This is a genomic window from Halomonas sp. WWR20, from assembly GCF_054602495.1.
Genome location: NZ_JBTRHR010000003.1, coordinates 282124 through 396842 on the forward strand (window position 1 = coordinate 282124; position 114719 = coordinate 396842).

Below are 114719 nucleotides of genomic sequence, written 5' to 3' on the forward strand. Positions count from 1 at the left end.
GCCCACGCCACTCACGTCGATCACGATCCAGGGCGGCTGTTTCTCCAGCAAGATGCCGCGCAGGCGTCCTATCATGCCGTTTGTATCCCTTCTAATGACTGGAGGCCACTATACTGGTCAGCCGTTCGGCTGACTAGCTCCGTGCGTTGCGAGCGTCAGCCCGGGCGGAAGTCCCGCCAACGCTGCTGCCCTCGCCCGGCTTGGCGACCACTTCGGCTGGCGCGTGGGATCAGACCTTGACGGGCATAAGCATGGGTCAGCGCAATGGCCAAGGCATCGGCGGCATCGGCCTGAGGCGTAGCATTCAGGCCCAGAATCGCCGTGACCATATGCTGCACTTGAGCCTTTTCCGCCGCGCCGGTTCCCGTCACCGCCTGCTTTATCTGACGTGCAGCGTACTCGAAGACCTCGAGGCCGTGATTGGCGGCACACACGATAGCGGTACCCCGCGCCTGCCCCAGCTTGAGTGCCGAGTCGGCATTCTTAGCCATGAAGACCTGCTCGATGGCGAACTCGCCGGGACGGTATAGTGCCACCAGTTCCGCCACACCGGCATACACCTGGGCCAGCTTCTGGGCCAGGCTGTCGGCCTGGATACGGATGCAACCGCTGGCGACATAGCAGGGCTTGGGTAAGGAGGTATCGATGACGCCGTAACCGGTGATACGCGAACCGGGATCGATGCCGAGCAGAATCATGAGCTCACGACGATAGACAGAAGAAGGGAAAGGCCATTTAGGACCCTCGGTAACGCTAGTGTTGCGCTGATAAGGTCAGTCAAGTTGCACCAGAACGTCATCGGCATTCGTATAGACATTCTGTACGTCATCAAGCTCTTCGAGCATATCCACTAAATTCAATACCCTTCTGGCCACCTCAGGCTCGGTTACGGGTGAATAACTCTCAGGATACATGCCCACTTCACTAGCGACTGGTTCAATACCCGCGGCCGACAGGGCACCCTTGACGTCACCGAATGCCTGGGAAGAAGTCACTACCTCAATGCTGCCATCATCATGATTGACGACATCTTCGGCGCCAGCCTCCAAGGCGATTTCCATGAGTGTCTCTTCATCCGTTTCTGCCGCGAAGCTCAACCGCCCCTGCGGGTGGAACATGAAGGCAACCGAGCCAGAAGTGCCTAGATTGCCGCCGTTCTTGCTGAAAGCGTGACGTACGTCCGAAACCGTGCGGTTACGGTTATCGGTCATGCATTCGACGAGCACCGCTACCCCTTCGGGGCCGTAGCCTTCGTAGACGAGTTCTTCCATGCCGTCGGCATCGCTATTGCCAACACCACGCTCAATGGCACGCTGAAGGGTGTCCTTGGTCATGTTATTGGCCAAGGCTTTGTCGATTGCGGCGCGCAGACGTGGGTTGTCATTGGGGGCGTCACCGCCCTGCCGAGCGGCGACGGTCAATTCGCGGATCAGCTTGGTGAATATCTTGCCTCGCCGTGCATCCTGGGTCGCCTTGCGATGCTTGATATTCGCCCATTTACTATGGCCTGCCATCGATGAACTCCTCTCGCAGGTCACCGGCACCGTAAACATGGTGCCGGCAGGTTCAGCAAGTTCGGCTACCTCGTGCGATCACTCATTTTTCCACGGCGGAAGAGTCTGTCTGAGCCTTCTGACGCAGACGGATATTGAGATCCTTGAGCTGGTCCGCGCTGACTTCGCCCGGCGCATCGGTCATGAGATCCGCGGCACTCTGGGTTTTCGGGAAAGCGATGACTTCACGAATGGTACGTGCACCAGTCATCAGCATCACCAGCCGGTCAAGACCGAACGCCAAGCCACCATGGGGCGGAGCGCCGTACTTCAACGCATCGAGCAGAAAGCCGAATTTTTCCTCGGCTTCGGCCTGGCCAATTCCCAATACCTCAAAGACGGCGCGCTGCATGTCCTGGTCGTGAATACGAATCGAGCCGCCACCGAGTTCGGTGCCGTTGAGGACCATGTCATAGGCACGCGACAGAGCCTTGGCAGGAGCGGCCTTGAGTTCATCGCCGCTACAAGACGGCGCGGTAAAGGGGTGATGCAGCGCAGACAGGCGGCCGGCATCGTCGGCTTCGAACATGGGGAAATCGACGACCCACAGCGGCGCCCATGGGGTAGTGTAAAGATCGAGATCCTCACCCAGCTTGACGCGCAAGGCTCCCAACGCTTCATTGACGACGCGGGTCTTGTCGGCACCGAAGAAGATGATGTCACCATCCTTGGCCTCGACGCGATCGAGTAGCTCTTCGATCACTTCTTGCATGTTCTTGACGATTGGCGACTGAAGCCCTTCCACACCCGCCGCACGGTCGTTGACCTTGATCCAGGCCAAACCCTTGGCGCCATAGATTCCAACGAACTTGGTGTAGTTGTCGATCTCTTTGCGCGACAGCTTGGCACCGCCACTGACTTTAAGGGCGGCGACACGGCCATCTTCGGCATTGGCCGGGCCGGAGAAGACCTTGAAATCGACGTTTTTCATCAGATCGTCGACATCCACCAGTTCGAGCGGTATGCGCAGGTCGGGCTTGTCGGAGCCGTAACGCTGCATGGCCTCGGCATACGGCATGCGCGGGAAGTCCGGCAACGCGACGTCGAGCACTTCTTGAAAGAGCTGACGAATCATGGCCTCGGTAATGCCCATGATATCGTCCTCGTCGACGAAGGAGGCCTCGAGGTCGATCTGAGTGAATTCCGGCTGCCGGTCTGCGCGCAGGTCCTCATCGCGAAAACACTTGGCTATCTGATAATAGCGATCGAAACCGGCCACCATCAGCAACTGCTTGAACAACTGCGGCGACTGCGGCAAGGCGAAGAAGCTGCCCGGATGCGTGCGGCTGGGCACCAAATAGTCGCGCGCACCTTCGGGAGTGGCGCGGGTCAGTACCGGCGTTTCGATATCCAGAAAGCCCTGGCCCTCGAGATAGGCACGCACGCTATGCGAAATGCGCGAGCGCAGACGCAGCTTCTCGATCATCTCGGGGCGGCGCAGATCGATGTAGCGGTGCTTGAGACGCACTTCCTCGCCGACCTTGCCATGCTCGTCGAGCTGAAACGGTGGCGTCGCTGCGGTATTGAGCACTTCGACTTGCTTGGCCAGCACCTCAATCAAGCCGGTAGGCATATTGGGGTTTTGCGTGCCTTCCGGGCGCATGCGGATGCGCCCGGTGATACGCAGCACATATTCACTGCGGGCGCGATCCGCATTGGCGAACGCCTCGGCCGTGTCGGGATCGACCACGACCTGGGCAACACCGTCACGGTCTCGCATGTCGAGGAAGATGACCCCGCCGTGATCACGCCGGCGGTGAACCCACCCGCAAAGCGTGACCTCCTGATCAACCAGAGTCTCGTTCAACTGGCCGCAATAATGGCTGCGCATGACAAATCCTGTTTCTGTTACTGCTGTGGTGATCTAGTGATGATCTGAATCGATGGCTAGCGATGGGCCCCGCCTTGCGGAGCCCATAGGCAATCAGGCGGACGCCTTGGCGTTATCCTGATTCGACGCAGACGGCTTGTCGCCTGAATCTCCTGCCAGGTTCTTCTTGCTGCCTGATTTAAAATCGGTTTCGTACCATCCGCCACCGGCCAATCGAAAGCCGGGAGCCGATACCAGGCGGGAAAGCTCGGATTTGCTGCAGTTAGGACAGTCCGTCAACGGCGCGGCACTCACCTTCTGCAGTTTTTCCAAGCGGTGGCCACAGGCCTTGCACTCGTATTCGTAGATGGGCATGGTTCTCATCACTCTGTGATAAACAAGACAAGCGCAGACGGACCCAGCCTGCGACGGCTTGAATATGTGGCCTCTCGTGGCGCTTTCCAAGCCTGCCATGAAAGCCGGGCATTATAGCGTGTAGCGGGGTCGGGCGGGCAAGGGCAAGCAGATTTCTTCATCAGCTGTTTATGGCAATGTCCGCGTCTTACCCATGCTTTCCATAACACTAAGGAACTATTGATGAATGCCGTATTACTGGATGCAGCCAGCCTGGGGGACGATATCGACCTCTCCCCGATCCGCGACGTGGTCGATCATTTGCAAGCCTACGCCTACACCGCGCCGGAAGAGCGGCGGCCACGGCTTGAAGGCGCCGACGTGGCGATCGTCAACAAGGTAATACTCGATGCCGAGCTTCTCGAGGCCCTGCCCCAGCTAAAGCTGATCTGCGTGCTGGCGACGGGCACCAACAATATCGACATGCAGGCAGCCCAGCGGCTGGGCATCGAGGTCAGAAACGTCAATGCCTACGGCACGGCCAGCGTGGCTCAGCATACATTGATGTTGATGCTCGCGCTGGCCAACCGGCTGCCATTGTACACACGCGATGTCGCCCAGGGGCACTGGGGCGAGAGCCCCTTTTTCTGCCTGCTGGGACATCGAACCCTGCAATTGTCCGGCAAGAAGTTGGCGATTGTCGGGCGGGGCACGCTGGGCCAGGCAGTCGCTCAGCTGGCCGAAGCCTTTGGAATGCAGGTAACCTTCGCGGCACGCCCAGGCAGCGAGGGACAGGACGCTCGCCCCGCACTGGCCGACCTAGCCGGAGAACTCGACGTACTCAGCCTGCATTGCCCGCTTACCGATGCGACTCGTCATTTGGTGGACGAAGCACTTCTTGCGCGCATGAAGCCCGGCGCGCTGTTGATCAACTGCGCACGGGGAGGAATGATTGACGAAGAAGCCGCCTTGGCCGCCCTGCGCGAGGGACGCCTGGGAGGACTCGGTGTGGATGTGTTGCCACAAGAGCCTCCCCGCAACGGTCACGCACTGATCGAGGCCATGACGGAGCCATTGAACCTCATCGTCACACCGCATAGCGCCTGGATTTCCCCTGAAGCTCGCGCCAACATCGTGCGGTTGACAGCGGATAACCTGAGCCGTCAATAATCGCACGAGTTCCTCTTGTGGGTGAGCCGGGCACTGCTTAACGAGTATGTCCAATTCCCTTATCATTCGTCAGGTTTTTCAGGCGAAGCGAAGCTTACATGACAAAGTGAGCTGCCCTACACTCTCGTCATACTCGGTCCGGCTTCGCTCAGGGCGCACGTCTTATCAGGAGGGCTCATGCTCTACAACTACGGATCCATCAATATCGATCACGTCTATCGTGTGCCCCACCTGGTACGCCCCGGCGAAACGCTTTCCAGCCTCGGCTATCGGCAGGTGCTGGGCGGCAAGGGCGCCAACCAATCGTTGGCGCTGGCGCGTGCAGGGGGGCATGTCACCCATTGGGGACGCCTCGGTCAGAAAGATCGCTGGGTACTGGAGATACTCGCCTCCGCAGGGGTCAACACCACGCACATCGAGCTGACTGCCGAGGCTAGTGGCCATGCCCTCATTCAAGTCGAGGACGCAGGCGAGAACGCCATTATTCTGCATCCCGGCGCCAATCATGGTTTCACCGACACCCATCGTGACGCACTGATGGCATCGGTAGAAGCCGGCGACTGGCTATTGATGCAGAATGAATGCAACGCGCCCGACAAAGTCCTAAGGCTGGCGGCCGAACGCGACATGAAAATCGCGTTCAATCCCGCCCCACTGAATACCAACGTGCTGCGCCTGCCTCTGGAATACTGCCAATTGCTGTTTCTCAATCGCGGCGAAGCTGCCGCGTTAACCGGCAATGATGAGCATGCTTCGGCGCATGGTCTGCTGGACGCCCTGCATGATCGTCTTCCCGGTGTGGAGCTCGTGCTGACCCTGGGTCATGAAGGGGTCTACTATCAATATGACTCTCAGCGTATCGAAGTGTCGGCACACAAGGTCGAGGCCGTGGATACCACGGCCGCAGGCGATACCTTTATCGGTTATTTCATGGCAGCCAGGCAGGCGGGAAATTCCATCGAAACCTGCCTATGCAAAGCCAGCACGGCTGCCGCGCTGTGCGTGCAGAAAACCGGAGCCGCCCCCAGCATCCCTCTCGCCAGCGAGGTAGAGGACGCGGCAAGGATATGGCCTGCACTCGAGCTGCTGCATAATTGATCGCTTCCACCCGGACAAGGATTTCACCATGAGCATTCCCATTATCTTCGATACCGACCCCGGCGTTGACGATGCCCAGGCTATCGCGATAGCGCTGGCGCATCCTCAAATCGAGCTGCTCGGAATGACCACGACATACGGCAATGTCGATGTCGACACCGCTACTCATAATGCCCTGCTGCTCACCCAGCTGGCGGATCAGGATATCCCGGTAGCTCAGGGAGCGGCAGCTCCGTCAGTCAAGGCCAAGCATCCGGCACCAGCTCATATTCATGGTGCTAACGGGTTGGGCAACATCGATCTGCCTGCACTTGAGCGCCACGCGGTGGCACAGACCGCACCCGCCTTTATCGTCGAGCAGCTCAATGCTCGACCGGGCGAAATCGTCCTGGTGGCGGTAGGTCCGCTAGGCAACCTGGCAGCGGCATTGCAGCTCGATCCCACGATCATCGATAAGGTCAAGCAGGTGGTGATCATGGGGGGCTCCATCCGGGAGGGAGGCAATGTTTCCCCGGTGGCCGAAGCCAACATTTTCAACGACCCCCACGCCGCCGCCCGCGTCCTGACCGCTGGCTGGCCTTTGACCCTGGTGGGCCTGGATGCAACTCACCGTTGCGTATTGAGCCCCGCACATATGGAGAAGATAGCCGCATCCCAGGGCGAGTTGGGCAAGGTACTCTCCGAAAGCTACATGTTCTACCGGCACTTCTATCAAGGCGCGCTGGGAATCGATGGATGCTGCCCGCATGACAGCTGCGCTCTGGCCTGGTTGTTGAAACCGGAATTTTTCACCACGGCTCGCGGCCATTTGAATGTCGTCACCGACGGTTTTGCCGAAGGCCAGACGGTATTCGCCCCCGAGGGGCGTGAATTTCTGGGCAAACAGTGGTCGCAGGCACCGCTCGTGGACGTCTGTCTGGGCGCCGATGGCGAAGCCATCGTCGACTGGATTGTCGAGACACTCACCGCCTGAATATCCCGTTTCATAAGAATTAATTCTAGAAGTTATCTGCGATTCGACATGTTGCGCCTGGGCACGTTAGGCAGCCAACATCGTCGAATTGCTCTAGGCCTTGTCTAAAGAACCGACGAGCGAAGCCTAGACAAGGCAAAGATCAGCGAAAGTACGGACTGCCCTCGCACACGAGTCTACGCGATGCAAAGCCTTTGAGCGGAGCATTAACGCAGCGTGGTCAAGCGCAGATATTTTCCAGGCTGCCCCTAAAACCCTTGTTATTGCCCCTTTCGAGCCATTTTCATGGTCCGCCTCGATTGTCACCTAGTGGAGGTGATACTAGCCTTCAGCACGGTGGGAGAATAATTGTCTCCTGCGAGGATGCACAAGGTGAAAAGCTTTGTTAGCACATTAAGAACAGGAGCAAGCCATTATTCGGCAGGCTATTGTTCGGCCAAGAAAGAAAGGGAGATTTTTTATGAAGGAACTGAAGCTAACACGTAAGCTACATGTCGCGACTATTGGCGCTGCAAGCGTTTTTTTATTAGTGCCTCTTGCCCATGCGCAATCGAATAACAATGATCAGGAAATCGTTGTCGAATCGCAACAACCGCGCATTGAAGTGGATACAAAGTCACCCGACGTGACGGTCGATCCGGCAGAACCTGATGTCGATGTACAACAGAAAGCACCTGATGTAAACGTGGACCCGGCGGACCCGAATGTCACCGTTGACCAACAGAAGCCCAAAGTTACTGTCACGCAGCCGAAGCCTGAAGTCACGGTAAACGTGCCTGAACCGAAAGTTGAGGTCGAAATGCGCGACCCCGACGTTAACGTGGAAAAAGGCAAGCCTGACGTTCAGGTCGAACAACAGGAGCCTGATGTTACAGTCAATCAGGGCCAGCCTGATGTGAGTGTACAGCAGCGCGAACCCGACGTTTCGGTGCGGCCTGCGAAACCGCAAGTCACCATGGACAGTGATGCCCAGCAGGCCGATGTTCAGGTTGACGACCAAGATAACCAGGATAGCTCCCAGGTACAGGTGGATCAGTCGAACCCGGATGTTCAGATCGAGAACAGCGATCCCAATGTCAATGTCGATCCGGCCCAAGGCGCTAACGTCAATGTCGATTCAGCCGATGGCGCTGACGTCGATGTCGACCGTCAACAGGATCAAGAGCAGAGCCAGCAGGATCAACAGACCCAACAACAACAGGATCAGCAGCAGAGCGCCATGAACGGGCTCCGTATCGATGAACTTGAAGGACGTACCGTCATCAACAGAGACGGCAATGAACTGGGGTCTGTCGATCGTGTCGTGATAGCCCGTAACACCAGCAATCCTGGGGTAGTCATTACCGTAGGTGGCATTCTAGGTTTCGGGGGTAAAGACGTACTGATTCCCCTTAATGAATTACAGCTCAACGATGACCAGCTTGTCTGGCAGACAACGAAGTCTCCCGACGAGATCAAGCGGACAAACCAATATAACGCACAAGAGAACACTGAAGTGTCCTCGCAAGAATATGAGACTGTAGGTGATCTGAACAGCAACTCTTAAACAGTAACTCTTAATTGAATCGGCAATAGCTGTACTTGACACGAATCGTCTACGTTATAGGCTATTCGTGCAATCGAAGGACGTCTTGGGGCGCTAAGCCTGTTCACCGCATAGGCGGGCACGGCAAATAAGCGCCCTTTTTTATGTCTATGACCCGGTATCGTGAGCTTCACGGCCATCGAATGGGCGTGATCAATAGGTCAAAAAGCTATCCTTGTCCTGCCAAGGCAGGCTCTCGACTTCGACATGCGTTACCTGGGCATCGGGCGGACCTTGCCATAACCACTGCATGACAGCGTTGACCGACTCTCCTTCCCCACATAATAAAACCTCGACGCGGCCATCCGGTAGATTCTTCGCATACCCGGTGACCTGCTTGTTGAGAGCTTGTTCCTGAGTGGCACGACGAAACCAGACCCCTTGCACCTTACCCGTCACGACGGCTTTTACACTGCACTTAGCCATATCTATCTACCCCCTTTCTCCGCATTTTCCCTTTTCGCGTTACGAACTACGCTCGGCCTTGTCACTCCGGGAGACGATCTCATGTTTGATCAAAACGGCGGTATTACGAGGGATGATGGGCCTACCACGAGCTAGTAGATGGACCTTGGTGAAGGCTGCCCCGAAAAGCAGTATCAGCGATGAGTAATAGACCCACAGCAGAATCAAAACCACGGAGCCTGCCGCACCATAGGTAGAAGCCGTTGCCGTGTAGGCTAGATACGCCGCGATAGCGTAACGCCCCAGGGCGAACAGTACCGCCGTTACCAGCGCCCCGACCAGAACGTCATGCCAACCGATCACCACATCCGGCAGCACCTTGAAAATGGTGGCAAAGAACAGCGCGATCATGGCCAGGGAAAGCAAGAACTCGAACCCGCTGAGGAGAAAACCGGGTACCGGCAGCCACTCGTTGGCGTAACGAATCACCGCTCGCAGTACGACACCCAGGATCAGCGAAACCAGCAGGACAAAACCGATCGACAAGACTACAGCCAATGATAGTATACGTGTCTTGAGGAACACCAACACGCCGCTGCGGCCTGGCTGTGCCGTGACACCCCATAGCATGTTGAGTGAAAACTGCATCTGCCCGAAGACTGTCGTTGCGCCGATCAGCAGGGCTCCCACCCCTAACAAGGTGGGCAGTATCCCCGACTCTTCGATACGCGATTGAGATACGGCCTGCTCGACGGCTGCTGCGGCGTCCGTTCCAATCATACCCTGCAGTTGGGCGACGATCTGGCCCTGAGCGGCGTCTTCGCCGAGCACCAGTCCAATCACGGTAACGGCGATAATGACGGTCGGCGCCAGGGAAAACAGGGTATAGAACGCTAGAGAACCGGCATAACTGAATGCATTGCGCTCGAGCCATAGCTGAATGGCACTCTGGGTAATGCGAAACCAGTTAACGCCCACCTGTTTTCTCACGCCAACTCCTCATGGATAGGTTGTACTTGGATAGCATAGTCAAAGCGGCACACTAGCCTGCTTCTCACTAATTGCAGCCGGACTATAGCCTGCCCATAATGGTGACGCCTAGCGTTTTTCTATCAGGGAGTTTTCATGGCGTCAGCGCCTTCCAGCTCGTCACCTTCGCATGATTTTGACTGTCTCGTATTCATCGGACGCTTCCAGCCGCCGCATCTGGGACATCTGGAGGTGATACACGAAGCACTTCAGAGAGCTAGGCAGGTTATCGTCTTGGTGGGGTCGGCTTGGCAAGCCAGATCACTAAGAAACCCCTGGAGTTTCGCGGAGCGCGCCGAGATGCTGCGCAGTTGCTTCGACGCTGCCGCCAATCAACGCCTGGAAATCGAGCCTCTGCTGGACGCGCTTTATAACGATGATGTCTGGGTGAGAGATGTTCAACGCAAGGTTCGCGATATCGCGCGGCCCACGTATGGCAAGCTGCCACGCATCGGCCTGATCGGAGCCAGCCGTGGACAGTCGAGCTATTATCTGAGCCTGTTTCCCCAGTGGGAATCGGTCAGTGTGCCCTTGGTGGACGGGATTTCAGCCAGTCAGATCCGAGAGCGGCTGTTCGATTCGTCATATTCCGCGAACGAGTATCTGGCAAATCACGCCACGCATGATCTAGCCGCACCGATACATCGCAAATTAATAGAATTCCAGCATAGAGGAGCCTACCTGAGCTTATTGGAGGAACAGCACCTGCTAAAGCAGCATCAGGATGCCTGGGCGCAGGCGCCCTACCCTCCCGTCTTCATTACGGTCAATGCCGTCGTAGTCCAGTCCGGGCATGTCTTGCTGGTCAAGCGTAGTGCAGCTCCCGGAAAAGGCCTGCTGGCCTTGCCGGGCGGATTCGTGCGGCAGCATGAAAGATTACTGGATGGCTGCTTGAGGGAACTGCGCGAGCGCGTACGCCTCAAGGTCCCCGAAGCGGTACTCAAAGGATCCCTACGTAGCCAGCGCTTGTTCGATGAGCCCCATCGCAGCTGGCGAGGACGTACCTTGGCAGAAGCATTTTATTTCGCTTTGCGACCGGAACAGCAGCTTCCCCATCTCAGACCCTCCAGAGGCGGCGAGCAGGCACGCTGGGTACCCCTGGCGGACCTTGAACCCGAGACCCTCTTCGAGGATCATTTTTTCATCATCCAGAACTTCCTGGGCCTACCCGCCGGCATAACCTCGACATGAAGTTTGAGCTTGGAACAACGCTTGGATTAGGAAGCCGCTTGGGCCTGCAGGAAATCGCGCGGTAGTTTCATCATCTGACGCCACAATTTCTCGACGCCAGGCTTATGCACCAGTGAGCAGCGGTAGAGGCGAATCTCGAGATCGATATTCCAGTCAGCGCCCCCCGCCTGTACAAGTCGCCCCGAACCAAGCTCCTCGCGAATACAGAAGTCGGGAATCCAGGCCATGCCGACCCCCTGCAGGGCCATCCCCTTTAAGCCTTCTGCCATTGCCGTTTCATACACTGTCTTGAGGCGCATGCGCAACGGATCGTTCTTCAGCAACATGCGTACACTGCGGCCTAGGAAGGCGCCCTGAGTGTAGGCAAGAAAAGGAATGGACTCTTCTTCACCCGACAGGGGGAAGCGTGGCGTTCCATCCTCGCGAGGCACACATACCGGAAGCATCTTGACCTGGCCAATGGAGAATGAAGGAAAAGCTTCTGCATCCAGTTGCATGGTCGCATAAGGGTCATGGTAGGCCAGCATCAGGTCGCAATTGCCTTCACGCAGGACATGGATGGCATCGCCAACGTTCATGGCAACCAGACGAGTCGGCAGCTCCCCCACCCCTTTCTGCAACCGCGAAATCCACTGCGGATAAAACGCCAGCGCCAGAGAGTGGGCCGCAACGATATCCAGTGCCTCATTGGCTATCGACAATCCCCGCAAGTGGCTTAGGCATTCGCCGAGCTGTTCGACCAAGTTGCGTGCGGTGATAAGGAACAGTTGCCCTTCGGGAGTTAGGCTCACCGGAGTGGTGGATCGATCGACTAGAGTGGTTCCGACCGCTTGCTCAAGCGAACGGATTCTACGACTAAATGCCGGCTGGGTTACGTGGCGCTGCCGGGCAGATGTGGAAAAACTCCGAGTGTTGGCTAAAGCCACGAAGTCTTCCAACCATTTTGTTTCGAGATTCACCGGGTCTCCCCTTATCTATGGATATGGTCGCTGGCTGACCTCTCCTACTGGACGGGGGCAAGCAGATATGCTGCACGAGAGACCAGCTTTCGCCACAATGGGCGTGCTTCGAGTTCTTCCAGGCTGACTTCTCGGCAGTGGTCAAAATCGTTTTCGAGCATTTGGGAAACTTCGGCGGCAAACTGAGTATCAGGAATATAGGCGCTAATTTCGAAATTCAGCCTAAAAGAGCGATTGTCGAGATTAACCGTACCTAACATGGCGGTGTGATCATCGATAAGAAGGACTTTTTGATGTAAAAATCCAGGAAGATAACGGTATATTTTCACCCCTTGTTGAATCATGTTGGGCAAAAAGGCAAACGCCGAGAGGAAGACCAGCAAATGATCGGGCCGCTCCGGTATCATCACCCGTACATCAACACCTCGCAGCGATGCCAACACCAAGGCATCTTGCACTCCTTGGTCAGGCACGAAATATGGGCTGGTTACCCATAACCGTTTGCGAGCACTATGAATGGCATGCTGCATGAGCAAGCTTGCCGTCTCGCGACGGTCCGCGGGCCCCGAAGGGACGATGATAACATGCTGGCACTCCTCGCAAGTGACCGAGGGTTCCCATTGCAAGGTGAGTATCTTTCCCGTCGCCCAGTACCAGTCTTCCCAGAAAGCCTCCTGCAATCCCAGCACGCTAGGCCCTTGCAGTTTCAAGTGGGTATCGCGCCAGTCACCAAAGCGCGCCACCTTGCCGAGATATTCATCGGCGGCGTTCAAGCCTCCCGTCCAGCCGACCTGCCCGTCCACGACGGTCACTTTACGATGGTTGCGAAAGTTGAGCTGAAAGCGATGCCGCCATCCACGCGACGAGTTGAAAGCCGACACCTCGACACCGGCTTCCTCCAGATCTCGCAGGTACCCATCGGAAAGCCCATGGCACCCGACCTCATCATAGAGAAAACATATCCGGATGCCCTTCTCCGCCTGACGAATCAAGTGTTGCTTCAATGTGATACCCGTTTCGTCGACGCGCACGATAAAAAACTGAACGAGAATGTATTCCTGCGCAGCATCGATACCGGCCAGCAGGCTCTCGAAGGTAGTTTCACCATCGATCAACAACTCGGCACGGTTTCCGGTCGTCATCGGCATCATTGCCAGACGCTCTATGGCATGAATGTGTCCGACATCCTGATCGGGATGAGACAGATATGGCAACAGATTGGGACGATAGCGCTGCAGCACTTGACGCAAGATGGTATCCCGCTCATCGCGGGCGGAGACATAACCGTAAAAACGCGGCTGACCGAAAACCCAGTAGATAGGCACGGCCAGGTAAGGGAACGTGACCAGTGCCACAATCCAGGCCACCGCCCCCTGTGAGGTGCGTACAGACATCAAGGCAATGATTGCACTCAACGCTCCCGTTACATGAATGAGAAAAATGGCTGCCCCGATAAGTTCGGACGTCATCGGCATGGGTCTCTCTTGTGGTCAGGCACCCGCTTGTGACAATCAGGCCCCGCGTCAGCGGGACCTGATAACGTCTGCCTAGGCACGCTCGGCAATGATTTCCTTCCATTTCGCCGGGCCGATCCGGTGAACCGACTCACCTGCGCTGTCCACGGCAACGGTGACGGGCATGTCCTCTACCACGAACTCGTAGATTGCCTCCATGCCGAGATCGGCGAAGCCCACCACCTCGGCTTTCTTGATCGCCTGCGCCACCAGATAGGCTGCGCCGCCCACGGCCATCAGGTAAGTTGCCTGATTGTCGCGTATGGCCTCTATCGCCAGTGGACCACGCTCTGCCTTGCCCACCATACCCAATAATCCCGTCTGTTCGAGCATGGTACGGGTGAACTTGTCCATGCGCGTTGCCGTTGTGGGTCCGGCCGGGCCGACCACCTCGTCCCTCACCGGATCGACCGGCCCAACGTAGTAGATGAACCGTCCTTTCAGATCGACGGGAAGCGGCTCACCCTTGGCCAGCATTTCCACCATCCGCTTGTGGGCGGCATCTCGTCCGGTCAGTAATTTGCCCGAAAGCAGCACGGTATCACCGGGCTTCCACGTCTTCACTTCTTCCGGAGTGATCTCGTCGAGATTGACTCGGCGCACGTTATCGCCAACCTCCCAGGTGATTTCCGGCCAATCCTCGAGTTTGGGCGCAGGCAGCTCGGCCGCACCACTGCCATCGAGGGTGAAGTGAACATGGCGAGTGGCCGCACAATTGGGAATGATCGCTACCGGCTTATTGGCAGCGTGGGTGGGGTAATCCTTGACCTTGATATCGAGCACGGTCGTCAAGCCACCCAGGCCCTGAGCCCCAATACCGCTCTTGTTGACCTTGTCGAACAGCTCCAGGCGCAGCTCTTCGGCGCGACTGGAGGCCCCGCGTGCCTGCAATTCCTGAATATCGATGGGATCGAGCAATGCTTCCTTAGCGATCTCCATGGCTTTTTCGGCGGTGCCACCGATACCGATCCCCAACATGCCCGGCGGACACCAGCCCGCCCCCATCTTGGGTAACTGCTCAAGCACCCAGTCGACGACGCTGTCAGACGGGTTGAGCATAGCGAACTTGGACTTGGCCTCGCTGCCGCCGCCCTTGGCCGCGACATGCACTTCGACCTTGTCACCAGGCACGATCTTATGGTGGATGATCGCCGGAGTATTGTCCTTGGTGTTCTGACGCTTGCCGTCGGGATCGGCCAACACTGAGGCACGCAGCACGTTATCGGGAAGCGAATACGCCTGACGAACACCTTCGTTGATCATGTCATCGAGGCTCATCTCAGCCTCCCAGTGCACGTTCATGCCCACATGCACGAAGACCGTAACGATACCGGTGTCCTGACAGATGGGACGATGCCCCATGGCGCACATGCGGGAATTGATCAGAATCTGCGCGATGGCATCGCGTGCCGCCGGGTTTTCCTCGCGCTGATACGCCGCATGCATGGCGTCGATGAAATCCTTGGGATGATAATAGGAAATGTACTGCAGGGCATCAGCCACGCTCTGGATCAGGTCGTCCTGGCGTATCACGGTCATGAAGAAGAAGCTCCTTGCGGATGACGGACGGGATGCGACGCTTGTTTGCCGTCAGGGGTTGGTCGCACTTCGTGAGCACGAATTATACCCCATCCCCCATTGCTTCGGCAGGCTTGGTTGCTTCGGAACTCGCCTTGCCGCTGGCGACCATGCGCCGCAACTCATTGTCTCTATGCATCTGCTATAAAGGAAATACACATTTACTCTTATACTCGTTAGCGGATGACCGGTAAGACACCCGGTAGGCATTTGCTCTTGATGCACCGCCCTCAAGCGGTTAGTGGAGCGTGAGATGGAGTTCAAGGATTATTACCAGACACTCGGGGTCGCGCAGGACGCTTCATCGGATGAGATCAAGCGCGCCTATCGCAAGCTGGCACGTAAATATCACCCCGATGTCAGCAAGGAGGAGAACGCCGAAGCTCGATTCAAGGAGCTGGGCGAAGCCTACGAGGTACTGAAAGACCCCGAAAAACGCGCAGCATACGATCAGCTTGGCCAGAATTGGCAGGCGGGTCAGGACTTCCGTCCTCCTCCCGATTGGGATGCTGGCTTCGAGTTCAGTGGAGGCGGCTATACGCAGGAAGATACCGCGGCATTCAGCGATTTCTTCGAATCGCTATTTGGTCAGCGAGGCTTCGGTCAACAGCGAACTCAGTCCTCTGCGCGCCGCGGATTCAATCTACGCGGCGAAGACCGCCATGCCCGGGTCCAGATCGATCTCGAGGATGCTTATCACGGGGCGACGCGCACCATTACGCTGCAAGCAACCGAGCTCGATTCCCAAGGGCGCGTACAGCGCCGCGAGCGCACATTGAATGTGCGTATTCCCAAAGGGATTAAACAGGGCCAGCGTATTCGCCTGACCGGTCAGGGGGAACCCGGTGTGGAAGGCGGCACGGCAGGTGATCTGTACCTTGAGGTGGGATTCAAAACTCATGAACACTATCGTGTTGAAGGCCACGATGTATTTCTGGAACTGCCCGTCGCCCCTTGGGAAGCGGCACTTGGCGCAACCGTGAGAGTCCCTACGCCAGATGGCAACGTAGAGCTCAGGATACCTGCCGGCTCACAGGCTGGACGTCGCTTGCGGCTTAAAGGGCGCGGTATTCCCGGCAATCCGCCTGGTGATTTCTACGTCATTTTGCAAATCGCTCTTCCCCCTGCCAATAGCGAAAAGGCACGCCAGGCCTATCAGCGCATGGCCGCAGAATTGGATTTCAACCCACGTGCAGATTGGGGAGTTTAATCATGGCGCACGACACAAATCCCGTCCTGGCTGGCGAAAACCTCGATGAAGCTCCGGTAATGACACTGAACGAACTATGTCATGCATGTACTGTGCATACCGAATGGGTCATCGAGCTGGTTAACGAAGGAATCATCACGCCCGCTGGCCGTGACTCTACCAACTGGCGATTTTATGGTGCCAGTATGCGGCGCGCGCTGGTGGTTCGGCGTCTGCAGCAGGACCTGGGGGTCAACCTGGCCGGCGCGGCGTTGGCCCTGGAATTGATGGACGAAATCGATACCCTGCGCGCGCGGCTACATGCCGAGACTGCCAAGCCGCGTTTCTGAACAGTGCGTGGGCATGGAATCGGCGGCAAACTTATAGAGACTATCTTTATTGGGTTGTTAATTATGTGTGAGGTTTTAAGATAACGGTATAAAATCTACCTCCCAAGGTATGCACGACGTACCTCGTCATTACTCAGCAGTGCCTTGCCTGTGTCATGGAGTACGACAGCAAATGTATCGCCGAATGGCCCGACAGATCGCCACTAACTTCCTCGAAGCCACGCTGAACGCTCTGCCTTACCGTGCTGAGGGATGGCGGAGCGCAGCTTGTTGCGAAGAAGGCGGGAACCGAAGCCTACAAGCCTCATGCCTTTGATGGTATATATTACCGTTACGGGACCGAACATTGATTGACGAAGCCCTTTCCTTCCCTGGCCCAACGGGCAGGTCGAGCAAATGAATCGCCCCCCTCAAGGAGGCCATTACTGGGGCGTTTCTCTACACCTCGCTGAACAGTTGCAGCCCCATCTGAAGGACTACCTGTGGATCTATAGTGCTAGGTCACTCAGGGGCAAAACACCGATAGGATTTATCCTTGAACAGTGGCAAAAAGAGCCCGAGAACTTTATGACGGTCCGAACCACTACTTCTCGGAACCACCAAACAACTAGACCAAGAAGCGCCTAGGTTAATGAACACTCGCCCAGGTGTTTCTGGGCGAGCATTCAGGTGCACTGAAAACCGCAGGTGCTGCACTTATTGATTGAATCCAAGGTTAAATGTAAAGTTGCGGATTGATAGGGATATCATGCTCTTTGCAGTAGGATTCATAATGATTAATAAACCACCAAACATCAGCGGTCTGCACAAACTGTGCATTCTCATCATAAAAGTCTATTGCCCCTTGCATCCAGCCAAAAAGCTTTGTGCCCTGCGGATGCTCAGTCACTAGTGTATGAGCTTCACCAGGAACTTCCTGGATAAAGCCTCCCGGTTGTGCGACCCAATCATACTCTAGATAGCGGGCACTACCTTCTAAGCATACCATCACGATACGCCCTCGATGGTAATGAGTACCAATTACTCCCGGCTTCTTGATCCAAAGAATGTTGCTAAAAATATTATTGCGCACATCGAAGGCCAAATGGCGAATAGCAGCATCTTCGCCAAATGGAATCCATGGGCTTTCTTTTTCAGACGGACCTATGAAGGTTCCCTGACATCCACGGCGCTCAAAAACATCTTGAAAGGGGTTCGGAACGTCGACAATCTTGAATGCTGTTGATGGCGGGACATCCATAACATTATTTTTATCTTTCATGGTTACTCCTTTGTATATAAGAATTATTTTAGCACGAGACTGGCTGCAAAAATTTTGCTAATTTATAGCTAGCAACCAGGATTACCACAATTAAAGGTAATTTAGGCTTTCCGAAGAGTACAATTCAAAAAGTCGAATTTCCCATACGTACTGCTTATGCTTGGGAATATTTACTCTTTATTATTTTAGACTTTGGTTAAATCTCAAGCGCTCCTCGTAACTTCAAGACCAGTGGTAAAGCACACCCCAAGAATATGTCGGAGCGGCTATAATATTGTCGCAGCGGTCACTGCAAGCGGCTGCTCTCCTATTAATAAAGGCCTTAGTTAAATATATATATTTTAAAATTACATAGAAAATCATACAAATGGCCTGACTGGTTCTGAACCATCCCAATCAATCGAAGCCCGGTAGAATTTACCGAAGGCCTCATCCATCGTAGGGCTTGCTTCGATCAACTCGACAAACCCAGGTAGATGCTCATGCGCATCAAAATAAGCGACACTGCCTCCCGTAGGCACCTTGGCCATAAAAGCGAGCTCGCACCCTAACTGCAGCATCTTTTCCTTGTCTTCGTTGAAGTCATCAGACGCCACTCCAAAATGATGAAAACCAAAACCTTTAGAATTAATTGTCTCCTTGTAGACAGATGGATGATCATCCATAGGTTGGATCAATTCGATAAGAACGTGGCCAGAGAAAGCCATTGCTATATTTATAGTGGCTTGAGATTCCTGGGAACGATACATGGCGTCTTCTCCTTTAAAACCCTCGAGTAAGAACCATGGGCCGACACCAAGTCCTTTGATCCATTTATTGATAGCGAAGTCCATATTTTCAACAGTATAAGCCATCTGAATTATAGACCCTATCGGCTGCCCAAAACTTAAATTCACGTTTTACTCCTAAGCTTAGCAGTCTAGTTTAGACTGCCATGCAGCCTTCGTGTATTTGCGTTCCGGGTCACTGGACCCAGAAGCCAAACCTTTGGTTGATTAAAGCACCCCTCAAGCTTGTAAATGTAAGTTTGAGGGGCCTCGACATTATTCTGTCAGTTCTGTTAAGCGTTTAAGGTGGAGCGTCTGGGCTTGCCGAGGGGTAATAATCTCCTCTTCAGGGATTCTTTCGATGACTATGCTGGACTTGTCTTCGTATAAATGTTCGCCTTTCAATCTCGCTTCACTATCGTAGTGCCAGATAAATGCCTGGCGGCTTTCGTAATGATAGTATGCTTCTGGTTCATCGATATCAAATCCAAGCTTTAACAACTCCCGGCCGGTTGTTAGTTGGTGAAATGTCAGTTCGTCGGCTATCCCCCAATCAGCAACTGAAATATTGTTGTCTGTGTTCCAGAGGACTACTTCACCAACACTGCGGTAAAAATTTAAAACCCCGTCTCTACCTTTAACGACAACAGGATTGGCGCCCCAGGTGATGCGGTATACTGGGTCATCGGCCATCATATCTGGAGCAACGATTTCTTCAAACCGGCCAGCGCCTTCCAAGTGGACATGCTTTCTATAATTTTCCAGCATTGCCTTGTGCAGCGGGTTCACTGTCTTTTCTAAAAGCAGAGCAGTTGCATCCATGCAATGGTAAATTGATTCTTCAATTTTTTTCATCTTTCACTCCTGGTGTTTGTTGTAAATCTCCACACAGCTAATCATGATAATAATAAAAATTATCTGTGAATATAACTCCCCTTGTGCGATTAATTTTTTAATCGGCTGCTTTCTTCAAAAAAATTGTCTCAGATACACTTCCTTTCAAGAGAGTCATGTCTCAATCAGATATGGTTAGTCCTGTAGCCATGCCAAGGTTGATTCCAAATTGTAAGGCTACCACGAACCCGTCATCATTGAGGTGGCGAGCTCCTGGATTATAGAAGTTGCTGGGATTGATAACGTATTGTATAGAAGGTTCAAGAAATATGTAGTGAGGAAGACCAACGTGATAATTCGCTTCAATCCGGTACACGTCGTCTGATCCGATAGTGTCCTCTCCCCCTTGTGCTACACGCGCCTCACGTTGGGCTTGGAGCTGGCGGCTACCGAGATGGACATAACTTATTTTTGTACTTGCCATATCGGCTGAGCGATCGAAGGGGTTCAGGTAGGTTAGCCCAGTTTCGATAAAGGCCTGATAAGGTTGGTTATCACCGGGGGCAGCTTCAAGCGACCCAAATAACATAAGTGCCTGTGGATCCTCGACCAAGTTTCTTCCACCATCAGGCCTCCAAACAGCTTGTCGGAATTTAAACATAATCCCCCCAGTACCGCCCTCATCCAATTCACCTGTTCGAGGATCGTATTGGTCGCTGGTATTATAAAAGCCAATAAGTTCATATCGTCCTGGGTAAGCTTGCTCAGAGAAGGCCGTCTTGTGCCCTATAGCGGCGAGAATGGTTTCTCCTGCTGAATCTGACGCGTTCCAGTCGAAACCATGCCCTTCATCTAAGTATTGTTGAGGATCGGATTCAAAGATACCTAGCTTCACATGCTTATAGTTGCCTAGCTCAAGTTGTCCAAATGCTCCCCAAGTAGAATAAGGAGGCGGCAGGGAACCCGTTGCATTATCCCAGATGGGGTCGTTGCAAGCGACGACGCTGGAGCAGTTGTTTTCGAAAAAGTAGCGTCTGGCATTGGTGCGCCCTAGGACAGCCTTCAATCGGCCATCAAAGTAATTCTGCTCATAGGAAAACTGAGACAGATAACCACTTGAAATATCATTGCGCGCTACTGCCCCTCCGAAATAACTTCCAGCGGCTCCAGCGTATGCGGAGGATGCGGGTTGCCCTACATTATGATTACTAGGAAAAAAAGTATATTCAAAATGGAAGGCTGCATCAGGGATCCCCAATAGGTTTTCCAGATCAAAGTCGGTACCAAAAAATATATCATTAGTAATTGCATACTCATCCTCCCGCGGCCCTGTTGAAGGGTTGCTGACCCATAACGACCAGAGCGAGAGGTGAGGGGTAATTCCGGCAGTGTCTAATTTCTCTCCGATCTCGTTGAATATAGGCTTGCCTTGGGTAAGTTGAGGCACATTCCGGTTGTTGTCGAGCCGCTCCGAGAGCTCCGAGGGTTCTGTAGGCTCGGCCAAGGCATAAATTGGAATAAGCAGGAGACTTGTCAATATTAATCCCCATATTGAAGTTACACAGGAGAAAATCGTCTGCCGGTCTTTTTTTGGATGTGTGCAGGTTGAATAAAGCATTTTGTTATCCTTATAGTATTTTATATAACGCAACATACAATTATCAAAGGCTTTGCTGGTTCCTTATTATTCTCGATGGCAGGCTTCAGCCGAGAGATGTCGGGGCAAAAGTCTCTTGTGACCGCTTGGCCAAAACCGCTGGGGCTGTCTCCCTAATTCCGAACGCCAATATGCCCGCAAGGACGCAAATACCACTCATTAACCATAGCGGTGCGGACTGGCCAGCGAAGTCAGCCGCAGCACCGGCCAAGGTGGGCAGAATGCCGCCGCCAAGCACTTCGCCGATGCCACACACAAAACCGAGCGCGGTTGCAAGATAACGTGCATCAACTGACTCAGAGGGGACGATGGCCATGAAAAGCGGAAATATGCCATTCAATGCCCAGCCGAAGAAGAACAATATCGCCAAGACAATAGCAGGCCCATCAAAATACATGGCACTTAAAGTAAGAATAAGCCCCATGAATGGCGTAATTATCATTACCGGCTTGCGGCCAATTTTGTCGGAGAGGCCACTGACTACGAAGCTTCCGACTGCTGCTGAGACACCTAAGGTCCCCATCAGCCACCCCATGGCTCCGGGAGAATAGCCACGTACATTGGTGAGGTAAATTGGCATGAAGGACCAGCAGATCACTAAGTAGCCGACCAGTAACACTGCAATAAGCGGGCATAGCACCATATTCCGATGGGCAAATACTTCTTTGAGGCTTGGGCGCTGATAGGGCTGATTCACACCCGTTGCGGAGGGTACTGGAGATGTTCCCGGCTCACGCATTAGCCACCAGAGGAATCCAGCAGCCAGAAGGCCGGGAATCCCTGCGAGGAAGAACGCCTCTCGCCAGCCGTAGGCCGAGGCGACAGCAACGAGCACAACCGGTGCAGCAAAAGAACCAAGCAGATTCGAACCGAAGTTCTGCATGACCCCCATGGAAATGCCCCGTCGTTCAGGCGTGACTTCCATTGCCGTTACTGATTGCGATATAGGTAGGATAGGGCCTTCTGCAACACCCATTAGCAATCGCGCACCGAGAAGCAATAGGAAGGAAGTGGCAAGTCCCGATAAGAAGGAGCAAATCGAGAATATGATAGTAGCCAAAACCAAGAATATCTTTCTTCGACCACTACGATCAGACATTGCGCCAAACACCAAACCAGATATTGCCCAGGTGATCGATAACGCAGAAGCCGTTAGGCCTATTTGCGTATTCGTCAAGCCTAACTCTGGCTGAACGAATGGCATAAGAAAATTTAATGCATTCCTGTCAAAGAAAACGATACCAAAGTTTAAACTTAACAATGTTACCAGAATAATTTGATAGCGTGAGCTACTTGGAGCGTGAGGCATGATATTAGCATTATAGTTAGTCATGGCTTATTAAAACCTTGCATTGATGAGTGCGTTTTTTTAGAGCCTCAAATACTGTTGGCACGTTGTTAAGTGGCACGGTCTCAGTAATTAAATGGCGCGGCTCAGCAGCACCAGAATCGAGGACATCAAGTGCACTTTCGTATTCACGTCGAGAGAAGAAGGCGGCGGTTTGGAGGCGTACTTCCTTCGATAAGGCAGTGAAGGGCACAAAGCTGTCAGGCTTAGTGCATAAGCCAAGGAGCAGAATCGTACCGTGAGTGCGAACCTGTTCAATAGCTTGTGCAATGAGACCTGGAACGCCCGCACACTCAAATACTATGTCTGCTGAGCCTCCGAGCTCCCGCTCCGCAGCTTTTACTGGCTCATTGGGGTCGCAGACGAATCCAGTCGCTCCCATGTCATAAGCCCGTTGCTCTTGGTATCGGGTAATATCTTGAATGATTACCTTCTGCGCGCCGAAGCGGCGTGCCCAAAAAGCGACTGCTAGACCAATAGGGCCAGCTCCGAGGATCAGGACCCGGTCATTAGGCTTCATGCCGGATAGCTGGAGACCGTGGAGAGCGACAGCTAAGGGCTCTACAATCGCACCGTCATCTGTGCTCGTGTTGTGAGGAAGAGAAACGCATTGCCGCGCAGCGGTTACAGCGAGTTCGCCGTAGCCCCCGCCTTCGAGGACCATTTGCTGACACCAGGCAGGGTCTCCTGAGAGACAAGCGAGGCAATGACCGCAGCTACGGAATGGCACGACTGATACAAGATCTCCAGTCCGCAAGCCGCTAACGTTTCGGCCGTAGCCTACTATTTCGCCAGCATATTCATGGCCCAGTACATCGCCAGGACAAATGCCGAAGATAGGGTCTTCGGTCATATGGAGATCGGAGCCACAAATCCCACATCGTTTCACCTGGATGACGACTTCATCATCTCTTGGTGTAGGATCCGGAAGCTCGCGAACTTCTAAAGGTTGGTGTAAACCCTGAACGACTGCAGCACGCATCAGCCGACCCTCCCGAGGGAGGTGCCCCCGTCAATGACCATTTGAGCGCCGGTCATGTAAGAGGAGGCATCGGAAGCTAGATAGAGCGCAAGTGCCTTGATCTGCTCCGGATCCGCGACCTGCCCGAGAGGTACCTTGGCGTCCCAGCTTCGACGAACTGCTTCGTCTTTCAGCCAACCACCACCAATATTGGTCGCGAATCCGCCGGGGGCGATTGTGTTGACCCTTATTCGGAATTCTGCGAGCTCTAATGCCACTTGACGTACTAAGTGTGAGACTCCTGCTTTTGCAGGCATATAAGCAAGGCCAACCATAGGTTCAGTAATAATGGCGGCATTGGAAGACGTAACAACGATAGAGCCTCGACGCTGCGGCTTCATGTATTTCGCCGCCATGCGCATGGTATTAAAGATACCGGTCAAATTAATAGAAATTGTCCTGTCCCAGCGGGCTGGGTCTAGAGTATCAATCTGACCATCGTTGTTCCGCCATCCCGCTGGGTTCCAGAACCCTGCTCCAGGGTCGATTCCCGCATTAGCAAATACAATATCCAAGCTATCAAACTGCCGAACATGCTCTTCAAAAGCCAGGCTCGTTTGAGTTCGGTCCGCGACATCGACCTGGACAGCACGAACCTCAAAGCCTTCCTTTCGAAGCCTTTGGGACTCACGTTCTGCAGAGTCGATATCGATATCCGCAAGTGTCACTCTAGCCCCGTTTTCTGCCAATGCTTCGGCATAGGCTAGACCCAAGCCTGAGGCTCCCCCCGTGATCAGGGCTGAGCGCCCTTCAACGCTGAACTGCTCCAAAACACGCATATTCCACCTCACAGAAACAGCTGTTCGTTGATAGGGATGTTGTTTTCTTCGCAATAAGTGACGTAATGGTTAATGAACCAGAATACGTCCAGCGTTTCTGCCCATTCTCCGTTTTCATCATAAAATTCGTTAGCCCCCTGCATCCAGAACAAGGCCTTCATCCCGTTGGGGGTATCGGTCACTAAGGTATGGGCCTGACCAGGCATTTCCGTTATAAACTCGCCTGGCCCGCAAACCCAATCGTATTCCAGATATCGGAAGGCCCCTTCCATCCCAACGGCCCACACCATTCCTCGGTGCTTATGGGTGCCAATAACGCCAGGGCTTTTAATCCATAGGATGTTGCAATAAATGTTGTTCCTCACATCAAAGGCGAGATGGCGTATCGCTGCGTTATCACCGAAAGGAACCCATGGACTTTCAATTTCAGAGAGCCCGATGTAGCTCCCTTCACGTCCGAAACGATCCTGCATTGCCTTCATCGGTTCTGGCACTTCAACAACTTTGTAAGCGGTGCTAGCAGGCGCATTGGTCATTATTTTTTCTCCTTTGGACAAAGTTTTTGCCAGACGGTGTTTGGCAACAAACATTGAGCAACTGCTATGCCAACTCGCTTATCGTTTAAACTATTGGCTAATAAGCGAGAGTAAGCCCTTGTTGTTAAAGGAGAGCTGTGGTGCCTCATGAAGACTAATGGCTAACTGCAAAACATAAACAAACCCTCCATCATTTAATGAGTTTCATTTTTTTAATAAAAAAATAATCAATAAGCTGCATGATCTCGCCCCCTGTTGCGACTTTGGTAGGATAAGTACATGGCAAGGAAACTAAGCCTTTCGGAAATTGCAACGCAAGTTCATCAAGCTTGGCCTGGTAATTCCGGTCTTGATGCTGGAGATCCGCCGACATTACATGATTTAACTGAAGGCCTCCGTTTCACGCCTAACGATGGCAGAATCTGGTTCGATGATCGCCGCATGGTACTGTTCGGGGCCAATTCGTTCGGGGCTTTGCGCCGTGAGCTAATCGAAGCTCTAGGTCCTACCGGTGCGCGTAGCTTATTGATGCGCGTAGGCTTTTCAGCCGGCGCTGCAGATGCGGCTTTCGTGCGTAAGCACTGGCCCCTAAGCGATGAGGCTGGCGTTTTGACAGCAGGAGAGCGGTTGCATGCAGTCATGGGCATGGTCAAGGTCGAAACTGTACGACGTGATCACGACATTCCGAATGGCGTCTTTGATGCGGAGTTTCTCTGGCATGCTTCTGCCGAAGCCGCCGAGCATATAAAGGCGTACGGTCTGTCTCGGGAGCCGGTCTGCTGGATGCAGTTGGGGTATGCTAGCGGTTACGCGAGCGCCTTCTACGGGAAGCGGGTGATATACCGTGAACTGGAGTGTGCCGGTTGTGGTTCGTCGTATTGTCGAATCGTAGGTGAGACGACAAGCCAAGACGAAGATGACATTGATGATCTAAGTTGGCTCAGTCTCGACGAGAAAATGTCGCGGGAAGCTAATAAGCCGCTTGGTCAGTCCAGGACGAAGACAGCGGCCGCCACGCCCTTTTCTGTCTTCTTCACTGAGAAAAGTGATTCTCAAAGAATCGTAGGCGTTTCAGCTGCGGTTAGTGTTGCATTACAAAAAATTGAGCGAGTTGCACCGACGCCAGCCACGGTATTGTTTAATGGGGAGTCCGGGGTTGGAAAAGACTTATTTGCTAACACGCTTCATTGTAAGAGCCTCTTAGCCGAAGGTCCTTTTGTCGCCCTTAATTGTGCTGCCATTCCTGCTCCGTTGGTTGAAGCAGAACTATTTGGGGTAGAAAAAGGGGCGTTCACAGGGGCCGAACGGAGCCGGCCTGGCCGGTTTGAACGGGCGAATGGAGGCACGCTCTTCCTTGACGAAATCCCGTCATTAAGTCTAGAGGCACAGGGTAAGCTGCTGCGCACCTTGCAAGACGGGGAAATCGAGAGGGTCGGTGGGGAGAAGCCGATCCAAGTTAACGTCAGAATTATCGCTGCCTCGAATAAAGATCTCTTCAATGAAGTACAAGCCGGTCGGTTCCGTGAAGACCTGTACTATCGTTTGAATGTCTTTCCGATCCGCCTTCCTCCTCTTCGAGAGCGCCGTGACGATATCCCTCTTTTAATCGATTACTTCTTATTACGTTATTCAAGGTTTTATAATAAAAACGTACCTGGACTCACCCGAAAAGCTATAGACACCCTACTGGATTATGACTATCCTGGGAATATCCGTGAACTCCAGAACTTAATAGAGCGCGGTGTCATTAACACTGCAGACTCCGAGCCAATAGATATTTTTCATATATTCGATGATATTAGCTTTGCTGCGGATCCTGGACTTCAAATCAATAATAAAGGCAGCTTGGAAAGAGCCGAAAAAAATATCGATAAATGGAAAGCCGAGGTATCGCAAGAAACCGTTAAACCCGGCAGCGATAGAGAAATTGACATATTATCAAGAGCGCTATCTAAGTCCGAAGGAAACGTGTCTCAAGCTGCAAGAGAGTTAGGAATAACGCGAGCTAAGCTGGCCTACCGAATTCAAAAGGCTGGGTTGGACCTTAGCACGTATCGATATCCAAAGAACTCCTAGAGTGGTTTTTCTTTGGTCTGATAGTAGGCATCGCTTGTAACTTGAAGCCGCCAAGCTTTCAGGGAGGTTGTGAAGGAACTTTAAAATGCTTGCGTAAGAAACTCGCGACGAGGAAGCGAAACTCTCTCTCGATCGTTAAGTTAAACGTGACGAGATCCCTGACCGTCAGGGTACTATTTCCGAAACTACTGGTACGGTGCAGCCTGGATGACAACCGAGAGATTACGGCATGCTTCACCTTCGCCCTGTGGCACATCGCTGGAGAAACTGATTCTGGCGGCCAAAGCATTAATGGGATATCGGGTGCTGCTCCCAAGAGAGCAGGTCACAGCGGGACTGGATCAGTACGAGTCGCGGATATAGGTAGGTTGGCATCGTCATATCACGCTGGTTGTAGCTGCTTATACCTCGCTGGTCATGCTGCGCCGACGGTTAGTTGAAGTAAGTCTGTTGCTGAGCCTGGGTGGGCAGTCCTGGCCCTTTCCTTGGCCTAGATACAGCGATGGTTTTGTCTCACACCTGTCAGCCTTGCAATGAGGTGACACAAGGTTGTATTGCGATGGTCTCATCGGTGTTGGCTTCACCAGCATTATCCTTGGGTGAGACACCCGCGAGGAACAGACGTCCTCTAACAGTTATCTCTAATTGAAACACCTAATGCAAAATAACAGTATAAAATTTACCCCCCGAGATATGCACGACGTACCTCGTCATTACTCAGCAGTGCCTTGCCTGTGTCATGGAGTACGACACGACCATGCTCCAGCACATAACCGCGATCAGCGATCGATAGGGCACGGTGCGCATTCTGCTCGACCAGAAAGATCGTCGTGCCCTCTTCGCACAACTTTTGGATAATTTCGAAAATCTGCGCGATGACAATCGGTGCCAACCCCAGCGACGGTTCATCAAGCAGCAGAAGCCGTGGACGGCTCATCAGTGCCCGGCCAATCGCAAGCATCTGCTGCTCGCCACCCGACATGGTGCCACCACGCTGATGAAAGCGCTCCTTGAGCCGCGGGAACAGCTCGAGAACATGCTCTTTTCCCGAGGCAATTTCGTCCTTGGAACGATAATACCCGCCCATGGCCAGGTTCTCTTCTACCGTCATGCCGGTAAAGATGCGTCGCCCTTCCGGCACGACGGCCAATCCCGAACGCATAATACGCGATGTCGGCTGCCCCTGGATCGCCTCCCCTTCGAAACGGATCGTGCCGGAAGTCGGACAGGGATCGCCGCAGATTGACATCAGCAAGGTAGTCTTGCCGGCTCCATTGGAGCCGACCAGGGTCACGATCTCTCCGCGGCGGACTTCCAGAGACACGGCATCCAATGCCTGTATGGGTCCGTAATGAGTCGTCAGATTCTCGATTTCCAGCATCGCCGTGGCCACATTCACTCCTCGCCCAGATAGGCCTTGATCACCTCGGGGTTGCGACGCACCTGTTCCGGTGTGCCTTCGGCCAACGGCTTGCCCTGGTTGACCACGTAGATTCGATCCGATATGCCCATGACTAGGCTCATGTCATGCTCGATCAATACCACGGTAATACCCTCCTCCTCCTTGAGGCGAACGATCAAGCGGTCCAAATCGTGGGTTTCGTTGGGATTCAAGCCCGCCGCCGGCTCGTCGAGCATTAGCAGTTTGGGTTGAGTCACCATGCAACGCGCGATCTCCAATCGTCGCTGCTGGCCGTAAGCCAGATTGCCGGCTTCGCGGTTGGCGTAATCTACCAGCCCCACCCGCTCCAACCAGTGCACCGCTCGATCCATGAGTTCACGTTCACGCTTACGGTATCCCGGGGTCAGGAACAGCCCTCTGAGCAGGTTGCGCTCGGCCTGCATGTGCTGGGCGACCAGCAGATTCTCGATAACCGTCATTTCCTTGAACAGGCGCACGTTCTGGAAGGTGCGTACCATCCCGGCCCGTGCAATCCTGAAACCGGGCAGGCGTTGCATGGCGCGACCTTCGAAGACCACTTCCCCCCCGGTCGGCCGGTAAAAACCGCTGATGCAGTTGAATACCGTGGTCTTGCCGGCGCCGTTGGGCCCAATGATCGAGACCACTTCGCGCGGGTAGACTTCCATGCTGACGCCATCCACCGCCAGCAGTCCCCCGAAGCGCATGGTCAGGTTATGCACGCTCAGCAAAGGGGAGCCGGATAAAGAAGAGTCAGCCACGTTTGAGCTCCATCTGGGGACGTTTGAGCGGTAGCAACCCTTGCGGACGCCAGACCATCATCAGCACCATGATCAGCCCGAACAGCAACATGCGGTATTCGTTGAACTCGCGAGCCAGTTCAGGCAATAACGTCATGGCGATCGCCGCGAGAATAACTCCCAGTTGCGAGCCCATGCCCCCAAGCACCACGATCGCCAAGACGATGGCCGACTCGATGAAAGTGAAAGACATCGGGCTGATGAATCCTTGGCGTGCGGCGAAGATCGAACCGGCAATGCCGGCGAAACTGGCACCGATGGTGAATGCCGACAACTTGATCCCGGTGGGATTCATGCCCAACGATCGACAGGCGATGTCATCTTCCCGCAGTGCCTCCCAGGCACGCCCAATGGGCATACGCATCAGGCGATAGATCACATAGGCCACGGCCAGTGCGAACAGCAGGGCCAGGATGTAGAGATAGATCACCTTGTGCGAAGGGTCATAGGCGATGCCGAAGAACTCGTGAAACGAGGTGTAACCTTCATCGGCACGACGTGCGAACTGCAAATTGAACAATGACGGCTCGGGGATGCGTGAAATGCCGTTGGGCCCGCCGGTGATCCCGGTCAGGTTATTGAGCAGGATACGGATGATCTCGCCAAATCCCAGGGTCACGATCGCCAGGTAATCGCCCCGCAAGCGCAGTACCGGGAACCCCAGCAAGTATCCACACAGTGCCGTCATTGCGCCGGCAAGCGGCAGCGCCTCCCAGAACGTAAAGCCGAAATAGCTGTTGAGCAGCGCATACGTATAGGCGCCTATCGCATAGAAGCCGACATAGCCCAGGTCGAGCAGCCCCGCCAGCCCCACCACGACATTCAACCCCAGCCCCAGCATCACATAGATCAGGGTGAGCGTCGCAATGTCCACGGCACTGCGCTGGGCAAGAAAAGGGAACAACAACAACGCGCCAATGGACAGCGCGATCATCAGGCGGCGTTGCGCGGGGTTCTCCAAAAACGCGGGCAGCCGTAAACGTGAGCCCTGTCGCACATGCTGGCGCATGCGCTGGAAGCGCTCTCTGAACAGCTGATAGAGGAATACGACGCCGGCCGCAAGCGCCAGCCAGAGCCAGGTCATCGGCCCATGCACGACCACGATAGTATCGACACCACTGGATTCGAGCTGAACGCCCAGCATCGAAGCCCCCAGCAACAGGGTCAGACCGGCGGCGAAGATCGCAGGTAGAAACTTTCCAGACATCAGATCTTCTCCACTTCGGGTTTGCCGAGAATGCCCCAGGGCCGAAATAGCAGGATCAGAATCAGCAGGCCGAAGGAGACCACGTCATTGTATTCCGTCGACAGATAGCCTCCGGTCAAGGCCTCGGCCACCCCCAGAATCAAGCCACCGAGCACCGCCCCAGGGACACTGCCGATTCCCCCCAGCACGGCAGCGGTAAACGCCTTGAGCCCGGCCAGGAATCCGATGTAGGGGTTGACCACCCCGTAGTACATCCCCAGCAGCAAGCCCGCCACCGCGGCCAACGCCGCGCCGATGACGAATGTCATGGAGATCACCAAGTCGGTATTGATACCCAGCAGGTTGGCCATCCCGCGATCCTGAGAGCAGGCACGGCATGCGCGCCCCAACCTCGAGCGTGAGATGAACAGCGCCAGCAGCGTCATGCTGACCAGCGTGACGCCAAAGATGATGATCTGCATGTAGGAAAGGTTGACGGCGAAGCCATCACCGCCAAACTCCCAGCCTCCCGGCAATAGGCTGGGAATCGCCTTGTCGCGTGAACCCTGTGCCAACAGGACGTAATTCTGCAGAAAAATGGACATGCCGATGGCGGAAATCAGCGCAATCAGCCGCTTCGAACCGCGCACCGGCCGATAGGCCACCCGCTCCACGGCGAAGGCATGCGCACTGGCAACGATGATTGCCACCAGTAGCGCCGCTGCCATTAAAAATATCGTGCTATCGATCCCCATCATCGACAGGCCGGTAATGACGATGAACGCGACATAGGTCGAGATCATGTAAATCTCGCCATGGGCGAAATTGATCATGCCGATGATGCCATAAACCATGGTGTAGCCGATGGCGATCAGCGCATAGGTGCTGCCTATGGTAAGGCCGTTGATCACCTGCTGCAGGAAGTAGAGCAAAGCTTCCATTGGAGTTACCTGCGCAAAGACGCCCGCCGGCTTATGGCCAGCCAAGCGTAAGAGACCGTCGCCAACGGCGACGGTCAATTAGCGGATGGGATTGGAGCTGTCAATGCGCCAGACTACTCGGCCTCGGTTTTGCTGCCGTCGGCGTGCCAGTTAAAGACCACGAAGTTGAACTCTTCGAGATCGCCGTTCTCATCATATTTGACTTCACCGATCGGCGTTTCGAAAGTGTTCTGGTGCAGATATTCGGCCACATCGAAGGGGTCGGTCGACCCCGTGGCCCGCATGCCCTCGGCCATCAACTGTACGGCAGTGTAGGCCGGCATGACGAAGGGTCCCGAAGGGTCCTGATTCTTGGCCTCGAAGGCTGCAACGAGTTCGGCATTCTTGGGATCGGTTTCGAACGCCTGAGGCAGCGTGACCAATAGCCCTTCGGACGCCTCGCCGGCAATCTTGGAAATATCCGGATTGCCCACGCCTTCAGGCCCCATGAACTGCGCGTCGAACCCCAACTCACTGGCCTGGCGCAGGATCAAGCCCAGTTCCGGATGGTAGCCACCGTAATAGACGAAATCGACGTTTTCGCGCTTGAGCTTGGAAATCAGCGACGAGAAGTTCTGCTGTCCCGCCGTGATGCCTTCGAATAGCACCACATTGACGCCCGCCTCATCGACGGTATCTTTCACCGCTGTGGCGACACCCTCACCGTACTGCTGCTTGTCATGAATGATCGCCATTCGCTCGGGCTTGATATGCTCGGCGATGAAGCGACCGGCCACCGGTCCCTGGGCATCGTCACGCCCGATGGTACGGAACACCGTCTCGTAGCCGGCTTCGGTGATGTCCGGGCTGGTCGACGCCGCGGTAATCATCAGGATGCCTTCTTCAGCATAGATGTCGGAAGCGGGCTGGGTCGCGCTCGAGCAGAGGTGCCCGACGACGAACTGCACGCCATCGTTGACAATCTGGTTGGCTACCGCAACGGCCTGTTTGGGTTCGCAGGCATCATCGTACTTCACGCCTTTAAGCATTTCTCCGTTGACGCCACCTCGCTCATTAATCTGCTCGATAGCCATTTCGGCGCCCGTAAACTGCATGTCCCCATACTGCGCCACCGGCCCGGTAACCGGTCCGGCTAGCCCGATGGTAATTTCGGCTTGTGCGCAGAGGCTGGTCATCCCTGCACCAACCGCCAACGTCAACAGAGACTTACGCATTATATTTTTCATGTGATTTTATCTCGTTGTTATTTCTGAACCCCGCCGCACGTACACGGCCAACCGGCATCATTATTGGCCTTGGAAAAGCGGGCTGTAAAGACACGTAACGTTTGCCTTCTCCAAGCACACCGCCCCCTTCATGCCAACACGGCCCTGACAAGAGCCGCCTTCTTGGCGTTAACCTCTTCCGAAGCGGTAGATGCCAGAGGAAACATGCCTCCTGGGCAGTGAAAGCAGTTGAATGGTTTTTGTGCCGAGAAGGGATTTCTCGATAGAGGACAGAGAGAACCGATAACGGAGATGAATTGACGGAGGAAATACCGCCTCGGCGGGGATAAGCATCCTGCCGAGGCGGTGAAGAGGCCCGATGACCAAAGCGGGAATCCACTAACCCAACTCTATCAAGCGCGCCTTCAAGGTATGCAACTGATCGCGCAGGCGTCCCGCTTCCTCGAATTCAAGATTCTGCGCCGCTTCGAACATGGCATCCTCCAGCTTGGAGACTTCCCGGCCAAGCTGCTCGGTGCTCATGTCACGCAGCGCCTCTGGCGTATATTGGCCAGGCGCCTCAGCCACACGCTGCTCGGCGCGTTTGCGACCGCCCTTCTTGCCCGGTACCTGAGCGCCTTCCATGATATCGGCTACCGAGCGGGTCACGGTACGCGGGGTGATGCCATGCTTCTCGTTATGAGCGATCTGCTTGTTTCGGCGTCGTTCAGTCTCGTCGATGGCACGCCGCATCGAGTCAGTAATCCGATCGCCATAGAGAATCGCTTTGCCGTTGGCATTACGTGCAGCGCGGCCGATGGTCTGGATCAACGAGCGTACGGCACGCAGGAACCCCTCCTTATCGGCATCGAGAATCGCCACCAAAGAGACCTCCGGGATATCCAGCCCCTCACGCAGCAGGTTGATCCCCACCAGCACGTCGAACTTGCCCAGACGCAGATCGCGGATAATCTCGACCCGCTCCACGGTATCGATGTCGGAGTGCAGGTAACGTACCCGGATACCATGCTCATCGAGGTACTCGGTGAGGTCCTCGGCCATGCGCTTGGTCAGCGTTGTCACCAACACACGCTCGCCCACTTCCGTGCGCAGCTTGATTTCGGACAGCAAGTCGTCGACCTGAGTCGTGGCCGGACGCACTTCGACGTCGGGGTCCACCAGACCGGTGGGACGCACCACCTGCTCGACCACCTGGCCGGCATGCGCTTCCTCATAGGGCCCGGGCGTCGCGGACACGAACGTCGTTTGGGGAATGATCGATTCCCACTCGGCAAAGGTCATCGGCCGGTTGTCGAGCGCCGACGGTAGGCGAAAGCCATACTCCACCAGTGTTTCCTTGCGCGAACGGTCGCCCTTGTACATGCCTCCCACTTGCGGAACACTGACGTGAGACTCATCGATGAACAACAGGGCATCGTCGGGCAGATAGTCGAAGAAAGTCGGTGGCGGCGCTCCCGTAGCCCGTCCGGACAGGTAGCGGGAATAGTTTTCAATGCCGTTGCAGTAGCCCAACTCGAGCATCATCTCGATGTCATACAGGGTCCGTTGCTCCAGCCGCTGGGCCTCGACCAGCTTATCCTGCTTGCGCAGCACCGCCAGACGCTCCGCCAACTCCTCCTTGATCGACTCGATGGCATCCAGGATGGTCTGTCGCGGCGTCACATAGTGGGTCTTGGGATAGATTGTCACGCGGGGCAGCTTGCCACGCATTTCGCCGGTCAATGGGTCGAACAGCCGGATGGTATCGATCTCATCATCGAACAGCTCGATGCGCACCGCTTCATCCTCGGAGTCGGCGGGAAAGATGTCCATGACATCGCCGCGCACGCGGTAGGTACCGCGACGAAAATCCATGTCGTTACGCGTGTATTGCAGCTCCGCCAGCCGGCGCAGAAAATCGCGCTGATCGATGCGGTCGCCACGATCGAGATGGATGACCATCTGCAGGTACTTGGCCGGATCCCCCAGGCCGTAGATTGCCGAGACGGATGCCACGATCAGTGCATCGCGGCGCTCCAGCAATGCCTTGGTCGCCGAGAGTCGCATTTGCTCGATGTGATCATTGATCGAGGCATCCTTCTCGATGAAGGTATCCGATGACGGTACATAGGCTTCAGGTTGATAGTAATCGTAATAAGATACGAAATACTCGACGGCATTGTCGGGAAAGAACGACTTGAATTCGCCGTACAGTTGCGCCGCCAGCGTCTTGTTGGGCGCCATGACGATCGTGGGACGCTGCAGATGTTCCACCACATTGGCAATGGTGAACGTCTTGCCGGAGCCGGTCACCCCAAGCAGCGTCTGATGGGCCAGCCCGGCTTCCAGTCCGCTTATCAGGCTTTGAATGGCGGCAGGTTGGTCACCGGCGGGACGATATTGCGACTGAATACGGAATGGTTTGCTCATGGTTCTCAGATGGGGCTCGTGCCCCTCGGGTTCAAGGCATGTCTTCGCAGGACAGCAGAGCTTACCCTGGTCTGCCTGACAGCGGCGGACTCCGGCGTTGATTGAGGGTACATTCGGTCGTCCCTAGCGACGCGCCTTGAACCCCAGCGACTCGACCTTGTTGATCAGTACTTCAGGCCTCACCTGGCCCTCGACTTCGGCGCCATGACGATCGACCTCTGCACTGTCGACGCCCTCGATCATCATGAGCGCGGCCGTGACCCGGTTGACGTCATCCAGGGTTTTTACCCCTTCGAAACTTAAAGAGATAATGGCCATAATGCCTCCAGCGTCTCGATGATTGAATAATCCAGCGTTGCAATTGCCGCAGTCTAGCATGGCGAATACCGCCCCGCGGTTGGAAAAGGCGTCAGGGTCCCAATAGTGTAATCTCTATGCTACGGGCGAATACCGCCGCACTCAGTTGATCAGGGAGTTGTTGCCATGAATGATTGGACGGCCCATCTCGAGGCGCGAGGAGCACACATGCCGGCTCCCGAGAGTTGCGATTTCGGCGATGGACATCAGGCACGCCTGCCTCTGGAAAAAACAGTCCTGGCCCCTCTGCCGCATCTCGGCGTGCTTGAAGTCGATGGCGTGGATGCCAAGGCTTTTCTTCAGGGACAGACCAGCACCCAGGTATCGCTAGCCGATGGGACCTTTGCCCCCTTGACGGCTTTCTGCACCGCCAAGGGGCGTATGCTGGCCAATGCCCAGTTGCTGCAGGTGGCTCCCGAACGCTACTGGCTGATACTCGACACCCGCCTGACGGTATCGCTGCATGAACATTTGGGAAAGTTTGCGGTTTTCTACAAGCTTGCCATCACGGTTCGTGACGACATTGCCCTGCTGGGGCTCATCGGTGAAGAGGCTCCGGCGCTGCTGGAGACTTGCCTGAAGAGGGTACCCTCCGGCCAATGGAGCATGACGCATTCCGGCGAGACCCTCATCGCTCGTCATCCGGGTCCCATGCCTCGCTTTTTACTCTGTACGCCACAAGACCAGGCCGCGCCGCTCTGGGACAGATTGGCCGATAGCGCAACACCGGTGGGCAACGCCGTATGGCAGCTACACGACATCCAGGCCGGGCTGGCATGGATGACCCAAGCCCATCAGGACACCTACCTGCCTCAGATGCTCAATTGGGAGGCCCTGGGGGGCATCAGCTTCCGCAAGGGCTGCTATACCGGACAGGAAGTCGTGGCCCGGGCTCACTTTCGCGGCCAGGTCAAGAAGCGCTTGATGCGGGCCAAACTTGAGGGCAGCGAGCTGCCTTCTCCCGGCACACCGGTTGAAAACGCTGACGGCAAAAAACTAGGCGACGTATTCCGCGCAGCCGCCGACGCCGATGGACAGGTTGAAATCCTGGCGGTGGTGACCACACGCGATACACCGGATACGCTACAGGTCAATGGCGTGCCGCTCACACCATTGACACTGCCCTATGCGGTTGAGCGGCTGGACCCTGAAAGCCTGGTGCCCCAGACCGCTAGCTGAGACCCAGCAATTGCCGCGCATTCGCCGTACTGTGTGCGGCGATAGTCTCCGGGTCCTGCCGACGAAGTTCGGCGATACAATCACGGATATAGGGTAGCCGGGCAGGCTCGTTTCGCTGGCCCTGGTATCCGGCTATCGGCATGTCCGGGCTATCACTTTCAAGTACGAAACCATCGTTGGGGAGTGCCTCTACGGCCCGGCGTAGACGCTGCGCCCGGTCATAGGTGACAGCTCCCCCCAATCCGATACGGTATCCCAGATCCAGAAACCGGTGCGCCTGTTCAGGGCTCCCGGCAAAAGCATGTATTATCCCCCCCGCCGGCAGGTCGAGTTCACGTAGACGTTTGGCCACCTTGTCATTGGCATGCACGCAATGAATGATCACGGGGAGCTTGCGCACCTTGGCCAGGCGGAGTTGCGCATCGAACCAGTGCCATTGCGCATCCAGCGTGTCAAAGCGTGCATCGATGCCGCACTCCCCGAGCGCGACCACTTCGGGATGTGCCTCGAGCTGGGTTTCCAGCGCCTCGAGATCCTGCTCGGTGTGTTCGTCCGGGAAATAGGGATGCAGGCCAAGACACAGACTCACGTCGTCACGTTTGCCCAACGCAATGACCCCCTCCCAGCGGGCACGGGTCGTCCCGGGCACCACGAAATGCGCCACTCCCTCCTGGTGAGCGCGTGCGAACATGGCGTCTCTATCGTCCGCGAAATCATCGAAATCCAGATGGCAGTGCGTATCGATCATCATCAGCGTGCTCCTTGCGGGCGTAGACGGTCGGCGCAGAATCAGACGAGGTCTGGCCAGAGTGAACCAGGCGATTCTCAACTATCGGAGGGCGGCAGCTCGGACGTGCAATGTCCGCAACGCGTCGCCCTGAGAGGAATCGTCAAAAAGCAGAATGGGCAGGCCTTATCGGTGGGCGCCTTGGGGGCCACCGTCTCCTCACGCTTGAGGCGATTGATGGTGCGCACCAGCAGGAAGACGGCAAACGCCACGATAACGAAACTGACCGCAGCATTAAGAAACAGACCGTAGTTGATGGTCACCGCGCCAGCCTCGCGTGCCTCGGCCAACGACGGGTAGGGGCCTGGCAAGGCTCCCGACTTGACTACCCAAAAGAAGTTGGAAAAATCCACACCACCGATAAGCACCCCCAGCAGGGGATTGAGAATATCCTTGACCAGGCTCTGCACGATGAGCGTGAATGCCCCGCCAATGATAATCCCCACCGCCATATCGACGACGTTGCCTTTAACGGCGAACTCACGAAACTCCTTGAAAAACTTCGATGCCATAGCGTGTAACTCCTTGTCGCCAAGCGGCCCTCATCCCTGGGCCCGGTAAAATCGACTGCGTACCGGAATGGACCGCCTTTTCAGCATTGGCCAGACGGGGGCCCTCGGCAAGCTCCCGCGTTTTAATGTTCGCGTGTGGCCTGGAAGCGCACCTCCGGCCAGCGTTCCTGAGTCATTTGCAGGTTCACCCGGGTCGGCGCCAGGTAGGTCAGGTAGTCGCCACCATCCAGAGCCAAGTTGAGGCTTGCCTTGCGCCTGAACTCGTCGAGTTTCTTGGCATCGTCGCAGTAGATCCAGCGTGCGGTCTGGACATTGACCGGTTCGTACAGGCAATCAACCTTGTATTCCTCCTTGAGGCGGTGGGCCACTACATCGAACTGCAGCATACCGACCGCGCCGACGATCAAATCGTTATTGTCCAGCGGCAGGAACACCTGCGTCGCGCCTTCTTCCGAAAGTTGCTGCAGCCCCTTCTGTAACGCCTTCATCTTGAGCGGGTCGCGCAAACGAACACGCCGGAACAGTTCAGGCGCAAAGTGCGGAATACCCGTGAAACGCATATCCTCGCCGACGGTGAACGTGTCGCCGATCTGAATGGTGCCGTGGTTGTGCAATCCGATGATGTCTCCCGGCCAGGCTTCTTCGACATGCGAACGGTCAGCGGCCATGAACGTCAGCGCATCGGCGATCTTGACATCCTTGCCGATACGCACGTGGCGCATCTTCATGTTCTTGTCGTATTTGCCTGAGCAGACCCGCAGGAAGGCCACGCGGTCACGATGTTTGGGATCCATGTTAGCCTGGATCTTGAACACGAAGCCCGAGAAACGCTCGTCATCCGCTTCGACCGTACGCGTATCGGTTTCGCGTGCCAGCGGAGCGGGAGCGTATTCGACGAAACCGTCGAGCATCTCTCGAACCCCGAAGTTGCCCATCGCGGTACCAAAATAAACCGGCGTCAACTCACCGCGCCGGTACGCTTCGAGATCGAACTCGTGGGAGGCGCCTCGTACCAATTCGACCTCCATGCGCAGTTCTTCGGCCTGATCCGCCCCGAGCGTCTCATCGACTTGGGGGCTGTCGAGCCCTTCGATGCGAATATCGTCGGGGATACGGCTGCCCTGGCCCTGCTTATAGAGATGAATCACATCATTATAGAGATGGTAGACCCCTCTGAAATGACGTCCCATGCCAATCGGCCAAGTCATCGGCGCACATTGGATATTGAGCACCGTTTCCACTTCATCCATGACTTCAATGGGATCACGAATGTCGCGGTCCATCTTGTTGATGAAAGTGAGGATCGGCGTCGTTCGCAACCGACACACTTCCATCAGCTTGATGGTGCGCTCCTCGACCCCTTTGGCCCCGTCAATCACCATCAGTGCCGAATCCACCGCCGTCAGCGTGCGGTAGGTATCTTCAGAGAAGTCTTCGTGACCCGGCGTATCAAGCAGGTTGACGATGCGTCCGTTGTAGGGGAACTGCATGACGGACGTGGTCACCGAGATACCACGTTCCTGCTCCATCTTCATCCAATCCGATGTCGCATGGCGCTCCGCGCGCTTGCTCTTGACCGAGCCCGCCAACTGAATGGCATTGCCGAACAACAACATCTTTTCGGTAATGGTCGTTTTGCCCGCATCAGGGTGACTGATGATCGCAAATGTACGTCTGAGCCCAGTCTGTTGGGCTATTTTGGGTTCTGACATGTGTTGCTTTTGCCATTTTGTCCTCAAGCCTGTCCTGGCCCTTGCCAAATATCAGGCTTGAATAGGTGAAGTAACTCATCTAACTAACGCTTATGCCGCGCATCATACCACTGCCAAGCAGTAACGTGGATGGGGAGGCACAACCTGACGAAGCTGGTCTCGTCGGGTGCCCCTCTGCTCATTGCTTCCAGCCATGTAGGTGACGCGCCAGAGGCCGGCTCTTCCGGACAACGGATCGGATTTCAGTGCCGCCGTTCCGCTCCGCACGCCTCGTGGGTATGGATGGCTCTCGGCGGCACTCTGTCTTTCACATTGGCTCGGTTGTCACTAGCCCTGTTAACCAAGAATCTAACCTTGGAAGATTAGATAAATCAGCAACGGCTGCATGCCGCAGCGTTATAATTGAACGCCAGTTCAATTTAGCGGTGCTTACATTGAAAGCCAGCTACTACCCTGCAGCCATCAAATATAAAACCTGGGTAAACGCGCACCCGGATAGCTGGGCTGTGGTCCGGGAATATGACGGCAAATATTCAATCATTGAACGATTCGATTCTTACCGCGAAGCCGAACACCGGGCCGCTCAGCTAAGCCGGACAAGTCGAGTCCCGATGTCGCGCATGGACCCGGGGCATGGGCCGCCAATAGCGCCGGCTACCTGAGTCGCAATCCTGTTCGCTGTCTCTTGCCGACGACAGCGGGCGCTGCCGAAAAGCGCCTTCAATTAATTGCAGCTGCAGGTGATCGATAGGCTATAAGTTTATCAAGCATGGCCTCGCCATGCTTCAAATCGGCAACAGCGATAAACAGGATCGAGGACAAGGAGAAGACCGTGCTTAAGAAACCACTCGTTTCAGCGGCAGTTATAGCCACGCTTGTCGTTACGATTCCCGCCATAGCGGAGCAAGGAAGCGCAGAGAGCCGCCTTCGGGACCCTCATCAAGAGAAGTATCATCAGAATGAACGGGAGCGCATCGGTTACTTTACGGTCAATGATCAGCAGGATAATCAATACCGGAGGGGATACGGCAACCAGAATATCATCAGCGCCCCGAATGCCGATAGTCAACCACGTGGCGAAGGCGATCAAGGTGCCGAAGAGGCTAACCAAGGGGGGTCCGGTGGCCCCTATAATAGCCAAGGAGGCTAACGACTCTGCCACCTTCTGAACATTACATTTTGGCACTCCGAGATTGTGGGTTCGCCAGCGAGAATCTGAGTACGTCGAGATCCTGCTCGGCGTCAGTCTCGATAAATTTTGCCAACACTCGTGCCGCCTCATTGCAGGTAAAGGCTTCATATGAAGTGATGAAGGTATGACAGAAACGGCAACGTAGCCGGTCTGTAGGCCTGGGAATGCCTTTCCAGAAGCTGTTTTTATGACAATTGGGGCAAGTGACGCTCCGCGAGCGGTTAAACATCGTGTTACCTGACGGCTTATAAAGCGAGCAAGTTAACACTCGACGCAAGCCGCTTATATTAGCCGGAAGTTGTTTTTATGAATTGGTTATTTTTCAGGGTACAACTAAGCCTCTAGAACCAGATGTCTTTAACCACCACATGACCTTACAAAACAGTAATCAAATTGTCATTTCGTTAACTGTATCCTTCGATACCAGGCAGGAAGCCGATGGAGTACGAGGATACGTACTCGACAGGATGTCGCAGCACATGGATGTGCCCCTGCGTATAGTCAAAAGGCTCTTTTTATCTAGGCATCCTTGAGGGTCGCCTACACGCCTACGCCTGGCACTTTGTTTTTCTTGGTGTTTATTCGCTACGCTTGGATAAGAACGTGATACGAAAGTACTCCTGACGCCAAGAAACGGATGCCAAGAAACGCATTATGGAAACTCAACGACACGACCCCGAGGATCTTGAAGAATTGCTGGCCTTTCTGGAGCAGTCGAGCAGCCACCAGGATACCGAGCAAGTCAGCATCGACGCCATGCTCAGTGCCGTGGGGCGTCGTTCATTTGGCGCCCTCTTGTTGGTGCCCGGCCTGCTTGTCTTTTCTCCCTTGAGTGGGATACCGGGGTTGCCTTCACTATGTGGAGTGCTGGTAGCGTTAATTGCCGGACAGTTACTCGCGGGACGCTCGCATTTCTGGTTACCACAATGGCTGCTGAAGCGCTCTGTTCCTCGCGAACGCTTCCTGAGCGCGCTGCATTTTCTGCAACCCGGCGCTCGCTGGGTCGACAAATTCATCAAGTCTCGCCTGCAGTTCCTGACTCATGGAGCCCCCATTCCTTTGGTCGCCATCATCTGCCTGCTTATCGCCTTCAGCATGCCGCCCCTGGAATTGATTCCTTTCGCCAATAGCCTTTCCGGTGCTGCGCTGTCCGCGATTGGGCTTAGTCTCATAGCACGCGATGGGGTCTTGCTTGTCGCAACCCTCGCACTTTATCTCGCAGGTCTCGGGATCCTTCTTTACCGGTTCCTGTAAACGGGGCGCTGGCAATGGCGAGACGGATCAGACGGTTACGTCCCGCCCCACTACTGAGGTAGCACCAGGGCCAAAGGCGCGGTGTGGGTGTAGAACTGCTGCGGTACGCGGCTTCAGGTATGATAGGCAGACGTGCAATGTGGAGCCGTCATGCATCAGCCGCTGCCCCTGTCTACCCCGAACCGTAACCTGGTCCGCCTGACCATCGTCCGTGGCATCACCTGGACAGGGTTTCTCGCCGCCATCATCTTCGGCATCGAAATGCTGGGATTCCAGCTTCATGTCATACCCGTAATCGCCATTATCGTCGCCATGGGCATGGTCAACGTGGCGACATGGTGGCGATTGGGTCGGCCCCGTGCCATCACCGACACCGAGTATCTGCTGCACTTGCTCACCGATATCGCCGGTCTGACGCTGCTTTTTTATTTTACCGGCGGCTCGACCAATCCTTTCATTACCTATTACCTGGTTCCCGTCACCATTGCCGCGGCGACTTTGCCGTGGCTTTACGCCTGGATTATCGCCAGTGCCGCGATGGCCGGTTATACGCTTCTCATGTTGTTTTTCGAACCCGTGCCGCAACTCAGCAATAGTTTTGTGGGGACCGACATTCGCCTACATATTCTTGGCATGTGGCTGAATTTCGGCTTGTCCGCGGGTCTGGTCACCTTCTTCATCTTCAAGATGGCCCTGGCCCTGCGTCGTCGCGATCATACGCTGTCACGCACGCGCGAGGCCGCCCTGCGCAATGAACAGGTGCTGGCAGTCGCCACCCAGGCGGCAGGCACCGCCCACGAGCTGGGAACGCCGCTTTCCACTATGGCCGTGTTGCTCAAGGAAATGCGGGCGGATGCCCACGACAATCCCCTGCTAATGGAGGATATCGATCTGCTGCGCAACCAGGTCGACACCTGCAAGTCACGACTGCAGCATCTAGTGGCCAATGCCGATAGGCGGCGCCTGGCCAAGCCCGAGGCGCGGCCTGCCGAGGCTTGGCTGAATGAGGTCATTCAGCGCTGGCTGGTATTGCGTCCCGATGTCAGTCACCGTACAGAGAAGCTTGGCAAGCGGGGAACGCCCTGGATCGCGGTCGACGCGACGCTGGAGCAGGCGTTGATGAACCTGCTGAACAATGCCGCCGATGCCAATCCCGACAATGTCCTCATCAGCCTGGACTGGAATCAGGAGGAAGTGGTTATCGATATCCGTGACCATGGTCCGGGCATCGCAATGTCAATAGCCGACCAGTTGGGGGACACCTTTGTGTCGACGAAGAGCAAGGGCATGGGCATCGGCCTGTTTCTAACCCACGCCACTATCAACCGCTTCGGCGGTGGCGTCAGTCTTTTTAACCATGAGGAAGGTGGTACCCTAACCGAGGTCAAACTGCCCCGAACCCCGGCCAAATAGACCATTTGACCTGCACGCTCCTGAAGGAAATCGCATGACCTCCTCTGAACGCTTGTTGATAATCGATGACGATGAACAGTTCTGCTTTGTCATGGCAAGAGCCATGCGTCGGCGTGGATTCGATGTCGTTACGGCACAAACCGCCGCCGAAGCGTTACAGCTCGCCCAGCAGATGCCCCCGACTCTAGCGACACTGGATCTGAAACTGGAAGAAACCTCGGGGCTCAAGCTGCTTCCCGAGCTGCTGGATTTAGCGCCTGACTGCCGTGTCGTGGTGCTGACAGGCTATTCAAGCATCGCCACGGCCGTCGAAGCCATTAAGCTCGGTGCCGTCAATTACCTCTGCAAGCCCGCCGACGCAGATGAAATCCTGATGGCGCTGAATCGCGAGGTAGGCGATCCGGATATCAACATTTCCGAGACGCCGCCCTCGATCAATCGGGTCACCTGGGAGCACATTCAGAAAGTACTGCAGGAACATGACGGTAATATCTCCGCCACCGCCCGTGCACTAGGCATGCACCGCCGCACGCTGCAACGCAAGCTTCAGAAGCGTCCTGTCAGGCATTGAGCGAGCGATTGACGCCCGCTATTGCGCCGTCCAGCCGAGATCGATGTTCCAACTGGCCCCGGTCACCGCACCGGCATTCTCCGACGCCAGATAAGCCACTAGCAATGCCACTTCGGAAGGATCGATCAATCGCTTGATCGCCGCATTTTTCAACAGTACGTTAGCGACGACTTCCTGCTCGCTCAGGGCATGTATTTTCGCCTGATCGGCAATCTGGCTCTCCACCAGCGGCGTCTGCACGTAGGCCGGACATAGCGCGTTGGCGGTAATACCGTCTGCCCCGCCTTCCAATGCGGCCGTGCGTGTCAATCCAATCAAGCCATGCTTGGCACTGACATAGGCTACCTTGCCGGCCGAGGCCACCTGGGAATGGATCGAGGCGATATTGATGATCCTTCCCCATTGCGCTTGGCGCATATACGGCCAGACGGCTTGGCTGAGCAAAAACGGCGCCGTCAGCATCAGATCCATCATCTGACGCCATCTTGCTTCGGGAAACTCCTCGATAGTCGCTATATGCTGTATGCCCGCATTATTGACCAGAACATCGACATGTCCGAAGCGTTTAACCGCTTCCTCGACCGCCTGGCGACATGCACCGGCCTGGGTCAGGTCGGCGTGGAAGAAAGCCGCTCCCGCCGCTTCGGCGACGTTCTCGCCCGCAGCGCTGGCATCGACCGCCAGCACTTGCATCCCTTCCTGACAGAACAGTTTGACGACAGCCTCACCGATACCGCTAGCCGTGCCGGTCACCAGAGCGACGCGGGGATTACCGGGAGTGGAGGTTATGCTCATCGTGCGCTCCTTGACGATGGGAAATGACTTTCAGCATACGTCGGTCCAGAGCGCTCGCGCTACCTCAAGCCGTGGGGGTCATCACTTGCTGCATCAGACGCTGCGCTAAGCGACTGGCTTCCAACATGCCGTCAAGCTCGCGTAGATCATCCAGCAGCTCACAGCGCCACAACGCTCCATCGCCGACGACCCATTCGCCACGCATCGGGTAGTTGCCACTTGGCAGCGCCACGACACGGTCTTCCACTGCCTTGGCCTTGGCCTTGTCCGTGTCGGCCGGGCTGGATAGCGGCTCGACCAAGACCAGCGAAAGCGATAAGGGGGTCATCAACACGCCAAGCAGTTCTTCGAAATGCCATTGAAAGCACAGTGCATCGACTCCCAGGCGCGGATTCCGCCGTTCACCATGTTTATGCTCGGCGGCATGCTGGCCTGTATAGCAGGACGCCAGATGCCGAAGCCGAGAATAGTGCCGGAGAGATAGAGACTGCATGGAAGCTTACCCGTATCGCTGAAAACGGAACGTTGCCGCCGGCAGGGACGGCTGATACGGCTACCCCGCGGCCACGAGCTGTTAGACTATAGTGACAGCCTATTTGAACATCAATGCAGGAGAGCAACATGCAGTCATCGGAGCGCCTTGCTGAAGCGGTGCGTATTGCAGAGTTGGCCGGGCAGCGCATTATCGAGGCCCGCCAATCCCAGGACTTCACGCACCATTACAAGGCAGGCAGCGAACTCGTCACCGAAACCGATATCGCCGTCGACAAGCTCATTGCCAGCGAACTCGACAAGCAATTCAGTGGCGAGGCGCGCCTGACCGAAGAGCTCTCCCCGGAGCGGGACACATTGCATAAGGATGGGCCTCTGTGGATCGTCGATCCCATCGATGGCACCGTCAATTTCGCTTATGGTCACCCCCATGTCGCGGTTTCCATCGCCTGGGCCAAAGATGGCAAGGTCCGCCTTGGGGTCGTTCATGCCCCTTTCCTCGGCGAGACATATACCGCAATCCGTGGAGAAGGCGCATCGCTGAATGGCAAGCCGATCAGAACCGCCGAGGTAAAGGAACTCACGTACAGCCTGGTAGGTACCGGTTTCCCCTATCGCCGTGATGGACGCACTCCACTGCTCAGACGTCTGACCGCGGTGCTTAACCAGTGCCGGGATATCCGACGCAACGGTTCTGCGGCGCTCGACTTGTGCAACGTGGCCTGTGGACGTCTCGATGCTTACTACGAAAGCGTGTCGCCCTGGGATTTTGCTGCGGGCTTGCTCATATCGCGGGAAGCCGGCGCCCGTACCGGACACCTGTATGACGTTCCGGATCATATGCCGGCAGACCTTTATGGTGAAAATCTCCTGGTAGCATCAGCTAACATCTATACACCGCTCAGAGAGCTTTTGAAGCGAGCGGATGCCGGTCAGCTCGACGCCCCGAGCGCGGATGATTTATCCTGACCGCCTTTCTTCGGCAGACTGAATTTCGCAGAGCACTCGTTTCTCAACTCCATACGCAGGTCATTAGCATCGTTATAGCGGGATATAATCAATGATGTAGGCAGGCACTATTGGTATCCGTATGGAAAATACGAAACAATGGCCAAAAATTCATCTGCTCTTCACTTACTTTAGGAGAGATAAATGCTCACCGTTATTTTCGGACGCCCGGGCTGTCCTTTTTGCGTTCGCGCCAAGGAACTAGCCGAACAGCTCAGCGAAGCGCGTGACGATTTTGGCTATCGTTATATCGATATCCATGAAGAAGGTATCACCAAGGCCGACATGGAAAAAACTATCGGCAAACCGGTGGACACCGTACCGCAGATTTTTGTCGATCAGACCCATATTGGTGGCTTCACCGAGTTCGATCAGTATGTTCGCGATAACGAATTGATGCCCGCTAGCGTCTAATGTCGGCCTCAAGCCTTTAGGCTATTCCCAGACGCTGACTATCAGACAGGCAGCATCTCGTCTTGCTTCCCTTCGCCGCCAGCGCTTGCTGGCGGCAATTGCTTTCGCCCCCCTAAACGTTGCAAAGCGTTGAATGGTCCTGGTGACTCTGTGCCTATACTCCTGAAATGGACAGGCAACATGGTATGCACCATGAGGACCTGATACCCACCAATAACTATCCCAGCAGTAGGTTGGCCAGCCTAAGAAAAACCCAGACGGCTCACCCCCGACAGATCCCAGGCTTTCAAATATGGACAGTACGGGAAACGGCGTCGTCCAGGGCTGGCTAACGAAGCTTTTCAGGGGGGCATGGCTATGCAGCGCATGGAATTTCTTCAACAGCTTTGGCTCGACTATATCCACCAGCACCCCGATATAGGGGACATGCGCTTATGGCCTGTGGAGCAGCTAGCCGAATACCTTGTTCTGCTGACGCTCGACAAGCGGCCTATGGACACGGCCTCGCTCCTGCCAGGCTTGTATCGTTTCGGCTATCACCGGATGGGCAGCTACGCCGTGGCGGACCGCGGCCTGCTGATTACGCTGCTGTCTCCTCGCGACCATGGGCCTTGGCTGGTGCTGGCGGAGTTGCAGTTGGGCGCCCTTACCCGCGAGCCTCGTCAGGCCCTGGAGAGCCTGGTCGAACAGGCCCACCCTCAGGATGCCAGAGGGCAAAACCTGTTGTGCCGGGGCCGCCCTTGGCCGATGCCGGACTGGCCGACCTATCAGATACTGCAGGAGGCGCACCCCCTAGCGGCATGGCTGGCCGCCATGGGTCCCAGGTTGCATCATGCCGGCTTCGATTGTGACTCCCTCGGCAGCAACCTGGTGATGCTTGACCGTGCCATGCAGGAAAGCGGACTTACCGGCAGCGCCGACCGCCAGCAAGGCTTATTCCCGGTCTCGCCCTTGCTCAGTTACCGCTACTATCCGTGCTGTTCGCAGAAGCTGACATTTGCCCAAGGCGACGAGCACCGTATCGTCTCGGGAGGGATCGCCTTGGTACAGAAATGCCTGCCAGGCAAGCAGGAACGTTCAGCCGAGTTCCTACTGCCCCACCATACTCGCTGCGAATTCGCCTGAATGGCCGTCAGGCAACCTTGCGCTGCACTTCGGAATCGTCCAGGGACGGATCCTCGTCGTTGTCTTCATGAATCTCGAAATCGAACTCGAGCTGCTGTAGCTCCTGGCGTGGGTCGAGTTCGAAGTAATGGGTTGTTTCCATCAGCGGCACCGGAGCGAAGGGCTCTTGTTCCACCTCAGGCTCGCGGCGTCCCCGACGGCCGGCCAGACGGATCGTGACGAAGATTGCCAGTAGCAATGCAGCCGCTCCCAGGAAGAACCACAACCCCTCGGGACCGACCAACTGCATGACCAGAGAAGCACTGAACGGGCCGATGATCGAGCCGATGCCGTACCAGATCATCAGCTTGGAGTTGGCCGCGATGATCTCGGCCGGCTCCAACCAGTCATGGGTATGTGCCAGGCTCAATGAATACAGAGTATGCAGCATGGCCGTATGCAGACAGGCAACGAACAACAGCGCCAGGTAACTATAACCGGCCGCCAGAGAAATCAAGCTGCCAGTAACCGCCATGACGACAGCCATGCAAAGGATTACCTTACGCCGATCGATGCGGTCCGACACGCGTCCCAGTGTCCATTGCGCAACCAGCGCGACCATGGTGGTGATCGCCATGAACTGGGCGGTTTGACTAGTGCTCAAGCCGATTTCCTGACCGTAGTAAGGGGTCATGGCAAAGAAGGCCTGAGCCATCAGCCCGGCCGTGAAAGCGCCGACCAACCCCACCGGGGCCCGCCTGAACAGTTCCCGCAATTTGATCTTGTGCGCCACATCGTGGCTCGTCGACGGGCCATGAATACGATAGATCGACAACGGCACCAGCGACAGCGCAAACAAGATTCCTGTTATAGAGAACAAGGCCACAGTGGCCGGATCAGCCAGGTTCAGCATCCACTGTCCACCCGCCAGGGACAGGGTGGAAATGACCATGTACCAGCCCAGCACCTTGCCTCGATTCTCGTTCGTGGATTCCCCCGACACCCAGGACTCCATCACCATCAGCAGACCCGCCGTTGCGGCACCGCCGGCTACGCGCCAGACCAGCCAGGGCCAGGGGTTGATCCATAAGCCGTGCAGCATGGCAGTGGCCGCCAGCACGGCGGCACACGCTGCAAACACGCGGATATGGCCCACCGAGCGGATCCGCTTTTCAATAAAATAGCTGCCGAGCACAAAGCCCAGCGAGAAGCTCGACATCAGGAGCCCCGCCATTTGCGAAGGAAACCCCTCCAGTGACATGCGTACACCGAGCAGGGTCATGATCAGGCCATGACCCAGGAGAAAGAAAATCTCGCAGAGAAACAGGATAGGCAGCGTCGCGGGTAAACTGCGCAAGTCGACCTCCATCGAAGAATTGAAAAGCAAAGACGAAAAGGCCGCGCGGGGTGGGCACGGCCGACGGCTCTGCAAAATGTAGGGAAGCTATTCTAGTCACCGGTGCACCCGGCTTCATCCCCCTCGGACATTTTTTTCAACCGGGTAATGAATTATTCACAATTTCTGTGGATAAGCCTGTGCGTTACCTCGGGGTAGGTGCTTTCATCTTAGCCCCAAGGGCGCTTGGTACATTTTGCTCAGTTTTTCATCATCACGTGGCCAGCAACCCCACGGCGTAGGCGCCCGCATAGCCCACACTGTACGCCACGAAGAGAAAAGGTAGGTAACGCAGATAGCCTATGAACGTCATGGCCCGCACCTTGGCGAGCATGATGATCCCCGCTGCCGAACCGATGACCAACAGCGACCCTCCCACTCCCGTTGCATAGGTCAGCGCCAGCCACTCGGCTCGGTCCATGACGATGCCCGACTTGAGCAGTGCAGCGGTCAGCGGCACGTTATCGATCAGGGCCGACAACAGTCCCATCAGGTAGTTCGCGCCCAAAGCCGGCATCGCCTCGTAGAGCGCTGTCAGTGCCATGAGCACCCCGATCTCCTTAAGCATGCCGACGATCAGCAGTACACCGAGGAAAAACAGCAAAGTGTCATATTCGATGACTCGGATGTAGTCGAGAAGCCTGCGCTCATCCTGGTCAAAACGGCGTTCGGCGAAGTGTCCGATCATGAACATCAGCGACAGCCCGAACAGAAAGGTCAACAGCGGAGGAATGCCGAAGGCGACATTGCCCGCCAATGTCGAGACGATGGTCAGCAGAAAAATGACCGCAATGATCTTGTCGATGCGACGGGCATGCTGACGTTCACGGGGAATGCGTACCTCTCCGCCCAGCCCCGGCATCAACATCACTGCCAGCAGTAGCACACTGACGAACGCGGGCGCGGCCAGCGTAATCAGGTCGGGTATCGCCACCTTGCCGTCAAGGAAGATCATCAGCGTCGTGACATCACCGGTGATTAACGATACTCCCCCCGAATTCACCGCGAACACTGTCAACACCGCAAACTTGACGGTCTTCTGCGGCGGCAGCTGCAGCGACAGCACCAGCGCGATAGAGACCAGTGTGGCGGTAATATTGTCCGCCAGGGACGAGAAGAGAAAGGCAAAGGTGGCCGCCAGCAGAAGCAACTGGCGCTCGCCGATACGCTGGGGCAGGATACGATAGATGAGATTGCTGATCATGCCCTTGGCATTGAGATAGGCCACGAAAGTCATCGCGGCCATCAGAAAAAGCCATAACGTCGCGATTTCCAGAAGATTCTCATCAAGAGAACCCACCACGTCCTCAAGCCCCAATGCAGAATTTCCAAAAACGAACAACAACAGCCAACTCAAGGTACCGATAAACAGCGTCGACTTGGCTTTGTTGAGATGGAGAACGTCTTCCAGCGCGATGAGGACGAACGCCCCCACCGCCAATACCAGCAGTAAGGCCTGCAACCACATGCTAAACACTCCCGTCAGGACCTGCTGGGGCGCTCGGCATAACAGGAAGGATTCCCACAATAGTCGAGTGGACAAGCAGGCGAATCGAAGACTTAAATAATCGACTGGTACGCGGCAACCACTAGCGTATTTATCTTATTCGCTCTGAATCGGGTGGCATTATGCTAGCGTGACGCACCAGATGTCAGGTTTATCGCCTCCAATGCGTAATTCTTGATCTTTTTGGAGCCCGACATCACAAAAAAGGAAGACGCGCATGGAAAATCCGCTCTGGCAGCCCTCACAAGAAGCCATCGACGCCACACAGATGGCGGCGCTAATGCAGCGCATTGCTCGTGAACACGCTCAGCCGATTCCGGACTATGCCGCGCTGCATGCCTGGAGCATCGAACATCCGGAGCAGTTCTGGGCATTGTTGTGGGATGAATTCGAGCTGGTGGCCGAATCACGAGGCAGCCGGGTACTGGACAATCCCCAGGCCATGCCCGGCGCACGCTGGTTCCCTGAGGCACGCTTGAACTTCGCTGCCAACTTGTTGCGCCGCCGCGACCTGCACCCCGCATTGATCGTGCGCGATGAGCGTGAACGTCGGCGCGTCATCAGCTATGCCGAACTCTACGGCCAAGTCGCCAAGTTGGCCCAGGCGCTCCGGGAAAGCGGCGTCACTCCCGGAGATCGGGTGGCCGGTTTCGTGCCTAATAGCGAGCATGCGGTTATTGCGATGCTGGCCACCGCCAGTCTCGGCGCCGTCTGGTCATCCTGCTCACCCGATTTCGGGTTCAACGGCATTCTCGACCGTTTCGGCCAGATTTCCCCCAAAGTATTGATCGCTACGGATGGCTACACCTGGAATGGCAAAGCCATCGATACTCGAGATCGCATCGCCAAGATCAGTCAGGCCATCGAGTCATTGCACCAGGTAGTGGTCTTCCCCTTTCTGGAGGACGCTCCGGACCTTTCATCCATCGCCAAGGCTGTCAGTTGGCATGACTATCTCGACCGACCGGCCAGCGAAATCGATTTTCAAGCGATGCCGTTCGAACATCCGCTTTATATTCTCTACTCGTCGGGCACGACAGGGGTTCCCAAATGCATCGTTCACTCCGCGGGGGGGACCCTGCTGCAGCATCTCAAGGAACATCGGCTGCACACGGATCTCGATGAAGAAGACATCCTTTTCTACTACACCACCTGCGGCTGGATGATGTGGAATTGGATGGTCTCCGGCCTGGCAAGTGGCGCCACCTTATTCCTCTTCGACGGCTCTCCCTTTGCGCCCCGCCCCGAAGTCCTCTGGGACATGGCCGATCAGGATGGTATTACCGTGTTCGGCACCAGCGCCAAGTATATCGCAGCCTGCGAAAAAGAGGGCCTTAAGCCTCGCCAGAGCCACAATCTCAGCACTCTTCGCGCCATCCTTTCCACGGGCTCGGCCTTATCGCATGAATCCTTTGACTACGTCTATCGCGATATCAAACCGGACCTGCTGCTGGCCTCGATTTCGGGAGGCACGGATATCGTTTCCTGCTTTGCCCTAGGCTGCCCCGTGCGCCCCGTCTATCGAGGCGAACTGCAGTGTCGCGGGCTGGGCATGGCAGTCGATGTCTATGATGATGACGGCCATCCTCTGCCCACCGGCAAGGGCGAACTGGTCTGTACCCGCCCCTTTCCCTGCATGCCGGTCGGCTTCTGGAACGACCCCGAAGGTAAGCGGTATCATGAAGCCTACTTTTCACACTTTCCCGGCATATGGGCGCATGGCGATTATGCCGAGCTCACGGCGCATGACGGTGTGATCATTCATGGCCGTTCGGATGCCGTGCTCAATCCTGGTGGCGTCCGCATCGGCACCGCCGAAATCTATCGTCAAGTGGAAAAGATCGAAGGCGTGCAGGAGTCACTATGCATCGGCCAGGAGTGGGAAGGCGACACCCGGGTGATTCTCTTCATCCGCATGCAGGAAGACACCATTCTTGACGACAGCAAGCGCGATGAAATCAAACTTGCCATACGTACCCACACCAGCCCGCGCCATGTCCCTGCCAAGATTATCCAGGTCGCAGATATCCCGCGGACCCTCTCGGGTAAGATCGTCGAGATTGCCGTGCGGCATGTCGTTCATGGTAGAACGGTCAAAAACCTGGACGCCTTGGCCAATCCCGAAGCCTTGAGGCTCTACGAGAACTTGCCCGAACTCGACAGTTGAAGCTTGGCACGCTTACCGGTGCATGAAGCTGGGCAGCTTCGTCCGGTTCCAGTAGCATAGGCGGCAAGTCATTGAAGGAGAATGGCATGTCGACCCTAAAGGGCCTGGTAAGCATGCTGCTGCTGATTATCAATACCGTGGTCTGGGACCTGCCGCTGTATCTGCTGATGGCGATCAAACTCATCACGCCGACTCGCAGGCTACGTTTGCATGTCCTGGCCGGATTGAACCGTATCGCGCTGGCATGGATCGCGACCATAACTGGTGGATTCGGCACTGGATCCGTCCTCAGAACAGCCCCGGTCGTGGCGCTGCTGGGAAAATCGTCTGAGTGGCATCATTGATGTCACCCTGGATTATCGCCGGGAGCTTCCCCATTTTCGGGTCTTTCTTTGCGGTCGGGAAGGCAGCGTGATCATGCATGTACGGCGCCTGGAATTGCCAAGCTGGATGCAGTATGGCGACTATCAACACGACCCGCTTTACAAGGAGCGATTCCATTCATGGCTCAATGCGCTATGGCAGGAAAAGGATCGCGACCTCTCCTCGTCTCACTGATCGTGCTGTTGTCATTGCTCGCGGGGTGCGCCGGTAGTGCGCGCCCGGGCGGCTCTGTCATGGCCGGCAACTGGGTGACCATTCAGCGCGGCGATACACTGGGCGCCATCGCCAAACGCGCCGATGTGCCCCTTGTCCGCCTGCAACGCTTCAATCCTGGCGTCGACGCCCGTCGACTCGCCATCGGCCAGCGTATCCTGGTGCCGAGCCGCCAGGAGCGCGCGCCCAGTGGAGGCCCTTATCGCTATCAAGTCCGCCCGGGTGACACCTATTCCAGCATTGCACGCCGCTTTGGCAGCCAGGTCGCCTACCTGCAGTCTGCCAATCGCGGCATCACCCCGAACTCGCTCAAGGTCGGCCAGCTGATTCAGGTTCCTCTGCGTGGCGCCACTGCCCAGAGCAAAGCACGCGTCGCGAAAAACACCGCTCCCACCAAGCCCGCTGCCGCCCCGGCTCCCAGCCTTGGGCCGCTACCCTCTTCGGCGAAGAACTGGCCATGGCCACTCGACAATTACACCATTACTCGTCGCTTCGGCCCTGATAGCCGCGGAACGCTACAGCCCATGCTGCTTTCTACCGTGCAGCGCGCCACGGCCAAGGCCGTCGCCGACGGGACTGTACGCTTTGCCGATACCATGCGACAACTCGGGCATGTCGTCATCATTCACCACGCGCATAATCTGCAAAGTGTCTATGCGCTCTGCGCGACACTCAAGGTAACGGAAGGCCAGACCCTCCAACAGGGGGATGCCGTCTGCGAAGTGGGACGCGGTGACGGCTCTCAACGCTACGACCTTCTTTTCGATATCAGGCATGGTGGAAAACCCATCGACCCGACTCGCATGCTACGATAAGAGATGATCCGTCACGTATTTTGACATATGGGCAAGCTGGCTGCGGGCTGTTCTCGGCAGCCGGCGTATCATGAGGCCGCAACCGGTACATTGTGCTGTCATGCCAGGGCATTACGATGCAAATACTTAGGCCGCCACGGGAGAGGGATATGCGGATCGCAATCGTCAGCGAAACCTGGGCGCCGGAAATCAATGGTGTCGCCCATACTCTGGGCCACTTCGCGCGATATCTTCTGGAACATGAAGTGACAATACAGCTGATCCGCCCACGTCCTGCAGATGCCAGTCGCGAGCCGGGTATCGAACGGGAGCTGCATGTACGCGCCATTCCTCTGCCCGTATATGCGGGTGTGCATGTTGGCGTGCCTGCGCGTAAACGCCTGCAGAGGCTATGGCACGAGGCACGTCCTGACGCGGTTTATATCGCGACGGAAGGTCCTCTTGGCTGGGCCGCGCTCAGCGCTGCACGGCGCCTGGCGATTCCCACGATCAGCGGCTTTCATACCAATTTCGATCAGTATACGAGCAGCTACAGTCTGGGCTGGCTACGCTATATCGTGCATCGTGGGCTGCGTTATTTTCATAATCGCTCCCAGGCTACGCTAGTGCCTACCCACACTCAGGCAGAACAGTTGACCCGGCGGGGCTATCGCAATGTCAAGGTGCTGGGACGAGGTATCGATTGCACACTGTTTAATCCGAACAAGCGGGACGATGCTCTGCGGAGTACATGGGGAGCCGACGCTCAACCCGTCGCGCTATATGTCGGACGACTGGCGACAGAAAAGAATGTCACTCTGCTGGTAAACGCCATACATGCCATGCAGAAGGTTCAGCCCGCTCTCATTCCCGTGCTGGTCGGCGACGGTCCTCAACGCTCCCGGCTGCAACGTTTACTGCCACAAGCTATCTTTACTGGCTCCCTGACAGGCGAGGCATTGGCCCAGCACTACGCCAGCGCCGATATTTTCCTGTTTCCCTCTCAGTCCGAAACCTATGGCAACGTTGTTCCCGAAGCCATGGCCAGTGGGCTCGCCATCGTGGCCTTCCGGTATGCTGCTGCCGCCGAGTTGATTCATAATGGCCGAAATGGGTGTCTTGCCGAGTTCGGCAACACGTCAGACTTTATCAAGAGCGCGGTCGAGCTATGCCAGCATTCCTCGCGGTATTCCCGCCTGGGTCGCGAGGCGCGTAAAAGTGTAGAGGACCTGGCCTGGTCGCGTGTCGGTGACACCTTTCTTCATCACCTGCTTGCGGTCCAGCAGAGCGACTACGTCAATACCCCACGCGCTTTCCATACCTGAACCCTCTGTATGGTAAAGCGGCTACGCGGTACTTCCGACCTCGCTCTGTAATCAAGCCCCCGCCAACCATAGCCTTTGATGCATAGCCATTAAGAGAAGTGCCATGCAGAGCTATGCTTGGTGCATAGCCATCTTGCAGCAACAGAGTCCTACCTTCGTGATAATCAGCCCCTTTATCTGCAGATAAAGGGGCTGATTATTATTAGATAACGGTATATCCAAAAATCATCCGCGGTAATACTTCGCTGCCACAAACGGCATCTTCTCGATCGTCATCGGCAAACGCTTGCCGCGCACTTCAGCGTAGAGCGTTGTGCCCAGCGCGGAATATTCGACATCGACATAGGCCATCGCCACTGGTTTACCCACGCTCGGTCCGAAGCTTCCAGACGTCACGACTCCGACACGCCGCTCGGAAGCGTCGAAAAGCTCTGCCCCCTCGCGCACAGGAGCCCGCCCTTCGCCAAGCAGACCTACTCTGATGCGCCGATGATCTCGCGCCCTGATCTGATGCATGACCACATCAGCGCCAGGGAAACCCGCTTCACGCTCTCCTCCCTGACGACGGGATTTGCCTACCGCCCAGATCAGATTTGCCTCGATAGGCGTCGTGCTGGCGTCGATATCATGACCGTACAGGCACAGCCCCGCCTCAAGGCGCAGCGAGTCCCGAGCGCCCAGTCCTATAGGCTCGACCTCCGTCTGAGCGGTAAACCAGCGCGCCAGGCGCTCAGCCTCATCTTTCGCCACGGAGATTTCGAAGCCATCTTCTCCCGTATATCCACTGCGGCTGATCCATAGCTCCATACCGTCTGCCTCGAAACGGCCATGATGCATGAAGACCAGTTCACAGGCGGCGGGACACAGCTTGGCCATGACATCCTTGGCTTTAGGGCCTTGTAAAGCGAGCAGAGCACGATCAAGCACATCGACTTCTACGTCATGCCCCAGTCCGGTCCGCAGCAGCGCCACATCCTGCTCCTTGCACGCCGCATTCACCACGATATAAAGGTGATCCCCCCCGTTGACGACCATCAAGTCATCGAGAATACCCCCCTCGTTATTGGTAAACAGCGCATAGCGTTGCATGCCTTGGGGCAACCCGACGATGTCCGCCGAAACCAGTGTCTCCAGCGCCCGGCCAGGCGACTCTCCCCGAACCATCAATTGCCCCATGTGGGACACATCAAAGAGTCCGCAGGCCTGGCGCGTATGTTCGTGCTCCTTCTTCACGCCCAGCGCATATTGCACCGGCATGCTGAAACCGGCGAAAGGCAGCATCTTACCGCCAAGCTCGACATGCAGATCATGCAGAGGCGTCTTATTGAAATCAGACATCGCGTTACTCCCAATCATCATGCGGCGCGGAACAGAACGTCACGTTCTGTTCCGCCCATGTCATTGCGTATCGAAACTTACCGCTGACCGAGATCTTCCCCAGGCAGCACGGTCTTGCCGGCGAAGTGATCCTTGGTCAACTTGAATACGACTGGCGAGAGCAGTGCCAGCGCGATCAGGTTGGGAATGGCCATCATGGCATTGAAGGTATCCGCGACCAGCCAGATAAAACCGAGTTTCGCCATGGCACCCACCGGGATCGCCAGCACGAAAGCGATGCGATAGAGCATGATGGCCCGCGTGCCGAACAGGTATTGGAAACATTTCTCGCCATAGAAGGACCAGCCAAGAATGGTGGTGAAGGCAAAGACCGCCAGTGCAATCGCAACGATAGGCTGGCCGACCCCCGGCAGCGCCGAATCGAAGGATAGCGAGGTCAACGCCGCACCGTTTTCGCCCGCCATCCAGTGCGCCGAAGTCAGAATGACCAACGCCGTAATCGAGCATACGATAATGGTATCGATAAAGGTCCCGAGCATGGCGACCAGGCCCTGACGCACGGGGTTCTTGGTTTGTGCCGCGGCATGCGCGATAGGGGCGCTGCCCAACCCAGCTTCATTGGAAAAAATGCCGCGCGCCACACCGAACCGAATGGCCGCGGCAACCGCAGCCCCCGCGAATCCTCCCGTTGCCGCTATCGGGGTAAACGCATGTTGAAAGATCAGACCGAAGGCATTGCCGAGTTCACTGGCATTGATGATCAGGACGATAATGCCTGTCACGAAATAGGCCACGGCCATGAACGGTACCAACTTGCCAGCCACTTTGGAAATACGCTGGATTCCCCCCAGAATCACGGCGCCGGCCAGGACCATGATCACGATCCCGGTCAGCCACGCAGGAATGCCGAAGGAACTCGTCAAGGCATCGGCGACCGAGTTGGACTGCACGGTGTTGCCGATCCCGAAGGCCGCCACGGCACCGAAAAAGGCAAACACGCCTCCCAGCCAGGCCCACTTCTTGCCGAGACCATTACGGATGTAGTACATCGGGCCGCCAACATGATTGCCGAGCTCATCTTTCTCGCGAAAACGTACCGCCAGCACCGCTTCCGCAAACTTGGTGGCCATGCCGACCAGAGCGGTAATCCACATCCAGAATACGGCCCCGGGTCCGCCGAGAGCGATGGCCGTGGCAACCCCCGCGATATTCCCGGTACCGATGGTCGCGGAGAGCGCCGTCATCAGTGCGTTGAAGGGAGAGATTTCACCATCCTTTTCATCACCCTTGGTCGCTGAACGTCCACTCCATAGCAAGCTAAACCCCAGACCGAGCTTGCGAATCGGCATTAGTTTGAGCCCGACCTGCAGATAAATACCGACCCCAAGCAACAGGATCAGCATCAGGGGCCCCCACACGACGCCATTGATGGCCCCGAACATATTATTAAGCGTCTCCACGTGCATTCCTCCACTTCGCATTATTATTAAGGCAGCTTTGCAGTCGAAAGCTGCAATTGTTAAGCCTCAAGCCATGTTAAGCCCGCCAACCATAGCGGATTACACTACACATGCTCTAGATTCGCGAAAAAATTATGCACCGTTTCACCCAACGCTTACGCGCTGGACGCTGCGCGCCAAGATGGCCACGCTTATGATGCAACTTGTTATCGACGCCCATGACGCAATGAACAATGTGCCATCCGGCATGACATTCATGCATAATGGCGCCTCGTTTCCCCGAATCAGAAAAACTTTTCGTATAGGAAAAACGTGATGAGCCACATCCCCGCGAATCTGCGCTATACCGACAGCCATGAATGGGTGCTGGACAATGGCGACGGGACCGTCACCATCGGTATTACCGATCACGCTCAGGAAGCACTAGGCGACGTTGTTTTCGTTGAGCTGCCCGAGGTTGGGCGTGAACTCGATGCCGGTGAGGAATTCGGGGTCATCGAATCGGTAAAGGCCGCCTCCGACCTTTATGCTCCGCTGGCGGGCGAGATTATCGAAGTCAATGAAGCGCTCGAGGATACTCCGGAAACCGTTAACGACTCGCCCTACGACGACGGCTGGCTCGCCAAGTTGAAGCTGGCCGACACCGACGATCTCGAAACGCTTCTCGATGCCGAGGCCTACGCCAACCTGGTGGAATCCGAGCAGGACTGACAGCCTGACCGCTAGCCGCGCATCGCCATACCCGAGGCGGTTATCCGCCTCGGCAACGGTTTTTCTGCTGTTTACGGGCCGATCGCTCGTCACTTTTGGTGTTTTCATGGCACAAGACAATCGCAGCCTGGCCGAATTGGCCAATCATGATGCTTTCATTCATCGTCATAATGGCCCCCGCGCCCGCGACACGGAACAGATGCTCGCCACGCTTGGCCTGGACAGCCTCGATTCGCTGATCGACAAGACGATTCCCAAAGGAATCCGCCTGGGGCGGGAACTCGACCTGGAAGGCCCGCGCGGAGAAGCGGAAGCGCTCGAATATTTAAAGCGCTTGGCGCGTCAGAATAAAGTCTTCAAGACGTATATCGGCCAAGGATATTTCAACACCCATCTCCCCGCCGTCATCGCGCGCAACGTGCTGGAAAATCCCGGCTGGTATACCGCCTATACTCCTTACCAGCCGGAGATCGCTCAGGGCCGCCTCGAAGGCTTGTTGAATTTTCAGCAAACCGTCATGGACCTGACCGGCATGGCGCTGGCCAATGCCTCTCTTCTTGACGAAGCGACAGCTGCCGCCGAGGCTATGGCCTTATGCCGCCGCGCCAACAAGAAAGCCAAGACCGAGCGCTTCTTCGTGGCGGACGATGTCCTGCCGCAGACGCTTGATGTCATTCGCACTCGAGCCGCCTATTTCGGCTTCGAGCTGGTTATCGACCGAGCCGAACGGCTCGTCGAATACGATGTCTTCGGGGCCCTTTTCCAGTATCCCGGCGAGACGGGGCAGGTCCGCGACCTGGCACCGCTGCTGTCAACGGCACGTGAGCGCGGAGTGATGAGCTGCGTCGCCGCTGATCTGATGAGCCTGGTGCTGCTCAAGGAGCCAGGGGCGCTAGGTGCCGATATCGTCGTGGGCAATTCGCAGCGCTTCGGCGTGCCCATGGGATTTGGCGGTCCCCATGCCGCCTTTTTCGCCGCCAGCGACGACCTCAAACGCTCCCTGCCCGGCCGCATCATCGGAGTCTCCAAGGACACCCGTGGCAATCCAGCCCTGCGCATGGCCATGCAGACGCGCGAACAGCATATCCGCCGTGAAAAGGCCACATCGAATATCTGTACCTCGCAGGCACTGCTGGCCAATATTGCAGGATTCTATGCGGTTTATCATGGTGCGGAGGGACTGAGAATCATTGCTTCGCGCATCCATCGCCTGACCACGATCCTTGCCGAGGGCCTTAAGCACAAGGGCATTCAGCTGGCACACGACACCTGGTTCGATACATTAACCTTGGACGGCGTGGACGCTGGCAAGATTCATGGCCGCGCCATGACACACGAAATCAATCTACGTTATCACGGCGATGGGCGTATCGGCGTCAGCCTCGACGAGACCACGACTCCCGCCGATGTAGCAACCCTGTTCGATGTGCTGATCGGCGAGGAGCACGGCTTGTCGGTCACCACGCTTGACGCAGAAGTCATTGCCTCGGGCGCCAGCGGCATCCCTGCTGCTTGCCGGCGCGACTCCACATTCCTGGAGCACCCGACCTTTCAGCGCTATCGCAGCGAAACCGAAATGCTGCGCTACTTGAAGCGACTCGAAAACAAGGATCTGTCGCTGACTCACGCCATGATCCCGCTGGGCTCATGCACAATGAAGCTCAACGCCACCAGCGAGATGATTCCCATCAGCTGGCCGGAGTTCGCGCAGATCCATCCCTTCGTGCCCGCCGATCAGGTCGTCGGCTACAAGCAGATGATCGATGAGCTGTCGGCCTTTCTGGTCGAGATCACCGGCTACGACAGTATTTCCATGCAGCCCAACTCAGGGGCCCAAGGCGAGTATGCCGGACTGGTGGCCATCCGCCGTTACCAGTCGGCTCAGGGGCAAGGAGAGCGGAATATCTGCCTGATCCCCAGTTCGGCTCATGGCACCAATCCCGCTTCGGCCGCCATGGCGCAGATGAAGGTGGTGGTGGTCGAATGCGACAAGAACGGCAACATCGACCTAGACGATCTCAAGGCCAAGGCGGAGAAACATAGCGCATCACTCTCGGCAATCATGCTGACCTATCCGTCGACACACGGCGTTTTCGAGGAAAACGTGAGTGAAGCCTGCCGGATCGTGCACGAGCATGGCGGACAGGTGTATATCGACGGCGCCAACATGAATGCCCAAGTTGGCCTATGTCGTCCCGGCGACTTTGGCGGCGACGTCTCGCACCTCAACCTGCATAAGACGTTCTGTATCCCTCATGGCGGCGGCGGCCCTGGCATGGGCCCGATTGGCGTCAAGGCTCACCTGGCACCTTTCGTCTCCAACCACGTGGTCACTCCGATTACCGGCGTGCGCGAGGATAGCGGCGCCGTGTCGGCCGCCGCTTTCGGCAGCGCCTCGATCCTGCCGATCTCCTGGGCCTACATCAAGATGATGGGGGCCCGCGGCCTGCGCGAGGCCACCGAGTTGGCCATTCTCAATGCCAACTACATCGCCAAGCGGCTCGAGGATCACTATCCGGTGCTTTATAAAGGAATTAATGGCACCGTGGCGCATGAATGCATTCTGGATGTCCGGCCGATCAAGTCGACTGCCGGCATCAGCGAAGAGGACATCGCCAAACGCCTGATGGATTATGGATTCCACGCACCGACCATGTCCTTTCCAGTAGCCGGCACATTGATGGTAGAGCCAACCGAGTCGGAATCACGCTACGAAATCGACCGTTTCTGCGACGCGATGATCGCCATTCGCGAGGAAATCCGGCATATCGAAAACGGTGCCTGGCCGGAAGACGACAACCCGCTGGTACGGGCGCCGCATACCATGGCGGACCTTATGGATCCGGACTGGTCGCGCGCCTATTCTCGCGAACAGGGGGCCTTCCCCTCCGAGGCGACCAAGGCCGCTAAGTTCTGGCCAGCCGTGAACCGTGTAGACAATGTCTACGGGGATCGCAACCTGATCTGCTCATGCCCTTCAGTCGACGCCTATCGAGAGTGAAAAAGCCGGCTCATGTAAAACACCCCGGAAATTTCCGGGGCGTTTTTATTCCCTCATCAGCGCTCGTTTTCCAGCGCAGGGGCTTCGGCATATCCGTACAGCACATTGCGTCGTTGCTGGCGAAATTCACCCAGCAACTGCTCATAGCGCTTGGGAATTTCCGCTCCACTCTTGGTGACAACCTGCAGTGTCTCGTAAACCGGCTGGTTCAACACCAGCTCCTTTACCTGACGCTGCCAGGGCGACGTTTCCAGTACCAGGCGAGACACTACGGTAAAGCCCAAGCCGCGAGCCACGGCATCCAGCACCAACCCCACCTCATTGGTAAACCCTTGCTGAGGGAAATGGCTCATCGAACGAAACTCGCCGGGAAAGTTACTCCGCAGTACCTGGCTGGCGTTATTGACCCCATCCGAATAATTGACAAAGCCCAACGCCGTCAACTCGCTTATTGAACTACCGGTGAAATCGGCTGGCACTACCAGACATAGCGGCTCTTGATGCCACGGTTCATATTGCAGGTCGGGATGCTTGATGACGTCCGTCACGATACCCAAGTCGAAACGCCCCGCCAGCACGTCCTGCACGATTTCGCTATTGAAGGCGAAGCTGTAGCTCACCGTAAGCCCCGTGTTCATCTGCTGATAACCGAGAATGAACGGGTAGAACATCAATCCGATACTGCCAGGCGAAGCAATACGGCACTCGCCGGAATCGGGAGAATCGTTGTCCAGCGAATGACGAAAATGCTCATGCTCTGCAAAGAGCTTAATCGCATAATCATAGGCACGCCGACCGGCTTCGGTGAGCGTAAAACGACGGCCATGTCGATACAGCAACTCCTTGTCGAGATACTGCTCTAGCTTACGTACATGCTGGCTGACGCCCGGCTGTGTCATGTCCAGCTTGCGTGCCGTGTGCGTAAAGCTGCCGGTCTCGACCAGGGTTATGAACGTACGAAAATATTGGGCATTGAACATGGAGCGTCTTTCACTCGCTTACGGCTCAGCGAAACCGGAACCCGATGACGAGCCATTGCAGGACAAACTTGGCTCCGATAACGTGAAATTAGAAAACTACACCAAAAACCATCATAACAGATTATACATAGAGAAGCAGCGCTGCGCACGTGCAGGCCACGTGATAGCATCGAGCTTTCGAATACGGCTATGGATCAGACCCTTTCGTCCAACGCGCCGACGCTATCTACGAAGCGCTTATCGGCATGGAACGTCATGCTGCGGAAACCGACCTGTTCGCGCTATATGATCCCCAGATTGGGTTGGTGCTGGAGATGGCCGATTACGACCCGGCAGACGTGCAGGCCGATGATTTTGATGCGACCTATTGGCAATGGTTGCAAACGACGTTTGAACAAGACGCTATACCGGAACCGGATTGCATGCACATCCAGAGGCTATGGAACGAAGCCCGCTTAGCCGCCACCGTAACGACAGGACAAGGAGCCCGTTGATGTCCCGAACTCTTTCTACCGTAATTTCCCCAGAAGGCAGCCTGGAAGTCCTGTCCCAGCAAGAGGTCAACCGCCTGCGCGACACCTCTGCCAGCGGGCTGCACGATATTCTGCGGCGCTGTGCTCTGGCGGTACTCAATTGCGGCAGCCCTACCGATGACGGCCGGGCCGTGATGGAGTCCTACCACGACTTCGAAATCGAGGTGATTCAACAGGACCGCGGCATTCGTCTGAAACTGGACAACGCCCCTGCCTGCGCCTTCGTGGACGGCAAGATGATTCGCGGTATTCGCGAACAACTTTCCGCTGTCCTGCGAGACATCGTCTACGCCTACAATGAAATTCAGAACCATCCCCGTTTCGACCTTACCCAAAGCGTCGACATTACCAACGCGGTATTTCATATTCTGCGCAATGCCGGAACGCTGAAGTCCTCACGAGAGCCCAGCCTCGTCGTGTGTTGGGGCGGACATTCCATCTCCCGCGAGGAATACGATTATACCAAGGATGTCGGTTATCACTTGGGGCTCCGCGAGTTGGACATCTGTACCGGTTGCGGCCCCGGCGCCATGAAAGGGCCTATGAAAGGCGCCAACCTGGCACACGCCAAACAGCGCCGTCATGATGGCCGCTATCTTGGCATTTCCGAACCTGGGATCATCGCTGCCGAATCGCCCAACCCCATCGTCAACGAACTGGTCATCATGCCCGACATCGAGAAGCGCCTCGAAGCTTTCGTTCGGGTCGGTCATGGCATCATCGTATTCCCGGGAGGCGTCGGTACCGCCGAGGAAATCCTCTACCTACTCGGCATCCTTCTACATCCCGACAATGCGGACATGCCCTATCCGGTCATTTTCACCGGACCGCGAAGCGCAGAAGATTATTTCCAGCGCATCGATGAGTTTCTTAGCTATACGCTGGGTGAAAGCGCACGGCAACGCTACCGCATCATCATCGATGACCCCACTGGAGTGGCCCGCGCCATGCGCCAAGGCATCGACGAGGTGGCTGCCTTCCGGCGCGAACATCATGATGCGTTCTACTTCAATTGGCGCCTGAATATTCAAAACGAGTTTCAGCACCCCTTCGAGCCCACCCACCAGGCCATGTCGGGGCTTGCACTACACCATGAACAGCCCGTTCACGACCTCGCCGCCAATCTTCGTCGTGCGTTTTCAGGTATCGTTGCGGGCAACGTCAAGGATGCAGGAATTCGCGCCATCGAGGCGCACGGCCCCTTCCGTCTTCACGCCGAGGCGGAATTGATGACACGCCTGGATGACCTGCTCAATTCCTTCGTCGCGCAAGCGCGCATGAAACTGCCAGGCAGTGAATACGTACCCTGCTATACGCTGAGCTGAGTAATATGCCCACCGCAGGCACGTTTTCTTGCCTGTGGTGACATCCGCCCCCCCTTGGGCATTACCCTGAGCATCTCATCTGCCGCTGCGCGCCCTGGCGCTTCTCGTCATCCACGCCTAGTCCCGATGATGCCGGCGCCACCCGCTACCTAGCACATGAATGAACAGACCCAGCGTGGTGCCATGCGACAGTATGATGGGCCAGACATGTGCCTGGGCAGAGAAAAACCCGTACCAGATACCCGCCAGCACCAGGCCAGCCAGCAACCCGCCGGCAAGGTGGGCGAGCCAACTCGGCACGGCGCGGCGCTGCTCCTTGTCGAGTAGGTGCCATTGCAAGGCCAGCACGATAGCCACGACGCCCGCGGCGATCAATATCAGCGTCATGCGGGTCTCATGATGCCCTACCCAGTAGCGCGGCACCGTGGCCAGCATCACTGCCAGCAGGCCCAACAACACACTCAGACGCGAGGCCGAAGAAGCAGAAGTCACACGTAATCCCCCGTTAACCTTTTTGGCTCGCCAGCCCCTGCTCTTCAATCCAGGTTTCGGCCCAGGGCAATGCAGCATCGTCCGCCATGAAGGTTTCCATCGCGTCCACTTCCAGGCGTTCTCCCAAACGCTGGGCACCCAAATCTTCGAGCAGTGCATCCAAGGCTCGGCCAGCACCACAGAAAGTTTCTCCGTAGGAGCTGTCGCCCATAGCAATCATGCCATAGCGCAACGTGGTCAGGCTGGGCGAAAAATCCTTCAATTCGCGCACGAACGGCACGAGATTGCCGGGAAAATCTCCGCTGCCGGTGGTCGAGGTGCAGAACAATGCGAGATCAGGTAGCGTATCAGTAAGATCGGCGAGCATCGGCTGATCGAGAATGCTGACCTCGTAGCCGGCCTTTTCAAACAAGGGCGTGATCTGTTCGGCCACATCCAAAGCCCCACCGTACATGGTTCCAACGACAATCTTTAATGTAGGCATGGTACCGCCTTGCTTGCAGGATTTGGTCGGATACTATCACAGGCTATTCCTGGACCGAACGGGCACTGATACTTGGCGCCTCTCGCTTCGCGACGCAAGAAAATACGGGAAAAGAGCGGTATAATTTCAACTTTGTCGCAGGAGCCGCTATGCCAAGTCATTTCGAGACATGGATAACACCGTTAATGATCGGCGGGCTCATCCTCTTCATGTGTTTCATTATTTGGGATCTGGCACGAAAATCTCAAGCGGGCAAGTTTGGGACTATCATGCTCTTTATCGTACTGGGCGCCGGCATGCTGGGGTTTGTGCTCAAGACCGTCATTGCCGAACTTCTCCAGGCTTACGGTAGCGTCTGAAGCGCCAGGTACGACTCAGCTTAGGTTATATACAGCCTACGCCTGTCCGCACACTCTTCTGGTCTCGCAACTGCGAGGCCAGAAGAGATGGGACTACGCTCCATCGCGAGTCAGTAAGAACGAGATACACCCCACCCTGGCGAACGACGGATTTCGAGGCGCTACTCGGCTTCCAGCTCGCCGTTGAAATCCTCGACACGGCTCTTAAGCTTCTGGCCGGGGCGAAAGGTGACGACGCGGCGAGCCGAAATCGGGATTTCTTCGCCCGTTTTGGGATTGCGCCCAGGGCGCTCGCGCTTGTCACGCAGATCAAAATTACCGAAACCGGAGAGTTTGACCTGCTCATTCTCCCGCAGACATCCACGGATCTCCTCGAAGAATGCTTCCACCATTGTCTTGGCTTCGCGCTTGGACAATCCAAGCTCGGAATGCAGATGTTCGGCCAGTTCAGCCTTGGTCAGCGCACCCATTCTCACTTCCTCGTGCAGAATGACGACATTCAGCTCCGCAGCGTCGCGTCGAAGCGCACCTGCACTTCGTTGACAATCGCTTCGATTAACTGATTGATTTCTTCATCATTAAGCGTGCGCGAAGGATGCTGCCAGGTCAAGCCCATGGCCACGCTCTTATGCCCATCGGACACACCGCTACCTTGGTAGACATCGAACAAGCGCGAGTCGGTCAGCCAATCGCCTGCCTGGCCGTGTATCGCATCGAGTACCGCCTGTACCGGCACATCATCGCGCAGAACAAAAGCCAAGTCACGACGCACCTCGGGGTAACGTGACAGGGGCGTGAAATGCGGAATCTTGCCAGTGGAGACTGCTGTCAAACTGACTTCGAAGACGAATGCCTCGACCTTGACTCCCAGCTCGGCTCTGACAGCGGGGTGCAAGGCACCGATCCAGCCTACCGGGGCATCACCATGCATGACTCGCGCGGTTTGCCCCGGATGCAGCGCGGGATGCTCGGCCGGCTCAAAGCGCCACTGCTCAGGAGCCCCAGACAACGCTAGCAGCGCTTCCAGGTCGCCTTTCAAGTCAAAGAAATCGATCTTGTCACGGCGCGCGGACCACTCTTCAGGATCACGACTCCCGCAGACCAGTCCGCCGATCATCGGCTCCTGCTGCAACTGATCGAGCTCGCCCCGAAAGACCAGGCCGGTCTCGAACAAACGCACTCGTGTCTGCTGACGATTGAGATTGTGCAGCATGGCCTTGACCAAGCCAGGGAAAAGGCTGGCACGCATTACCGACATATCGCTGGAGATGGGATTGGCCAATACCGGCGCCACCACACCAGGCGCCAGCAGCTTCTGTAGATCGGGTGCCACGAAGCTGTAGCTGATCGCCTCCTGATAGCCGCGAGCTACCATCTGCCGGCGCAGACGCGCCAATGGCTGCTGATTTTCGCCATCCGCTCTGAGTGACAGACTAGCCTTTGGGCGACGAACCGGCAGACGGTTGTAGCCGTAAATGCGTGCCAGTTCCTCGATAAGATCTTCTTCGATGGTGATATCGAAACGCCAGCTGGGGACCGCGACCTGCCATACGCCGGGCTCCGGAGTCTCGACCCGCATGCCCAAACGCTGCAGGATGTCGACCACGTCCGTCGCTGGCATGACTAAATTCAGCGCCTGCTCAAGACGCGAGGCCCTCAGACGCACCTGCCTGTCGCGGGGCAAGTGATCGGGGCTGACGACTTCGATAAGCGGGCCAGGGCTTCCCCCCACTATATCGACCAAGAGACGCGTAGCGCGCTCGATGGCATCCAGGGACAGCTCGGGATCCACGCCACGTTCGAAGCGGTGCGAGGCATCGGTATGCAGTCCGTAACGACGGGCTTGTCCGGCAACCGCCAGTGGAGTGAAAAATGCCGACTCCAGAAAAATATCACGGGCCTGTTCGCTGACACCGGAATGCTCTCCCCCCATCACTCCGGCAATGGCCAACGGCCCCTGGCCATCGGCAATGATCAGGGTATCTTCGAGAAGCGACACCTCCTGGCCGTCAAGCAGCGTCAGCGTCTCACCCACGCGCGCAGGGCGAACGACGATTGCCTCCTTGAGGCACGCCAGGTCGAAGGCATGCAAGGGCTGACCGAGCTCCAGCATTACGTAGTTGGTCACATCGACAATCGGGTCGATTGAGCGCAACCCACTACGCCGCAGCCGCTCGGCTATCCATAACGGAGTCTGCATCTGCGGATCGACCCCGCGGATCACGCGCCCCGCATAACGCGGACAACGCTCAGGCGCTTCGACCCGCACCGGAAAGCCACCGTCATGCTCTGCCGGCAACGCCTCAATTACGGGCCCGCCAACCGGTAGGCGATTGAGCACTCCGACCTCACGCGCCAGCCCCTTAAGGCTCAGGCAGTCACCACGATTCGGGGTAAGATCAACATCGATGGCGTTATCATCCAGTGCCATCCAGCGACGGAAATCCTCGCCGTTAGGCGCCTGGGCAGGCAGCACCAGGATACCATCCGACGTACCCTCTTCCAGTCCCAGCTCCGAGGCGGAGCAGATCATGCCGCGCGACTCCACGCCCCGCAGCTTGGCCTTCTTGATCTTGAATCCTTCAGGCAATACCGCGCCAACACGTGCAAAAGGCACTTTTTGCCCGATAGCGACGTTGGGCGCCCCACAAACCACCTGCACCGGCTCACCACTGCCGTCATCCACCTGACAGACATTCAGCTTGTCCGCATCCGGATGAGGCTGTTTGGCAACCACCTCGGCCACGACCACGCCATTGAATGTGGCGGCCACCGGCTCGACCCCGTCCACCTCAAGGCCCGCCATGGTGATCTGATCCGCCAGCGCCTGAGTATCCAGTTCAGGCGAGACCCACTCACGCAGCCACGTTTCGGAAAATTTCATGGTTCTTCCAGTCTCCTCGGCGGGTCACGCAAATTGGCGCAAAAAGCGCAGATCATTTTCAAAGAACAGCCGCAGGTCATTGACCCCGTAACGCAACATGGCTAGACGCTCGGCCCCCATTCCGAACGCGAACCCCTTATAACGCTCGGCATCGATGTCCGAATGGCGGAACACTTCCGGATGCACCATGCCGCAACCCATGACCTCCAGCCAGCCCGAGTGGGAGCACACGCGACATCCACCTCCGCCACACATCACACATTGAATATCGACTTCGGCCGACGGCTCGGTAAAGGGGAAATACGAGGGACGAAAACGTACCGACAACTCGTCACGCTCGAAGAATGCCTTCAAGAAATCCTCGATGGTCCCCTTGAGATCGGCAAAGCTGACGTCCTCGTCAACCAGCAACCCTTCGACCTGGTGAAACATGGGGGTATGAGTCAGGTCCGAGTCGCTGCGATAGACCCGTCCCGGACAGACGATGCGAATCGGCGGCTGCTGGGATTTCATGGTGCGCACCTGCACCGGCGAAGTATGCGTTCGCAAGAGCCGTGTAGCATCGAAATAAAAGGTGTCCGCCATCCCCCTTGCCGGATGATGCGCGGGGATATTCAGCGCTTCGAAGTTATGATGGTCGTCTTCGATTTCAGGGCCCACCGCAACCTCGAAACCGATCCGCGTAAACAGACCCTCGATACGTTCCAGCGTTCGGGTTACCGGATGCAGGCCACCATTGGTTTCGCCTCGTCCCGGCAGGGTAACGTCGACACGTTCAGCGGCAAGCTGGGCATTAAGCGCGGCCTGCTCCAACTGCCGATATCGGCTGTCCAACTCTGCCGCTAGCGTTTGCTTGGCCTGATTGATGCTTTCACCAGCCCTGGGGCGCTCATCGGCGGATAGTTTGCCGAGACTCTTGAGCAAGGCGGTAATCTCGCCCTTCTTACCGAGATAGCGAACCCGAACCTCATCGAGCGCCTTGACTGACTGTGCGCTTTCGATGGCGGCACGAGCCTCGGCGACCAAAGTGGGAAGATGGTCCATCCGTTGAGCTCCGATAATGAATGTCCAGCGCACGCGTGTACGTGCATGACAAAAAAACAGGGGGAGAGCGGCTGCTCTCCCCCTGTGACGTTCATAAGCGAATTACTGCCGACTGCGGCAGTAATAATGCCACTTACTGAGCAGCCTTGGCCTTTTCGACGATGGCAGCAAAAGCGGCTTTCTCATGAACCGCGAGATCGGCCAGAACCTTACGATCGATCTCGATACCAGCCTTCTTCAGGCCGGCAATGAAGCGGCTATAGGACAGACCGTTGATGCGGGATGCCGCGTTGATACGCGCAATCCACAGTGCACGGAACTGACGCTTGCGCTGGCGACGGTCGCGATAGGCGTACTGACCTGCCTTGATGACCGCCTGCTTGGCAACACGAAACACACGAGACCGGGCTCCGTAGTAACCCTTGGCCTGCTTCATGATCTTCTTGTGCCGACGACGTGCGACGACACCACGCTTGACGCGAGACATAGCTAACTCCTGACGTTAAAAATTACCCACCAAAGGTCTTATAGATTCGGCAACATGCGCTGAATCAACGACTTGTCGGCGTCGTGGATCTGCTTCATACCGCGCAGTTGACGCTTACGCTTAGTGGACTTCTTGGTCAGGATGTGGCTACGGAAGGACTGCTTGTGCTTGAAGCCGTTAGCAGTCTTCTTGAAGCGCTTGGCCGCGCCACTGTTGCTCTTGATTTTTGGCATGAGGGAAAACTCCACTCGATATTTTTCAGAAAACCCGAGGCCGATGAGCCACGCTGGGATGACTCACCCGTTGAATTGCCGTCGGATCACTTCTTCTTGGGGGCAAGGATCATGATCATCTGCCGTCCTTCCATTTTCGGGAAGGACTCCACCACCGCCAGCTCCTCCATATCCGCCGCAACGCGTTCCAACAACTTGCGGCCAAGATCCTGGTGAGCCATTTCACGGCCGCGGAAGCGCAGCGTGACTTTTCCCTTGTCCCCACCTTCAAGGAAACGCGTCAGGTTTTTGAGCTTCACCTGATAGTCACCCTCGTCGGTTCCAGGACGGAATTTGACTTCCTTGACCTGTATTTGCTTAGTCTTCTTCTTTTGAGCAGATTTCTGCTTCTTCTGCTCAAAGAGAGACTTGCCGTAATCCATGATCTTGCAGACGATCGGATCACCACTGGAAATCTGGACGAGATCCAACCCCACAGCTTCGGCGCGCTCAAGAGCTTCTTCCATCGGCACTACGCCGACCTGCTCGCCTTCACTGTCGATGAGACGGACTTCATCCGCACGAATACGGTCATTGATCGGGGCACGCTTCTCTTGAGGGCGCCCGCGCTGATTGTTCCGCTTAATCGTTACATCTCCATTTTGGCAATTAACGTTATCGTTATACCCGTTCTTCCAGCAGACGTCCAATCAAAGCGTCTATCGAGAATGTCCCGAGGTCTTCACCGGAGCGGGTACGAACGGCTACCGAGTCTGTTTCGACCTCCTTATCGCCGACGACCAGCAGATAAGGAATCTTCTGCAACGTATGTTCCCGGATTTTAAAGCCGATCTTCTCATTCCTCAAGTCCGTCTTGACTCGAATACCCGCCTGCTGCAAACGTTTCGCGGTAGACACCGCATAGTTCTGCTGAGCATCGGTGATATCCATAACGACGGCCTGTACCGGCGACAGCCAAAGCGGTAGTGCGCCGGCATAGTGCTCGATCAGAATTCCGATAAAGCGCTCGAAGGAACCCACGATGGCACGGTGCAGCATGACCGGTGCGCGACGGCTGCCATCCTCGCTGACGTATTGCGCGCCCAGCCGCCCCGGCATCATGAAGTCGACCTGCATGGTACCGACCTGCCATTCGCGCCCCAGGCAGTCTTTCATATGGTATTCGATCTTGGGACCGTAGAAGGCCCCTTCGCCGGGAAGCTCTTCCCATTGCACGTCGCAGCTTGAGAGAGCAGCTCGCAAGGCCCCTTCGGCACGATCCCAGTCCGCATCGTCGCCGATACGCTTATCGGGGCGCAATGCGATCTTGACGTCGATATCATGGAAACCAAAATCGCTATACACCTTGAGCGCCTGACGGTGAAAGGCCGTCACTTCAGGCTCGATCTGCTCTTCGGTGCAGAACACATGTCCGTCGTCCTGCGTAAAGGCCCGGACGCGCATGATGCCATGCAGAGCGCCGGAAGGTTCGTTGCGGTGGCAGCCGCCGAACTCGCCATAACGGATGGGAAGCTCACGATAGCTGCGTAACCCGGAGTTGAACACCTGGACATGGCCAGGACAATTCATCGGTTTCAGCGCGTACTCGCGTTTCTCCGACTCGGTGAAGAACATGTTCTCCGCATAGTTGTCCCAGTGGCCCGATTTTTTCCACAGCGACACGTCCATGATCTGAGGACAGCGAACTTCCTGATAGCCGCTCTCCTTGTAGACGTTGCGCATGTACTGCTCGACAACCTGCCAGATCGTCCATCCTCGTGGATGCCAGAACACCATGCCGGGAGCCTCTTCCTGCATATGGAAGAAGTCCAGCTTGCGGGCGATCTTGCGGTGATCGCGCTTTTCCGCTTCTTCCAGACGATGCAGATAAGCCTTGAGCTCTTTCTTATCGCCCCAGGCCGTGCCGTAGACACGGGTCAACATGGGCTTTGTGGCGTCTCCCCGCCAGTAGGCACCGGCCAGCTTCAGTAGCTTGAAGGCCTTGAGATGGCGCGTATTGGGCACGTGCGGACCACGGCACATGTCCGTGTATTCCTTGTGATAGTAGAGGCGAATGGTTTCGCCTTCCGGAATCGCGCTGATGATTTCCTGCTTATAGGGTTCGTCTCGTTCCTGAAATGTCGCCATGGCCGTATCACGATCGACATATTCGCGAATCACGTCATATTCCGAATCGATAAGCGTCTTCATACGCTTCTCGATAGCCTCAAGATCATCAGGCGTGATAGAACGACCAAAATCTATATCGTAATAGAAACCATCTTCGATAACCGGCCCGATAGCCATCTTGGCATCGGGATAGAGCTGCTTGACGGCATGCCCCACCAAGTGGGCACAGGAATGGCGGATGATGGCACGTCCTTCCTCGTCTCGTGCGGTGAGGATCGCCACGTTGGCATCATGGTCAACAACATCGGCGGCATCGACGAGTTCGCCATCAATCTTGCCAGCCAAACAGGCCTTGGCCAGGCCCGGTCCGATAGATTCGGCGAGCTGCATGACGGTGATGGGATGATCAAACGTTCTTTGACTGCCGTCAGGCAGAGTCACGATGGGCATTATGCATCCTTTCGGTTCAGTGGTGGCCCCTACCAAGGACCACATGAAGAGGATTGAAATCGACTCACAGCTGCCGCCCCCCTCGCCCTAGCGCCCTTACGTTGGGGCAATACTGAAAGAGGCAGGCCCAGCAACCGTTACAAGATACTGGATATAACAAGGCCGAAACATTAACAAGGGCTTAGCCCTTCGTCCACTCCAGGATACATAAAGACGTCCCGTAGCCTTGCGAACGCCTCGCGAGGCGCCGGCTAACCTCCTCTGCCCGACCACCTAGCCAAATGTTATCTCTAAACAACACAACCCCGCCGAAGCGGGGTTGTGTTGATCAAACCGACTTTCGTCAGTCAGGCAAGAAAGCTTATTGCTGCGCTTCGCCCAACTCGACACGACGGTTTTCGGCACGCCCTTCAGGCGTTTCGTTGGTTGCGATCGGCTGCTCTTCGCCATAACCGATGGCATTCATACGATCACGGCTAACGCCCTGCGACGCCAGATACTCTTTAACGGATTCAGCGCGGCGCTGCGAAAGTTCCTTGTTGTACGCGGCAGAACCAATTGAGTCGGTATGCCCCTCGAGACGTACACGTACATCTTCATTGGATACGAGCTTTTGAGCCACGTTGTTCAAGATGCTCTCGGCATTCTCAGTCAACCGGGCTGAATCGAACTCGAAGTTGACGTCACGCAGCACGACATCGGCCGGGCAACCCAAAGCGTTGACTTCAGTACCCGCCGGAGTGTCCGGACACTGGTCCTGATAGTCAGGTACGCCATCGCCATCGGAATCAAGCGGGCAGCCCTTGGCGTCAACCTCTACGCCAGCCGGAGTTCCCGGGCACTGGTCCTGATAGTCAGGTACGCCGTCGCTATCCGTGTCCAGAGGACAACCCACCGCATCGACAGCAACGCCTGCCGGCGTATTCGGGCACTGATCACGGTCATCAGGCACACCGTCACCATCAGTGTCGCCAATCGACGCTGAGTAATCTGCACACAACAGCGCTCCTGCCGTTGCGCCTGCCACACCGCCTATGGCTGCACCATCATCTTCATCCGATTCGCTGCTGGTAGCATAACCAATGCCACCACCGATCAGACCACCGGCAATACCGCAGACGAAGGGCTGCTGATACCACGCCTTGTCAGCAGTAGTGCTGCCTGAAGATTGCGTTCCTGAACTGGCACAGCCCGAAAGGCCAACCACCAAGGCAGAACCGAGCAATAAGCCAGTCGTAGATTTTTTCATGTAAGACTCCTTCTTAACACAGCGCTAGTCGTAACAGGGCATTACCCAGCGGGTCCAAGTATAGAATCGGAACCCCGGCGTAGGAAGAAATTTTCTTTCCGCTCGGTGGAGAAGAAAGCATATTCAGCCACACGCAGCTAGTACTTTCGGGGCAAAACATTCAATTTTATCCTAGACCGGAACCCAGCATCGTCCGCTGCTTACATTGACGCAAACAATAGGCCTTTGCAAACTCTTATCGGCGCATATCCGGGCGCGAACATAATCTTTGCCAAGTCATAATCAATCCTGATGGTAACGCAGCAAGCGCTCGAAAATCGCGATGCCGATCTCAAGGAGTTCATCAGGAAAGTCATAATCAGGATAGTGCAAAGGAGGGCATTTCTCACCGCTGCCCAATGTAAACATCGCCCCCTGACCTTGAGCGGCAAGCTGGCCAAAATCCTCGGACCAGCGATGAGCCTTTTCCAGACGATTCACCGTCAGCCCCAATGATTGGGCTACCCGTTCGATCGCATCAACCGCCTGAGCGGCATTACGTGTTGCGGTAAAGTTGTCACACCAATCGATCTCGATGCCCAACTCCTCCTCTTCCGCCTCCGAACGAGCCAGCGAGACGGCCGCTTCAGCCAGTGCGCGCATCATTTCGTCGTTTTCGGTCCGCAGGGTTGCCATGACTTCTGCCTGCCCGGGAGAGGTCCCAAATGCCACCTCCCCCAGACGGGCATGTATAAGCGTCACCATGGCCAATCCCTGATCATGAGGAAGCTGCTGAGGAAGCCGTTTCAACCCCTGCAGAATACGGCACATGGCCATGGCAGGATTACGCCCCAATTCAGGATGCGCGGCGTGCGAACACAACCCTGTCAGACGGATGATCAATCCGCGTGACGCACAGGTAAACGCGCCCTCTTTCAGCGAGACCTCGCCAAGCGGGCGACCGGGCAGGTTATGCAAGGCATAAATCTGATCCGGCTTCAGTTCGGCAAAACGTGGGGAGCCGATTACGGCTCGAGCGCCTTCCCCTGTTTCCTCGGCAGGCTGAAAAAGCAGTACAGTCTCGCCTCGTCGGGGCGGGGCCGTGGCCAGCCGCTGTGCCAGGCCCAGCAATATCGCCATATGCCCATCATGACCGCAACTATGCGCCACATGCGGATGGCACGAAGCCCATGCAGCAGCACTGGTTTCCTGAATCGGCAAGCCATCGAGTTCAGCACGGAACATAATTCTCGGCCCCGCTTCGGCCCCACGAAACACACCCGCGACACCATGTCCGCCCAGCCCGGTAAGGACGGGATCAGCGCCAGCCTCCGCCAGCCACTCGGCAATAAGCTGTGCCGTGGCGGATTCCCGGCCGGATACCTCAGGGCGAGCATGCAAGGCATGCCGGAGTGAGGCTAGCGAAGCGTTTAACAGGCTATCGCGCATGTCACAGTACTCTTATCGGAAAGCATCCTACTTAAAGATCAATGCAAGCTGGCCGGCCAACATCGCTTAAATTCCACGACGGCATGAGCCGCCTCCTGCAAAGGCGTTTGCAGCTCCTCTTCCAACACCCTACGCTCGCGGTCCTCCTCGCGTAGCTGCTGTGAAGACAGGGCCTGACGCGCCGAATGGGTACTCAGGTGCGAGGCTCTGCCGTGCACCTCGGCGAACACATGGAAACTAGACCTTTCCACGAGGCTTGGCTCGATGATTTCCAGCAATACCTTACAACGCAGGGCACCTTCGATCAGGTCAACCTGACCGGCCAGCATGGCTCTGGCAATGACATCGAGGCTCTCCAGACACTTCTCGTTGGCCTGGCGTATCTCGTCACGCCGGAAGGCCTCGCGTCGGCGCACTTCCTTCCACAAATGTGCGGCGTAAATCCCCAGCCCCCCTAAGGTCAGAACCGCCAGGGCCAACAACCCCCAGGCCAGCGACAAGGACATGAATGACTCCTTCTTTGAACAGCGTGACCGTACGTTGCCGGTAAATACAATGCCCTTAAGGCGCTTGGCATTTCACGACATTCCTAACAGCAGTCCTGCCCTCCTGGACTAACGCTTCGTTTTAAAGGTCCTGCGCCAAGCCCCCTGTGCATCGGCACAGGCAATGAAATGCGGGTTGCGCAAGTCTGCTGTCTGGTTATAGTGCAGCGGCTCCAGGCTGGTAGCTTCAAGCACTTGCCCCCCTGCAGCCTCCAGCACCGCTTGGGCGGCAGCGGTATCCCACTCGCATGTAGGCCCGAAGCGCGGGTACACATCGGCCTCGCCTTCGGCGATACGACAGAATTTAAGCGAACTTCCAGCGTTGGAAATTTGAGCCTCAGGAAAAAGCGCCATAAAAGCCTGAGTTTCAGCATCCAGATGCGAGCGGCTGGCGACAATCCGCAAAGGCTGTTGTGAAGCGACCGCTATCGGCACCCGTGCCGCCTGCTCGTAACGCCAAGCCCCTAGCCCGGCGCCTCCGCCCCAGGAGATGCCCAGCGCCGGGGCATGTACGGCACCCAGCACCGCATCATGGCCTTCGATCAAGGCAATGTTGACCGTGTACTGCCCCGAGTCGCCGAGAAACTCTCGAGTGCCGTCCAAGGGATCAACCAGCCAGTAACGCGGCCACTGGCGGCGCTCCTCCCACGCGATTTCCGCCTGTTCCTCCGAAAGGATCGGGATCTCCGGGGCCAAGCGTCTCAGCCCTCTCATCAGAACGTCATTGGCTGCCAGATCTGCCGCCGTGACTGGGCTGTCATCGTCCTTCAGTTGCGTATCCAGCTGCTCACGATGTATGGCCAGAATAGCGTCACCTGCCTCTCGGCACAGCGCCATCATGTCATCAAGCATAGCGATTGTCGGCTTCATCTTTTCCCTCAGGTTCGCGACTCCGGTCATCCCCGTGCCGGCAAGGCACGTTACCTGTCCGCTATCGAGACCACAACCAAGCCCTCCATTAGACCAATGGCTAAGGGATAAAACCGCCAGGACCCCTAGGACTTAAGTAGAATACCGCACCCACTTACCAACTGCCTGATGGGAGATTTTCATGAATGAGGCCGCTACGCCCGACCCGGCATCCCCTTCACTCGCCTCGCGCATCGGCCTATGGCTGGGACCTGCCTGGGTCCTCATAACACTGTTGCTGCCGGCTCCCGCCGGGATGAGCGATCCCGCCTGGGCGTGTGTCGGCCTGTCGCTATTAATGGCGACGTGGTGGGCCACCGAGGCCATTCCCATCCCTGCCACCTCGTTGGTGCCTATTATCCTGGTCCCGGCGCTCGGCATCGGCGAACTTGGCGCGACGACGGCGAGTTATGCCAATCCGATTATCTTCCTGTTTCTCGGCGGGTTTCTCCTGGGTATCGGAATGCAGCGCTGGAACCTGCATCGCCGTATCGCCCTGAAAGTCCTGCAGGTTGTCGGCCAACAGCCCAAGCGCCAAATTGCCGGTTTCATGATTGCCACCGGTTTTCTCAGCATGTGGGTATCCAACACCGCCACCAGCATCATGATGCTGCCGATTGGCATGTCGGTTATCAGCCTACTGGGGGATCATGACGAACAGGAAATGGCACGTTATGCCACGGCTTTGCTGTTGGCTATTGCCTATGCGGCCAGTATCGGTGGCATTGCCACGCTTATCGGCACACCGCCCAATGCCTTGCTTGCCGGCTACTTATCCGACAGCCAAGGGATCGATATCGGGTTTGCCCAGTGGATGGTGATCGGGCTCCCTGTCAGTATCGTCATGATGATCGTCACCTGGTGGTGGCTGACACGCGGCGGCTTCAAGCTGAGCGCTGTCGAAGACAGTGGCCAGATGATCCGTGATGAACTTGGCAAGCTTGGCGCAATGACACCGGCGGAACGTCGTGTGGGACTGGTCTTCCTGCTGGCGGCTATCGCCTGGATATTCCGCCCCATGCTCAATCAAGCCGGTATCGGCTGGCTATCCGACACTGTGGTGGCCTTGATTGCAGGTATCGCCCTGTTCCTGATCCCCAGCGGCACTCAAGCCAACACCCGCCTCATTGACTGGGACGATGCGCAGAAACTGCCGTGGGGTGTGCTATTGCTGTTTGGCGGCGGACTAGCCCTGGCCGGCGCCATCAAGAGTTCAGGTCTCGCAGAATGGATCGCCGAACAGCTATCGGTATTCGGCGCCTTGCCGCTGTTGCTGTTGATCGGCATCATCGTGCTGGTCATTATCTTCCTGACCGAGGTGACATCCAATACCGCCACGGCAGCAGCCTTCCTACCATTGCTTGGTGCGCTGGCGTTGTCACTGGACATGAATCCGCTACTGGTCACCGTGCCGGCGGCCATTGCCGCCAGTTGCGCGTTCATGATGCCGGTAGCCACACCGCCTAACGCCATCGTCTTTGCCACTGGACATATGAAAATCCAGTCGATGATCCGGGCGGGCCTGTTTCTTAACATCGCCGGCACCATACTCGTCACGCTACTGACGGTGGCATTGATTCAACTGGTCTGGCTCTGACCCCTACCGCAGGGGCTGAAATGACACGGGGCCAGCACATGCCGGCCCCGTTTTGCATCCGAGCTACCGGCTCAGAACAGCCAACCCGCCTGATAATAATGATCGAGCAGCAGTATCCCAAAAACGCCCAGAATATAGCGGATCGAAAACCAGAATGCAGCCAGAGGCGCCTGAGAGTCGTGACCTCGCCAGACCTTCCAGTTCCAGAACATGAACCTCGCATTCAACGCCACAATTGCGGCCAGATAGGGCCACCTACTCATGCCCACCGCAAAGGGGAGCAACGTGACGGCAACGGTCAACCAGCCATAAAGCCATATCTGCAACCGGGTGAAGGCTTCGCCATGCGTCACGGGCAGCATAGGCACGCCCGCATGGGCGTACTCTTTCCGTTTGTGAATGGCCAGCGCCCAGAAGTGTGGCGGTATCCAGGCAAAAACGATCAGCACCAGCAGTAGACTTTCAGCACTGACCTCTCCAGTGACTGCCGTCCAGCCGAGCAATGGCGGCGCGGCCGATCCCCGCCAACCCGAAAAGCACCTTGTCAAGCGGAGGAACCACTAGCGTAGCCAGCGCCATGCCGACCCCGGCACAGACCAGCATGACCATTACCACACGCGGCTTACCCAGCGCCATCAGACCCCGCCAGGTCCAGGCCCGAGCAAGGGGCGATTAAAAGCCGCGATGATGACGTCACGCATGTGCAATTTCTGCTTGTGGTCCGACCCTGGCGATACTCCCTGCATGTCGCGCAGTAGCACTACGCCAGATCCCCAACGTCACTATCAGCACTAAGCATGCCGCACCGGCGGTGTGCGCCAGGGCCAATCCCAATGGCAGCCATAGCAGTACATTGGCGATACCAATGGTGGCTTGTAATAGGTAAGTCAATAACAAGATAACGGTATATTTTCGCCATGCATGATCTTGTCGATAACGCCAGGCCAGCAGAATGATGCCCAACCCCAGCATCAAAGCTCCCAGACGATGTGCGACATGAATCGCCGTGCGCGCCTCGGCATGCAGTTGCCCATGCAAGTAGTTGGGGCCGATCGTCTGAGTCAGATGAAAACCCTCACTCCAGTCCATGGCCGGCCACCACTGTGTGGTACAGGTCGGAAATCCCTGGCACGCCATCCCTGCGTAATTGCTGGATGTCCATCCCCCCAAGGCGATCTGTAGTATCAGCAAGCAACCTACAACGCACCATAAGATGCCGGGACGATGCAGCACCGGAGGTGAATTAGAATCCTGATAACGCAGCCGCAAGTGCAACCATAGGAACAGGGTCATGATGGTTAGCCCGCCCAGCAGATGCAGCATCACGACCTGAGGCCAAAGCCGGAGCGTGACGGTAAAGGCACCGAAGGCGCCCTGCACCAGGACGGCACATAACAGCGTCAAGGTTATCTTCCATGGATACCCGGGCTGGCGTCGCCGCCCCCACCCCAGACCGGTCAGCAAAAGCGCTAAGATGCCCAATCCTGAGGCGACATAACGATGCAGCATTTCCGCCCATGCCTTGGTCGGTTCAAAAGGCATTCCCGACATATGCAGCCCCGCCACGCCTGCGTCGGGCACGACCAAGCGTCCATAGCAGCCGGGCCAATCAGGACAACCAAGCCCAGCGTCCATCAATCGCGTGCCGGCACCCAACAAGATAACTGTCAGCGTCAACGCCACACCTAGCAAACTGATATTTCGCGCCCAACGCGGCGTATCTTGAGGTTCATGCTCGTGACGGGAAGTCTTGGAAACGTCTCGGCTCACACGACGAGCATCGAATCGGGATGAGAAAGTCTGACCTTCGCTGTCCATGGCGACTGCCCTTACTGTTCACGTTGCTTGCCTACCTTTAACCTCTAGTCACCGGCGGGCCGGAACGCAACCCGTCATAATTTAGAAGTTACCTATGTAGAAGGTAGTGCATCGCCTGGAGCAGGATTGGCCTACTCGCACAGTCAGCGCCTGAATGTGCTGGGCTTCCTGAGTCGTCAGGGCAAACTGATCTATCACACGACGATGGCGACCATCACCACCGACGTGGTCATCGGGGCCTTCGACCGCCTGGTTGCCCAGAAGCCGCCGGATGTCTTTGCCATCGTGGTGCTGGACAACGCCAGTGTCCATCGCTCGGCTCGCTTCCAGCGCAAGCGACTGGACTGGCTAAACCAGCGGGTTCATGTCGTCTATCTCTCGACGTATTCGCCAGAACTGAACCTGATCGAAATTTTCTGGCGCAAGGTCAAGTACGAGTGGTTGCCATTGACGGCTTATGAAAGCTTCTCGTCCTTGAGAGACCATGTCCACAAGGTGCTGTCAGGCTATGGTGAAGAGTACCGGATAACTTTTTTATAGGTACTTAGCATCCGGAGCGTAAATGCCTATTCTTGGCTAGGTTTGTCTGAAAAATGTCTGCGCTCGACCACACTGCGTTAAAAATCTGCCCAAGGTACTCATTACACCGCGTAAACTCGCGTGCGAGCCCAGTCCGTTCTTTCGCCGATTCTTGCCTTGTCTGGGCGTCGTTCGTCGACTTTTCAGCCAAGACCCAACATTTAAAAACAGCGATATTTACTTCAGGTATCGCGAATCAAAGTCCAAACAGGCTGACCAAAGGCGGCAGTAGAAAAGCCGTCAACAATCCCGTCAGCCCCATCGATAAGCCTGCAAACGCGCCTGCTAAAGCACCGATTGAGGCGAAACTATATGCGGTGCCGAAGCCGTGCGCCGCAAGGCCCATGGTAAACCCTTGCACACTCGGGTCACGGACGTTCACGACTCGAAAAATAATCGGTGCTAGTGCGCAGCCTACCGCGCCTGTTATCAGTACCAGGCCCGCGGCCAAGGAAGGTATGCCCCCCAGCTTTTCGGCGATACCCATGGCAATAGGAGAAGTGACGGACTTAGGGGCAAGTGTCAGCACTGTTTCGGCACGCGCCCCAAGCAACACTGCAATACCGACGCTAGACACCACAGCCGTTATAATGCCTGCAACACAGGCAACAACTATCGGCACCAGCATGCGCCTGACACGATCAAGATGATCATAAAGGGGAATAGCCAACGCTACCGTTGCCGGCCCAAGCAGGAAATGGATGAACTGAGCCCCCTCAAAGTATGTAGCATACTGCGTGCCTGTCGATACCAGGAACACGATGAGCAGAAAAATCGCGACCAACACGGGATGCAGAAAAGGGGTTCCCCCTGCCCACTTGTTGATACGGGTTGCCATGACGAACGCGACCAGCGTTGCCAATAAATGCAACAAGGGACTCGCGGCAAGATATACCCAGAGCTGATCTAACACGGCAACATTCATCGAGGTTTTTCCTCAGCCGCCGGAGAGTGTTCGTCGGTAAGCCCTCGATTGAGCCATTCCATGAGTTTTGCCGTTACTGCCATGGTAATGGCGGTGGACAACACCAGCGTAATGATAAGTGTCCAGAAATCGGCCCGGATCAGCTCGAAGTGCGTCATCATGCCCACCCCGGCAGGTACGAATAGCAATGTCAAGTAACGTAACAGCCCTTCGCCGGTGTAACGTAACCCGTCCGGAACACGGCCATTGCCCATCAGCCCAATCAGTAACAAGGCCATGCCTATTACCGGTCCCGGTACCGGAAGCCCAAGGGCACGGACCAGTAATTCGCCCACGAACTGGCAGCCTAAAAGAATGCTCATGCCGATGATTAATGGCACCGTTGCTCTCCTTGAATCCTTCGCAAGCATCCATTGTATATCCTTCGTCTAACGCGGCACGAGCCATTCGTAGCAGCTGAGGTGGGCCAGGCATGTCGAGTCGCATAATGCAGCGCTAGTGACCGAAGCCTCATCCAACTGGCCAAGCGATTGAAAGAAAAGCGTAAACGAGGCTTTTCATTTTCCATGAGTCCGGGTACTATATGCAGCGTTCCACGGGGGAGGCCACGAGGCCAATATTGTGGGATTGGCAAGCGGAGCGTGGCGCAGCTTGGTAGCGCGCTGCAATGGGGTTGCAGAGGTCGCAGGTTCGAATCCTGTCGCTCCGACCAGAATAGTTAGTAAAAACCGCCACTTACGGATCATTCCGGGTGGCGGTTTTTCGTTGTGCCTTATACTGGGTAGCAAATAGGTAACTGTAAGAGGCCAGATGATACATTAAGCATAGGAGCTACCTCTTTGTGGCGGTTGACCGTGCCACACGCTGAAACTATCTGGAGGTTCGTCAATATCAAGATACCCAAGATGCCGCGGTCCTCCTGCACATGTCGTGAGCGAGCACCGTTCGGGATCACGACCCCGCTGCCGGATAGCGGCAAAGCTTTTAACGACCGTTTCACCACCGGAGGCGAGAGAACGCCCAGCGGCAGGCACCGGCTAGATTGATTTGTCGCCAGCGTGGCATCGACCCTCAACTGATTCCGCCTTCCCTTCCGCAGACCAAAGGCATGGTCGAGCATTTCAGCGGTTGCACAAGCTCCTCTCACGACACCAACTTCTTTGTCAGCACTAAGATATTTGCGTCACTAGCCATACGAATTACATTACATGGCTGCTGAGCGGTCACACCTATAGCGATCGGGGTAAAGCATAGCGCTACCACACTCACTGCTCCTTGAAGAAAAACCCGACGATCCATAACATCCAGTGCTCCATTTACGCTGTGCTGTTTGTCACTCTGCATCATTAATCCCTTAATGAGCATTTTTGTATATAGATGACCTACCAATAATAGCAACAACACTACTGAAACCGGAATGCAGCAGCCGATAATTTCTTTCGGTTGCCCGTAGCATTACTAATGGTTAAACCATTATTCTTATTTACCGTGATAACAACACCTTTAATGGCATTGGTTATTGGCACTATGTAATCGGCATCACCTGAACGACTCACCATATACTTCGCTTGTGACTGGCCACCTATATAAGAGCCCAGCGTTACGGTTAACAGATAAAAAGAAGCTTCGTTGGGCATATCCAAATCTAGAACTACACTCCCCTCCGACACATATTCGGTAGTGCCTGACTGCGTGTAAAACTTTTCTGCTTTTAAATCTCCGCCGACCTCCAAACTGTTGTAAATTTTCTCAGGCTCAATGATATGCTGCAGTAAGGAATCAGGGTTTGACTCACCAATACTATTAACACCAAATTTTATCTACCCAAGATTATTACCGTCATTGCGAATTATATCTATGCAACCCTTAATCGTATTACCATAAATAGATATATTTTTGTTCCAGAAAGCCCTAAAAAACCCAGCGATTCCGGATACTGTATTAGCCGTAACGGTAATATCCTTTGCTACAAAAGCGTAAATGAAATAGCAATTTTTCAGCGGTGCAAAACCAGGCATCAGATATACAGAATTCCCTGTGATTGTTGCGCCAGCATATGCACGTCCTCCATCGACCGTTCCATCTCCTCCTAGATTAAAAACAGCATGATGGGTTGGGTTTATTATAGTGTTTCCTGTAGCCGTTAGCCCACTTGAGCCAATCAGGTTGCTAGAGCTTTCCCCATGGTTAAGGTCTGCATGACCATGAAATAGCAACCCACCACCGTAAACGGTATTACCAGAAAACGGCACACTAACACAATTAAAAAGATCAAAAAAATTATGAGGGGTATCACCATTTGCAGCGTCTTCCGTATTATTTGATATAGTGATATTTGTTGTTTTTGTAATCTGACAATACTCATAATTCTTCACCTCTGTATATACACAATTCCCTATAAACCGAACATTAGCCGAACCACGACCTACAACCGGAACCGTATCGAACACGCCTCCATTGAGACGGAAAACATATCCATTACCGCATCCCATAAAACGACAATGGGCTATCATAGTGTTATGACTATGATGGATATGAAACGTTTTCGGAGCCTGTCCTGTCGTGCCTCTATCCGATGTTACCAATACACTAGATATATAAGCGCTATTTATCGAAGTCTGCGCATCAGAACCGGGATGTGTGCCGAAGCTCGTAATGCTTTTCCCAAAAACTCCTGCAGCGGTAAATCCTATGAAATCACACCGATTTATTTCAACATAGTCCATACAACCGTTAGCGTGAATGCATCGAGTAGCAAAATAATCGTCAAGATTAATAAACCTAACCCCTGATATTACCAGCCGCCTTTTTAGTTTGCTGTAATTCTCGCCTTGCATGGGAAAGTGGAACTGTGTATGGGCTGATAGAGTTTGATCTTTGGTTAAGCCCTTCCCCCCCATCCTGAACAATAGATATTACATGAACCTACATTTCCGCGAATATTAACATCAAGATCTTCTAAAGCATTAATAGTCTTTCCTGAAAGGAAATAATTACCGCTACCCAAGTCAAGCCGCAGGCCTAGCTGCTGTGAAACCCTAAGCGCTCTTTCAAAAATATTTGTACAATCTATTGCGGGAACATACTGGCCATTATCAAACACGGCACTAGCCAGCGGATTAAAGTCCTTGATATACACAACATCATTATCTTTAGCCCCGTTACCGATAGCAATCTCTATAGCGATTAATTCATCCTTCTCTTGTGCTAAGAGAGTAATACTCTGATTCACTTTATCATATTGCCATGCATCATCATTAATGTGCAAATAGACATTATCACGTTTAATTTTTAATGAAAATCCTATTCTTGTTGGATCGACAACATCACCAACCAAATCTACCAAGAAGACAATATTCTCTCCCGTTATAAGCGGCTTGGGCAGATAAGCTATTTTGGCAGGCTCCTGCATCGCCACACGACGAGCAATCTCGGAAAGAGTAACTTGATCAGGCTTAGGAAGAAAACTGGTACCCTGTGCCACTATCTTTAATGCCCCAATATCTTCTATATCAAGGAACTTGACCGGGATAGTATAATTACGACCAGAGGAAGAAACATGCAAATCATATAAACCGTTCGGTGCGGCAAATTGGATTTGCCCATTTTCATCGGCAGCAAATGGATTGATTAAAACATTACCGTTACGGTCATGCAGGCTCGCAGCCAACTGCATCGTATTAGGTAAATAGACATGAACCCTAGCGCCGGGGATTACGTTTCCTTTCTCATCTTGCGCAAAAAAGGTTTTTAGCTCCATATTTTCCCCAAAGCGAAGTTAGTATACTACTAAAAGATGAACCATGTTAGCCAAGCTTAAAACTCCACGCATCGGCAGCCTGCACTAATTTATAGTGGACGTTCTCAAAAGCCTCACGGCTTTTATGGTATGGATCAGGAATTTCTATGCCCTTGCCTCCTTGACCAAGCCAGTGCCCCAAATAATAATGTCTTTTCGATAGCCGAAGGTAGAAGCTTGCGGATAGCATGCCGCTGACTTTCACTCATACTAGGACCACGTCGGCTTGCTGTATCATCTCTACGGTAACTTGCCGTGCTTGATGCTGGCCCGCTTCTAGCCTCTCTGCCTCGAGGTAGGGCATACGAATCTTAAGCAGAGCCTGTGCTACAGGTCTACGGCAGACATTTCCTTTACAGACGATGAGTGTATTCAATAATTTCATGAAAATTTTTTTAAATAGAGCATTTTTTTTAACCTCACGCATGAGTCATACGATGTTAAAAACGATAGATTACGGTTACAACCCTAACCTAAAGCTCACAAAGCGCAATAGGTTTAGCACCAAACTTTTTTCTATTTAAAAAATCATTCTCTCTTTTCGCAAAGAGATTATGTGTAATAATAAAGTCTAGGGTTTCCCATGCTATACGATCGGCATATTTACTGGCTTTATCTCCCCCTCCGCTGGGTCAAGCGCTCCCTGACTTGTTGGGCGATCGGGGCAACGATATCCTGCGTTGGAGACAAAATGAGCGTAAACAAAGCAGTAAAGAAAGGCGGTGAAGCAACTTCTGCGCCCCATGATAAAGAGTTTTTGTGAGGAAATTGGCCACTCAAATCACTCAAACGGTATCTATGGTAAGGCTTATTTAAAATTATTCAGGCCAATAGCTAATAAAAGGATCTGCTTATACAAAAATTTTATCGTTTTTCAAGCGCTCCCAAAATTCGCTCGCCACGGCATTACGGTTACCCAGCCAGCGCACCAGGATGATCTCCACATGGTCCGCAGGCATCTGCGGATAAATTCGTACCAGTCTACCGTCGTCAATGAGTGGAGCGGACATGCTATGAGGCATGCAGGCAATGCCCTGACCCATCGCGACCATGGGCTTGAGCGCCTCGGATACGGTCGCCTCGAAAACCCGCTTCAAGCGAGCGGGCTCAGGGTGCCGTTCGACCTGCGCTCGCGAAAGCTCATGCAATTGAGCGGTGCGCGAATAGGTCAACCAGGGAATCGTGCCTTGGGAACTTCGGCACAATCGGGCCAATGCAGGGGTCCCAACCCAATATAGCTCGTCATGCCCCAGCGATAGCACTTCAAAGTCATCACGCTGAAAGTAGCGCTGCGATTCGTCATCTCGATAAAAGAGGATGAAATCGCTTCGCCCCGACATCAGCGACATATAGTAATTTTCCGTACTCTTGTGCCCCGTATCGATACGGGTGAACAATGGCGCGTCCTGCGTGGAATAGCGTGAGATCCATTGCGGAAAAAAGTTGCATGCCAGCGTATGAAGCGAGGCGAATGTCAATGGCCGATCAATGACCTTGACGCTCTGCTCGCATTCATGAGACAGCCGGACCAGCTCAGCCGCGGCGGGTGTCAACGCCTCACCCGAGGCAGTCAGGCGAATCGGCGTCCTGCCACGATCGAACAGCTGCATGCCGAGGTGGGCTTCCAGTAGCTGGATACGCCGGCTCAGTGTCGACTGTGAGCAATTTCGAAGACGTGCAGCGGCGGTAAACTTGCCCGTTTCGGCGAGCGCCAAGAAATCCGCATACCAAATGATGTCCATAACGCCTCGCAGGGCCCGATTCGGCAGCCGTCCTGATAACCGTAAAGTACGGCATAAAATATCAAGTTATGCGCATATTAGATAGGCGATACGACAGCGGCGATCAATCGTCACTAGAGCTGCCTTGGCCAGGTGCGTAATGTTAATTGGACCTGAAGCGGCGCCATGGGCCAACGATGCATGGATCCGATAGCGCGACAGAACCATGGCGGCCCTGCATTCTTACGATGACGCTTCGCCCGCCCCCCGCGAGGGTTTCAAATGAACGCGACGAAATAGAAGGAAGAGACATGCAAAACAACAAAATGTTGGGAAAAATCGCCGCCCTGGGACTTATGAGCCTGAGTGCCGCCCATGCCGGCGCCGCCCAGGCCAGCCTGCTCGACGACGTAAAGGCACGAGACGCTCTGCGCTGCGGGGTCAGCAGCGACAAGGCCGGGTTCTCTTACCTGACCGACGACGGCCGGTGGAGCGGCATGGATGTCGATTTGTGTCGCGGTGTTGCGGCCGCGGTGCTCGGCGACGCCAGCAAGGTGGAATTCGTGGTCACCACGGCAAAGAATCGTTTCACGGCACTCGCCTCGGGGGAGATCGATGTGCTGTCACGCGCCACGACCTGGACGGCCTCGCGGGATGCCAACCTGGGCGCCGACTTCACCACACCCTGGTTCTATGACGGCCAAGGGGTGATGATACACGCCGACTTTGGCATCGATTCTATCGAAGAACTCGATGGCGCTGTCTTCTGTCTATCGCCAGGCACCACGTCCGAACAAAACCTGGAAGATTACTTCGGTCGTCGCGACCTAAGCTATCGTACCGTGGTCATCGAAAAGAGTACCGAGTTGTACAATGCCTTCCAGAAGGGACGTTGCGATGCCATTACCAACGATATGAGCGGCCTGGCCTCTCGCCGGACCCAGTTTGCCGATCCCGATGCCTTCACTCTGCTTCCCGAAGCGATCTCCAAAGAGCCTCTGGGCGCCTACGTGCCACAGGGAGACGCACAGTGGCGTGATATCGTCACATGGACTGCCTTCGCGCTGATGAATGCTGAAGAACTCGAGGTCACCTCGCATAACCTCGACACCCTTCGCGACGAGACGCAGAACCCCAATATCGCTCGCCTGCTAGGCACGGATGGGCGTATCGGCGAACGCTTCGGGCTGAGCAATGACTGGGCTTACCAAGCCATCAAGCAAGTAGGCAACTATGCGGAAATATTCGCACGCAACGTTGGCCCCGAGACACCACTGAAATTCGATCGCGGTCTTAATCGCCTATGGAGCGACGACGGCCTCCTCTACCCGGCGCCCATCCGCTAAGCGACTCCTCGCACTCAGATGTAAAACGAACGGAGCGTTCGGCACTGCCATGTCCGGGCGCTCGTTACGCACCGTGTCCCGCTACATAGTTGCATTCGCGCGGCATCGTATCGAGTAACGTTTATGTGGAACAAACGCCTGCAAAGTGCGCGCACACTCGGCGCACTGCAACAAGGAATCATCCTCGCGCTCGCCGCTGGCGCCTTCTACTTGCTGGTCAAAAATGCCAGCGCCAACCTCGATGCACTAGGCATCGCCTCGGGCTTTGGCTTTCTGAACGAGCGCGCCGGTTATGCGATCAGCTTTCACCTGATCGATTACACGCCGAACGACACTTACTTTCGCGCTTACCTGGTCGGCCTGATCAATACCCTACTCGTGTCGGGGTTGAGCATCGCCCTGGCCACCCTGCTCGGCGTTTTTCTCGGTGTCTGCCGTGTCTCGGAAAACTGGCTGCTGGGGCGGCTTAGTTATCTCGCCGTCGAATTTCTTCGTAACGTGCCATTGATCGTGCATTTGATCTGGTGGTACGGGCTCATGCTGGCGCTGCCCAACGTGCGCCAGGCCATTTCCTTGTTCGATGCGGGCTATCTCAGCAACCGCGGTCTGACCCTCGCCTGGGCCAGCGATGGCTCGCTGGTCGGTTGGGGATTACTGTGCGTCGTCGCTGGCGGGGCGACCGGTTATGCGCTGATGGCGCGTTACCGAGCCAGCCTCGAATGGAAGAGTTTCGGCCCCCCGGTCTGGCCCGCAGTCCTCACCGGCGCCATCTTGATGCCAATGATCGTTTACCTGCTCAGCGGTAGCAGTTGGCAATGGGATATCCCCGTTTCACGGGGCTTCGGATTCAGCGGCGGTATCAATCTCACCCCTGAGCTGATGGCATTGTGGCTAGCCCTTTCCTTCTACAGCGCCAGCTACATTGCCGAGATCGTGCGTGGGTCTATCCAATCTGTATCGCGCGGGCAATACGAAGCAGCCCATGCCTTGGGCTTCTCCGAAATGCCCACCATGTTCCGCCTGATCGTCCCGCAAGCGATTTATCCGATGATCCCCCAGGTCACCAGCACCTACCTCAACATCATCAAGAACTCGTCGTTGGGCGTGGTCGTCGGCTACATGGAACTGGTGTCGTCGACAGGCGGCACCACGCTCAACCAGACGGGCCAAGCCATCGAGTGCATCGCCCTGGTGATGGGGACCTATTGTGTCTTCAGCCTGGTAACGTCGCTGTTGATGAATTTCTATAACTACCGCGTCAGCCTGCGCACGCATGGTTAAGGAGCTCCCATGCCACTTTCCTCGACCATCTCTGCCACCGAGCAGCCCCATCGGCCAGAACAATCGCCGCCCCGGGAGCCCAGCGTCGTGCGTGCCAGGCGCTGGATGAAGCAAAAGCTGTTTCCGACGGCCTTCCAGTCCGTAGTAACGCTCATCACGTTGGCGCTGCTGATGTGGTTCGTGCCACGCGCCCTGGACTGGCTGATCTTCTCGGCGACCTTCACGGGCGGCAGCAAGGCCGACTGCATCGGCGATGGCGCCTGCTGGCTACCCGTTACCCAGCGCATCGAGCTGTTCGTCTACGGCTTCTACCCGGACACGCAAACCTGGCGCGTCGACATCGCGTTCGCGCTTTCGGCGTCGATCTTTCCTCTGCTATATCTCAAGCGTATCGACCGGCGTTGGGTGCTGGGTTACCTGATCGCCCTGCCGTTCGTGATGTGGTGGCTGCTCAAGGGCGGCGTGGGGCTGCCGAACGTCTCGTCGACGAAGTTCGCGGGTATCCTGGTCACTGTCTTCCTGGGTGTTATCGGCATGCTGTTCGCCCTGCCGATAGGCATCCTGCTGGCACTTGGCCGCCGCTCGAGCAAACCCGCCATCAAGCTGCTCAGCGTGCTGTATATCGAGCTGGTTCGCTCGGTGCCGGTTATTACGCTGCTGTTCATGGCCTCGCTGATGATTCAGCTATTTTTCCCCGAAGGCTTCACGATCGACATCCTGCTTCGTGTGCTGATCGTGCTGATCATGTTCACCGCCGCTTATATGGCCGAGACCATTCGGGGTGGCCTGCAGGGCATACCGCGTGGCCAGTACGAAGCCGCAAAAGCGCTGGGATTCTCCTATTGGAGGACCATGGGACTGATCATCCTTCCCCAGGTGCTACGTAACACCATCCCGCCGCTGCTGACGCAGTTTATCGGGTTATTCAAGGAAACCACGCTAGTCGTCGTCGTCGGTGTCCTGGATGTAGTAGGCATCGCCATGAGCACCACCTCCGCGCCCGAATGGCTAGGCCTGGAGCATGAAGTCTATCTCTTCCTGGCCTTCTTCTTCTTCACGATCTGCTTCGCCCTGTCCCGCTACGCGCGCCATCTTGAAAAACAATTGGAAAAGAGTCGCTCATGAGCACCGCACCGATCTCCAACGTCGTCACGCCTGCGCATGATTCCCCTGTCGTGCAGATCCAGAACCTCAACAAGTGGTATGGCAAATTCCATGCCCTCAAGGACATTTCGCTCACTGTTCAGAGTGGCGAACGTATCGTCATCTGCGGTCCCTCAGGATCGGGTAAATCCACGCTGATTCGCTGTATCAACCAGCTCGAAGTGCATCAGCAAGGCACACTCGAAGTATTGGGAGAGACGCTGGACGACAACCGTCAACGCCTGCAGCGCATCAGACGCAGCGTGGGCATGTGCTTTCAGCACTTCAACCTCTTTCCCCATCTCAGCGTACTCAAGAACTGTACGCTCCCTCAGACAGCCAATCTCGGCATCGCCCAGGCGGATGCCATCGAGCATGCATTGTCGCTTCTGGACCGTGTGCAGATGCGCGAGCACGCCAACAAGTACCCTGGCCAGCTTTCAGGCGGCCAACAGCAGCGTATCGCCATTGCTCGCGCCCTGTGCATGCGGCCCAAGGTCATGCTCTTCGACGAACCCACCTCAGCACTTGACCCCGAGATGATCGCCGAGGTACTCGAAGTCATGGTGGATCTCGCCAAGGACGGCATGACGATGCTTTGCGTCACCCATGAAATGGGCTTTGCCCGGCGCGTAGCCGATCGCGTCGTGTTCATGGACCGTGGCGAGATCGTCGAAGAGGCTCCACCCAAGCAATTTTTCGACGCTCCCCGCTCTCCTCGCACCCAACAGTTTCTTAAACAAATTCTCGATCACGGAGTCTCTGCAGCATGAACGATGCCCCCATCGCCATGGCGATTCATGGCGGCGCTGGCGTCCTGACGCCAGGCTTGTTGACCGCCCAGGATGAAAACGCCATTCACGAAGCGCTGCGACTGGCCCTCGACGCCGGCCAGCGCATACTGGAAGCGGGTGGCAGCAGTCTGGACGCTGTGGAAGCCAGTGTCGTGGTGTTGGAAGAATCTCCCTGGTTCAATGCCGGCAAGGGCGCCGTGTTCACCGACGAAGGCCATCATGAGCTCGATGCCGCCATCATGCGGGGCAGCGACCGCGCCGCCGGGGCCATTGCCGGTGTGCATCATGTCCGCAACCCGATTCGCGGCGCACGCGCCGTCATGGAACATGGCGAGCACGTCATGCTCATCGGCGAGGGTGCCGATCGCTTCCTGAAAGAACGCCAGCTCCTCCAGGTCGCCAATGACTGGTACGACACGGAACTCAGACGTCGCCAATGGCAGGACAATCGCCTTAAGGGTGGCACACCGAATCTTGAGCCCAGCCAGGCCGATCATCGTGATGGCCGGGAAGAACCGCCCAAGGGCCACAAGTTCGGCACGGTTGGCGCAGTCGCGCTCGATCGTCATGGTCATGTCGCGGCGGCCACGTCCACCGGCGGCATCACCAACAAGCGCTACTCGCGGGTCGGCGACACCCCGCTGATCGGGGCTGGTACTTGGGCCGATGACCGAAGTGCCGCGATCTCCGCCACGGGACATGGCGAGTATTTCATTCGCGCCGCAGTCACTCATGATATCGCGGCGCGCATGCGTTATGCCGGAAAGGATCTCGAGATGGCCTGCCACGATGTCGTCTTTCAGGAATTGAAAGCGCTTGGCGGGCAAGGCGGAGTCATTGCCGTCTCGCCGGATGGCAGTACCCAGTTGGTCTTCAACACACCAGGCATGTACCGCGCCTGGCGAGACAAGGAAGGCAGACTTCACACGGCGATCTATGCGCAAGACGACAGAGTGCATGGCTGAACAAGAGCGGCCGGCACCCAATGGGCCGGCCGTTTATCTGCGTAAGCGCTGGAAGCCTGGACAGTTAGGTCTTGTCTGAAAAACCAACGAGCGAAGCCCAGACAAAGGCAACATGAGCGTAAACGAAGCGGGAAAGAAAGGCGGACAGAGCAGCCATAGTGGAGGCCGAAACTCTTAATTTTGGCTGTCTGAGCTATTGATTCAAAAATGAACAGATAGGCAGAACTTCCATACATGGCTGCTAGCGGTTCTAACCGTTAGCAGCTTTTTTGGTGCAGCTACCCACCGAATATGAATAGATCCGCTTTTTCCTATTCATGTGCCATTGCCGAGCAAGACGATGGTTCCTTGAGCGCTTGCACACAGCCCTTCTCCACTCTCCCTGCTCACGAATACTTCACAGCGACAAACAGCCTGAGTTTTTCCTGCATGCAGAACGGTCGCCCGTGCAATGAGGAACTCGCCTTGTGCGGGCCTTAAGTAATTGATTTTGTATTCTGATGTCACCACCATGGATCCCAGTACACTGCCGCCGGCAAAGGTCAGTGCGTTATCTGCCGCATAGCTCACCACCCCGCCATGGACGAACCCATGCTGTTGCTTGAGCACGTCTCGAATCGGAATCTTCAGCTCCGCCTGACCTTCAGAAAAGTGGGTTAACTCCGCGTCCAATAGCTGACTGAACGGTTGAGCGGCCAGAACCTGTTGAGCTTCGTATTGTTGTACTTTCATCGCATCCATCGCTCCCCTGTAGGATTATTAGATTCGCTTGCATTAGCCGTCAGCATAAGGTGTCTCGACGAAACTCCGCGGCTTTTTCGATCAACCACTCTATGAAGCGCTGAGTCATGGGTGGAGCGGTGCCGGAAGCCGGCAGGATCAGGTCGTAGGTAAACGGGGAGGCGAGTACATGGTTCGCGCCGAACGGGCGTACGAGTACGCCACTCGCTAGACGGTCAGCGACAATAGGGTGACTGGCCAGCACGACTCCCCGCCCGGCTATCGCCTGGTCTAGCGCCAGCCCGAACAAAGAGTAGCGACGCCGGGATAACACTCTCAAGTCTGCGGCGCCTGCCGCCTCGAGCCATTCATGCCACCCCGGGAAATACTCGCTCTGCCGCGAACACCACGCCACTTCGAGAAGCGTATGGTTTACCAGATCGGCAGGCTCGGTAAGCTGCGGCTCATTTGTCACCAGGGCAGGCGCACATACAGGAAACAGCTCATCGCCAAATAATCGCTGGCTTCGCACTCCTGGCCACGGACCTCGGCCGTAGCGTATGGCGATCCGAGCGCTCTCCCCTTGCCAAGTCGGCACCGTCAAAGCCTGGCTTGCATCCAGGGAAATTTCTACACGCCCCTCTGCAGCTTCGAATTCCGCCAGACGTGGAAGCAACCATAGTTGAGCAAATGAAGGTGGCACACTCAACGTTAGCCTCGTGCCGCTCTTCGAGCGTTCACCCGCCGCCCTGATCCCAGCCGCTATCCGTTCGAGGCCAGCGTCTACATCCTCGGCTAGCTGCCGGCCAGCGTCGTTCACGCTAACGCCATTCGGATGGCGATCGAAGAGAGTCATGCCGAGCCTGGACTCGAGCTGTTTTATCTGCCGACTGACCGCACCTGGCGTCACTCCCAAATGACTTGCGGCCAACTTAAAACTCCCCTCTCGCGCCGCCTCAGCAAAGGCTCGCAGAGCATTAAGGGGCAACCGTTCGATTCGCATCTGTTGAGTTTTCCTGAGCCTAGACAGGCAGAGTAATCGTTTGGCCCGTTACTTCGCAAATGCTGCACTAGGGACTGATCAGCGTACAGGATGGCCTCATGAACTCTTCCAAAATGTCGACGAAACTCACCTCATCGGAAATAACGTGCCAAGCGACTCGTCGTCCTATCGACATGTCGGCAAGCCTACTGATGACCCTATTCTGCGTAGTGTTAGGACTCCAACAAGTCGCCATCAAGGCCGTGTCCGCCGATATTTCTCCTCTGACCCAAGTGGCAGTACGCTCCCTGATGGCTGGGGTACTCGTGATGGCACTTACATACTGGCGAGGAATAACGATCACGGATTTTCGTGTTCATCTTCGTCCGGGCATTCTGGTGGGACTGGGCTTTACCGGTGAGTTCATCTTCGTGGCATTGGGCCTGAACTACACCCTGGCGTCGCATATGTCTGTATTTCTCTACACCGCGCCGGTCTTCGCTGCCTTGGGACTGCATTTTCTGGTGCCTGGGGAACAGCTATCCAACCGCCAATGGGTCGGCATCGCTGTGGCATTTGCTGGAATGCTAGTCGCCATGGCCCCCACGACAAACAGTGCTAACGCAGGAGCCCTACTGTTAGGCGATGCGTTAGGCTTGTTAGCCGGGCTGTCCTGGGCGGCCACCACCCTTGTGCTACGCAGTTCATCGTTATCAGAGGCATCACCGGTTCAGAGCTTATGCTATCAATTGGTTGTTGCTGGCCTGCTTTTATTACCGGTGGCAGCGGTGCTTGGCGAGCTCGAGACAGTACACATCACCGAACTCGTAGTGGCGAGCATGGTTTTTCAAACTCTCGCAATCTCGTTCGGCGCGCTGCTGCTCTGGTTCGCGCTGCTACGGCGTTATCTTGCATCTCAGTTGGGTGTGTTCTCCTTCCTGTCGCCGGTATTTGGCGTCCTCTTCGGGGCCGCTCTTCTTGGGGAACCACTAACCCTCAATTTCATGTTCGGCGGAATCGCCATACTGTCAGGGATCATTCTGGTCAGCCGATGATAGAGATAAGCCATCTGCTCCGCTCTCGTACAACAGACACTAACTTCTTCCGAAAATGTGCAAGATTCGCCCCATCTTACTGGGGCGAGTCGGTAGTTTCCTGATCAAACGGCCATGCCATGGCTCATCATGATATAGCGGGCACGCCATGATAGACCATTTGTAAAGAAACGCGTGACTTTCAGTACCAATACATCGGCCACCGTTTTTCCTTGCCCACGTTATTGATGAACAGGGCAATCAATACCAGAACCATCGAGCCGGTGAGAACCGGTGTCAGTAGAAAATTAACATCGGTAATGCCCGCCATGATGACGACCAGCGGGTTTGCACCCGCCGGTGGATGGACCACGCGCAGAAACTGCACCAAGGCAATGGCCACGCCGACTCCTACCCCCATAGCCAACGGTCCCGCCCCCAGCCATTGTAGAACCAGCAAGCCCACCAGAGCCGACACCACATGCCCGCCAATGATATTCCTGGGTTGCGCCAAAGGCGCGCCGGGCGCAGCGAAGAGCAGCACGCAGGTAGCCCCGAACGGAGCCATCAACAGAGGGACTCCGGCCAGTTGGGTCAGATATGCAATCATGCTTATCCCGGCTATTCCGCCGATTAATCCAGTCAGGATCTGCAACGCACTCGGACGTCCCGGCACAATACCGGCTCCCTTCATCTTGTGAAGCATCGTGCTCCCTCCATTGAATTTAACTGTACAGACAAGTCTGTACAGTATTAAACTTAACTACCTCCGACAAGCAAAAATTTTCGCGCTGCTCAAGAGTTCTCAAACCATGTCCAAACGTGACGATATCTTGCAAACTGCGACGCGCCTATTCAACGAGCGCAGCTATCAAGCGGTAGGCGTCGACCTGATCCGCGATGAAGCCGGCGTGTCGAAGATGACGCTTTATCACTATTTCCCCGGCAAGGAAGCGCTGATTCAGGAGGTGCTGAACAGTCGTCATGAGCGATTCAAGACATCACTGGAGCGTGCCGTCCAGACAGAGACAACCGCTGAGGGCAAATTACATGCCCTATTCGATTGGCATGCACGTTGGTTCGCCTCAGCAGACTTTCATGGCTGCATGTTCATCAAGGCGGCTGAAGAGTTCGGGCAGGCGCAGGCATCCGTGCTGGCCATTTCCCGTCATCATAAGGCCTGGGTAAGAACGCTCATCGAGGACGTTCTGGCAGATATGGATAGCAACACCAAGCATATGGCGAGCCTAATCCAACTTCTCCTGGACGGCATGATCGTTAACGCGTATCTAAGCGGGCGGGAACCTGTCGATGCCGCCTGGGCCTCGCTGGCACGGCTGTTGGGCCTGGATGCGACACCTCTATCGTGTCACGGCGAGATTGATTGGCAGTAAATCCTTGTTGGCTTGCATATCGCATATTGGCTAAATGCGTCAGGGATAACTGCCTCATGGCAAGCCATGCCCAGCACCTTTGCCTGATGTGCTCAATGAGCGATTCGGCCTGCTTGCGGCCGGGAATCTCAGTTATGTCACCCAGGATTCGGAAAAGGTCAGTTATCGCGTAACTCGGCTAATGGGGAGCAGTTCAGAGGTTCATCTTATTGCGTGACTGGCCGGGCAAGGACCTGAGTCCAATACGGTGAATACTTCGAATCTGCTTGTTCGACGCTTGCCGCCCCCATCTCAGTGAATTTTCCGTTCATGATATTGGCGCAGTGTCCGGGGCTCGCGAGCCAGCCATCGACAACGGCAGCGACAGAGGCCTGACCGGCGGCAATATTCTCGCCGACTGCGGTCCAGTCGTAACCTCTGGCATTTACCCGTTCTCCGACTTCTTCCCCATCCGGACCGGTATGACTGAAGAAATCGTGCTCCGCCATGGCGCTAGAGTGAGCCTCGGCAGCCGCTTCGAGTTTACAGTTCCAAGTCAGCGGCTCCACCGCCTCAAATGTCTCGTCACCGCATTGGCGGGCCCGGCTGCGCGCCTCGTTGATGCGTTCGAGCAACGTCCGTTGTATTTCGTTTGGCTCACACTCACTTTCCAGTATTCGGTCATTGACAGGGGCTTCCTCGGTAGCCGGCGTTGATGCTTGGGAACTACCAGCGAAGCCGAAAAGAACCAGCGTAATTAGCGAAAGCGAAAATCGACGAACCGTGAAAATCATGTTACCTACTCCGTTTTCTCACGCAAAATATAGACCAAGGCTATGCTGGCCTTGCTTCCTCATTTCTCTTGAACCTGAAGCACAGGCTTACCCCAGTGCAGCCAATTACCAGGGCTCCCCCGAAGCTAGTCAGCGCGACGGCATGACCGAGGAGATCGATGAGCACCCCCGTCACGATAACCGGCAAGCTGAAGCCGATATATGCCATTAGAAAGAATCCCGCACTTGTCCGCATCTCGTTTGGCCCGGCTATCTCAAGCACGCCACTGAGCCCGCCCAGATAAACGAAGCCATAACAGGCACTACTCGCCGCAACCGTTCCCAGAAGCACGGCGGTAAGAACGCCCTCTAACGCTCCCCAGGCAATCAGGGCGTAGGCAAGCGGAAGAATGGCCAGTCCCAACTGGGTCGATGCGTAGGGGGACAACTTGCGTGCCAGCGGCTGAAACAGCACCCCACAGCTGCAGACGCCGAACGTGGCAAAACCGGACCATGCCGCCAGGCCATGCTGAGCCAGTGCTGAAGGCAGGATCGCGATGACCAGCCCCACCGTCGCCCAAGCCAGCAGCATTGATAATCCGAACACGACGGTACCGGCCGGATACGCGGGTAGACGCAGCATCGCAGTATCCTGCTGACGCGGAGCATTATCCTGCAGCCCGAGCACCAGCAGCAATGCCAGACTGCCTGCACCGAGATATAACCACAGGCTTGGTGGCGTCAGACTAGGGGCGTGTAAAACGAACAGGCTGGTAACCGCAGCGCCAAGACCAAAGCCCAGCGAGGTGCTTGCCGTCACCCAAGCTGCCGGTACCCGGGAGTCATTTCCCTTGTACAGCTCACGCATATACGTGGGCGCAACGGCTGAGGTCAGGGCAGTACCGACACCCAGCAAGAAACGCGCGATGCCCAGGGTGACAAGGCCAGGCGCCAGTATCGTCAGCGATGTGGCCAGCAGGCACAGACACAAGGCCGTTAGTATCAGCGGCCGCCGCCCGGCCCGGTCGGCGATTCCACTCAAGCCCAACAGCACCGGCAGGATGCCTGCCACATAACAGGCAAACGCTACCGTGGTCGCTCCGACACCCAGGCCCGCCCTTGCGGCCAGGGCGTCATACAGCGGTGCCTGCAGGTTCACTGCCGTGGTAACCATGCATAGCGCGAAGGAAAGAGGAAGAACGTTCAATGATTTCATGCGGCACCTGAGACGAATGACAAAAACGTCTCCACCATCACATTGGGCTCCCCTGCCGATAAGGTACACTTGCCGCTAATAAACCATGAACTGTTCTCGGTTTTTTCCGAACAGTCCTGGCCTCAGGAGTAGTCATGCAGTGAAGCTGGATCTAGACCCAAACTCGCAGACGCCGGTAGTGCAACAGTTGGTGAAAGGCATGCGCGAGTGGATTGCACAGCATGGTGCGGGTGGTGGCAGCCGCTTGCCCTCGATCCGGCGCCTGTCGTTGGAGCTGAATGTTAGTCGTAACGTGGCAATCGAGGCCTATGAACATCTCGTCGCCCAAGGGCTTGTCCGCTCCAAGCCCGGCTCAGGATTCTTCGTTGCCGAAAGCGCCGCCAGTGTTCTGTCCAGCAAGGATATGCCGCCAGCAGGGCTGGAGGAGGTAACGGATGCGATGTGGAAGCTCTTCCAAGCAGATGAGGCCAGCCTGAAGCTGGGGTGTGGCTGGCTGCCCAACAACTGGCGTGAAGGCGATGATCTGGCCTACGCCATCCGTCATGTCGCCCGACAGAATCGAGCGGGACTCTTCGAGTACAGCACGCCCATGGGTACCCCGGAGCTGCGTGTGCTGCTCCAGGAGCGTCTACGGTTGCTAGGCATCGAGACCGATGCCAACCAGATCCTGCTGACCGGCGGCGGCAGCCATGCGCTCGATCTCATCGTCCGGCTAATGCTCAAGCCGGGAGACACTGTCCTGGTCGAGTCGCCGGGCTATTACAATCTTTTAGGCCTGTTACGCCTGCAGCAGATCAAGGTGGTCGGGGTGCCCCGTCTCGTCGGCGGGCCGGATACGCAACGGTTGGCGGATCTGCTGAAAACCCACAAGCCCAGGTTGTTTTTTACCAATAGCGTCTTCCAGAACCCGACCGGCACGACCCTGTTGCCGACTGTAGCCCACCAAGTGTTGCAGCTCGCCGAGAAGCACGACTTTCAGATCATCGAAGACGATATCTATGCCGATTTCCAGCATGACCCGACCACTCGCCTGGCCGCGCTCGATGGTCTGCGCCGGGTCATCTACCTGGGCAGCTTTTCCAAGAGTCTATCCAGCTCCCTGCGTGTAGGTTTCATTGCCGCGACGCCGACACTGATGAAGCAACTGGTCGACGTCAAGATGCTGACCAGCATTGCCGCCTCGCGCTTCGCCGAGCAGGTCGTCATGACCATGCTCCAGAATGGCACCTATCGGAAACTGGCCGAACGCTTGAGGACCAAGCTTTCCGCTCAGATGGCCTCTGCGCTCAACCTGATAAGAAGCGCGGGGTGGGAGCCTTTCACGGAACCCGCCGGTGGCATGTTCATCTGGGCGCGTTACCCTACAATCGAGTGCTCAAATCAACTGGTCAAAAGCGCCCAGCATGCCGGCATTAGCCTGTCGCCGGGTCATGTGTTCCTACCTGAGGGAAACAGTTCTCCCTGGGTACGTATCAATGTTGCCTATACGCGGGATAAACGAGCCGTTCAGTTTCTTAGCAACCCTATTGACTAAACGTAGCGTTTTTACATGGCGATGCGGGGATATCATATACAATTGCGGAGTAAGGCGACGGGCAAGCCGTCGCTGAGTCCGGTAAATTTTTCGTTTACCTGATCTTGTCGCGATCACTTACGCCAGAGCGGATCTAAGCCCTCTAGCGTCAGGGGTTCTCTATAGTTGAGGGCGCAACTATCAGGCCCAGACTGAGCTATCAGGGACCACTGTAGCGAAGCGATCATGCAGCGCTGCGAGCGTGGCTCGGTGCAGCGCTTCCGCCGCCAGAGGGGGGCCACTAAGTGGATCGGGTAAATCGCGTGTAGCGCAGGCATTGGCAACCAGTGTAACGCGGTAACCGTGATCAAGCGCCGCACGCACAGTAGCACTGATGCACATGTGGGTCTGAAAGCCCGCCACGATCAGTTCTTTGCGCCCAGACATCTTCAGCGAATCGGCCAGATGGGTTCCCGTAAAACTGTTCGGTAAACGCTTGATCATGGTCAGCTCGCCGTTCTGGGGCGCTAGACCTTCGATGATAGCGGCATGTGGTCCATCAGGATCGAACGCACCTCCACTATTGCCATGATGAACGATATGAATAATCGGTGCTTCGTGCCGGCGTGCCAGCGCTAGTAGGCCGGTGCAACAAACGACCGCCTCATCCATGCCCGTCAACGGTAAACGACCATCCACATATTCTCGTTGATGGTCCACCAGAAGCAGGACTGCATCCTGCCAGTCGGCAGGTTTACGACTGGCTCCGGCAGCATCGAGCAATGTAAAGGGAGCAGACATCGACTAGGCCTCTTGCAGACAATGATATTTGGCAGTGCTAGGCGCGCATCATAGGATGGGCCAACTTGTACGCCAATTAGCGATGGAGGCACATCAGCTGTGCAAAAAAGCACAATGGCGTGGGACGATATGATGACGTTGTCCGCGCTGATTGGGGCTGGCAGCTACTCATCCTGCGCACGTGAACTGGGAATCACCCACGCCACCGTGATCCGCCGTATCCGGCGGCTGGAGGCCGCTCTGGGCAAGCCGATCGTCACGCGTGAAGAAAACGCCTTTGCGCTTACGAATATCGGCCATAGCGCGCTCGCAGCGGCACGTCAGATGGAGAAGTCAGCGGATCGCCTGCTGCGTGATGTCGAAGGCAGAGATAACAGCGTCTCGGGCATCGTGCGCATTGCCGCCACGGAGGCCTTGGGCTGCCACTTCCTGACGCCTCGATTGCCCTCGCTATATGCCGCCAATCCTGGGGTTGAGGTCCGGCTCGAGCTGGACAACCAAATCGCGAGCTTAGCCAAGCGGCGTGCTCATATCGGTGTTCGTCTCGCTCGGCCACAAGAGAAGGATATGGTAGCCAAGAGTGTCGGAACAATGCGTTTCGGGCTTTATGGCTCCAAAGACTTAGGCTTGGCCGGCGAGGCGCCCCTATGCGGCCTACATGAGGAGCGCCCAAGCTTGCCAGAAATCATTTGGCCGCAAGGCCTTGGGCGGCGCTTTGCCTTTCAGTCAAACAACCTCATTGCCGTTCGGGAGTCGGTAAGGGCCGGGCTGGGCGTCGCATTACTGCCTCACTATCTGGCGGTTACGGATACCAGGCTGAAGTTGCTGTACGAAGTACCTGATGTTGAGAGGGAAATCTGGTTGGCCTATCCCTCAGAATTCCGCGACACATCTCGCTTTCGCCCCGTCATTGATTGGCTGGCGGGTGAGCTTTCGCAGTGTCCTTAAAGGATGAGACTTACTTATAATTAATGACATTAAATCACGATTATTGGGCCGGACGACGCATCACTGCCATCAGTACTCCTGCGCCCAACAGACTACCGGCGCCGCAGCGATGCAGGATGCGGCGGAACCTGGTGGTTAATAGCCGTCCGCCACTCGTGGAAAGCAAGGTATATCCCAAGTCCGTCACGACTCCGACACATAGAAACGTCGAGAAGAGAATGCTCAGTTGGGGCAGTAACGGCTGGCCCGGCGCCACGAACTGGGGCATGAAAGCCATGAAGAAAAGTATGCTCTTGGGATTGAGAACCGTCACCAGAAACGCCTTGGCGGTGCCCAGATGTATATTGGCACCCGCAGACTCGAGGTCATTGAGGTGCCCCGCTTCACGCCACATTTTTGTTCCCAGATAAATCAGGTAAGCGGCTCCCAACCATTTGATAATGCCGAACAATTCAGCGGATGCCATTAACAGTGCCCCTACGCCTGCAAACGATAACGACATGGCAACCAAATCGCCCAGAAAGAACCCTGGCAGCATGGCAAGAGCCGCCTCGCGCCCTTGGTTGATGCCAGTGGTGATCAGTAATGCTACGGCAGGGCCCGGCGAGGCGATAATCAAGAAAGAGGCCAGCAAGAACGATAACCAGAGTTCCAGCGACATGATGGATTTCCCTGCGTTGAGTGAACTCCAGCTAATCTATCGCATTTTTCTTTACGGCGTACTGATCAGCTGCCACGCAGCTCAGCTCGTTTATCGAGGAACAGCTCCGTTAGATGATCGGCGACGACACGGACCCGCCGTGAATGGACCAGATCCGAATGCATCGCGAGCCAGATCGGCTGGTCCGCCCCCAGCTCTTCCGCTATGCACACCAGCCCGGCTTGCCGAGCCAGGAAGTGCGGCAGAACGGCAAGTCCGAGTCCGGCACGAGCGGCCGCCAGCTGTGCCGATAATGTCCGCGTCGTGAGCCGGCAAGGACGACCGCGAAGGGTGCGGTTGATCCATTGTGCTGCGGGCAGGTGACTTTGCGTCTCCGACCAGCCGATAAAATGATCGTTGTCGAATCCGGCGCGATCCGCTCCCCTCGCCCGGTTCTGAACATACCCCGGCGCGCCGTAGAGCCCAAAGCCAAGCATCCCGAGCCGCCGGATCGTGACGTTACCCCGCTCGGGCTTGACCATTCGGACCGCCAGATCGGCGTCGCGCTGGTGAAGGTTTACGGTACGGACATCGGTCACCACCTCCATGCTGAGCTCAGGGTGCCGAGCGAACAACTGCGGCAGCGAAGGGAGAATCAGCGGATTCGCGAGATTTTCTGCCGTCGCCAGCCGAACACAACCCGCCACTTGCCCCTGCCCTTTTGCCGCTGCGCCAAAGGCATGTCCCGCCTGCTCTAACGCCTCCGCCCCCCCGACCAACACCGCCCCATCATCCGTTAGCCGATACCCGCTCTGATGGCGGCTGAAGAGCGGCACACCGAGCGCGGCCTCCAAGCGTTCGAGCCGGCGCGTTGTCGTGGCAAGCCCGATGCCAAGTGTCCTGGCCGCCGCACTAAGCGTGCCGGTGCGGGCAATCGCCAGAAACACGCGAGCATCATCCCAACACAGACGAGAGGATATTGTCTTTCCGTTTTCGGAAAACGGAGTCCCGTTATTGTCCATAGTTTTCATTAAGCCAGGAAACCATACTCTCCCTGACTTCAACAAGGAGACGCGCAATGCAACGACGCAAACTGGGAGTGGACTTCGAGGTATCAGCTATCGGCCTGGGCTGCATGGGCATGAGCGAATTCTACGGGCCACGTGACGACCAAGAGTCGCTGAACGTGCTCGAACGGGCGATCGAGTTGGGTGTCGATTTCTTCGACACTGCCGATATGTATGGCTCACATCACAACGAGGAGCTTATCGGGCGCTTTCTTGACTCGCGCCGCCCAAGCGTTCGGATCGCGACCAAATTCGGCATCGTCCGCGAACCGGGGGAATACCGTCGCCGCCTCGACAATAGCTCCGACTACGCAAGACAGTCTTGTGAGGCCTCGCTCAAGCGGCTCGGTATCGAACGAATCGACCTTTATTACGTGCACCGAATCGATCCATCGCGCCCCATCGAGGAAACGATGGAAGGGCTCGCCGCATTGGTCTGCGAGGGCAAGATCGACCGTATCGGACTTTGCGAAGTCAGCGCGTCGACCCTGCGCCGGGCACATGCCATTCACCCAGTGACGGCGGTGCAAACGGAATACTCGCTGTGGACGCGTGAGGTAGAAGCCGAAGTATTGCCTACCTGTCGAGAACTCGGTATTGGCTTCGTGCCCTATTCTCCGCTCGGCCGAGGCTTTCTTACCGGACGCTTTCAAGGCGTCGATAACTTCGAGACGGGAGATTTTCGTCCGGCACTGCCCCGCTTTACACCCGAGAACATGGCGGCGAACCAATCGCTAGTCGAGGTGATTGGCAACCTGGCCGGACGCAAAGGCTGCACGAATGCACAAATCGCGCTCGCCTGGCTGCTCGCCCAGGGTGACGACATTGTGCCTATTCCCGGCACGAAGCGGCACGCGTATCTGGAGGATAATGTTGGTGCGGTCGATATTGCGCTGGGCACCGAAGAGCTGGAAGAACTCGATAACGCTACCGCCCGTCTTCCTGTAGCCGGTGCCCGTTACACCGAGGAAGGCATGAAAGGAGTGAACACATGAGCACAATCCAAGACTACCAATCGTCGTGATCGCGCGCCTCATTCATAACCTCTGCTTCCTCCGCGGCAGTCGCACTGGCCATTGCCGACAGCTGCCAATGCGCGGCGCTGAAGTCACTATCGTCGACAAAGCTATGATCCTTGGGCGAAATGAGCGGCACCTCCCGTAGTGCCGCTACCGGCCCTGATGCTGAATACATCTGCTGTAGTTAAACTACAACGACCTGTGCATCTAATGGCGCTTTGTGGGACGTCGCCTCCTGGCCCATAGTAGAGTCACGGTTCAGGGCAGGGTATCGCTATCTCGATTCACTGACCTGACCCCAGGCTACACAACCTGAGCGCCATGTATTTCTTTGATCCAGGCGCCAGAAGCGAGGGTCTTGGACGCTTATGACCCTGTCGCAGTTGCAGCATTAGGCACTTATCCGGCCCGGCATGCGTAGCTAAGGCACCAGAACGCCATCGGAGATGGCAGCCCAAGACGGGATTCCCCCAGGGTATGATGACCTTACATGAGGAACGAACCATGAACTGCACACAACTGACCCAGCAAGCCGACCTTATCGCCAGCAGCTTCAGCAAGTTGGATCTTGCCAAGCTGGTGGTGGCGCTGAAATCCAGCGGCGACTCTCTGCAGCATGCCGTCGAGGTGCTCGACACGATCAGTGTTCGCCACGGCTATACTCTCGACCAAGCCTGGGACGAAGTGCGCGCAGGCGAGACTCGCATCATGGCCGTCAACGACGACTGATTACCCTCCCCTGGCGTGAGCATCTACCCATCGGCCCAGCAGGTTTCGAGGGGTGCGCCACACCGTCTAGAGCCGAGGCCGCATGGTCTCGGCTCACCTGTACTTCGACGAGCGGTCTAGATCGGCATGATACGGGCCGGTACTTGCCGAGGTTAGATGAGTTTCGACATGTCGGTGATCACTCCACCACGACCGACCGGCACATCATCGCCCCTACATTCCACCCTTCTCGATACGCGATGGGGCAACGACTCCTGCCCCATCTTGCCCCTCATTAGTTAAGGTGTCATGGTTATCTGAGAATGCCTATCAATTCTCCATGAGGAACGTGCGCTGTGTTCATCGCCATGAATCGCTTCCGGGTCAATCCCGAGAGAACGCAAGAGTTCGAACAGATCTGGCTGGAGCGGGAGACCCACCTGCAGGGCCTGCCCGGGTTCGTCGAGTTCCACATGCTGCGCGGCCCCGAGGAGGAGGATCACGTGCTCTACGCCTCCCATACAATCTGGCGTTCGCGTGAGGATTTCGAGGCCTGGACGCACTCCGAGGCGTTTCGCGCCGCGCATGCCAATGCCGGCCAGAGCCGCCGCGAGGGACTGTATCTCGGCCCGCCAAAGTTCGAGGGCTTCGAGGTCATCCAGACCATCGGTGATACGGGCAACACCTGAACGCACCAATGACTGAGCACCATAGCGAAGCGCCGCTGGCAGTCGTCACCGGCGCCAATACCGGGCTGGGCCTGGCCACCGCCAGCGGACTGCTCCGCCAGAACTACCGCGTCATCGTGGCTGCACGCAATACCGAAAAGGGCCGCGCGGCAGTCGATGCGCTGCGCGACGAGAGCCCAGGGGCGGATGTGCGTTTCGAGCCGCTCGACCTGGATAGCTTGGACTCGGTACGCGATTTTGCCGCCCGGCTACGCGCCAGCGAACCCTCGCTGGCGCGGCTGATCAACAATGCCGGCATCATGGCGCTACCGACCCGGGAATTGACCCTCGATGGCTTCGAGCGCCAATTCGGCGTCAACTACCTGGGCCACTTCCTGCTCACCAGCCTGTTGCTTCCCTTGCTGGTAGCGGCGGCGCAGGCGCCGCGCGTGGTGCAGCTCTCGAGCCTGGCGCACCGCGGCGGGCGCATCGATTTCGACGATCTGCATGGCGAGCGCCACTACGACCCGTGGCACGCCTACCGTCAGTCCAAACTCGCCATGTTGCTGTTCAGCCAGACTCTCCAGCATCACAGCGATGCCGAAGGCTGGGGGCTGACCAGCCTGGCGGCGCACCCCGGCCTCGCGCGTACGGCGCTGTTCGATCATGGCGTCAAAAGCCGCGCCGTGGTGGGTCGCCTTTTCAAATCATTGATGCCTTTTATCACTCAGACCTCGATCGACGGCGCGCGCCCTACCCTCTACGCAGCCACCGCCAACGACGTTCGTCCCGGTGATTACATCGGCCCTGCCGGTATCGCCGAGACACGCGGTGCGCCCAAACGCGCTCATGTTGCCCCTGTTGGCCGGGATCACGCCGTTGCCGATCGGCTTTGGCAGGTTTCCTGCGAACTGACCGGGGCGACGTGGCACAAGGCGTAAGTGGCCCTCAAGCTTGCATGGCGTGAGTTCAATCTCGGATTTCCAAGCTAGATGGGCAAGAATGCACTCAAGCTATCTCGCCCATGACCTCCGTCTCTTCATCCGCTGCTGCCTCGTTGGCCACGACCGGCAGTTGCCAATGATTGGCACTGAAGCCGCTATCAACCTGGATGCGTTCGGCGACCATATCGACGAAGCTACGCACCTTGGGCGAGATGAGCTTGCCGCTGGGGAATACCGCGTTGAGCTCGGTTTCCGGCCCCGACCAGCCCTCTAGCACACGATGCAGCTGGTTTCCCTCGGGGCCCCAGCACGCCACGATTTCGCTGGCCAGCATCAGCCCATGGCCCTCGATAAGCAGGCGACGCAGCACGAACGGATCGTTGGCCACGGCAATGGGTTCGACAGCAATGTCTTCCTGTCGCGAACCGTTCTGCAATTGCCAGAAGTAACGCTGATTGCGCCGATCCTTGCCCTGCGCCAGTACCGGATGATGGGCCAGCTCGGCGGGCGTACGCGGCTCGCCGTGACGGGCGAGATAGCGTTCGCTGGCATAGACGTACGAGTGATAGTGCGCCAGAGGGCGGGCGACCAGGCTGGAGTCCGGCAGGTTGCCGACCCGCAGAGCCACGTCAATCTGATGGGCGACCAGGTCGAGGTGCTCGTTCGACAGCACCAGATCGATCCTGACCTCGGGATAGCGTTCGCGGAAATCGCGGATCAGTGTCGAGATGAATTCCGTACACACCGTGAAGGGTGCAGTGACTCGCAGCCAGCCGCGGGGACTGCCTTCCAGCTGATGCACGGCGCTCTCCGCCTCGCTCAGGTCCTGAGTGATGCGATTGCAATATTCATAGTAGACACCACCGGCTTCGGTGAGGCTCAGCCGGCGCGTCGTGCGATGCAACAAGCGCGCACCCAAACGCTTTTCCAGGCCCTGCAGTTTGCGGCTCACCGTGGTCTTGGGAATACCCAAGAGTTTCGAAGCAGCGGTAAAACTTCCCTGCTCCACCACCTTGGCAAAGATCAAGGCGTCGTTGAGATCCTGCAGCATATCGTTGTCCTTGCCGTGCATGAGTCCAGGGAGGGGCCTTGCTACGGGGCGAACGGGTGCACGGTGACTATCCCGCCACTGGAACAGTATTTCCCTCCAAACCCGACTAATCAAGTCGGGTTAACCTATTTAATCTTTTCGCTCCACCCACGCCGAATGTCGATTGCACCCCTCCCCCAACGATTATTTCCAGAACGGGGGCACGCGACGATTACCCGCCACGAGCCGGCTGGCGCAGGTGCCGATAAGCGACTGGTTAAAGAGGCCTCATCCATGAACGTCCACAAGATGTTCCGCTCCTTGCGCTCCTCGCCCACGGCGATGGCGATGGCGACTTCCATTCTGCTGGGGGCGGCCCTGCTCGCGGGTTGCGACAGCCAGGCGGAAAGCACCCAGCAGGCCCCGCCGCCGCCCGAGGTCAGCGTGGCCGAGGTGCTGGTGCAGGACGTGCGTTACTGGGACGAGTTCACCGGCCACGTCGAAGCGGTGGAGACGGTCGAGTTGCGCCCGCGTGTCAGCGGCTACATCGAGCGCATCAACTACACCGAAGGCCAGTTGGTCGACGCGGGCGATGTGCTGTTCGTCATCGACCAGCGCCCCTACCAGGCGGAATTGTCCCGGGCCGAGGCCGACCTCAAGCGCGCCGAGGCTAATGCCGAGTTGGCCCGCGCCCAGGCCGCCAGGGCCGAGACCCTGGCCAAGAGCCGCGCCATCGCCCGCGAAGAACTCGACCAGCGCCGCGCAGCGAGCGCCCAGGCGGCCGCCGACGTGCTGGCATCGCGGGCCGGCGTGGCGACCGCCAGCCTGAACATGGCCTACACCGAGGTGCGCGCGCCCATCGCCGGGCGCACCGGCCGCGCGCTGGTCACCGCCGGCAACCTAGTCTCCGAAGCCTCGCCGTTGACGACCATCGTGTCGATGGATCAGGTCCATGTGCACTTCTACGCCGACGAGCAGAGCTACTTGCGTTACGACGCGCTGGCCCGTGCCGGCGAGCGCCGCAGCTCGCGTGATGAGCGCACGCCGGTGCGGGTCGGCCTGGCCACGGATAGCGGCTACCCCTACGAGGGACAAGTGGACTTCGTCGACAATCAATTGAACGCGGCGGCCGGCACCATCCTGATGCGCGCCGTGCTCGACAACCGCGACGGCCACTTCGCCCCGGGCATGTTCGCCCGCGTGCAGCTACGCGGCGGCAGCGACGATCGGGCGCTGCTGATCGACGACAAGGCGGTGCTGACCGACCAGGATCGCAAGTTCGTCTACGTCGTGGACGAACAGGGTCTGGCGGTACGCAAGGACATCCAGCTCGGCCGCATGGTCGAGGGCTTGCGGGTGGTCGAGTCCGGGCTCGCCAGTGGCGATCGCATCGTGGTGCGCGGCGTGCAGCGGATCTTCTTCCCCGGCATGCCGGTGGCCGCGCAAAGCGTCGCCATGCGCGATTCGAAGCCTTCGATGGATCTCTCAGCGGCTCATTGACGACCCCCTGATGTGTCTCTCCGGTTCGGGGCAAGGCCCCGGCCGACGATGGAGTAATGCCCCATGGACTTCGCGAAATTTTTCGTCGACCGGCCGATCTTCGCCGCGGTGCTGTCGATTGTCATTTTCATCTCCGGTCTGATTGCGCTGCCGCTGTTGCCGATCAGCGAATATCCCGAGGTAGTGCCTCCATCGGTGGTCGTGCGCACCGTGTATCCCGGCGCCAACCCGAAAGTGATCTCCGAGACCGTGGCGACTCCCCTCGAGGAGGCCATCAACGGCGTCGAGGACATGATGTATATCAAGTCCGTTGCCGGTTCAGACGGCGTGCTGCAGATCACCGCGACGTTCAAGCCCGGCACCGACGCCGACGATGCCGCGGTGCGGGTGCAGAACCGGGTCGCCCAGGCGCAGGCGCGGTTGCCCGAGGACGTGCGCCGTCAAGGCATCACCACGCAGAAGCAGTCGCCGGTGTTCCTGATGGTGGTGCACCTGACCTCCAGCGATGGGCGTTACGACTCGCTGTACCTGCGCAACTACATGCGGCTGCACGTGAAGGATGAACTGGCGAAGATCAACGGCGTCGGCGACGCACAGCTCTTCGGCGGGGGCGACTACGCGATGCGCCTGTGGCTGGACCCCGACCGCATCGCCGCGCGAGGCATGACAGCGAGCGACGTTCTGCGGGCGGTGCGCGAGCAGAACGTCCAGGTGTCCGCCGGCCAGCTCGGGGCCGAGCCGATGGCGAACGGCAGCGACTTCCTGCTGCCGATCAATGCCAAGGGGCGGCTGGAGACCGTCGAGGAGTTCGGCGATATCGTGCTGAAGTCCGGTATCCATGGCGAACTGGTGCGCCTGGCCGATGTCGCGCGCATCGAGCTCGCCGCCGGCGACTACACCCTGCGTGCGCGTCTCGACGGCAAGAACGCCGCCGCCATCGGTATTTTCCAGGCGCCGGGCGCGAACGCGCTGGAGATCCGCGACAACGTCGTTGCCAAGATGGAGGAACTGCGTCCTTCGCTCCCGCCCGGGGTCGAGATCGAGTCGATCTACGACACGACAATCTTCGTCCGCGATTCGATCAAGTCGGTCGTCACCACGCTGCTGGAAGCCACGCTGCTGGTGGTGCTGGTGGTGATCCTGTTCCTGCAGACCTGGCGCGCATCGATCATCCCGCTGCTGGCGGTGCCGGTCTCGGTGGTGGGGACGTTCGCGGTGCTCTACGTGCTGGGCTTCTCGATCAATACGCTGACGCTGTTCGGCCTGGTGCTGGCGATCGGCATCGTCGTCGACGATGCCATCGTCGTGGTCGAAAACGTCGAACGCCACATCGAGCTGGGCGCCACGCCGCTGGAGGCCGCGCACCTGGCGATGAAGGAAGTCAGCGGGCCGATCGTCGCGATCGCGCTGGTGCTGTGCGCGGTGTTCGTGCCGATGGCGTTCCTGACCGGCGTCACCGGCCAGTTCTACAAGCAGTTCGCCGTCACCATTGCCATCTCCACGGTGATCTCGGCGATCAACTCGCTGACCCTGTCGCCGGCCCTGGCGGCCATCCTGCTCAAGTCGCACGACGTGCCCAAGGACCGGGCTTCGCGTTTGATCGACCGGCTGTTCGGCTGGCTGTTCCGTCCGTTCAACCGCTTCTTCAACCGGAGCTCCTCGCGCTACGAGAACGCCGTGTCGCGCACGCTCGGCCGTCGCGGCACCGTGTTCCTGATCTACGCGGTGCTGCTAGTGGGCGCGGGCCTGATGTTCAAGACCGTGCCTGCGGGCTTCATCCCGGTGCAGGACAAGCTGTACGTGATCGCTGGTGTGAAGATGCCGGAAGGCGCTTCGATTGAGCGTACCGACGCCGTGCTCAAGAAGATGGCGGCGCTGGCCAACGAGACCGATGGGGTCGCCAGCGAAATCGCGTTCCCGGGCCTCAACCCGCTGCAGTTCACCAACACGCCGAATAACGGAGTGATCTTCTTCACCCTCGACCCCTTCAGCGGGCGCCCGCGCACGGCCGAAGCGATCACCGCCGAGCTCAACCAGAAGTTCTCGACGATCCAGGAAGGCTTCACCTTTGCGTTCATGCCGCCACCGATCCAGGGGCTGGGCAATGGCTCGGGCTGGTCGCTGTTCGTCGAGGACCGGACGCGGCTGGGCTACGGCGAGCTGCAGAACGCCGTGCAGGCGTTCCAGGGGGCGGCGGCACAGACACCGGGACTCGGGTATCCGATCAGCAGCTATCAGGCCAACGTGCCGCAGCTCGACGCACACGTCGACCGCGAGAAAGCCAAGGCGCAGGGCGTCCCCCTGACCGAGCTGTTCGATACCCTGCAGACCTACCTCGGCTCCGCCTACGTCAACGACTTCAACATGTTCGGTCGCACCTGGCAGGTGATCGCGCAGGCGGACGGTCCGTTCCGCGACGACGTGTCGGACATCGCCAACCTGCGTACGCGCAACGCCGCAGGCGAGATGGTGCCGGTGGGCTCCATGGTCGACGTGCGCCCGACCTATGGCCCGGACCCCGTGATCCGCTTCAACGGTTACCCGGCCGCGGACCTGTTGGGCGAGGCCGACCCGCGCGTGATGTCGTCGGGCGAGGCGATGGCCGCGGTCACGGCACTCGCCGAACAGACTCTGCCGGCGGGAATGGGAATTGGCTGGAGCGACCTGAGCTACCAGCAGTCCACCCAGGGCGGTGCGGCGCTGGTGGTGTTCCCGCTTGCGGTGCTGCTGGCGTTCCTCGTGCTGGCCGCGCTCTATGAAAGCTGGACGCTGCCGTTGGCGGTGATCCTGATTGTGCCGATGTGCATGCTTTCGGCGCTATTCGGGGTCTGGCTGGCAAGTGGCGACAACAACGTGTTCGTGCAAGTCGGGCTGGTGGTGCTGATGGGGCTCGCGTGCAAGAACGCCATCCTGATCGTCGAGTTCGCCCGCGAGCTGGAGATGCAGGGTAGGACGATCGTGGGGGCGGCGCTGGAAGCTAGCCGTCTGCGCCTGCGGCCAATCGTCATGACCTCGGTTGCCTTCATCGCCGGCACCGTGCCGCTCGTGCTGTCGTCCGGCGCGGGTGCGGAGGTGCGCTCGATCACGGGCATCACGGTGTTCGCCGGCATGCTCGGCGTGACCCTGTTCGGGCTGTTCCTGACCCCGGTGTTCTACGTGGCGCTGCGCAAGCTGGTCGAGCGTGGCCACCCTGAACCACAGGCAAGCGGCCAGCCGGCAGGAGGCGAATACCGAGCATGATGGATTGCGCCGTCAATAGGACTTCGTGTGGTCCAGCGAAAGCCAAGCGCCGCCAGAATCCCTGCCAACGCCCGGTCGAGCCATTGCCTCACGGCAGGACCACTGCAGGAAGCCGGTCGTCTTTACCGCTACTCCGGGTCGCTGTCCTGCAGGTTGGTGAGCATCCGGTTTCCGATCTCGATAAAGGTCGCCTGATCCTGCCGACTGATGCCTTTCAAGAGCGCCCTTTCCACCTCGTCTTCGGCTTTTCCGATGCGGGTCATTAAAGACTCACCGTCGTTGCTGAGGGCGAGGAGATGAGAGCGGCGGTCGTCCGGGTGGGGCGTCCGGGCGATCAGGCCCATGCTCTCCAGCTCTTGGATCACGCGGGTGATCTGAGCCTTATCGCGGCCAGTGATGGTGACCAGCCGGTTCGCCGTGCAGCCGGGATGGGCGTGAATCATCTGCAGCAAGCGAACATGCATGCCATTGAGCTTCAGGTCGTGCTGCCGGACCGCGCGCTTGGCACTGACCTTGAACTGGAACGCCAATTGCCAGAGCACCTGGCGGATGTCGGATTCGTGAGGCATATTCGTTGACAATATCAACCAGTGATTTTATGGTTGATATTGTCTACTAGATGTCCAAGTGCTACAAGCACTCCCCTTTCGTCGAGGTAACCCATGCCCAAACCCGCGCCCCGTATCCTGGAGGTGCTGCGCACCGAGAATCTGACCCCGAACATGAAACGGGTGGTGCTCGGTGGTGGCGATTTGAGTGACTTCCCCGAACACCATGAAAGTGCCAACTTCAAACTGTTGATTCCCCGCCCGGGGCAGACGTCGATCCCGCTGCCACCCCACGGTGACAGGCCGATGGATGAGCGGCCCATCGTTCGTACCTACACACTGCGTCACTTCGATAAGCAGCGCGGCGAAGTGGTAGTGGATTTCATGATGCACGCGGACCACGGCCCGGCA

At 56.6% G+C, this 114719-nt stretch carries 111 protein-coding genes and 1 tRNA gene (2 of these 112 only partly in view); 45 read left to right on the top strand and 67 right to left on the bottom strand.

The window, feature by feature from the left end:
* The 5 genes from ruvA to ACW4DH_RS07780 form a co-directional block, all read right to left on the bottom strand.
* A protein-coding gene (ruvA, locus tag ACW4DH_RS07760; RefSeq protein ID WP_459635800.1) for a Holliday junction branch migration protein RuvA crosses the window boundary here: on the bottom strand, window positions 1-75 show its 5' end (the start). Its footprint begins 537 nt before the window's first position; the window shows 75 of its 612 coding nt (coding positions 1-75); its start codon is at window positions 73-75; the stop codon falls past the left edge of the window.
* Window positions 76-155: 80 nt separating this feature from the next.
* Window positions 156-698 (bottom strand): crossover junction endodeoxyribonuclease RuvC, encoded by a 543-nt coding sequence (gene ruvC / locus ACW4DH_RS07765; protein WP_459635801.1) that lies wholly within the window; start codon window positions 696-698, stop codon window positions 156-158.
* Window positions 699-773: 75 nt separating this feature from the next.
* Window positions 774-1514: a YebC/PmpR family DNA-binding transcriptional regulator gene (locus ACW4DH_RS07770; RefSeq protein WP_459635963.1), complete on the bottom strand. Its 741-nt coding sequence runs from the start codon at window positions 1512-1514 to the stop codon at window positions 774-776.
* A gap of 82 nt (window positions 1515-1596) precedes the next feature.
* Window positions 1597-3384, bottom strand: a complete 1788-nt coding sequence (gene aspS, locus ACW4DH_RS07775) for an aspartate--tRNA ligase (protein ID WP_459635802.1) — start codon at window positions 3382-3384, stop codon at window positions 1597-1599.
* Window positions 3385-3477: 93 nt separating this feature from the next.
* Entirely contained in the window at window positions 3478-3738 is a 261-nt protein-coding gene (locus ACW4DH_RS07780) for an FmdB family zinc ribbon protein (RefSeq protein WP_459635803.1), read from the bottom strand.
* Between the two features lie 222 nt (window positions 3739-3960).
* Between ACW4DH_RS07780 and ACW4DH_RS07785 the strand changes: the two genes are divergently transcribed.
* The 4 genes from ACW4DH_RS07785 to ACW4DH_RS07800 all read left to right on the top strand — a co-directional run bounded on the left by ACW4DH_RS07785 (window position 3961) and on the right by ACW4DH_RS07800 (window position 8504).
* Window positions 3961-4887: a D-2-hydroxyacid dehydrogenase gene (locus ACW4DH_RS07785; RefSeq protein ID WP_459635804.1), complete on the top strand. Its 927-nt coding sequence runs from the start codon at window positions 3961-3963 to the stop codon at window positions 4885-4887.
* Between the two features lie 177 nt (window positions 4888-5064).
* Window positions 5065-5985 (top strand): ribokinase, encoded by a 921-nt coding sequence (locus tag ACW4DH_RS07790; protein ID WP_459635805.1) that lies wholly within the window; start codon window positions 5065-5067, stop codon window positions 5983-5985.
* Between the two features lie 28 nt (window positions 5986-6013).
* The gene (locus ACW4DH_RS07795) at window positions 6014-6958 is read left to right on the top strand and encodes a nucleoside hydrolase (RefSeq protein WP_459635806.1); all 945 of its coding nucleotides are present in this window, start codon (window positions 6014-6016) and stop codon (window positions 6956-6958) included.
* Between the two features lie 460 nt (window positions 6959-7418).
* On the top strand, window positions 7419-8504 hold the full coding sequence (locus ACW4DH_RS07800) for a PRC-barrel domain-containing protein (protein ID WP_459635807.1): 1086 nt from the start codon (window positions 7419-7421) through the stop codon (window positions 8502-8504).
* A 192-nt stretch (window positions 8505-8696) separates the two neighbouring features.
* Here the strand turns inward: ACW4DH_RS07800 and ACW4DH_RS07805 are convergent, their stop codons facing one another.
* Together ACW4DH_RS07805 and ACW4DH_RS07810 are read right to left on the bottom strand one after the other, a co-directional pair.
* The gene (locus tag ACW4DH_RS07805; RefSeq protein WP_459635808.1) at window positions 8697-8969 is read right to left on the bottom strand and encodes an acylphosphatase; all 273 of its coding nucleotides are present in this window, start codon (window positions 8967-8969) and stop codon (window positions 8697-8699) included.
* A 39-nt stretch (window positions 8970-9008) separates the two neighbouring features.
* Window positions 9009-9938, bottom strand: a complete 930-nt coding sequence (locus tag ACW4DH_RS07810) for a YihY/virulence factor BrkB family protein (protein ID WP_459635809.1) — start codon at window positions 9936-9938, stop codon at window positions 9009-9011.
* Between the two features lie 135 nt (window positions 9939-10073).
* On the opposite strand from ACW4DH_RS07810, the gene ACW4DH_RS07815 reads away from it, so the two are divergent.
* Window positions 10074-11168, top strand: coding sequence for a bifunctional nicotinamide-nucleotide adenylyltransferase/Nudix hydroxylase (locus tag ACW4DH_RS07815; protein ID WP_459635810.1), 1095 nt, complete (start codon window positions 10074-10076; stop codon window positions 11166-11168).
* 26 nt (window positions 11169-11194) lie between these two features.
* On the opposite strand, the gene ACW4DH_RS07820 is transcribed toward ACW4DH_RS07815, so the two are convergent.
* The 3 genes from ACW4DH_RS07820 to ACW4DH_RS07830 form a co-directional block, all read right to left on the bottom strand.
* A complete protein-coding gene (locus ACW4DH_RS07820; RefSeq protein ID WP_459635811.1) occupies window positions 11195-12127 on the bottom strand; it encodes a LysR family transcriptional regulator in 933 nt (310 codons plus the stop codon).
* 44 nt (window positions 12128-12171) lie between these two features.
* Window positions 12172-13596, bottom strand: coding sequence for a cardiolipin synthase (cls, locus tag ACW4DH_RS07825; protein WP_459635964.1), 1425 nt, complete (start codon window positions 13594-13596; stop codon window positions 12172-12174).
* A 78-nt stretch (window positions 13597-13674) separates the two neighbouring features.
* The gene (locus tag ACW4DH_RS07830; protein WP_459635812.1) at window positions 13675-15180 is read right to left on the bottom strand and encodes a fumarate hydratase; all 1506 of its coding nucleotides are present in this window, start codon (window positions 15178-15180) and stop codon (window positions 13675-13677) included.
* A 292-nt stretch (window positions 15181-15472) separates the two neighbouring features.
* Here ACW4DH_RS07830 and ACW4DH_RS07835 point away from each other — a divergent pair, with 292 nt between their 5' ends.
* Both ACW4DH_RS07835 and ACW4DH_RS07840 read left to right on the top strand, forming a co-directional pair.
* Window positions 15473-16429, top strand: coding sequence for a DnaJ C-terminal domain-containing protein (locus ACW4DH_RS07835; protein WP_459635813.1), 957 nt, complete (start codon window positions 15473-15475; stop codon window positions 16427-16429).
* Between the two features lie 2 nt (window positions 16430-16431).
* Window positions 16432-16758 (top strand): chaperone modulator CbpM, encoded by a 327-nt coding sequence (locus tag ACW4DH_RS07840; RefSeq protein WP_459635814.1) that lies wholly within the window; start codon window positions 16432-16434, stop codon window positions 16756-16758.
* A 715-nt stretch (window positions 16759-17473) separates the two neighbouring features.
* On the opposite strand, the gene ACW4DH_RS07845 is transcribed toward ACW4DH_RS07840, so the two are convergent.
* From ACW4DH_RS07845 to ACW4DH_RS07880, 8 genes are all read right to left on the bottom strand, one after another.
* A complete protein-coding gene (locus tag ACW4DH_RS07845; protein ID WP_459635815.1) occupies window positions 17474-18019 on the bottom strand; it encodes a 2,4'-dihydroxyacetophenone dioxygenase family protein in 546 nt (181 codons plus the stop codon).
* A gap of 359 nt (window positions 18020-18378) precedes the next feature.
* Window positions 18379-18915, bottom strand: a complete 537-nt coding sequence (locus ACW4DH_RS07850) for a VOC family protein (protein WP_459635816.1) — start codon at window positions 18913-18915, stop codon at window positions 18379-18381.
* Window positions 18916-19062: 147 nt separating this feature from the next.
* Window positions 19063-19641 carry a hypothetical protein gene (locus ACW4DH_RS07855; protein WP_459635817.1) on the bottom strand — a complete coding sequence of 193 codons (579 nt, stop codon included), beginning with the start codon at window positions 19639-19641 and terminating at the stop codon, window positions 19063-19065.
* Between the two features lie 160 nt (window positions 19642-19801).
* On the bottom strand, window positions 19802-21274 hold the full coding sequence (locus tag ACW4DH_RS07860) for a carbohydrate porin (RefSeq protein ID WP_459635818.1): 1473 nt from the start codon (window positions 21272-21274) through the stop codon (window positions 19802-19804).
* A gap of 49 nt (window positions 21275-21323) precedes the next feature.
* Window positions 21324-22610, bottom strand: a complete 1287-nt coding sequence (locus ACW4DH_RS07865; protein WP_459635819.1) for an MFS transporter — start codon at window positions 22608-22610, stop codon at window positions 21324-21326.
* Entirely contained in the window at window positions 22603-23607 is a 1005-nt protein-coding gene (locus tag ACW4DH_RS07870; protein WP_459635820.1) for an alcohol dehydrogenase catalytic domain-containing protein, read from the bottom strand. The genes ACW4DH_RS07865 and ACW4DH_RS07870 overlap by 8 nt, the downstream gene beginning before the upstream one ends.
* A complete protein-coding gene (locus ACW4DH_RS07875) occupies window positions 23607-24425 on the bottom strand; it encodes an SDR family NAD(P)-dependent oxidoreductase (protein ID WP_459635821.1) in 819 nt (272 codons plus the stop codon). Before ACW4DH_RS07875 ends, ACW4DH_RS07870 begins: the two co-directional genes overlap by 1 nt.
* Before the next feature lie 8 nt (window positions 24426-24433).
* Window positions 24434-25015, bottom strand: coding sequence for a 2,4'-dihydroxyacetophenone dioxygenase family protein (locus tag ACW4DH_RS07880; protein WP_459635822.1), 582 nt, complete (start codon window positions 25013-25015; stop codon window positions 24434-24436).
* A 225-nt stretch (window positions 25016-25240) separates the two neighbouring features.
* Between ACW4DH_RS07880 and ACW4DH_RS07885 the strand changes: the two genes are divergently transcribed.
* Window positions 25241-27037 (top strand): sigma 54-interacting transcriptional regulator, encoded by a 1797-nt coding sequence (locus ACW4DH_RS07885; protein WP_459635823.1) that lies wholly within the window; start codon window positions 25241-25243, stop codon window positions 27035-27037.
* A gap of 679 nt (window positions 27038-27716) precedes the next feature.
* Here the strand turns inward: ACW4DH_RS07885 and ACW4DH_RS07890 are convergent.
* The 7 genes from ACW4DH_RS07890 to ACW4DH_RS07920 form a co-directional block, all read right to left on the bottom strand.
* The gene (locus ACW4DH_RS07890; protein WP_459635965.1) at window positions 27717-28418 is read right to left on the bottom strand and encodes an ABC transporter ATP-binding protein; all 702 of its coding nucleotides are present in this window, start codon (window positions 28416-28418) and stop codon (window positions 27717-27719) included.
* A 14-nt stretch (window positions 28419-28432) separates the two neighbouring features.
* Window positions 28433-29164, bottom strand: a complete 732-nt coding sequence (livG, locus tag ACW4DH_RS07895) for a high-affinity branched-chain amino acid ABC transporter ATP-binding protein LivG (RefSeq protein WP_459635966.1) — start codon at window positions 29162-29164, stop codon at window positions 28433-28435.
* 46 nt (window positions 29165-29210) lie between these two features.
* Window positions 29211-30464: a high-affinity branched-chain amino acid ABC transporter permease LivM gene (locus ACW4DH_RS07900; protein ID WP_459635824.1), complete on the bottom strand. Its 1254-nt coding sequence runs from the start codon at window positions 30462-30464 to the stop codon at window positions 29211-29213.
* Entirely contained in the window at window positions 30464-31384 is a 921-nt protein-coding gene (gene livH, locus ACW4DH_RS07905; RefSeq protein ID WP_459635825.1) for a high-affinity branched-chain amino acid ABC transporter permease LivH, read from the bottom strand. Before livH ends, ACW4DH_RS07900 begins: the two co-directional genes overlap by 1 nt.
* Window positions 31385-31497: 113 nt before the next feature.
* Window positions 31498-32598, bottom strand: a complete 1101-nt coding sequence (locus tag ACW4DH_RS07910; protein ID WP_459635826.1) for a branched-chain amino acid ABC transporter substrate-binding protein — start codon at window positions 32596-32598, stop codon at window positions 31498-31500.
* A gap of 390 nt (window positions 32599-32988) precedes the next feature.
* A complete protein-coding gene (gene uvrB, locus ACW4DH_RS07915; RefSeq protein WP_459635827.1) occupies window positions 32989-35019 on the bottom strand; it encodes an excinuclease ABC subunit UvrB in 2031 nt (676 codons plus the stop codon).
* Between the two features lie 123 nt (window positions 35020-35142).
* Window positions 35143-35337, bottom strand: a complete 195-nt coding sequence (locus ACW4DH_RS07920; RefSeq protein ID WP_459635828.1) for a hypothetical protein — start codon at window positions 35335-35337, stop codon at window positions 35143-35145.
* Between the two features lie 165 nt (window positions 35338-35502).
* Between ACW4DH_RS07920 and ygfZ the strand changes: the two genes are divergently transcribed.
* Window positions 35503-36555: a CAF17-like 4Fe-4S cluster assembly/insertion protein YgfZ gene (ygfZ, locus tag ACW4DH_RS07925; protein ID WP_459635829.1), complete on the top strand. Its 1053-nt coding sequence runs from the start codon at window positions 35503-35505 to the stop codon at window positions 36553-36555.
* On the opposite strand, the gene ACW4DH_RS07930 is transcribed toward ygfZ, so the two are convergent.
* From ACW4DH_RS07930 to prfC, 3 genes are all read right to left on the bottom strand, one after another.
* Window positions 36548-37306: a TatD family hydrolase gene (locus ACW4DH_RS07930; RefSeq protein WP_459635830.1), complete on the bottom strand. Its 759-nt coding sequence runs from the start codon at window positions 37304-37306 to the stop codon at window positions 36548-36550. The two genes, ygfZ and ACW4DH_RS07930, sit on opposite strands and share 8 nt — an antisense overlap.
* Window positions 37307-37380: 74 nt before the next feature.
* A complete protein-coding gene (mscL, locus tag ACW4DH_RS07935) occupies window positions 37381-37854 on the bottom strand; it encodes a large-conductance mechanosensitive channel protein MscL (RefSeq protein ID WP_459635831.1) in 474 nt (157 codons plus the stop codon).
* A 122-nt stretch (window positions 37855-37976) separates the two neighbouring features.
* Window positions 37977-39566 (bottom strand): peptide chain release factor 3, encoded by a 1590-nt coding sequence (gene prfC / locus ACW4DH_RS07940; protein WP_459635832.1) that lies wholly within the window; start codon window positions 39564-39566, stop codon window positions 37977-37979.
* An 832-nt stretch (window positions 39567-40398) separates the two neighbouring features.
* Here prfC and ACW4DH_RS07945 point away from each other — a divergent pair.
* The 4 genes from ACW4DH_RS07945 (at window position 40399) to ACW4DH_RS07960 (ending at window position 43996) form a co-directional block, all read left to right on the top strand.
* Complete coding sequence (locus ACW4DH_RS07945; RefSeq protein WP_459635833.1) at window positions 40399-40716, top strand: hypothetical protein; 318 nt, start codon at window positions 40399-40401, stop codon at window positions 40714-40716.
* A 696-nt stretch (window positions 40717-41412) separates the two neighbouring features.
* Window positions 41413-42012 (top strand): exopolysaccharide biosynthesis protein, encoded by a 600-nt coding sequence (locus ACW4DH_RS07950; RefSeq protein ID WP_459635834.1) that lies wholly within the window; start codon window positions 41413-41415, stop codon window positions 42010-42012.
* A gap of 150 nt (window positions 42013-42162) precedes the next feature.
* Window positions 42163-43425, top strand: coding sequence for an ATP-binding protein (locus tag ACW4DH_RS07955; RefSeq protein WP_459635835.1), 1263 nt, complete (start codon window positions 42163-42165; stop codon window positions 43423-43425).
* Between the two features lie 34 nt (window positions 43426-43459).
* Window positions 43460-43996 carry a response regulator transcription factor gene (locus tag ACW4DH_RS07960; protein ID WP_459635836.1) on the top strand — a complete coding sequence of 179 codons (537 nt, stop codon included), beginning with the start codon at window positions 43460-43462 and terminating at the stop codon, window positions 43994-43996.
* A gap of 18 nt (window positions 43997-44014) precedes the next feature.
* Here the strand turns inward: ACW4DH_RS07960 and ACW4DH_RS07965 are convergent, their stop codons facing one another.
* Together ACW4DH_RS07965 and hybE are read right to left on the bottom strand one after the other, a co-directional pair.
* Window positions 44015-44791: a 3-hydroxybutyrate dehydrogenase gene (locus ACW4DH_RS07965; protein WP_459635837.1), complete on the bottom strand. Its 777-nt coding sequence runs from the start codon at window positions 44789-44791 to the stop codon at window positions 44015-44017.
* A gap of 64 nt (window positions 44792-44855) precedes the next feature.
* Entirely contained in the window at window positions 44856-45284 is a 429-nt protein-coding gene (hybE, locus tag ACW4DH_RS07970; protein WP_459635838.1) for a [NiFe]-hydrogenase assembly chaperone HybE, read from the bottom strand.
* Window positions 45285-45412: 128 nt separating this feature from the next.
* On the opposite strand from hybE, the gene ACW4DH_RS07975 reads away from it, so the two are divergent.
* The 3 genes from ACW4DH_RS07975 (at window position 45413) to ACW4DH_RS07985 (ending at window position 47830) form a co-directional block, all read left to right on the top strand.
* On the top strand, window positions 45413-46252 hold the full coding sequence (locus ACW4DH_RS07975; protein WP_459635839.1) for an inositol monophosphatase family protein: 840 nt from the start codon (window positions 45413-45415) through the stop codon (window positions 46250-46252).
* 183 nt (window positions 46253-46435) lie between these two features.
* Window positions 46436-46705 (top strand): GrxA family glutaredoxin, encoded by a 270-nt coding sequence (locus tag ACW4DH_RS07980; protein ID WP_459635840.1) that lies wholly within the window; start codon window positions 46436-46438, stop codon window positions 46703-46705.
* 357 nt (window positions 46706-47062) lie between these two features.
* Window positions 47063-47830 carry a VOC family protein gene (locus tag ACW4DH_RS07985; RefSeq protein WP_459635841.1) on the top strand — a complete coding sequence of 256 codons (768 nt, stop codon included), beginning with the start codon at window positions 47063-47065 and terminating at the stop codon, window positions 47828-47830.
* 7 nt (window positions 47831-47837) lie between these two features.
* On the opposite strand, the gene ACW4DH_RS07990 is transcribed toward ACW4DH_RS07985, so the two are convergent.
* Window positions 47838-49166 (bottom strand): MFS transporter, encoded by a 1329-nt coding sequence (locus tag ACW4DH_RS07990; protein ID WP_459635842.1) that lies wholly within the window; start codon window positions 49164-49166, stop codon window positions 47838-47840.
* A 253-nt stretch (window positions 49167-49419) separates the two neighbouring features.
* Window positions 49420-50673 (bottom strand): sodium:proton antiporter NhaD, encoded by a 1254-nt coding sequence (gene nhaD / locus ACW4DH_RS07995; RefSeq protein WP_459635843.1) that lies wholly within the window; start codon window positions 50671-50673, stop codon window positions 49420-49422.
* Between the two features lie 256 nt (window positions 50674-50929).
* On the opposite strand from nhaD, the gene ACW4DH_RS08000 reads away from it, so the two are divergent.
* The 5 genes from ACW4DH_RS08000 (at window position 50930) to ACW4DH_RS08020 (ending at window position 55595) form a co-directional block, all read left to right on the top strand.
* Complete coding sequence (locus tag ACW4DH_RS08000) at window positions 50930-52879, top strand: acetoacetate--CoA ligase (RefSeq protein ID WP_459635844.1); 1950 nt, start codon at window positions 50930-50932, stop codon at window positions 52877-52879.
* Between the two features lie 86 nt (window positions 52880-52965).
* Window positions 52966-53223 (top strand): hypothetical protein, encoded by a 258-nt coding sequence (locus tag ACW4DH_RS08005; RefSeq protein ID WP_459635845.1) that lies wholly within the window; start codon window positions 52966-52968, stop codon window positions 53221-53223.
* Window positions 53224-53290: 67 nt separating this feature from the next.
* Window positions 53291-53437, top strand: coding sequence for a hypothetical protein (locus tag ACW4DH_RS08010; RefSeq protein WP_459635846.1), 147 nt, complete (start codon window positions 53291-53293; stop codon window positions 53435-53437).
* Window positions 53438-53496: 59 nt separating this feature from the next.
* Window positions 53497-54291 carry a murein hydrolase activator EnvC family protein gene (locus ACW4DH_RS08015; RefSeq protein ID WP_459635847.1) on the top strand — a complete coding sequence of 265 codons (795 nt, stop codon included), beginning with the start codon at window positions 53497-53499 and terminating at the stop codon, window positions 54289-54291.
* A gap of 149 nt (window positions 54292-54440) precedes the next feature.
* Window positions 54441-55595 (top strand): glycosyltransferase family 4 protein, encoded by a 1155-nt coding sequence (locus ACW4DH_RS08020; protein WP_459635848.1) that lies wholly within the window; start codon window positions 54441-54443, stop codon window positions 55593-55595.
* A 225-nt stretch (window positions 55596-55820) separates the two neighbouring features.
* Here ACW4DH_RS08020 and gcvT read toward each other — a convergent pair whose 3' ends face one another.
* Both gcvT and ACW4DH_RS08030 read right to left on the bottom strand, forming a co-directional pair.
* Complete coding sequence (gene gcvT / locus ACW4DH_RS08025) at window positions 55821-56933, bottom strand: glycine cleavage system aminomethyltransferase GcvT (protein ID WP_459635849.1); 1113 nt, start codon at window positions 56931-56933, stop codon at window positions 55821-55823.
* Window positions 56934-57010: 77 nt separating this feature from the next.
* Window positions 57011-58393 carry an alanine/glycine:cation symporter family protein gene (locus tag ACW4DH_RS08030; protein WP_459635850.1) on the bottom strand — a complete coding sequence of 461 codons (1383 nt, stop codon included), beginning with the start codon at window positions 58391-58393 and terminating at the stop codon, window positions 57011-57013.
* A 315-nt stretch (window positions 58394-58708) separates the two neighbouring features.
* Between ACW4DH_RS08030 and gcvH the strand changes: the two genes are divergently transcribed.
* Together gcvH and gcvP are read left to right on the top strand one after the other, a co-directional pair.
* Window positions 58709-59104, top strand: a complete 396-nt coding sequence (gene gcvH, locus ACW4DH_RS08035; RefSeq protein WP_459635851.1) for a glycine cleavage system protein GcvH — start codon at window positions 58709-58711, stop codon at window positions 59102-59104.
* Window positions 59105-59210: 106 nt separating this feature from the next.
* Window positions 59211-62105, top strand: coding sequence for an aminomethyl-transferring glycine dehydrogenase (gene gcvP / locus ACW4DH_RS08040; protein ID WP_459635852.1), 2895 nt, complete (start codon window positions 59211-59213; stop codon window positions 62103-62105).
* 56 nt (window positions 62106-62161) lie between these two features.
* On the opposite strand, the gene ACW4DH_RS08045 is transcribed toward gcvP, so the two are convergent.
* Window positions 62162-63085 (bottom strand): LysR family transcriptional regulator, encoded by a 924-nt coding sequence (locus tag ACW4DH_RS08045; RefSeq protein ID WP_459635853.1) that lies wholly within the window; start codon window positions 63083-63085, stop codon window positions 62162-62164.
* 245 nt (window positions 63086-63330) lie between these two features.
* On the opposite strand from ACW4DH_RS08045, the gene ACW4DH_RS08050 reads away from it, so the two are divergent.
* Both ACW4DH_RS08050 and ppnN read left to right on the top strand, forming a co-directional pair.
* Complete coding sequence (locus tag ACW4DH_RS08050) at window positions 63331-63579, top strand: hypothetical protein (protein WP_459635854.1); 249 nt, start codon at window positions 63331-63333, stop codon at window positions 63577-63579.
* A complete protein-coding gene (gene ppnN / locus ACW4DH_RS08055; protein ID WP_459635855.1) occupies window positions 63579-64943 on the top strand; it encodes a nucleotide 5'-monophosphate nucleosidase PpnN in 1365 nt (454 codons plus the stop codon). Before ACW4DH_RS08050 ends, ppnN begins: the two co-directional genes overlap by 1 nt.
* A gap of 117 nt (window positions 64944-65060) precedes the next feature.
* Here the strand turns inward: ppnN and ACW4DH_RS08060 are convergent, their stop codons facing one another.
* Window positions 65061-65435, bottom strand: a complete 375-nt coding sequence (locus ACW4DH_RS08060; protein ID WP_459635856.1) for a hypothetical protein — start codon at window positions 65433-65435, stop codon at window positions 65061-65063.
* Between the two features lie 13 nt (window positions 65436-65448).
* Entirely contained in the window at window positions 65449-65919 is a 471-nt protein-coding gene (locus tag ACW4DH_RS08065) for a flavodoxin domain-containing protein (protein ID WP_459635857.1), read from the bottom strand.
* Window positions 65920-66068: 149 nt separating this feature from the next.
* On the opposite strand from ACW4DH_RS08065, the gene ACW4DH_RS08070 reads away from it, so the two are divergent.
* Window positions 66069-66278 carry a DUF2788 domain-containing protein gene (locus ACW4DH_RS08070; RefSeq protein WP_459635858.1) on the top strand — a complete coding sequence of 70 codons (210 nt, stop codon included), beginning with the start codon at window positions 66069-66071 and terminating at the stop codon, window positions 66276-66278.
* Between the two features lie 161 nt (window positions 66279-66439).
* On the opposite strand, the gene ihfA is transcribed toward ACW4DH_RS08070, so the two are convergent.
* From ihfA to cysQ, 11 genes are all read right to left on the bottom strand, one after another.
* Window positions 66440-66748: an integration host factor subunit alpha gene (gene ihfA, locus ACW4DH_RS08075; protein ID WP_459635859.1), complete on the bottom strand. Its 309-nt coding sequence runs from the start codon at window positions 66746-66748 to the stop codon at window positions 66440-66442.
* 29 nt (window positions 66749-66777) lie between these two features.
* Window positions 66778-69162 (bottom strand): phenylalanine--tRNA ligase subunit beta, encoded by a 2385-nt coding sequence (gene pheT / locus ACW4DH_RS08080; RefSeq protein WP_459635860.1) that lies wholly within the window; start codon window positions 69160-69162, stop codon window positions 66778-66780.
* 24 nt (window positions 69163-69186) lie between these two features.
* Entirely contained in the window at window positions 69187-70206 is a 1020-nt protein-coding gene (gene pheS, locus ACW4DH_RS08085) for a phenylalanine--tRNA ligase subunit alpha (protein ID WP_459635861.1), read from the bottom strand.
* 133 nt (window positions 70207-70339) lie between these two features.
* Window positions 70340-70693 carry a 50S ribosomal protein L20 gene (rplT, locus tag ACW4DH_RS08090; RefSeq protein ID WP_459635862.1) on the bottom strand — a complete coding sequence of 118 codons (354 nt, stop codon included), beginning with the start codon at window positions 70691-70693 and terminating at the stop codon, window positions 70340-70342.
* A gap of 38 nt (window positions 70694-70731) precedes the next feature.
* Window positions 70732-70926, bottom strand: a complete 195-nt coding sequence (rpmI, locus tag ACW4DH_RS08095; protein ID WP_459635863.1) for a 50S ribosomal protein L35 — start codon at window positions 70924-70926, stop codon at window positions 70732-70734.
* 86 nt (window positions 70927-71012) lie between these two features.
* Window positions 71013-71615 (bottom strand): translation initiation factor IF-3, encoded by a 603-nt coding sequence (infC, locus tag ACW4DH_RS08100; protein ID WP_459635864.1) that lies wholly within the window; start codon window positions 71613-71615, stop codon window positions 71013-71015.
* Window positions 71587-73485 carry a threonine--tRNA ligase gene (thrS, locus tag ACW4DH_RS08105; RefSeq protein WP_459635865.1) on the bottom strand — a complete coding sequence of 633 codons (1899 nt, stop codon included), beginning with the start codon at window positions 73483-73485 and terminating at the stop codon, window positions 71587-71589. Before thrS ends, infC begins: the two co-directional genes overlap by 29 nt.
* A 361-nt stretch (window positions 73486-73846) precedes the next feature.
* Window positions 73847-74734: an OmpA family protein gene (locus ACW4DH_RS08110; RefSeq protein ID WP_459635866.1), complete on the bottom strand. Its 888-nt coding sequence runs from the start codon at window positions 74732-74734 to the stop codon at window positions 73847-73849.
* Between the two features lie 282 nt (window positions 74735-75016).
* Window positions 75017-76162, bottom strand: a complete 1146-nt coding sequence (locus ACW4DH_RS08115) for an amidohydrolase (RefSeq protein WP_459635867.1) — start codon at window positions 76160-76162, stop codon at window positions 75017-75019.
* 38 nt (window positions 76163-76200) lie between these two features.
* Window positions 76201-76668 carry a DUF2489 domain-containing protein gene (locus tag ACW4DH_RS08120; RefSeq protein WP_459635868.1) on the bottom strand — a complete coding sequence of 156 codons (468 nt, stop codon included), beginning with the start codon at window positions 76666-76668 and terminating at the stop codon, window positions 76201-76203.
* A 108-nt stretch (window positions 76669-76776) separates the two neighbouring features.
* Complete coding sequence (cysQ, locus tag ACW4DH_RS08125) at window positions 76777-77577, bottom strand: 3'(2'),5'-bisphosphate nucleotidase CysQ (protein WP_459635869.1); 801 nt, start codon at window positions 77575-77577, stop codon at window positions 76777-76779.
* Between the two features lie 181 nt (window positions 77578-77758).
* Here cysQ and ACW4DH_RS08130 point away from each other — a divergent pair, with 181 nt between their 5' ends.
* Window positions 77759-79213, top strand: a complete 1455-nt coding sequence (locus ACW4DH_RS08130; protein ID WP_459635870.1) for an SLC13 family permease — start codon at window positions 77759-77761, stop codon at window positions 79211-79213.
* A 71-nt stretch (window positions 79214-79284) separates the two neighbouring features.
* On the opposite strand, the gene ACW4DH_RS08135 is transcribed toward ACW4DH_RS08130, so the two are convergent.
* Genes ACW4DH_RS08135 through ACW4DH_RS08145 form a run of 3 tightly spaced genes read right to left on the bottom strand, consistent with a single transcriptional unit; the run spans window position 79285 to window position 80983 of the window.
* Entirely contained in the window at window positions 79285-79716 is a 432-nt protein-coding gene (locus ACW4DH_RS08135) for a UbiA family prenyltransferase (RefSeq protein ID WP_459635871.1), read from the bottom strand.
* A complete protein-coding gene (locus tag ACW4DH_RS08140; RefSeq protein ID WP_459635872.1) occupies window positions 79676-79849 on the bottom strand; it encodes a hypothetical protein in 174 nt (57 codons plus the stop codon). The genes ACW4DH_RS08135 and ACW4DH_RS08140 overlap by 41 nt, the downstream gene beginning before the upstream one ends.
* A 57-nt stretch (window positions 79850-79906) precedes the next feature.
* Window positions 79907-80983: a COX15/CtaA family protein gene (locus ACW4DH_RS08145; protein ID WP_459635873.1), complete on the bottom strand. Its 1077-nt coding sequence runs from the start codon at window positions 80981-80983 to the stop codon at window positions 79907-79909.
* Between the two features lie 174 nt (window positions 80984-81157).
* On the opposite strand from ACW4DH_RS08145, the gene ACW4DH_RS08150 reads away from it, so the two are divergent.
* Window positions 81158-81571: a transposase gene (locus tag ACW4DH_RS08150; protein ID WP_459635874.1), complete on the top strand. Its 414-nt coding sequence runs from the start codon at window positions 81158-81160 to the stop codon at window positions 81569-81571.
* A gap of 235 nt (window positions 81572-81806) precedes the next feature.
* Here ACW4DH_RS08150 and ACW4DH_RS08155 read toward each other — a convergent pair whose 3' ends face one another.
* Window positions 81807-82535 (bottom strand): LrgB family protein, encoded by a 729-nt coding sequence (locus ACW4DH_RS08155; RefSeq protein ID WP_459635875.1) that lies wholly within the window; start codon window positions 82533-82535, stop codon window positions 81807-81809.
* Window positions 82532-82945 (bottom strand): CidA/LrgA family protein, encoded by a 414-nt coding sequence (locus ACW4DH_RS08160; protein ID WP_459635876.1) that lies wholly within the window; start codon window positions 82943-82945, stop codon window positions 82532-82534. The genes ACW4DH_RS08155 and ACW4DH_RS08160 overlap by 4 nt, the downstream gene beginning before the upstream one ends.
* A 225-nt stretch (window positions 82946-83170) precedes the next feature.
* On the opposite strand from ACW4DH_RS08160, the gene ACW4DH_RS08165 reads away from it, so the two are divergent.
* Window positions 83171-83247: transfer RNA gene (locus tag ACW4DH_RS08165), tRNA-Pro, on the top strand.
* Window positions 83248-83938: 691 nt separating this feature from the next.
* On the opposite strand, the gene ACW4DH_RS08170 is transcribed toward ACW4DH_RS08165, so the two are convergent.
* The 4 genes from ACW4DH_RS08170 to ACW4DH_RS08185 all read right to left on the bottom strand — a co-directional run bounded on the left by ACW4DH_RS08170 (window position 83939) and on the right by ACW4DH_RS08185 (window position 88076).
* Window positions 83939-84172: a hypothetical protein gene (locus ACW4DH_RS08170; protein ID WP_459635877.1), complete on the bottom strand. Its 234-nt coding sequence runs from the start codon at window positions 84170-84172 to the stop codon at window positions 83939-83941.
* A 183-nt stretch (window positions 84173-84355) separates the two neighbouring features.
* A complete protein-coding gene (locus ACW4DH_RS08175; protein ID WP_459635878.1) occupies window positions 84356-84985 on the bottom strand; it encodes a hypothetical protein in 630 nt (209 codons plus the stop codon).
* A gap of 431 nt (window positions 84986-85416) precedes the next feature.
* On the bottom strand, window positions 85417-86295 hold the full coding sequence (locus ACW4DH_RS08180) for a hypothetical protein (RefSeq protein WP_459635879.1): 879 nt from the start codon (window positions 86293-86295) through the stop codon (window positions 85417-85419).
* A gap of 890 nt (window positions 86296-87185) precedes the next feature.
* Window positions 87186-88076 carry a LysR family transcriptional regulator gene (locus ACW4DH_RS08185; protein ID WP_459635880.1) on the bottom strand — a complete coding sequence of 297 codons (891 nt, stop codon included), beginning with the start codon at window positions 88074-88076 and terminating at the stop codon, window positions 87186-87188.
* 290 nt (window positions 88077-88366) lie between these two features.
* Here ACW4DH_RS08185 and ACW4DH_RS08190 point away from each other — a divergent pair, with 290 nt between their 5' ends.
* From ACW4DH_RS08190 to ACW4DH_RS08210, 5 genes are all read left to right on the top strand, one after another.
* Window positions 88367-89401 (top strand): amino acid ABC transporter substrate-binding protein, encoded by a 1035-nt coding sequence (locus tag ACW4DH_RS08190; RefSeq protein WP_459635881.1) that lies wholly within the window; start codon window positions 88367-88369, stop codon window positions 89399-89401.
* A 123-nt stretch (window positions 89402-89524) separates the two neighbouring features.
* On the top strand, window positions 89525-90682 hold the full coding sequence (locus ACW4DH_RS08195; protein ID WP_459635882.1) for an amino acid ABC transporter permease: 1158 nt from the start codon (window positions 89525-89527) through the stop codon (window positions 90680-90682).
* A gap of 9 nt (window positions 90683-90691) precedes the next feature.
* A complete protein-coding gene (locus ACW4DH_RS08200; protein ID WP_459635883.1) occupies window positions 90692-91807 on the top strand; it encodes an amino acid ABC transporter permease in 1116 nt (371 codons plus the stop codon).
* A complete protein-coding gene (locus ACW4DH_RS08205; protein ID WP_459635884.1) occupies window positions 91804-92598 on the top strand; it encodes an amino acid ABC transporter ATP-binding protein in 795 nt (264 codons plus the stop codon). Before ACW4DH_RS08200 ends, ACW4DH_RS08205 begins: the two co-directional genes overlap by 4 nt.
* Window positions 92595-93584 carry an isoaspartyl peptidase/L-asparaginase family protein gene (locus ACW4DH_RS08210; RefSeq protein WP_459635885.1) on the top strand — a complete coding sequence of 330 codons (990 nt, stop codon included), beginning with the start codon at window positions 92595-92597 and terminating at the stop codon, window positions 93582-93584. Before ACW4DH_RS08205 ends, ACW4DH_RS08210 begins: the two co-directional genes overlap by 4 nt.
* Window positions 93585-93899: 315 nt before the next feature.
* On the opposite strand, the gene ACW4DH_RS08215 is transcribed toward ACW4DH_RS08210, so the two are convergent.
* Together ACW4DH_RS08215 and ACW4DH_RS08220 are read right to left on the bottom strand one after the other, a co-directional pair.
* Window positions 93900-94325, bottom strand: a complete 426-nt coding sequence (locus ACW4DH_RS08215) for a PaaI family thioesterase (protein ID WP_459635886.1) — start codon at window positions 94323-94325, stop codon at window positions 93900-93902.
* Between the two features lie 40 nt (window positions 94326-94365).
* Window positions 94366-95307, bottom strand: coding sequence for a LysR substrate-binding domain-containing protein (locus ACW4DH_RS08220; RefSeq protein ID WP_459635887.1), 942 nt, complete (start codon window positions 95305-95307; stop codon window positions 94366-94368).
* Between the two features lie 98 nt (window positions 95308-95405).
* Here ACW4DH_RS08220 and ACW4DH_RS08225 point away from each other — a divergent pair, with 98 nt between their 5' ends.
* A complete protein-coding gene (locus ACW4DH_RS08225) occupies window positions 95406-96341 on the top strand; it encodes a DMT family transporter (protein ID WP_459635888.1) in 936 nt (311 codons plus the stop codon).
* Between the two features lie 181 nt (window positions 96342-96522).
* Here the strand turns inward: ACW4DH_RS08225 and ACW4DH_RS08230 are convergent, their stop codons facing one another.
* On the bottom strand, window positions 96523-96930 hold the full coding sequence (locus ACW4DH_RS08230; protein WP_459635889.1) for an HPP family protein: 408 nt from the start codon (window positions 96928-96930) through the stop codon (window positions 96523-96525).
* 97 nt (window positions 96931-97027) lie between these two features.
* Between ACW4DH_RS08230 and ACW4DH_RS08235 the strand changes: the two genes are divergently transcribed.
* The gene (locus tag ACW4DH_RS08235) at window positions 97028-97714 is read left to right on the top strand and encodes a TetR/AcrR family transcriptional regulator (protein WP_459635890.1); all 687 of its coding nucleotides are present in this window, start codon (window positions 97028-97030) and stop codon (window positions 97712-97714) included.
* A 206-nt stretch (window positions 97715-97920) separates the two neighbouring features.
* Here the strand turns inward: ACW4DH_RS08235 and ACW4DH_RS08240 are convergent, their stop codons facing one another.
* Together ACW4DH_RS08240 and ACW4DH_RS08245 are read right to left on the bottom strand one after the other, a co-directional pair.
* A complete protein-coding gene (locus ACW4DH_RS08240; protein ID WP_459635891.1) occupies window positions 97921-98487 on the bottom strand; it encodes a CAP domain-containing protein in 567 nt (188 codons plus the stop codon).
* A gap of 40 nt (window positions 98488-98527) precedes the next feature.
* A complete protein-coding gene (locus ACW4DH_RS08245) occupies window positions 98528-99682 on the bottom strand; it encodes an MFS transporter (RefSeq protein WP_459635892.1) in 1155 nt (384 codons plus the stop codon).
* A gap of 139 nt (window positions 99683-99821) precedes the next feature.
* Here ACW4DH_RS08245 and ACW4DH_RS08250 point away from each other — a divergent pair, with 139 nt between their 5' ends.
* On the top strand, window positions 99822-101216 hold the full coding sequence (locus tag ACW4DH_RS08250) for an aminotransferase-like domain-containing protein (protein WP_459635893.1): 1395 nt from the start codon (window positions 99822-99824) through the stop codon (window positions 101214-101216).
* 180 nt (window positions 101217-101396) lie between these two features.
* On the opposite strand, the gene ACW4DH_RS08255 is transcribed toward ACW4DH_RS08250, so the two are convergent.
* Window positions 101397-101996: a cysteine hydrolase family protein gene (locus tag ACW4DH_RS08255; protein WP_459635894.1), complete on the bottom strand. Its 600-nt coding sequence runs from the start codon at window positions 101994-101996 to the stop codon at window positions 101397-101399.
* 114 nt (window positions 101997-102110) lie between these two features.
* Here ACW4DH_RS08255 and ACW4DH_RS08260 point away from each other — a divergent pair, with 114 nt between their 5' ends.
* On the top strand, window positions 102111-102944 hold the full coding sequence (locus ACW4DH_RS08260) for a LysR family transcriptional regulator (RefSeq protein WP_459635895.1): 834 nt from the start codon (window positions 102111-102113) through the stop codon (window positions 102942-102944).
* Between the two features lie 40 nt (window positions 102945-102984).
* Here the strand turns inward: ACW4DH_RS08260 and ACW4DH_RS08265 are convergent, their stop codons facing one another.
* On the bottom strand, window positions 102985-103605 hold the full coding sequence (locus ACW4DH_RS08265) for a LysE family translocator (RefSeq protein ID WP_459635896.1): 621 nt from the start codon (window positions 103603-103605) through the stop codon (window positions 102985-102987).
* Between the two features lie 65 nt (window positions 103606-103670).
* Entirely contained in the window at window positions 103671-104606 is a 936-nt protein-coding gene (locus ACW4DH_RS08270; RefSeq protein ID WP_459635897.1) for a LysR family transcriptional regulator, read from the bottom strand.
* Between the two features lie 56 nt (window positions 104607-104662).
* On the opposite strand from ACW4DH_RS08270, the gene ACW4DH_RS08275 reads away from it, so the two are divergent.
* The 4 genes from ACW4DH_RS08275 (at window position 104663) to ACW4DH_RS08290 (ending at window position 107987) form a co-directional block, all read left to right on the top strand.
* Window positions 104663-105646: an aldo/keto reductase gene (locus tag ACW4DH_RS08275; RefSeq protein WP_459635898.1), complete on the top strand. Its 984-nt coding sequence runs from the start codon at window positions 104663-104665 to the stop codon at window positions 105644-105646.
* A 528-nt stretch (window positions 105647-106174) separates the two neighbouring features.
* A complete protein-coding gene (locus tag ACW4DH_RS08280) occupies window positions 106175-106399 on the top strand; it encodes a hypothetical protein (RefSeq protein ID WP_459635899.1) in 225 nt (74 codons plus the stop codon).
* A 335-nt stretch (window positions 106400-106734) separates the two neighbouring features.
* The gene (locus ACW4DH_RS08285) at window positions 106735-107067 is read left to right on the top strand and encodes an antibiotic biosynthesis monooxygenase family protein (protein WP_459635900.1); all 333 of its coding nucleotides are present in this window, start codon (window positions 106735-106737) and stop codon (window positions 107065-107067) included.
* A gap of 8 nt (window positions 107068-107075) precedes the next feature.
* Window positions 107076-107987, top strand: coding sequence for an oxidoreductase (locus ACW4DH_RS08290; protein ID WP_459635901.1), 912 nt, complete (start codon window positions 107076-107078; stop codon window positions 107985-107987).
* Window positions 107988-108054: 67 nt separating this feature from the next.
* Here the strand turns inward: ACW4DH_RS08290 and ACW4DH_RS08295 are convergent, their stop codons facing one another.
* Window positions 108055-109041, bottom strand: a complete 987-nt coding sequence (locus tag ACW4DH_RS08295; protein ID WP_459635902.1) for a LysR family transcriptional regulator — start codon at window positions 109039-109041, stop codon at window positions 108055-108057.
* Window positions 109042-109362: 321 nt separating this feature from the next.
* On the opposite strand from ACW4DH_RS08295, the gene ACW4DH_RS08300 reads away from it, so the two are divergent.
* Both ACW4DH_RS08300 and ACW4DH_RS08305 read left to right on the top strand, forming a co-directional pair.
* Entirely contained in the window at window positions 109363-110520 is a 1158-nt protein-coding gene (locus tag ACW4DH_RS08300; RefSeq protein ID WP_459635967.1) for an efflux RND transporter periplasmic adaptor subunit, read from the top strand.
* 63 nt (window positions 110521-110583) lie between these two features.
* On the top strand, window positions 110584-113760 hold the full coding sequence (locus ACW4DH_RS08305; RefSeq protein WP_459635903.1) for an efflux RND transporter permease subunit: 3177 nt from the start codon (window positions 110584-110586) through the stop codon (window positions 113758-113760).
* Window positions 113761-113888: 128 nt separating this feature from the next.
* Here ACW4DH_RS08305 and ACW4DH_RS08310 read toward each other — a convergent pair whose 3' ends face one another.
* Window positions 113889-114329: a MarR family winged helix-turn-helix transcriptional regulator gene (locus ACW4DH_RS08310; protein ID WP_459635904.1), complete on the bottom strand. Its 441-nt coding sequence runs from the start codon at window positions 114327-114329 to the stop codon at window positions 113889-113891.
* 93 nt (window positions 114330-114422) lie between these two features.
* Between ACW4DH_RS08310 and ACW4DH_RS08315 the strand changes: the two genes are divergently transcribed.
* On the top strand, window positions 114423-114719 hold the beginning of the coding sequence (locus ACW4DH_RS08315) for a siderophore-interacting protein (RefSeq protein WP_459635905.1). 504 nt of this gene lie beyond the right edge of the window; only the first 297 of its 801 coding nucleotides appear in the window; its start codon is at window positions 114423-114425; its stop codon lies off the right edge, out of view.

Excerpts from the sequence above, each read along its gene's own strand:
- ruvC (WP_459635801.1), bottom strand. The coding sequence starts at position 698 with ATGATTCTGCTCGGCATCGATCCCGGTTCGCGTATCACCGGTTACGGC.
- ACW4DH_RS07770 (WP_459635963.1), bottom strand. The coding sequence starts at position 1,514 with ATGGCAGGCCATAGTAAATGGGCGAATATCAAGCATCGCAAGGCGACC.
- aspS (WP_459635802.1), bottom strand. The coding sequence starts at position 3,384 with ATGCGCAGCCATTATTGCGGCCAGTTGAACGAGACTCTGGTTGATCAG.
- ACW4DH_RS07780 (WP_459635803.1), bottom strand. The coding sequence starts at position 3,738 with ATGCCCATCTACGAATACGAGTGCAAGGCCTGTGGCCACCGCTTGGAA.
- ACW4DH_RS07785 (WP_459635804.1), top strand. The coding sequence starts at position 3,961 with ATGAATGCCGTATTACTGGATGCAGCCAGCCTGGGGGACGATATCGAC.
- ACW4DH_RS07790 (WP_459635805.1), top strand. The coding sequence starts at position 5,065 with ATGCTCTACAACTACGGATCCATCAATATCGATCACGTCTATCGTGTG.
- ACW4DH_RS07795 (WP_459635806.1), top strand. The coding sequence starts at position 6,014 with ATGAGCATTCCCATTATCTTCGATACCGACCCCGGCGTTGACGATGCC.
- ACW4DH_RS07800 (WP_459635807.1), top strand. The coding sequence starts at position 7,419 with ATGAAGGAACTGAAGCTAACACGTAAGCTACATGTCGCGACTATTGGC.
- ACW4DH_RS07805 (WP_459635808.1), bottom strand. The coding sequence starts at position 8,969 with ATGGCTAAGTGCAGTGTAAAAGCCGTCGTGACGGGTAAGGTGCAAGGG.
- ACW4DH_RS07815 (WP_459635810.1), top strand. The coding sequence starts at position 10,074 with ATGGCGTCAGCGCCTTCCAGCTCGTCACCTTCGCATGATTTTGACTGT.
- cls (WP_459635964.1), bottom strand. The coding sequence starts at position 13,596 with ATGACGTCCGAACTTATCGGGGCAGCCATTTTTCTCATTCATGTAACG.
- ACW4DH_RS07830 (WP_459635812.1), bottom strand. The coding sequence starts at position 15,180 with ATGACCGTGATACGCCAGGACGACCTGATCCAGAGCGTGGCTGATGCC.
- ACW4DH_RS07835 (WP_459635813.1), top strand. The coding sequence starts at position 15,473 with ATGGAGTTCAAGGATTATTACCAGACACTCGGGGTCGCGCAGGACGCT.
- ACW4DH_RS07840 (WP_459635814.1), top strand. The coding sequence starts at position 16,432 with ATGGCGCACGACACAAATCCCGTCCTGGCTGGCGAAAACCTCGATGAA.
- ACW4DH_RS07845 (WP_459635815.1), bottom strand. The coding sequence starts at position 18,019 with ATGAAAGATAAAAATAATGTTATGGATGTCCCGCCATCAACAGCATTC.
- ACW4DH_RS07855 (WP_459635817.1), bottom strand. The coding sequence starts at position 19,641 with ATGAAAAAAATTGAAGAATCAATTTACCATTGCATGGATGCAACTGCT.
- ACW4DH_RS07860 (WP_459635818.1), bottom strand. The coding sequence starts at position 21,274 with ATGTTGCGTTATATAAAATACTATAAGGATAACAAAATGCTTTATTCA.
- ACW4DH_RS07865 (WP_459635819.1), bottom strand. The coding sequence starts at position 22,610 with ATGACTAACTATAATGCTAATATCATGCCTCACGCTCCAAGTAGCTCA.
- ACW4DH_RS07870 (WP_459635820.1), bottom strand. The coding sequence starts at position 23,607 with ATGCGTGCTGCAGTCGTTCAGGGTTTACACCAACCTTTAGAAGTTCGC.
- ACW4DH_RS07875 (WP_459635821.1), bottom strand. The coding sequence starts at position 24,425 with ATGCGTGTTTTGGAGCAGTTCAGCGTTGAAGGGCGCTCAGCCCTGATC.
- ACW4DH_RS07880 (WP_459635822.1), bottom strand. The coding sequence starts at position 25,015 with ATGTTTGTTGCCAAACACCGTCTGGCAAAAACTTTGTCCAAAGGAGAA.
- ACW4DH_RS07885 (WP_459635823.1), top strand. The coding sequence starts at position 25,241 with ATGGCAAGGAAACTAAGCCTTTCGGAAATTGCAACGCAAGTTCATCAA.
- ACW4DH_RS07890 (WP_459635965.1), bottom strand. The coding sequence starts at position 28,418 with ATGCTGGAAATCGAGAATCTGACGACTCATTACGGACCCATACAGGCA.
- livG (WP_459635966.1), bottom strand. The coding sequence starts at position 29,164 with ATGCGCTTCGGGGGACTGCTGGCGGTGGATGGCGTCAGCATGGAAGTC.
- ACW4DH_RS07900 (WP_459635824.1), bottom strand. The coding sequence starts at position 30,464 with ATGTCTGGAAAGTTTCTACCTGCGATCTTCGCCGCCGGTCTGACCCTG.
- livH (WP_459635825.1), bottom strand. The coding sequence starts at position 31,384 with ATGGAAGCTTTGCTCTACTTCCTGCAGCAGGTGATCAACGGCCTTACC.
- ACW4DH_RS07910 (WP_459635826.1), bottom strand. The coding sequence starts at position 32,598 with ATGCGTAAGTCTCTGTTGACGTTGGCGGTTGGTGCAGGGATGACCAGC.
- uvrB (WP_459635827.1), bottom strand. The coding sequence starts at position 35,019 with ATGAGCAAACCATTCCGTATTCAGTCGCAATATCGTCCCGCCGGTGAC.
- ACW4DH_RS07920 (WP_459635828.1), bottom strand. The coding sequence starts at position 35,337 with ATGGCCATTATCTCTTTAAGTTTCGAAGGGGTAAAAACCCTGGATGAC.
- ygfZ (WP_459635829.1), top strand. The coding sequence starts at position 35,503 with ATGAATGATTGGACGGCCCATCTCGAGGCGCGAGGAGCACACATGCCG.
- ACW4DH_RS07930 (WP_459635830.1), bottom strand. The coding sequence starts at position 37,306 with ATGATGATCGATACGCACTGCCATCTGGATTTCGATGATTTCGCGGAC.
- mscL (WP_459635831.1), bottom strand. The coding sequence starts at position 37,854 with ATGGCATCGAAGTTTTTCAAGGAGTTTCGTGAGTTCGCCGTTAAAGGC.
- prfC (WP_459635832.1), bottom strand. The coding sequence starts at position 39,566 with ATGTCAGAACCCAAAATAGCCCAACAGACTGGGCTCAGACGTACATTT.
- ACW4DH_RS07950 (WP_459635834.1), top strand. The coding sequence starts at position 41,413 with ATGGAAACTCAACGACACGACCCCGAGGATCTTGAAGAATTGCTGGCC.
- ACW4DH_RS07955 (WP_459635835.1), top strand. The coding sequence starts at position 42,163 with ATGCATCAGCCGCTGCCCCTGTCTACCCCGAACCGTAACCTGGTCCGC.
- ACW4DH_RS07960 (WP_459635836.1), top strand. The coding sequence starts at position 43,460 with ATGACCTCCTCTGAACGCTTGTTGATAATCGATGACGATGAACAGTTC.
- ACW4DH_RS07965 (WP_459635837.1), bottom strand. The coding sequence starts at position 44,791 with ATGAGCATAACCTCCACTCCCGGTAATCCCCGCGTCGCTCTGGTGACC.
- hybE (WP_459635838.1), bottom strand. The coding sequence starts at position 45,284 with ATGCAGTCTCTATCTCTCCGGCACTATTCTCGGCTTCGGCATCTGGCG.
- ACW4DH_RS07975 (WP_459635839.1), top strand. The coding sequence starts at position 45,413 with ATGCAGTCATCGGAGCGCCTTGCTGAAGCGGTGCGTATTGCAGAGTTG.
- ACW4DH_RS07980 (WP_459635840.1), top strand. The coding sequence starts at position 46,436 with ATGCTCACCGTTATTTTCGGACGCCCGGGCTGTCCTTTTTGCGTTCGC.
- ACW4DH_RS07985 (WP_459635841.1), top strand. The coding sequence starts at position 47,063 with ATGCAGCGCATGGAATTTCTTCAACAGCTTTGGCTCGACTATATCCAC.
- nhaD (WP_459635843.1), bottom strand. The coding sequence starts at position 50,673 with ATGTGGTTGCAGGCCTTACTGCTGGTATTGGCGGTGGGGGCGTTCGTC.
- ACW4DH_RS08000 (WP_459635844.1), top strand. The coding sequence starts at position 50,930 with ATGGAAAATCCGCTCTGGCAGCCCTCACAAGAAGCCATCGACGCCACA.
- ACW4DH_RS08005 (WP_459635845.1), top strand. The coding sequence starts at position 52,966 with ATGTCGACCCTAAAGGGCCTGGTAAGCATGCTGCTGCTGATTATCAAT.
- ACW4DH_RS08015 (WP_459635847.1), top strand. The coding sequence starts at position 53,497 with ATGGCCGGCAACTGGGTGACCATTCAGCGCGGCGATACACTGGGCGCC.
- ACW4DH_RS08020 (WP_459635848.1), top strand. The coding sequence starts at position 54,441 with ATGCGGATCGCAATCGTCAGCGAAACCTGGGCGCCGGAAATCAATGGT.
- gcvT (WP_459635849.1), bottom strand. The coding sequence starts at position 56,933 with ATGTCTGATTTCAATAAGACGCCTCTGCATGATCTGCATGTCGAGCTT.
- gcvH (WP_459635851.1), top strand. The coding sequence starts at position 58,709 with ATGAGCCACATCCCCGCGAATCTGCGCTATACCGACAGCCATGAATGG.
- gcvP (WP_459635852.1), top strand. The coding sequence starts at position 59,211 with ATGGCACAAGACAATCGCAGCCTGGCCGAATTGGCCAATCATGATGCT.
- ACW4DH_RS08045 (WP_459635853.1), bottom strand. The coding sequence starts at position 63,085 with ATGTTCAATGCCCAATATTTTCGTACGTTCATAACCCTGGTCGAGACC.
- ACW4DH_RS08050 (WP_459635854.1), top strand. The coding sequence starts at position 63,331 with ATGGAACGTCATGCTGCGGAAACCGACCTGTTCGCGCTATATGATCCC.
- ppnN (WP_459635855.1), top strand. The coding sequence starts at position 63,579 with ATGTCCCGAACTCTTTCTACCGTAATTTCCCCAGAAGGCAGCCTGGAA.
- ACW4DH_RS08065 (WP_459635857.1), bottom strand. The coding sequence starts at position 65,919 with ATGCCTACATTAAAGATTGTCGTTGGAACCATGTACGGTGGGGCTTTG.
- ACW4DH_RS08070 (WP_459635858.1), top strand. The coding sequence starts at position 66,069 with ATGCCAAGTCATTTCGAGACATGGATAACACCGTTAATGATCGGCGGG.
- ihfA (WP_459635859.1), bottom strand. The coding sequence starts at position 66,748 with ATGGGTGCGCTGACCAAGGCTGAACTGGCCGAACATCTGCATTCCGAG.
- pheT (WP_459635860.1), bottom strand. The coding sequence starts at position 69,162 with ATGAAATTTTCCGAAACGTGGCTGCGTGAGTGGGTCTCGCCTGAACTG.
- pheS (WP_459635861.1), bottom strand. The coding sequence starts at position 70,206 with ATGGACCATCTTCCCACTTTGGTCGCCGAGGCTCGTGCCGCCATCGAA.
- rplT (WP_459635862.1), bottom strand. The coding sequence starts at position 70,693 with ATGTCTCGCGTCAAGCGTGGTGTCGTCGCACGTCGTCGGCACAAGAAG.
- rpmI (WP_459635863.1), bottom strand. The coding sequence starts at position 70,926 with ATGCCAAAAATCAAGAGCAACAGTGGCGCGGCCAAGCGCTTCAAGAAG.
- thrS (WP_459635865.1), bottom strand. The coding sequence starts at position 73,485 with ATGCCCATCGTGACTCTGCCTGACGGCAGTCAAAGAACGTTTGATCAT.
- ACW4DH_RS08110 (WP_459635866.1), bottom strand. The coding sequence starts at position 74,734 with ATGAAAAAATCTACGACTGGCTTATTGCTCGGTTCTGCCTTGGTGGTT.
- ACW4DH_RS08115 (WP_459635867.1), bottom strand. The coding sequence starts at position 76,162 with ATGCGCGATAGCCTGTTAAACGCTTCGCTAGCCTCACTCCGGCATGCC.
- ACW4DH_RS08120 (WP_459635868.1), bottom strand. The coding sequence starts at position 76,668 with ATGTCCTTGTCGCTGGCCTGGGGGTTGTTGGCCCTGGCGGTTCTGACC.
- cysQ (WP_459635869.1), bottom strand. The coding sequence starts at position 77,577 with ATGAAGCCGACAATCGCTATGCTTGATGACATGATGGCGCTGTGCCGA.
- ACW4DH_RS08130 (WP_459635870.1), top strand. The coding sequence starts at position 77,759 with ATGAATGAGGCCGCTACGCCCGACCCGGCATCCCCTTCACTCGCCTCG.
- ACW4DH_RS08140 (WP_459635872.1), bottom strand. The coding sequence starts at position 79,849 with ATGGCGCTGGGTAAGCCGCGTGTGGTAATGGTCATGCTGGTCTGTGCC.
- ACW4DH_RS08155 (WP_459635875.1), bottom strand. The coding sequence starts at position 82,535 with ATGAATGTTGCCGTGTTAGATCAGCTCTGGGTATATCTTGCCGCGAGT.
- ACW4DH_RS08160 (WP_459635876.1), bottom strand. The coding sequence starts at position 82,945 with ATGCTTGCGAAGGATTCAAGGAGAGCAACGGTGCCATTAATCATCGGC.
- ACW4DH_RS08170 (WP_459635877.1), bottom strand. The coding sequence starts at position 84,172 with ATGCCCAACGAAGCTTCTTTTTATCTGTTAACCGTAACGCTGGGCTCT.
- ACW4DH_RS08180 (WP_459635879.1), bottom strand. The coding sequence starts at position 86,295 with ATGGAGCTAAAAACCTTTTTTGCGCAAGATGAGAAAGGAAACGTAATC.
- ACW4DH_RS08185 (WP_459635880.1), bottom strand. The coding sequence starts at position 88,076 with ATGGACATCATTTGGTATGCGGATTTCTTGGCGCTCGCCGAAACGGGC.
- ACW4DH_RS08190 (WP_459635881.1), top strand. The coding sequence starts at position 88,367 with ATGCAAAACAACAAAATGTTGGGAAAAATCGCCGCCCTGGGACTTATG.
- ACW4DH_RS08195 (WP_459635882.1), top strand. The coding sequence starts at position 89,525 with ATGTGGAACAAACGCCTGCAAAGTGCGCGCACACTCGGCGCACTGCAA.
- ACW4DH_RS08200 (WP_459635883.1), top strand. The coding sequence starts at position 90,692 with ATGCCACTTTCCTCGACCATCTCTGCCACCGAGCAGCCCCATCGGCCA.
- ACW4DH_RS08205 (WP_459635884.1), top strand. The coding sequence starts at position 91,804 with ATGAGCACCGCACCGATCTCCAACGTCGTCACGCCTGCGCATGATTCC.
- ACW4DH_RS08210 (WP_459635885.1), top strand. The coding sequence starts at position 92,595 with ATGAACGATGCCCCCATCGCCATGGCGATTCATGGCGGCGCTGGCGTC.
- ACW4DH_RS08215 (WP_459635886.1), bottom strand. The coding sequence starts at position 94,325 with ATGGATGCGATGAAAGTACAACAATACGAAGCTCAACAGGTTCTGGCC.
- ACW4DH_RS08220 (WP_459635887.1), bottom strand. The coding sequence starts at position 95,307 with ATGCGAATCGAACGGTTGCCCCTTAATGCTCTGCGAGCCTTTGCTGAG.
- ACW4DH_RS08225 (WP_459635888.1), top strand. The coding sequence starts at position 95,406 with ATGAACTCTTCCAAAATGTCGACGAAACTCACCTCATCGGAAATAACG.
- ACW4DH_RS08230 (WP_459635889.1), bottom strand. The coding sequence starts at position 96,930 with ATGATTGCATATCTGACCCAACTGGCCGGAGTCCCTCTGTTGATGGCT.
- ACW4DH_RS08240 (WP_459635891.1), bottom strand. The coding sequence starts at position 98,487 with ATGATTTTCACGGTTCGTCGATTTTCGCTTTCGCTAATTACGCTGGTT.
- ACW4DH_RS08245 (WP_459635892.1), bottom strand. The coding sequence starts at position 99,682 with ATGAAATCATTGAACGTTCTTCCTCTTTCCTTCGCGCTATGCATGGTT.
- ACW4DH_RS08255 (WP_459635894.1), bottom strand. The coding sequence starts at position 101,996 with ATGTCTGCTCCCTTTACATTGCTCGATGCTGCCGGAGCCAGTCGTAAA.
- ACW4DH_RS08260 (WP_459635895.1), top strand. The coding sequence starts at position 102,111 with ATGGCGTGGGACGATATGATGACGTTGTCCGCGCTGATTGGGGCTGGC.
- ACW4DH_RS08265 (WP_459635896.1), bottom strand. The coding sequence starts at position 103,605 with ATGTCGCTGGAACTCTGGTTATCGTTCTTGCTGGCCTCTTTCTTGATT.
- ACW4DH_RS08270 (WP_459635897.1), bottom strand. The coding sequence starts at position 104,606 with ATGGACAATAACGGGACTCCGTTTTCCGAAAACGGAAAGACAATATCC.
- ACW4DH_RS08275 (WP_459635898.1), top strand. The coding sequence starts at position 104,663 with ATGCAACGACGCAAACTGGGAGTGGACTTCGAGGTATCAGCTATCGGC.
- ACW4DH_RS08280 (WP_459635899.1), top strand. The coding sequence starts at position 106,175 with ATGAACTGCACACAACTGACCCAGCAAGCCGACCTTATCGCCAGCAGC.
- ACW4DH_RS08290 (WP_459635901.1), top strand. The coding sequence starts at position 107,076 with ATGACTGAGCACCATAGCGAAGCGCCGCTGGCAGTCGTCACCGGCGCC.
- ACW4DH_RS08295 (WP_459635902.1), bottom strand. The coding sequence starts at position 109,041 with ATGCTGCAGGATCTCAACGACGCCTTGATCTTTGCCAAGGTGGTGGAG.
- ACW4DH_RS08300 (WP_459635967.1), top strand. The coding sequence starts at position 109,363 with ATGGCGATGGCGACTTCCATTCTGCTGGGGGCGGCCCTGCTCGCGGGT.
- ACW4DH_RS08305 (WP_459635903.1), top strand. The coding sequence starts at position 110,584 with ATGGACTTCGCGAAATTTTTCGTCGACCGGCCGATCTTCGCCGCGGTG.
- ACW4DH_RS08310 (WP_459635904.1), bottom strand. The coding sequence starts at position 114,329 with ATGCCTCACGAATCCGACATCCGCCAGGTGCTCTGGCAATTGGCGTTC.